The 110765-nt window shown below is 70.1% G+C and carries 112 protein-coding genes, 1 tRNA gene and 1 pseudogene (1 of these 114 running past the window's edge); 61 read left to right on the forward strand and 53 right to left on the reverse strand.

Translation table 11 applies throughout. From position 1 onward, the window contains the following. The 5 genes from AB0N16_RS22695 to AB0N16_RS22715 all read left to right on the forward strand — a co-directional run. Positions 1-200, forward strand: the 3' end of a protein-coding gene (locus AB0N16_RS22695) for a DUF2993 domain-containing protein (protein WP_365799407.1). Its footprint begins 538 nt before the window's first position; 200 of the gene's 738 nt are visible here — the last part of the coding sequence; the start codon falls outside the window, past its left edge; it ends in the stop codon at positions 198-200. Positions 201-579: 379 nt separating this feature from the next. Further along, entirely contained in the window at positions 580-660 is an 81-nt protein-coding gene (locus AB0N16_RS22700; RefSeq protein WP_350751515.1) for an Ms5788A family Cys-rich leader peptide, read from the forward strand. A 120-nt stretch (positions 661-780) separates the two neighbouring features. After that, on the forward strand, positions 781-1620 hold the full coding sequence (locus AB0N16_RS22705; protein ID WP_360515835.1) for a sulfurtransferase: 840 nt from the start codon (positions 781-783) through the stop codon (positions 1618-1620). A gap of 73 nt (positions 1621-1693) precedes the next feature. Continuing rightward, the gene (locus AB0N16_RS22710; protein WP_351708937.1) at positions 1694-1981 is read left to right on the forward strand and encodes a DUF1416 domain-containing protein; all 288 of its coding nucleotides are present in this window, start codon (positions 1694-1696) and stop codon (positions 1979-1981) included. A 254-nt stretch (positions 1982-2235) separates the two neighbouring features. Continuing rightward, on the forward strand, positions 2236-2499 hold the full coding sequence (locus tag AB0N16_RS22715; protein ID WP_365799409.1) for a DUF3099 domain-containing protein: 264 nt from the start codon (positions 2236-2238) through the stop codon (positions 2497-2499). A 17-nt stretch (positions 2500-2516) separates the two neighbouring features. Here the strand turns inward: AB0N16_RS22715 and AB0N16_RS22720 are convergent, their stop codons facing one another. Next, positions 2517-3362, reverse strand: coding sequence for an NAD(P)H-binding protein (locus AB0N16_RS22720; protein WP_365799411.1), 846 nt, complete (start codon positions 3360-3362; stop codon positions 2517-2519). Between the two features lie 107 nt (positions 3363-3469). Between AB0N16_RS22720 and AB0N16_RS22725 the strand changes: the two genes are divergently transcribed. Continuing rightward, positions 3470-3871: a helix-turn-helix domain-containing protein gene (locus AB0N16_RS22725; protein ID WP_365799413.1), complete on the forward strand. Its 402-nt coding sequence runs from the start codon at positions 3470-3472 to the stop codon at positions 3869-3871. A gap of 38 nt (positions 3872-3909) precedes the next feature. Here the strand turns inward: AB0N16_RS22725 and AB0N16_RS22730 are convergent, their stop codons facing one another. Together AB0N16_RS22730 and AB0N16_RS22735 are read right to left on the reverse strand one after the other, a co-directional pair. After that, positions 3910-4272 (reverse strand): DsrE family protein, encoded by a 363-nt coding sequence (locus AB0N16_RS22730; RefSeq protein ID WP_046732507.1) that lies wholly within the window; start codon positions 4270-4272, stop codon positions 3910-3912. 23 nt (positions 4273-4295) lie between these two features. Then, on the reverse strand, positions 4296-4670 hold the full coding sequence (locus AB0N16_RS22735) for a hypothetical protein (RefSeq protein ID WP_365799415.1): 375 nt from the start codon (positions 4668-4670) through the stop codon (positions 4296-4298). A 176-nt stretch (positions 4671-4846) separates the two neighbouring features. On the opposite strand from AB0N16_RS22735, the gene AB0N16_RS22740 reads away from it, so the two are divergent. Both AB0N16_RS22740 and AB0N16_RS22745 read left to right on the forward strand, forming a co-directional pair. Beyond that, positions 4847-5689, forward strand: coding sequence for a helix-turn-helix transcriptional regulator (locus AB0N16_RS22740; RefSeq protein WP_365799417.1), 843 nt, complete (start codon positions 4847-4849; stop codon positions 5687-5689). After that, positions 5671-5943 (forward strand): DUF397 domain-containing protein, encoded by a 273-nt coding sequence (locus AB0N16_RS22745; protein ID WP_365799419.1) that lies wholly within the window; start codon positions 5671-5673, stop codon positions 5941-5943. Before AB0N16_RS22740 ends, AB0N16_RS22745 begins: the two co-directional genes overlap by 19 nt. On the opposite strand, the gene AB0N16_RS22750 is transcribed toward AB0N16_RS22745, so the two are convergent. Beyond that, a complete protein-coding gene (locus AB0N16_RS22750) occupies positions 5933-7105 on the reverse strand; it encodes a serine hydrolase domain-containing protein (RefSeq protein ID WP_365799421.1) in 1173 nt (390 codons plus the stop codon). The two genes, AB0N16_RS22745 and AB0N16_RS22750, sit on opposite strands and share 11 nt — an antisense overlap. A gap of 9 nt (positions 7106-7114) precedes the next feature. Further along, on the reverse strand, positions 7115-8059 hold the full coding sequence (locus AB0N16_RS22755) for a LysR substrate-binding domain-containing protein (protein ID WP_365799975.1): 945 nt from the start codon (positions 8057-8059) through the stop codon (positions 7115-7117). Between the two features lie 124 nt (positions 8060-8183). Between AB0N16_RS22755 and AB0N16_RS22760 the strand changes: the two genes are divergently transcribed. The 8 genes from AB0N16_RS22760 (at position 8184) to AB0N16_RS22795 (ending at position 13857) form a co-directional block, all read left to right on the forward strand. After that, positions 8184-8657 carry a cupin domain-containing protein gene (locus tag AB0N16_RS22760; RefSeq protein ID WP_365799423.1) on the forward strand — a complete coding sequence of 158 codons (474 nt, stop codon included), beginning with the start codon at positions 8184-8186 and terminating at the stop codon, positions 8655-8657. Next, on the forward strand, positions 8654-9013 hold the full coding sequence (locus tag AB0N16_RS22765; protein ID WP_365799425.1) for a DoxX family protein: 360 nt from the start codon (positions 8654-8656) through the stop codon (positions 9011-9013). The genes AB0N16_RS22760 and AB0N16_RS22765 overlap by 4 nt, the downstream gene beginning before the upstream one ends. A gap of 207 nt (positions 9014-9220) precedes the next feature. Further along, positions 9221-9913, forward strand: a complete 693-nt coding sequence (locus tag AB0N16_RS22770) for a hypothetical protein (protein ID WP_365799427.1) — start codon at positions 9221-9223, stop codon at positions 9911-9913. A gap of 20 nt (positions 9914-9933) precedes the next feature. Then, complete coding sequence (locus tag AB0N16_RS22775; RefSeq protein WP_365799429.1) at positions 9934-10764, forward strand: hypothetical protein; 831 nt, start codon at positions 9934-9936, stop codon at positions 10762-10764. Beyond that, positions 10761-11591: a hypothetical protein gene (locus AB0N16_RS22780; RefSeq protein WP_365799431.1), complete on the forward strand. Its 831-nt coding sequence runs from the start codon at positions 10761-10763 to the stop codon at positions 11589-11591. Before AB0N16_RS22775 ends, AB0N16_RS22780 begins: the two co-directional genes overlap by 4 nt. Before the next feature lie 223 nt (positions 11592-11814). After that, complete coding sequence (locus AB0N16_RS22785) at positions 11815-12390, forward strand: FABP family protein (protein ID WP_351708981.1); 576 nt, start codon at positions 11815-11817, stop codon at positions 12388-12390. Between the two features lie 29 nt (positions 12391-12419). Continuing rightward, positions 12420-12881 carry a Fur family transcriptional regulator gene (locus AB0N16_RS22790; protein WP_365799433.1) on the forward strand — a complete coding sequence of 154 codons (462 nt, stop codon included), beginning with the start codon at positions 12420-12422 and terminating at the stop codon, positions 12879-12881. 10 nt (positions 12882-12891) lie between these two features. Further along, positions 12892-13857 carry a folate-binding protein gene (locus AB0N16_RS22795; RefSeq protein ID WP_365799435.1) on the forward strand — a complete coding sequence of 322 codons (966 nt, stop codon included), beginning with the start codon at positions 12892-12894 and terminating at the stop codon, positions 13855-13857. Positions 13858-14307: 450 nt separating this feature from the next. Here AB0N16_RS22795 and dtd read toward each other — a convergent pair whose 3' ends face one another. Continuing rightward, the gene (gene dtd, locus AB0N16_RS22800; protein WP_365799437.1) at positions 14308-14733 is read right to left on the reverse strand and encodes a D-aminoacyl-tRNA deacylase; all 426 of its coding nucleotides are present in this window, start codon (positions 14731-14733) and stop codon (positions 14308-14310) included. A gap of 157 nt (positions 14734-14890) precedes the next feature. Between dtd and AB0N16_RS22805 the strand changes: the two genes are divergently transcribed. The 3 genes from AB0N16_RS22805 to AB0N16_RS22815 all read left to right on the forward strand — a co-directional run bounded on the left by AB0N16_RS22805 (position 14891) and on the right by AB0N16_RS22815 (position 18127). Beyond that, entirely contained in the window at positions 14891-15484 is a 594-nt protein-coding gene (locus AB0N16_RS22805) for an aerial mycelium formation protein (RefSeq protein WP_365799439.1), read from the forward strand. Between the two features lie 137 nt (positions 15485-15621). After that, the gene (locus tag AB0N16_RS22810; protein ID WP_365799441.1) at positions 15622-16866 is read left to right on the forward strand and encodes a GNAT family N-acetyltransferase; all 1245 of its coding nucleotides are present in this window, start codon (positions 15622-15624) and stop codon (positions 16864-16866) included. Between the two features lie 346 nt (positions 16867-17212). Next, entirely contained in the window at positions 17213-18127 is a 915-nt protein-coding gene (locus AB0N16_RS22815; RefSeq protein ID WP_365799444.1) for a GntR family transcriptional regulator, read from the forward strand. Positions 18128-18160: 33 nt separating this feature from the next. On the opposite strand, the gene AB0N16_RS22820 is transcribed toward AB0N16_RS22815, so the two are convergent. Continuing rightward, the gene (locus AB0N16_RS22820; protein WP_365799446.1) at positions 18161-18352 is read right to left on the reverse strand and encodes a hypothetical protein; all 192 of its coding nucleotides are present in this window, start codon (positions 18350-18352) and stop codon (positions 18161-18163) included. A 143-nt stretch (positions 18353-18495) separates the two neighbouring features. On the opposite strand from AB0N16_RS22820, the gene AB0N16_RS22825 reads away from it, so the two are divergent. The 8 genes from AB0N16_RS22825 to AB0N16_RS22860 all read left to right on the forward strand — a co-directional run bounded on the left by AB0N16_RS22825 (position 18496) and on the right by AB0N16_RS22860 (position 27788). Next, entirely contained in the window at positions 18496-19371 is an 876-nt protein-coding gene (locus tag AB0N16_RS22825; protein WP_365799448.1) for a GntR family transcriptional regulator, read from the forward strand. Further along, a complete protein-coding gene (locus AB0N16_RS22830) occupies positions 19320-20114 on the forward strand; it encodes an HAD-IA family hydrolase (RefSeq protein WP_365799450.1) in 795 nt (264 codons plus the stop codon). The genes AB0N16_RS22825 and AB0N16_RS22830 overlap by 52 nt, the downstream gene beginning before the upstream one ends. A gap of 317 nt (positions 20115-20431) precedes the next feature. Beyond that, the gene (locus AB0N16_RS22835) at positions 20432-21298 is read left to right on the forward strand and encodes a winged helix-turn-helix domain-containing protein (RefSeq protein WP_365799452.1); all 867 of its coding nucleotides are present in this window, start codon (positions 20432-20434) and stop codon (positions 21296-21298) included. A gap of 409 nt (positions 21299-21707) precedes the next feature. Next, a complete protein-coding gene (locus tag AB0N16_RS22840) occupies positions 21708-23765 on the forward strand; it encodes an aminoglycoside phosphotransferase family protein (protein ID WP_365799977.1) in 2058 nt (685 codons plus the stop codon). Between the two features lie 24 nt (positions 23766-23789). Then, on the forward strand, positions 23790-24404 hold the full coding sequence (locus AB0N16_RS22845; protein WP_365799454.1) for a TetR/AcrR family transcriptional regulator: 615 nt from the start codon (positions 23790-23792) through the stop codon (positions 24402-24404). Between the two features lie 41 nt (positions 24405-24445). Further along, on the forward strand, positions 24446-26464 hold the full coding sequence (locus AB0N16_RS22850) for an AAA family ATPase (RefSeq protein ID WP_365799456.1): 2019 nt from the start codon (positions 24446-24448) through the stop codon (positions 26462-26464). A gap of 233 nt (positions 26465-26697) precedes the next feature. Further along, positions 26698-27255 (forward strand): DUF6817 domain-containing protein, encoded by a 558-nt coding sequence (locus tag AB0N16_RS22855; RefSeq protein WP_365799458.1) that lies wholly within the window; start codon positions 26698-26700, stop codon positions 27253-27255. Between the two features lie 161 nt (positions 27256-27416). After that, entirely contained in the window at positions 27417-27788 is a 372-nt protein-coding gene (locus AB0N16_RS22860; protein WP_365799460.1) for a VOC family protein, read from the forward strand. A gap of 66 nt (positions 27789-27854) precedes the next feature. On the opposite strand, the gene AB0N16_RS22865 is transcribed toward AB0N16_RS22860, so the two are convergent. Both AB0N16_RS22865 and AB0N16_RS22870 read right to left on the reverse strand, forming a co-directional pair. Further along, positions 27855-29705 carry a stealth family protein gene (locus AB0N16_RS22865; RefSeq protein ID WP_365799462.1) on the reverse strand — a complete coding sequence of 617 codons (1851 nt, stop codon included), beginning with the start codon at positions 29703-29705 and terminating at the stop codon, positions 27855-27857. A gap of 15 nt (positions 29706-29720) precedes the next feature. Then, positions 29721-31418 (reverse strand): stealth family protein, encoded by a 1698-nt coding sequence (locus AB0N16_RS22870; protein WP_365799464.1) that lies wholly within the window; start codon positions 31416-31418, stop codon positions 29721-29723. A gap of 308 nt (positions 31419-31726) precedes the next feature. On the opposite strand from AB0N16_RS22870, the gene AB0N16_RS22875 reads away from it, so the two are divergent. From AB0N16_RS22875 to AB0N16_RS22885, 3 genes are all read left to right on the forward strand, one after another. Beyond that, a complete protein-coding gene (locus tag AB0N16_RS22875) occupies positions 31727-32230 on the forward strand; it encodes a helix-turn-helix transcriptional regulator (RefSeq protein ID WP_365799466.1) in 504 nt (167 codons plus the stop codon). Positions 32231-32307: 77 nt separating this feature from the next. Further along, entirely contained in the window at positions 32308-32964 is a 657-nt protein-coding gene (locus tag AB0N16_RS22880) for a hypothetical protein (RefSeq protein ID WP_365799468.1), read from the forward strand. A 126-nt stretch (positions 32965-33090) separates the two neighbouring features. Then, positions 33091-33429: a DUF2516 family protein gene (locus AB0N16_RS22885; RefSeq protein ID WP_365799979.1), complete on the forward strand. Its 339-nt coding sequence runs from the start codon at positions 33091-33093 to the stop codon at positions 33427-33429. 287 nt (positions 33430-33716) lie between these two features. Here the strand turns inward: AB0N16_RS22885 and AB0N16_RS22890 are convergent, their stop codons facing one another. The 3 genes from AB0N16_RS22890 to AB0N16_RS22900 form a co-directional block, all read right to left on the reverse strand. Next, positions 33717-35030 carry a SpoIIE family protein phosphatase gene (locus tag AB0N16_RS22890; protein WP_365799470.1) on the reverse strand — a complete coding sequence of 438 codons (1314 nt, stop codon included), beginning with the start codon at positions 35028-35030 and terminating at the stop codon, positions 33717-33719. A gap of 289 nt (positions 35031-35319) precedes the next feature. Then, entirely contained in the window at positions 35320-36429 is a 1110-nt protein-coding gene (locus AB0N16_RS22895; protein ID WP_365799472.1) for a C40 family peptidase, read from the reverse strand. Positions 36430-36611: 182 nt separating this feature from the next. Next, positions 36612-37403: a class I SAM-dependent methyltransferase gene (locus tag AB0N16_RS22900; RefSeq protein WP_365799474.1), complete on the reverse strand. Its 792-nt coding sequence runs from the start codon at positions 37401-37403 to the stop codon at positions 36612-36614. 248 nt (positions 37404-37651) lie between these two features. On the opposite strand from AB0N16_RS22900, the gene mshA reads away from it, so the two are divergent. The 3 genes from mshA to AB0N16_RS22915 all read left to right on the forward strand — a co-directional run bounded on the left by mshA (position 37652) and on the right by AB0N16_RS22915 (position 41425). After that, the gene (gene mshA, locus AB0N16_RS22905) at positions 37652-38989 is read left to right on the forward strand and encodes a D-inositol-3-phosphate glycosyltransferase (RefSeq protein ID WP_365799476.1); all 1338 of its coding nucleotides are present in this window, start codon (positions 37652-37654) and stop codon (positions 38987-38989) included. After that, complete coding sequence (locus AB0N16_RS22910) at positions 38982-39482, forward strand: YbjN domain-containing protein (RefSeq protein WP_365799478.1); 501 nt, start codon at positions 38982-38984, stop codon at positions 39480-39482. Before mshA ends, AB0N16_RS22910 begins: the two co-directional genes overlap by 8 nt. A 206-nt stretch (positions 39483-39688) precedes the next feature. After that, on the forward strand, positions 39689-41425 hold the full coding sequence (locus tag AB0N16_RS22915; protein WP_365799981.1) for a glycosyl hydrolase family 28-related protein: 1737 nt from the start codon (positions 39689-39691) through the stop codon (positions 41423-41425). On the opposite strand, the gene AB0N16_RS22920 is transcribed toward AB0N16_RS22915, so the two are convergent. Beyond that, positions 41404-42213: an AraC family transcriptional regulator gene (locus tag AB0N16_RS22920; RefSeq protein ID WP_365799480.1), complete on the reverse strand. Its 810-nt coding sequence runs from the start codon at positions 42211-42213 to the stop codon at positions 41404-41406. The two genes, AB0N16_RS22915 and AB0N16_RS22920, sit on opposite strands and share 22 nt — an antisense overlap. A 49-nt stretch (positions 42214-42262) precedes the next feature. On the opposite strand from AB0N16_RS22920, the gene AB0N16_RS22925 reads away from it, so the two are divergent. Further along, positions 42263-42793 carry a DUF2000 domain-containing protein gene (locus AB0N16_RS22925; protein WP_365799482.1) on the forward strand — a complete coding sequence of 177 codons (531 nt, stop codon included), beginning with the start codon at positions 42263-42265 and terminating at the stop codon, positions 42791-42793. Positions 42794-43027: 234 nt separating this feature from the next. Then, on the forward strand, positions 43028-44170 hold the full coding sequence (locus tag AB0N16_RS22930) for a hypothetical protein (RefSeq protein WP_365799484.1): 1143 nt from the start codon (positions 43028-43030) through the stop codon (positions 44168-44170). A gap of 51 nt (positions 44171-44221) precedes the next feature. Here AB0N16_RS22930 and AB0N16_RS22935 read toward each other — a convergent pair whose 3' ends face one another. Then, positions 44222-45562, reverse strand: a complete 1341-nt coding sequence (locus tag AB0N16_RS22935; RefSeq protein ID WP_365799486.1) for an MFS transporter — start codon at positions 45560-45562, stop codon at positions 44222-44224. Between the two features lie 165 nt (positions 45563-45727). Here AB0N16_RS22935 and AB0N16_RS22940 point away from each other — a divergent pair, with 165 nt between their 5' ends. From AB0N16_RS22940 to AB0N16_RS22950, 3 genes are all read left to right on the forward strand, one after another. Continuing rightward, positions 45728-46489 carry a phosphoglyceromutase gene (locus AB0N16_RS22940; protein ID WP_351709070.1) on the forward strand — a complete coding sequence of 254 codons (762 nt, stop codon included), beginning with the start codon at positions 45728-45730 and terminating at the stop codon, positions 46487-46489. Positions 46490-47333: 844 nt separating this feature from the next. After that, positions 47334-47633, forward strand: coding sequence for a hypothetical protein (locus AB0N16_RS22945; RefSeq protein ID WP_365799488.1), 300 nt, complete (start codon positions 47334-47336; stop codon positions 47631-47633). Positions 47634-47636: 3 nt separating this feature from the next. Beyond that, positions 47637-48473, forward strand: a complete 837-nt coding sequence (locus tag AB0N16_RS22950; protein WP_365799490.1) for a helix-turn-helix domain-containing protein — start codon at positions 47637-47639, stop codon at positions 48471-48473. 111 nt (positions 48474-48584) lie between these two features. On the opposite strand, the gene AB0N16_RS22955 is transcribed toward AB0N16_RS22950, so the two are convergent. From AB0N16_RS22955 to AB0N16_RS23015, 13 genes are all read right to left on the reverse strand, one after another. After that, positions 48585-49820, reverse strand: a complete 1236-nt coding sequence (locus tag AB0N16_RS22955) for a tyrosine-type recombinase/integrase (RefSeq protein WP_365799492.1) — start codon at positions 49818-49820, stop codon at positions 48585-48587. 76 nt (positions 49821-49896) lie between these two features. Further along, complete coding sequence (locus AB0N16_RS22960) at positions 49897-50142, reverse strand: helix-turn-helix domain-containing protein (RefSeq protein ID WP_365799494.1); 246 nt, start codon at positions 50140-50142, stop codon at positions 49897-49899. A gap of 481 nt (positions 50143-50623) precedes the next feature. Then, positions 50624-52096 carry an ATP-binding protein gene (locus AB0N16_RS22965; protein WP_365799983.1) on the reverse strand — a complete coding sequence of 491 codons (1473 nt, stop codon included), beginning with the start codon at positions 52094-52096 and terminating at the stop codon, positions 50624-50626. 2 nt (positions 52097-52098) lie between these two features. Next, positions 52099-52977 carry a bifunctional DNA primase/polymerase gene (locus AB0N16_RS22970; RefSeq protein ID WP_365799496.1) on the reverse strand — a complete coding sequence of 293 codons (879 nt, stop codon included), beginning with the start codon at positions 52975-52977 and terminating at the stop codon, positions 52099-52101. 89 nt (positions 52978-53066) lie between these two features. Then, the gene (locus AB0N16_RS22975; protein ID WP_365799498.1) at positions 53067-53327 is read right to left on the reverse strand and encodes a hypothetical protein; all 261 of its coding nucleotides are present in this window, start codon (positions 53325-53327) and stop codon (positions 53067-53069) included. A gap of 17 nt (positions 53328-53344) precedes the next feature. Beyond that, positions 53345-53848, reverse strand: a complete 504-nt coding sequence (locus tag AB0N16_RS22980) for a hypothetical protein (RefSeq protein ID WP_365799500.1) — start codon at positions 53846-53848, stop codon at positions 53345-53347. 203 nt (positions 53849-54051) lie between these two features. Next, complete coding sequence (locus tag AB0N16_RS22985; protein WP_365799502.1) at positions 54052-56175, reverse strand: ATP-binding protein; 2124 nt, start codon at positions 56173-56175, stop codon at positions 54052-54054. Next, entirely contained in the window at positions 56172-56510 is a 339-nt protein-coding gene (locus AB0N16_RS22990; RefSeq protein WP_365799504.1) for a hypothetical protein, read from the reverse strand. Before AB0N16_RS22990 ends, AB0N16_RS22985 begins: the two co-directional genes overlap by 4 nt. A gap of 2 nt (positions 56511-56512) precedes the next feature. Next, positions 56513-56830: a hypothetical protein gene (locus AB0N16_RS22995; protein ID WP_365799506.1), complete on the reverse strand. Its 318-nt coding sequence runs from the start codon at positions 56828-56830 to the stop codon at positions 56513-56515. Position 56831: 1 nt separating this feature from the next. Beyond that, positions 56832-57179, reverse strand: a complete 348-nt coding sequence (locus AB0N16_RS23000) for an RRQRL motif-containing zinc-binding protein (RefSeq protein WP_365799508.1) — start codon at positions 57177-57179, stop codon at positions 56832-56834. Continuing rightward, positions 57179-58000, reverse strand: coding sequence for a protein spdB (locus AB0N16_RS23005; protein ID WP_365799985.1), 822 nt, complete (start codon positions 57998-58000; stop codon positions 57179-57181). Before AB0N16_RS23005 ends, AB0N16_RS23000 begins: the two co-directional genes overlap by 1 nt. Positions 58001-58044: 44 nt before the next feature. After that, on the reverse strand, positions 58045-58494 hold the full coding sequence (locus AB0N16_RS23010) for a Pycsar system effector family protein (protein ID WP_365799510.1): 450 nt from the start codon (positions 58492-58494) through the stop codon (positions 58045-58047). Further along, on the reverse strand, positions 58491-58760 hold the full coding sequence (locus AB0N16_RS23015) for a DUF6284 family protein (protein WP_365799512.1): 270 nt from the start codon (positions 58758-58760) through the stop codon (positions 58491-58493). The genes AB0N16_RS23010 and AB0N16_RS23015 overlap by 4 nt, the downstream gene beginning before the upstream one ends. 456 nt (positions 58761-59216) lie before the next feature. On the opposite strand from AB0N16_RS23015, the gene AB0N16_RS23020 reads away from it, so the two are divergent. From AB0N16_RS23020 to AB0N16_RS23030, 3 genes are all read left to right on the forward strand, one after another. Continuing rightward, the gene (locus AB0N16_RS23020) at positions 59217-59975 is read left to right on the forward strand and encodes a GntR family transcriptional regulator (RefSeq protein ID WP_365799514.1); all 759 of its coding nucleotides are present in this window, start codon (positions 59217-59219) and stop codon (positions 59973-59975) included. Then, positions 59956-60564 (forward strand): GNAT family N-acetyltransferase, encoded by a 609-nt coding sequence (locus AB0N16_RS23025; protein WP_365799516.1) that lies wholly within the window; start codon positions 59956-59958, stop codon positions 60562-60564. Before AB0N16_RS23020 ends, AB0N16_RS23025 begins: the two co-directional genes overlap by 20 nt. 483 nt (positions 60565-61047) lie before the next feature. Then, complete coding sequence (locus tag AB0N16_RS23030) at positions 61048-61821, forward strand: calcium-binding protein (protein WP_365799518.1); 774 nt, start codon at positions 61048-61050, stop codon at positions 61819-61821. Between the two features lie 454 nt (positions 61822-62275). Here AB0N16_RS23030 and AB0N16_RS23035 read toward each other — a convergent pair whose 3' ends face one another. Next, positions 62276-62686, reverse strand: coding sequence for a VOC family protein (locus AB0N16_RS23035; RefSeq protein ID WP_365799520.1), 411 nt, complete (start codon positions 62684-62686; stop codon positions 62276-62278). A 512-nt stretch (positions 62687-63198) separates the two neighbouring features. Continuing rightward, complete coding sequence (locus AB0N16_RS23040) at positions 63199-65640, reverse strand: SpoIIE family protein phosphatase (RefSeq protein WP_365799987.1); 2442 nt, start codon at positions 65638-65640, stop codon at positions 63199-63201. A 380-nt stretch (positions 65641-66020) separates the two neighbouring features. Between AB0N16_RS23040 and AB0N16_RS23045 the strand changes: the two genes are divergently transcribed. From AB0N16_RS23045 to AB0N16_RS23060, 4 genes are all read left to right on the forward strand, one after another. Next, on the forward strand, positions 66021-67328 hold the full coding sequence (locus AB0N16_RS23045) for a helix-turn-helix domain-containing protein (protein ID WP_365799522.1): 1308 nt from the start codon (positions 66021-66023) through the stop codon (positions 67326-67328). 368 nt (positions 67329-67696) lie between these two features. Then, the gene (locus AB0N16_RS23050; protein WP_365799524.1) at positions 67697-68650 is read left to right on the forward strand and encodes a hypothetical protein; all 954 of its coding nucleotides are present in this window, start codon (positions 67697-67699) and stop codon (positions 68648-68650) included. Between the two features lie 222 nt (positions 68651-68872). Then, a complete protein-coding gene (locus AB0N16_RS23055) occupies positions 68873-69490 on the forward strand; it encodes a GNAT family protein (protein ID WP_365799526.1) in 618 nt (205 codons plus the stop codon). A 475-nt stretch (positions 69491-69965) separates the two neighbouring features. Further along, positions 69966-70943: an alpha/beta hydrolase gene (locus tag AB0N16_RS23060; RefSeq protein WP_365799528.1), complete on the forward strand. Its 978-nt coding sequence runs from the start codon at positions 69966-69968 to the stop codon at positions 70941-70943. Positions 70944-71069: 126 nt separating this feature from the next. Here the strand turns inward: AB0N16_RS23060 and AB0N16_RS23065 are convergent, their stop codons facing one another. Both AB0N16_RS23065 and phoU read right to left on the reverse strand, forming a co-directional pair. Further along, on the reverse strand, positions 71070-71225 hold the full coding sequence (locus AB0N16_RS23065) for a hypothetical protein (RefSeq protein ID WP_177233040.1): 156 nt from the start codon (positions 71223-71225) through the stop codon (positions 71070-71072). 257 nt (positions 71226-71482) lie between these two features. Then, positions 71483-72172, reverse strand: coding sequence for a phosphate signaling complex protein PhoU (gene phoU / locus AB0N16_RS23070; protein WP_351709105.1), 690 nt, complete (start codon positions 72170-72172; stop codon positions 71483-71485). Positions 72173-72393: 221 nt separating this feature from the next. On the opposite strand from phoU, the gene AB0N16_RS23075 reads away from it, so the two are divergent. Beyond that, on the forward strand, positions 72394-73650 hold the full coding sequence (locus tag AB0N16_RS23075) for an ATP-binding protein (protein ID WP_351709108.1): 1257 nt from the start codon (positions 72394-72396) through the stop codon (positions 73648-73650). Continuing rightward, on the forward strand, positions 73647-74327 hold the full coding sequence (locus AB0N16_RS23080) for a response regulator transcription factor (RefSeq protein WP_365799531.1): 681 nt from the start codon (positions 73647-73649) through the stop codon (positions 74325-74327). The genes AB0N16_RS23075 and AB0N16_RS23080 overlap by 4 nt, the downstream gene beginning before the upstream one ends. Before the next feature lie 220 nt (positions 74328-74547). Here the strand turns inward: AB0N16_RS23080 and AB0N16_RS23085 are convergent, their stop codons facing one another. Further along, the gene (locus AB0N16_RS23085) at positions 74548-75213 is read right to left on the reverse strand and encodes a DUF461 domain-containing protein (protein ID WP_365799532.1); all 666 of its coding nucleotides are present in this window, start codon (positions 75211-75213) and stop codon (positions 74548-74550) included. A 601-nt stretch (positions 75214-75814) separates the two neighbouring features. Here AB0N16_RS23085 and AB0N16_RS23090 point away from each other — a divergent pair. From AB0N16_RS23090 to AB0N16_RS23115, 6 genes are all read left to right on the forward strand, one after another. After that, complete coding sequence (locus AB0N16_RS23090; protein ID WP_003953493.1) at positions 75815-76297, forward strand: CarD family transcriptional regulator; 483 nt, start codon at positions 75815-75817, stop codon at positions 76295-76297. 265 nt (positions 76298-76562) lie between these two features. Further along, positions 76563-77327 (forward strand): 2-C-methyl-D-erythritol 4-phosphate cytidylyltransferase, encoded by a 765-nt coding sequence (gene ispD / locus AB0N16_RS23095; RefSeq protein WP_365799533.1) that lies wholly within the window; start codon positions 76563-76565, stop codon positions 77325-77327. Continuing rightward, positions 77317-77811: a 2-C-methyl-D-erythritol 2,4-cyclodiphosphate synthase gene (gene ispF / locus AB0N16_RS23100; RefSeq protein WP_365799535.1), complete on the forward strand. Its 495-nt coding sequence runs from the start codon at positions 77317-77319 to the stop codon at positions 77809-77811. The genes ispD and ispF overlap by 11 nt, the downstream gene beginning before the upstream one ends. A 144-nt stretch (positions 77812-77955) precedes the next feature. Then, the gene (cysS, locus tag AB0N16_RS23105; protein ID WP_365799537.1) at positions 77956-79353 is read left to right on the forward strand and encodes a cysteine--tRNA ligase; all 1398 of its coding nucleotides are present in this window, start codon (positions 77956-77958) and stop codon (positions 79351-79353) included. 98 nt (positions 79354-79451) lie between these two features. Beyond that, positions 79452-80393 (forward strand): 23S rRNA (guanosine(2251)-2'-O)-methyltransferase RlmB, encoded by a 942-nt coding sequence (gene rlmB, locus AB0N16_RS23110; protein ID WP_365799539.1) that lies wholly within the window; start codon positions 79452-79454, stop codon positions 80391-80393. Between the two features lie 150 nt (positions 80394-80543). Beyond that, positions 80544-82199 carry a DoxX family protein gene (locus AB0N16_RS23115; RefSeq protein WP_365799541.1) on the forward strand — a complete coding sequence of 552 codons (1656 nt, stop codon included), beginning with the start codon at positions 80544-80546 and terminating at the stop codon, positions 82197-82199. Between the two features lie 126 nt (positions 82200-82325). On the opposite strand, the gene AB0N16_RS23120 is transcribed toward AB0N16_RS23115, so the two are convergent. From AB0N16_RS23120 to ugpC, 3 genes are all read right to left on the reverse strand, one after another. Next, positions 82326-83057: a nucleotidyltransferase family protein gene (locus AB0N16_RS23120; protein WP_362561466.1), complete on the reverse strand. Its 732-nt coding sequence runs from the start codon at positions 83055-83057 to the stop codon at positions 82326-82328. Between the two features lie 87 nt (positions 83058-83144). Further along, a complete protein-coding gene (locus tag AB0N16_RS23125; protein WP_365799543.1) occupies positions 83145-83606 on the reverse strand; it encodes a hypothetical protein in 462 nt (153 codons plus the stop codon). A gap of 289 nt (positions 83607-83895) precedes the next feature. Further along, complete coding sequence (gene ugpC / locus AB0N16_RS23130) at positions 83896-85032, reverse strand: sn-glycerol-3-phosphate ABC transporter ATP-binding protein UgpC (RefSeq protein WP_365799545.1); 1137 nt, start codon at positions 85030-85032, stop codon at positions 83896-83898. Between the two features lie 217 nt (positions 85033-85249). Here ugpC and AB0N16_RS23135 point away from each other — a divergent pair. Continuing rightward, a tRNA-Thr gene (locus AB0N16_RS23135) sits at positions 85250-85323 on the forward strand. A gap of 360 nt (positions 85324-85683) precedes the next feature. Then, on the forward strand, positions 85684-86112 hold the full coding sequence (locus AB0N16_RS23140; RefSeq protein ID WP_365799547.1) for a DUF6233 domain-containing protein: 429 nt from the start codon (positions 85684-85686) through the stop codon (positions 86110-86112). 186 nt (positions 86113-86298) lie between these two features. On the opposite strand, the gene AB0N16_RS23145 is transcribed toward AB0N16_RS23140, so the two are convergent. From AB0N16_RS23145 to AB0N16_RS23170, 6 genes are all read right to left on the reverse strand, one after another. Continuing rightward, positions 86299-88536, reverse strand: coding sequence for a hypothetical protein (locus AB0N16_RS23145; RefSeq protein WP_365799549.1), 2238 nt, complete (start codon positions 88534-88536; stop codon positions 86299-86301). Next, complete coding sequence (locus AB0N16_RS23150) at positions 88533-89255, reverse strand: ABC transporter ATP-binding protein (RefSeq protein WP_365799551.1); 723 nt, start codon at positions 89253-89255, stop codon at positions 88533-88535. The genes AB0N16_RS23145 and AB0N16_RS23150 overlap by 4 nt, the downstream gene beginning before the upstream one ends. A 110-nt stretch (positions 89256-89365) precedes the next feature. Then, positions 89366-89710, reverse strand: a complete 345-nt coding sequence (locus AB0N16_RS23155) for a hypothetical protein (protein ID WP_365799553.1) — start codon at positions 89708-89710, stop codon at positions 89366-89368. Between the two features lie 457 nt (positions 89711-90167). Beyond that, entirely contained in the window at positions 90168-93416 is a 3249-nt protein-coding gene (locus tag AB0N16_RS23160; RefSeq protein ID WP_365799555.1) for a Tat pathway signal protein, read from the reverse strand. Between the two features lie 96 nt (positions 93417-93512). Next, positions 93513-94919, reverse strand: coding sequence for an FAD-binding oxidoreductase (locus tag AB0N16_RS23165; protein ID WP_365799557.1), 1407 nt, complete (start codon positions 94917-94919; stop codon positions 93513-93515). 9 nt (positions 94920-94928) lie between these two features. Further along, on the reverse strand, positions 94929-95585 hold the full coding sequence (locus AB0N16_RS23170) for a rhomboid-like protein (protein ID WP_365799559.1): 657 nt from the start codon (positions 95583-95585) through the stop codon (positions 94929-94931). Positions 95586-95619: 34 nt separating this feature from the next. Here AB0N16_RS23170 and AB0N16_RS23175 point away from each other — a divergent pair. Together AB0N16_RS23175 and AB0N16_RS23180 are read left to right on the forward strand one after the other, a co-directional pair. Further along, positions 95620-95940, forward strand: a pseudogene (locus AB0N16_RS23175) (aminoglycoside phosphotransferase family protein); the annotation flags it as partial. Positions 95941-95999: 59 nt separating this feature from the next. Then, positions 96000-96686 carry a pentapeptide repeat-containing protein gene (locus AB0N16_RS23180; RefSeq protein WP_365799561.1) on the forward strand — a complete coding sequence of 229 codons (687 nt, stop codon included), beginning with the start codon at positions 96000-96002 and terminating at the stop codon, positions 96684-96686. 15 nt (positions 96687-96701) lie between these two features. Here the strand turns inward: AB0N16_RS23180 and AB0N16_RS23185 are convergent, their stop codons facing one another. The 3 genes from AB0N16_RS23185 to AB0N16_RS23195 all read right to left on the reverse strand — a co-directional run bounded on the left by AB0N16_RS23185 (position 96702) and on the right by AB0N16_RS23195 (position 100832). After that, a complete protein-coding gene (locus tag AB0N16_RS23185; protein ID WP_365799563.1) occupies positions 96702-97811 on the reverse strand; it encodes a hypothetical protein in 1110 nt (369 codons plus the stop codon). 5 nt (positions 97812-97816) lie between these two features. Further along, positions 97817-100117, reverse strand: coding sequence for a hypothetical protein (locus AB0N16_RS23190; RefSeq protein WP_365799565.1), 2301 nt, complete (start codon positions 100115-100117; stop codon positions 97817-97819). A 214-nt stretch (positions 100118-100331) separates the two neighbouring features. After that, positions 100332-100832 carry a hypothetical protein gene (locus AB0N16_RS23195; RefSeq protein WP_365799989.1) on the reverse strand — a complete coding sequence of 167 codons (501 nt, stop codon included), beginning with the start codon at positions 100830-100832 and terminating at the stop codon, positions 100332-100334. A gap of 37 nt (positions 100833-100869) precedes the next feature. On the opposite strand from AB0N16_RS23195, the gene AB0N16_RS23200 reads away from it, so the two are divergent. Then, positions 100870-102288, forward strand: coding sequence for a M1 family metallopeptidase (locus AB0N16_RS23200; RefSeq protein WP_365799567.1), 1419 nt, complete (start codon positions 100870-100872; stop codon positions 102286-102288). Here AB0N16_RS23200 and AB0N16_RS23205 read toward each other — a convergent pair. Both AB0N16_RS23205 and AB0N16_RS23210 read right to left on the reverse strand, forming a co-directional pair. Further along, positions 102285-102809, reverse strand: coding sequence for a GNAT family N-acetyltransferase (locus tag AB0N16_RS23205; RefSeq protein WP_365799569.1), 525 nt, complete (start codon positions 102807-102809; stop codon positions 102285-102287). The two genes, AB0N16_RS23200 and AB0N16_RS23205, sit on opposite strands and share 4 nt — an antisense overlap. 125 nt (positions 102810-102934) lie before the next feature. Next, on the reverse strand, positions 102935-103882 hold the full coding sequence (locus tag AB0N16_RS23210; RefSeq protein WP_365799571.1) for a DUF2218 domain-containing protein: 948 nt from the start codon (positions 103880-103882) through the stop codon (positions 102935-102937). Between the two features lie 116 nt (positions 103883-103998). Here AB0N16_RS23210 and AB0N16_RS23215 point away from each other — a divergent pair, with 116 nt between their 5' ends. Further along, positions 103999-104586, forward strand: coding sequence for a winged helix-turn-helix domain-containing protein (locus AB0N16_RS23215; protein WP_365799573.1), 588 nt, complete (start codon positions 103999-104001; stop codon positions 104584-104586). Positions 104587-104701: 115 nt separating this feature from the next. On the opposite strand, the gene AB0N16_RS23220 is transcribed toward AB0N16_RS23215, so the two are convergent. The 6 genes from AB0N16_RS23220 to AB0N16_RS23245 form a co-directional block, all read right to left on the reverse strand. After that, entirely contained in the window at positions 104702-105259 is a 558-nt protein-coding gene (locus AB0N16_RS23220) for a Uma2 family endonuclease (protein ID WP_365799991.1), read from the reverse strand. Positions 105260-105333: 74 nt separating this feature from the next. Then, a complete protein-coding gene (locus tag AB0N16_RS23225) occupies positions 105334-105468 on the reverse strand; it encodes a hypothetical protein (protein WP_365799575.1) in 135 nt (44 codons plus the stop codon). 21 nt (positions 105469-105489) lie between these two features. Further along, positions 105490-106422: a hypothetical protein gene (locus tag AB0N16_RS23230; protein ID WP_365799577.1), complete on the reverse strand. Its 933-nt coding sequence runs from the start codon at positions 106420-106422 to the stop codon at positions 105490-105492. Then, positions 106419-106928 carry a hypothetical protein gene (locus tag AB0N16_RS23235; RefSeq protein WP_365799579.1) on the reverse strand — a complete coding sequence of 170 codons (510 nt, stop codon included), beginning with the start codon at positions 106926-106928 and terminating at the stop codon, positions 106419-106421. Before AB0N16_RS23235 ends, AB0N16_RS23230 begins: the two co-directional genes overlap by 4 nt. A 153-nt stretch (positions 106929-107081) precedes the next feature. Next, positions 107082-107981 carry a helix-turn-helix domain-containing protein gene (locus AB0N16_RS23240; protein WP_365799581.1) on the reverse strand — a complete coding sequence of 300 codons (900 nt, stop codon included), beginning with the start codon at positions 107979-107981 and terminating at the stop codon, positions 107082-107084. A gap of 256 nt (positions 107982-108237) precedes the next feature. Continuing rightward, a complete protein-coding gene (locus AB0N16_RS23245) occupies positions 108238-108612 on the reverse strand; it encodes an ATP-binding protein (RefSeq protein ID WP_365799993.1) in 375 nt (124 codons plus the stop codon). Between the two features lie 191 nt (positions 108613-108803). On the opposite strand from AB0N16_RS23245, the gene AB0N16_RS23250 reads away from it, so the two are divergent. Both AB0N16_RS23250 and AB0N16_RS23255 read left to right on the forward strand, forming a co-directional pair. Then, positions 108804-109661, forward strand: coding sequence for a helix-turn-helix transcriptional regulator (locus AB0N16_RS23250; RefSeq protein ID WP_365799583.1), 858 nt, complete (start codon positions 108804-108806; stop codon positions 109659-109661). Then, positions 109658-109957 carry a DUF397 domain-containing protein gene (locus tag AB0N16_RS23255; protein WP_365799585.1) on the forward strand — a complete coding sequence of 100 codons (300 nt, stop codon included), beginning with the start codon at positions 109658-109660 and terminating at the stop codon, positions 109955-109957. The genes AB0N16_RS23250 and AB0N16_RS23255 overlap by 4 nt, the downstream gene beginning before the upstream one ends. Positions 109958-110021: 64 nt before the next feature. Here AB0N16_RS23255 and AB0N16_RS23260 read toward each other — a convergent pair whose 3' ends face one another. Continuing rightward, positions 110022-110597: a TerD family protein gene (locus tag AB0N16_RS23260; RefSeq protein WP_351484356.1), complete on the reverse strand. Its 576-nt coding sequence runs from the start codon at positions 110595-110597 to the stop codon at positions 110022-110024. Between the last annotated feature and the right edge of the window lie 168 nt (positions 110598-110765).

The following is a 110765-nucleotide window of genomic DNA, read 5'->3' on the forward strand; positions in this document are numbered from 1 at the left end:
ACAACGCCGTGCAGGTGCACGCCGACAACCTGCCCAAGCTCGCCGGGGTCAGCCTCGTCGAGGACCGGTTCCGGCAGGCCTCCGACTTCCAGCAGGCGATCAGCCAGCTCCCCGGCGGTATCCGGCTGGACAAGGTGGAGGCGGCGGCGGATGGTGTGGAGATCGGGGTGAAGGGTTCGAACGTCCGGCTGGCCGGGTAAAAGTCGCCACGGCTGCGGCCGACGGGCTCGGAGCACCGGCCGGGACGTCGGAGGGAACCCGTCCGTCACCCGGACGGGGGACTGGACCCGTGCCTCACCCGGACGGGGGACCGGACCCGCCCCTCACCCGGACGGGGGACCGGACCCGCCCCTCACCCGGACGGGGGACCGGACCCGTCCGTCGGCCTGTACGACCGGCGAGCCCGTCCATCTGTCGAGACGGCGGCGTCCGTACCGTAGATGTGACGACGGCTGCGGCAGGGCCGCCGCGGCCTGATCACGCCCCGGACCCGCATCACGTCCCATAATCCGGACGATCGCGTCTCATCATGCGACATGCCGGTGACATGCCCGGTCATCCGTCCCTACGATCGAGCCCATGAAGCGTCAGGCGGATCTCACGAAGCGGCGGGCAGTCGACCTGTGCCGCGTCGCCGCCATGCTCTGTCGCCCCTTCTGACGGTGGAGGCCCCTGCCTCCGCATCCCCCCTGCCCTCCCCTGCCGAGGGCATCCGTGCGCGCCTGCGCGCACCCACCCGCACTCGCACGCCCCGCCGCAACTGCCCGGAGGAGAAAGAGCATGAGCCGCAGCGACGTCCTGGTCGACGCCGACTGGGTCCAGGACAACCTGGACAACCCCGAGATCGCGATCGTGGAGGTGGACGAGGACACGTCCGCCTACGAGAAGAACCACATCCGCAACGCGATCCGCATCGACTGGACCAAGGACCTGCAGGACCCGGTCCGCCGCGACTTCATCGACCAGGAGGGCTTCGAGAAGCTCCTGTCGGCGAAGGGCATCGCCAACGACACGCTGGTGATCCTGTACGGCGGCAACAACAACTGGTTCGCGTCCTACGCCTACTGGTACTTCAAGCTCTACGGCCACGAGAACGTCAAGCTTCTCGACGGCGGCCGCAAGAAGTGGGAGCTGGACGCCCGCGAGCTGGTCGAGGAGGTCCCGGAGCGCACCGAGACCACCTACACGGCCAAGCCGCAGAACACCGCGATCCGCGCCTTCCGCGACGACGTCGTGGCGGCCATCGGCTCGCAGAACCTCGTCGACGTGCGTTCCCCCGACGAGTTCTCCGGCAAGCTGCTCGCCCCGGCCCACCTGCCGCAGGAGCAGTCGCAGCGCCCGGGCCACGTCCCGTCCGCCCGCAACATCCCGTGGTCGAAGAACGCCAACGACGACGGCACCTTCAAGTCGGACGACGAGCTCAAGGAGCTCTACGCCGAGGAGCAGGTCGACCTCGCCAAGGACACCATCGCGTACTGCCGTATCGGCGAGCGCTCGGCCCTGACCTGGTTCGTCCTGCACGAGCTGCTCGGTGTCGAGAACGTCAAGAACTACGACGGTTCCTGGACCGAGTACGGCAGCCTCGTCGGCGTCCCGATCGAGCTCGGCGCCAACAAGTAGGACCCCGCAGGACCCCCGCAAGACCCTGGCAAGTCCCCAGACCGACCTTTCAAGACCTCAACAGGAGTACGACATGTGTGGAGCGAAGGCCGGCGGCCCGGACAGCTCGACGATCAAGCCCGGTGAGACCACGATCCAGGGTCAGGTGACCCGGGACGGCGAGCCGGTGACGGGCTACGTCCGCCTCCTGGACTCGACCGGTGAGTTCACCGCGGAGGTCCCCACCTCCGCCACCGGACAGTTCCGCTTCTACGCGGCGGAGGGCACCTGGACCGTCCGAGCCCTCGTCCCCGGCGCCACCGCCGACCGCACGGTCGTCGCCCAGCAGGGCGGCCTGGCCGAGGTCGCGATCGCGGTCTGACCAGCTGGACGCAAGGGCCGCACCCCGGGCCGAAACCCCGAGGCGCGGCCCTTCGCCGTCCCCGCCCACCGGACCCACCCTGGACGCATGCGCGCCCGGCGTCGTCGCGTGACCCCTTCTTGACGCGTCTCCCGCACTGCTTCGCAGGCTTCGAGACGCTGCGCCGGCGTGAACATCAGTCGCTCCGCGACGGGCGTCCGTCGATCCCGCAGCGGGGTCGTGCTCAACCTTCCCGGCCGACCTACCCTTGACTCATGCTCGCCCGGCGTCGTCGCGCGTACTTCGTCATGATGGGGATCTGCATCGGTCTCTTCGTCCTGGCCTGGGGAGTCGTGCGTATCTGGTCCGTCCCCGCCGCCGTGGGGATGTGTGTGGTGGCCATGGTCATCCCGCCCGTCGCCGCGATGGTCGCGAACCGGCGAGGGCCCGACGACCGCTGGTGGGACGACCCCTCCGGTGACCCCAAGTCCGACGAGTGGTGGGACGAGCTGGACGGGAAGAAGCGCCCCCGGTCCTGAGGTCCGACGTGCCCGGCCTACCGGAACGCCTCGACGTTGCGCAGGGCCCACGCGGCGAAGGTCCGGGGCGGACGGCCGAGCACTCCCTCGATGTCCGGGCTGAGCCGCAGCTCGTCCGCGTTGGGCTCGCCGAGGACGGCCAGCGTCGTCGCCACCACCGGCTCCGGCATGAACGCGGCCATCCGGGCGTGCGCCGCGGCCCGGGTCAGCTCCACGAACCGCACCGGCTCACCGAGCGCCGCCCCGATGGCCGCCGCCTGCTCCCGCGGCGTGACGGCCGCCGGACCGTTCAACTCGTAGACCCGGCCCGCGTGTTCGTCCTTGCGCAGGGCCACCGCGGCGACCTCCGCGATGTCCGCCGGATCGACCACCGGGATCCCGACGTCACCGAACGGCGCGGCGACCGTCCGCTCGGCACGCACCGACTCCGCCCAGGCGTAGGCGTTGGACGCGAAGCCGCCGGCCCTGAGGATCGTCCAGGCCAGGCCCGACCCGCGGACCGCGTCCTCGACCGCCCGCATCGCTCCGCCGTGCGAGGGCGACTCCGGCCGGGTCGCCACGCCCTGCGAGGAGAGCAGCACCACCCGCGCCACCCCGGCGTCCCGGGCAACCGCAAGCACGGCCCGGGCGTCGAGCCCGTGGCCGCCCGTGCCGCCGTCGTGCAGGAACAGCGCCTCGGCACCGCCGAGCGCCGGCCGCAGACTCTCCGGCTCGGCCAGGTCGGCCCGCACCTGTACGACTCCGTCCGGCAGGTCCACGGGGGCGATCCCCCGCGACACGGCCGTCACCCGTTCCCCGGCCGCCGCCAGGGCCGCCACCAGCCACCGGCCCACGTTCCCGGTCGCACCCGTCACCACGATCATGCTCAACTCCCGTATTTTCCGGTGGTCTTCAGCGATGACAGGGACGCTAACAGCGCCGGTATAGTAGGTACCTAGAGGAAAGTGACTACCTCAGAGGGGTGTGGCTCATGACGACCGCGACTCGACGGCCCGCACCCGACGCCCTGTCCGACCCCGAGCTGGCCTGTCCGGTCTCCCCGGTCGTGGACATCGTCTTCAGCCGGTGGACGACACCGATCCTCTGGTCCCTGCACACCTTCGGCCGCCAGCGGTTCGTCCAGCTGGAGCGACGCATCAAGGGCATCACGCCGAAGGTGCTCACCCAGCGGCTGCGCCAGCTGGAGCGCGACGGCCTGGTGGTGCGCACCTATCACCCCGAGGTGCCACCCCGCGTCGAGTACGAGATCAGCGACCTCGGCACCACCCTCGCCCCGCTCTTCGCCCACCTCGCCGACTGGGCCGGTACCCACCTCGACGACGTCGAGACGGCCCGGCAGCGCTACGACGAGGCGGGATCCCCGCGCCCCTGAAGCGCGGTTCCCAGAGGCACGGTTCCAGAGGCGCGGTTCTAGTAGACGAGCGCCTGCGTCCCCTCCGCCATCGCCTCCTGCACGAAGACCTGCGCACCCGCGATCCGTACGCCCTCGATGACGTCCTTCTCCGTGATGTCCCGGCGGGCCGCGCACTGCGTACAGAGCGTGAGCGTGCCGCCCGCCAGGATCGAGTCGACCAGGTCCGGCAGCGGAGCGGCATGCGGCAACTCGAACTCGGCGGCCCGCCCCGGCAGCGCGAACCACGCGGACTCGCCGGTCAGCCACATCGACACCTCGACGCCGCTGGCGACGGCCACCGCCGCCACCGTGAACGCCTGCGAGCACCGCTCCGGGGCGTCCGCCCCGGCCGTCACCTTGATCACGAGCTTCTTCGCCATGCGTGCAGCGTAATCGGGCCGCGTCAGGGCTGGTGCTCCGCGCGCTGGTGCTGGCGCAGCAGCACGTTCGCGTCGGTGGCCGCGCTGTGGTCGTACGCGACCAGCGCGGTCTCTCTTCGATCGCAGAGGTCCGCGCACTCGGCGCAGCCGGGGACGGGCCGGGGTGGTCGGCTCAGGTCGTCGGGGGACGGCGGTACGGCCCAGGTACTTCGGCCGTTCGCCGCGCGTACCCCGGCACTGAGCCGCTCTCTGTCGGTAGCGGGGCGTAGCGTCGCCGGGTCGGCCTGCCACTCCCTGCCGCCACCGACGGGACGCAGCATCGCGTACGGCCCCGACTGGTCCCGGTACTCGCCGACCTGGTCGGTGGCGGTGTCGTAGAACAAGGTTCCGGGCTCCATGGCATTTGCTCCTTTCGTCCAACATCTATACGAAATGCGCGAGTTGGACTACTCTGGGTATCGAGGCTGCTACGAGCATGGCCTGGAGGTGGCGTCGGCACGCCGATGGCGAGCGGTTCTTCCCCGTCTGGCGGCGCTAATTCCACACATTCCATGGCGTACCAGGGAGGGGTGCGGTGCCGCAGAGGCGCGTGGTGACGGGGCGTAGTCAGGAGCCCAGGCAACGGTTCGCGGAGGAGCTACGGCACCTGAGGGCCGAACGGGGGGTGAGCCTGCGGGAGCTGGCCGAGGAACTGGGCTGGGACGCCTCCAACTTCGGCAAGATGGAGAGCGGGCGGAGCCTGGGGAGCCCGGAGGTCGTGGAGGCGCTGGACCAGTACTACGGGACGCCGGGGTTGTTGCTGGCCATGTGGGAGTTGGCGGTTGGGGATCCGTCGCAGTTCAAGGAGCAGTACCGGCGGTACATGGTGCTGGAGGCCGAGGCGGTGAGCCTGTGGCACTACGCGGTGAGCCGTCCGCCGGGAATGCTTCAGACCCCGGCGTATGTGCGTGAGGCGCTCGCAGCAGGCGGCTTGAAGGACGAGGAGCTGGAGCGGCAGGTCGTTGCGCGCATCGGACGACAGGCGGTGCTGGAAGGCGACGACGCCCCGCCGTTTCGCGTCATTCTCTCAGAGGCGGTGCTGCGTAACTCGTTACGCGACCCTGGGGAGTGGCGAGAGCAACTGGAGTATCTGGTGGCAGCGGGAGACCGCTCGCACATCACGTTGCACGTGCTGCCGTTCGGGACAGGTCTGCACGGCCTGGCAAGCACCGATGTGATGTTCCTGCGGCTGCTCGACGGGCGCGCGGTTGCCTATGCCGAAAACGACGTACGGGGCGAACTGGTCGAGGAAACAAGCCGGGTTGAGCACCTCCACCGCACTTATGATGCCGTACGTGACCTGGCGCTGAGCCCTGCCGAGTCGCGGACGTTCATCTTGCGTATGTTGGAGGAAGTGCCGTGCGAGCCATCGACTTGAGCAATCTCACGTGGCGCAAGAGCAGCTACAGCAACTCCGACGGCGGCCAGTGCATCGAAGTTTCCGACGACCTCCTTCGTGTTGCCCACTGGCACAAGAGCAGCTACAGCAACTCCGACGGCGGCAACTGCCTCGAAGTCGCCGCCGGTCTCCCCTCCCTCGTCCCCGTCCGTGACAGCAAGGACCCCGATCGCGGCGCCCTCCTCTTCGGCGCCTCCGCCTGGGTGGCCTTCGTCGACGGAGTCAAGCACTGACGTTCGTCGTCCGGCCGTCGCACAACGCCTGGTCGATCAGCGTGCTCGCCGCGTTCTCCTGGGCCAGGATGTGGTCCGGGGTGTCGCCGCGGGCCTCGGACATGGAGACCACCGCGCTGCGCCTGCCGTCGTCGGTGACGCCGTTGAGGGTGATGTAGCCGCCGTCCCCGCCCTCGTGGCCCCAGTAGCTTCCGCCGCAGCTCAGGGGGCGTTCGACCAGGCCGAGCCCGTATCGGCCGCCGGGCCACAGCTGTTGGACCTCGGCGTTCACGGGGACCGTCCGCTTCATCTCGGCCAGTTGGCGTGCCGGGAGGAGGCGGCCGGCGAGCAGCGCGCGGAGGAGGCGGTTCTCGTCGCGTGTGGTCGTGGCCCAGGAGAGGTTCTCGGGGTCCACCGGGATCTGGTCGGTGACGTCCACCCGGGAACCGGGGCCGAAGTACTGGTAGGCCTGGGCATGCGGCCGGGGCAGGGCGGGCGAGGCGCCCAGCCAGCGGGTCCGGTCGAGGCCGAGCGGGCGCAGGACGCGGTCCTCGATCTCCTGGTGGGCGGGATGGCCGGTGGCCTTCTGGATGATCAGGGCGAGCAGGACGTAGCCGGTGTTGGAGTACGCCCAGCCCTTGCCGGGCGGGAAGTCCGGTGCGTGGGCCATGGCGCGGGCGACGAGTTGCCCGGGGCCGTAGACGTCGTGGCGCTGCCGGTAGTACTCCTCCGGCGTGGTGTATCCGGGCAGGTCGTCGTGGATGCCGCTGGTGTGCTGGAGCAGCTGGCGGACGGTGATCCGGCGGCCGTCGTTGCCGTTCCCCCGTACGACTCCCGGCAGCCAGTGGTCGACCGTGTCGTGCAGGGACAGCCTGCCCTCGGCCTCCAGCTGGAGGACCACGGTGGCGACCAGCGTCTTGGCCGTGCTGGCCATGCGGAAGTAGCCGTCGGCGGCCACGGGGCGGCCGGTGTCCAGGCGGGCGGTGCCGCTGGTGGCGACCGACTGCCGGCCGTCGGGCGCGATCACGCGGGCCTGTACACCGCTGATGCCGAGGGCGTGGATCGCGTCGGTGTCCCGCTGTAACCGCGCAACCGGGGAGGCGGTGGCGGTGGTCGTCCCGGTGGACAGCAGAGTGGCGACACCGAGCGCGATGGCGAGGTACTTGAGCGGAGTCGACATCATGACTGAACGCTAGGTCTGCCCCTCCTGGGGCGCGATCCGGTCCACCCCAGGATCCGAGTGGGGGATATCCCCCCGGTCACGGTCACGGTCCCGGTCCCGGTCGCGGTCGCGATAGGCATCGATCGCCACCCGCACGAACGGCCGGAGCAATGGATTCGTGTCTCCCTCGACCCACGCCACCACCACCCTGCTCGGCCGCATGTCCACGACCGGCACCGTCACGAGCCCGGCGCCCGGCTCGTGGTCGGTCGTCGTCATGCCCACCGTGCCGTTCCACAGCACCGCCTGCCGGCATTCCTGGATCGCCCGCACCACCGGCCCCTCCCGCACCACGCCGCCGTTCCAGTACGACTGCCAGCGGCTGTCCGTGCCCGCCGGGAACCGGAACCACTGCCGGTCGGCGAGGTCGGCCAGCGTCAGGCTCTCCCGGCGGGCCAGCGGATCGTCGGCGCGCAGCAGTGCGCCCACCGGGTCGGCCCGCAACTCCCTTACCGCCAGCCCGGTTTCGTCGAAGGGCGCGCGGGTCAGGGCGATGTCGACGAGCCCGGCGTGCAGCCCGCAGGTGGGGTCGGTGAGGTCGGTCTCGCGGACGCGGATATCGACGCCGGGGTGGCGTTCACGGTAGGCGCGGGCCAGCCGGCGCACGCCGGGATCCGTGCTGTCGCCGAGGAGGCCGACGGTGAGGGTGGTGGCGCCAGCCGCCGTGGCGACCCGCACGCGCAGCCTGTCGGCCTGGTCGAGCAGCGCCCGGGCCTCGTCGAGGAGCACGGCTCCGACGGGGGTGAGGGCGACACCGGCCGGGGATCGCTCGAAGAGCGCCGCGCCGATCTCGCCCTCCAGCCCCTTGATCGCACGGCTCAGCGGGGGCTGGCTCATGTGGAGCCGTGCGGCGGCCCGGCCGAAGTGGAGTTCCTCGGCGACGGCCACGAAATAGCGCAGCGTCCGCAGCTCCATCCGCTCCATCCGCTCCATCCGCTCCCTCCGCTTCACCCCTCCATACAGCCACGATACCGATCGGGTATCGAGTCTGCGGAACAGGTCTTGGACAGCCGTACCGCCCCGGCCGTGGAATCGAGGCATGACGAACCACGACCAGCACGATGAGCCCGCCGTATCCGTCGTCGGCCCGGACGACGGCGAGGTGCTCGTCCTCGGCACCACCCGGATGCGTGTCCTGGAGGACGGCCGTACCACCGGCCACCGGCTCGGCGTCGCCGAGTCCGTGCTCGCACCGCACACCCCCGGCCCGCCGCAGCATCGGCACGCCGAGCACGACGAGGGCTTCTACGTCGTCTCCGGATCCGTGCGGTTCACGGTCGGGGAGGACGACCACGACGCCACCGCGGGCACCCTGGTGATGGTGCCGCCCGGCGCCCCGCACACCTTCGCCAACGTCACCGACGAACCGGCGGTCATGCTCAGCACGTTCACGCCCGACCTGTACGTGCGGTACTTCCGGGAGCTGCGGGACCTGTTCGCGACCGGAGCGGCACCGACCGCACGGGCGAACGTCGAGGTGATGAGCCGTTACGCCACCGAACCCGCCTCATGAGCGTCGCCTACTGGATCGTCGCCGGACTCCTCGCCCTCTTCTACCTCTACGCGGGCGGCCTGAAGGTCGTCCGGAGCCGGGAGCGGCTGCGGCCGATGATGGCGTGGGTGGACGGCATGCCGATGGCGGCCGTACGGGCGATCGGGGCGGTGGAACTGCTCGGCGCGCTCGGCCTGGTGCTCCCGCGCCTGACCGGTGTCGCGACCTGGCCGGCGGTCGCGGCCGCGTCCGGGTTCGTCGTCCTCCAGGTCGGCGCGATCCGGGTCCACCTGAAGATGGGGGACCGTCAGGTCGCCCTCAACGTCACGGCGTTGCTCGCGGCGGCGGTGACCGGCTGGCTGGCGGCGGTGTCCTGATCGTAATTAATGGTTGTACAACTCAGTGAGTCGACCACGAGTCTCCTGTGGCGCGCGGATCAAGGAACCGCGCTCCCGTTTCCACAGGGGGATCCATTGGACGCCTCAGAAACACCTCCAGAAACACCTCCAGAAACTCCTCCGGGAAGACCTCCGGGAAGACCTCCGGGAAGACCTCCGGGAAGACCAGGAAGACGCCGTACCGGCGTGCTGATCGCCACCGCCGCCGTGCTCGGCGTCGTGGCCGGTACCTGCGTCGGCTACCTGGTCCAGGCCGACCGCGAGCCCACCGCCCTGCCGCCCCTCTCCCAGCCGTCCCTCGCACAGGCGAGGGGCGCGGGCCCCGAGCCGCTGTCGGCCGCCCAGGACCGCCAGGTCAAGGTGGACGGCGACCTGCGCAAGCTGCTGCTGAGCAAGCCGAGCGGGGCGCGCAAGGGGCTGTACGAGGTGGGCAGCGACGGCTGGCTGGACCTGGCCGGGTACGCGGAGACGTACAAGTCACCGGCCGGTGCCTTCAACAACCTGGTCGGCCAGAACGAGTTCCGCCGGGCTGCTGTCACCAACTGGCGTGAGGGCGGCGACTTCGGCGTCGAGATCCGGTTGGTCCAGTACCGCCAGCTGGAGAGGGGCGCGGAGGCCGCCGACGCGGCGGGCGACGCCTACTACTACGCCGAGCCGGCCGGCGACCACGACACCGAGAGCTGGCCGATACCCGGCACGGGCGACGGCATGGCGTACGTCCACGAGAAGGCCGACACGTCCTACGGCGTGGGCGTCTACTCCGCCGAGGCGCACGCGTGGCGAGGGGACATCGCCATGGAGATCTGGATCTACGACACGAAGCCGATCCCGAAAACGAAGGTGCTGGATCTGGCCAAGCGGCAAATGGAGCGGCTGTGACCGAGAACCCGGAAACGTCCGTGACTCCGGCAACGTCCGCGTCCGCGGAGCCGACCGCTGCCGAGCCGCCTTCCGCGGAGCCGACCGCCGTCGAGCCGCCGCCTGTCGAGAAGCGGCCGCGTGACCGTCGTCATATCGCTGTCGTCGGTGCCGCCGGTGTCCTGGCCGCCGTGGTGCTGGCCGGGGTCGCCTGCACCGTCGTCACCGTCCAGGGCGCGGACCGCGACCCCGGTGCTCCCGTCTGGAGCCTGCCGAAGGCGGCCAAGGAGACGAAGGCGGCCGGCGGCAGCGGTCTCCGGGGGATGCTGCTGCCGTACGACGGCGACACGTACGACCGCGGCCCGGACATGGCCGAGTTCGGATCGGACGCGGCGTTGTCCGGCGAGCAGGCGAGCCTGCTGCGCAAGGAGTCGATCAAGGACCTGCCGCGTTCGCAGCGGCAGCAGCTGGAACGGCAGCTCGACCGGAACCCGGTCAAGGGCATGGCGATGCGCAGCTACGTGAACACGGCCGTGACCACGTACGACGAGTACACGATGGAGATCGTGCTGGCGCAGATGGGGAACCAGCGGACGGTCCGTTCCATGGCGGCCGGCCAGCAGGAGCTTTTCAACGCTCTGAAGGTGTTTCGCAAGGGCCCGGAGATCCAGGGTTACAAGGACTCGGCCTCGTGCTTCCTGCCGCCGGCCGACTCGGGCGAGAAGCTCGACACGATGTTCTGCACCGGCTACGTGGGTGACGTCCTGGTCACCGCCACGGCGACCGCGGCCAAGCCGTTGGACAAGAAGAGCGCGGCCGACATGTTCCGCGCACAGCTCGACCGCATCAAGGAGCCGGGGGCGTCGGTATGACCACGGACACGAACCAGCCGGAGGTCTTCGACGACCTCGCCGAGATCCCGCCACAGCCCCCGAAGAAGGACCGCCGCGTGCTGCGGGCCGCGCTCCGCTGGGCCTCCGCCGTGGCCGTCTTCGCGGTCGTCGGAGCCGGGACGGCCTACGGCGTGACCCGGCTCGACCGGACCGATGTACCCGGGCTCGGCACGCACTCCGACGGGCGCTGGACGTACCCCACCCTCGTGCGGCCGCCGCTGCCGTCCGGGAGCCCCGGACCGAACGACAACTCCCGTAACCCGGCCGGTAACCACTTCGCCGACCTGCGGAAACTCGTACTTCCCGCGCCGGAGGGTGCCACCGCCGACGCGGCCCTCAAGGGCAACGACGGCTGGCTGCCGGCGAAGACCTTCCTCGCCGAGTTCACCGCGCACGACCGCGACGGACTGCGCCGGAAGCTCCTCGACGACGGGCCGCGGCACCTCACCGCCCGCGGCTGGACCACCCCCGACGGCACGCACACCCGGATCTACCTCCTCCAGTTCGGCACGGCCGCGGTCGCGGACGAACTCAGCCACCAGCTCATGACCTACTCGTCGCCGTCCTTCGCACTGCGCGACGGCGGCCAGTACGAACTCGACCAGAAGTTCCCGGACCCGGCCCGGATCGACGACGTCACGCTGGCGTCCTACACGGAGCTCAGGCCGTACGGCGCCGAGCAGGTCCGGCAGGCCTACGTGACCAGCGGCGACACCGTCGGCGTGATCATCCAGGCCCGGAAGGGCAGCGCGCTCGCCGTCCCCTTCCAGCAGACGGTCACCCTGCAGAGCGAGCTGCTGGCCTGAACCCCGCAGGGGCACACCTCGCCAAGAGCCCCGGGCCCCGGCCGCGTAAGCTGGGGCCCGGCTCTTGTACGTACGCCCACCCCCGCTCAAGGAGCACCCGTGGAGATCTTCTTCGAAACCCTGCTGGTCCTGGTCTGCGTCGGCGTCATCGCCTTCGCCGGACTGACCGTGAAGAAGCTGTACCAGGGCCAGCGCTGATCCCCACCGCCTAGGAACCGCCGTCATGATCGAGATTCCGTCCGACCTGCACAAGGACCTGGTCCCGCTCGCCTTCTTGCTGGGCAAGTGGGCCGGCGCGGGCGTCCACGACTTCCCGGGCTCGGAGAAGTGCAACTTCGGCCAGGAGGCCACTTTCAGCCACGACGGGCGTGATTTCCTGGAGTACCACTCCCAGACCTGGGTGCTGGACAACGACGGGAACAAGGTCCGCCCGCTGGAGACCGAGCACGGCTTCTGGCGCATCGACGCCAACCGCAGGGTCGAGGTCACGATGACCCGCGACGACGGCGTGATCGAGATCTGGTACGGCGAGATGGCCGACAAGAAGCCCCAGATCGACCTGGTCACGGACGCCGTGGCCCGCACCGCCGCCTCCGCCCCGTACAGCGGTGGCAAGCGCCTGTACGGCTACGTCAAGAGCGACCTGATGTGGGTGGGGGAGAAGCAGACCCCCGAGGTCGAGCTGCGCCCGTACATGTCCGCGCACCTGAAGAAGGTCGTCACTCCGGAGGAGGTCGAGCGCTGGGCCAAGGCCCTGCCCGCCGATATGCCGGACGACGGCATCGCCTTCTTCAAGTAGTTCCCGCCGAGTGGTTCTAGACTTTCGGTGTGGTGAGCACCGACTGGAAGAGCGACCTAAGGCAGCGCGGCTACCGGCTGACGCCGCAGCGGCAACTCGTGCTCGAAGCTGTGGACACCCTTGAGCACGCGACCCCCGACGCCATCCTCGGTGAGGTGAGGAAGACCGCGTCGGGGGTCAACATCTCCACCGTCTACCGGACCCTGGAGCTCCTGGAGGAGCTGGGGCTGGTCAGCCACGCCCACCTCGGGCACGGGGCGCCGACGTACCACCTCGCCGACCGGCACCACCACATCCACCTGGTCTGCCGCGACTGCGAGAACGTGATCGAGGCGGACGTGACGGTCGCCGCGGAGTTCACCGCCAAGCTGCGGCGGGAGTTCGGCTTCGAGACCGACATGAAGCACTTCGCGATCTTCGGCCGCTGCCAGGACTGCGCGCGCAAGGGAACCAAGGCCGCAGCCGTCCAGACTTCAATTACCGAGTCGTAGGCTTACTCATATGAAGAGCCCCCTGCTGACCCTGCCCGGCGCCGTGCCCGCCGAGGGCGTGGACGAAGGAGTCGCCGCCCACTACGGCGACCTGTTCCGCGAGCAGCGCGCCCTCGCCGACGGCGCCGGTTTCGTGGACCTCTCGCACCGCGGTGTCGTCACCGTCACCGGCGACGACCGGCTCGCCTGGTTGCACCTCCTGCTCACCCAGCACGTCAGCGAGCTGCCCGTCGGCGAGGCCACCGAGGCGCTGGTCCTCTCCGCGCACGGCCATATCGAGCACGCGCTGTATCTGGTCGACGACGGCACGACGGTCTGGGCCCATGTGGAGCCCGGCACCGCACAGGCGCTGATCGCCTACCTGGAGTCGATGAAGTTCTTCTACCGGGTGGAGGTCGCCGACCGGACGGGCGATTTCGCGGTCGTGCACCTGCCGGCCGGCTCGATCGCCGAACCCCCGGACGGTGCCGTCGTACGCGAGACGGCGTACGGCCGTGATCTCTTCCTGCCCCGCGCGGACCTGGAGTCGTTCGCGGAGAAGGCGGGCCCGGCGGCCGGCCTGCTGGCGTACGAGGCCCTCCGGGTGGAGAACCACCGGCCCCGCCTCGGCTTCGAGACCGACCACCGCACCATCCCGCACGAGCTGGGCTGGATCGGCACCGCGGTGCATCTGCAGAAGGGCTGCTACCGGGGCCAGGAGACCGTGGCCCGGGTGCAGAACCTCGGCAAGCCGCCCCGCCGCCTGGTCTTCCTGCACCTGGACGGCAGCGACGTGCACCTGCCGCCGCACGGCACGGAGATCCGGCTGGCCGACGACGGCGAGGACGGCCGCAGGATCGGCGTCGTGACGACGTCGGCACGCCACCACGAACTGGGTCCGGTGGCCCTGGCACTGGTCAAGCGCAACGTCCCGGTGGACGCCCGGCTGATCGCGGGGGATACGGCCGCGGCGCAGGAAGTGATCGTCGAACCGTAGGGAGCCGGGATTCCGGGTCTTCCCGGGATCCCCCGGATTCCGGGAAGCACCCTGCGAGATATGCCGTTGACACTCATCATTGGCAACGGGCAGCGACTTCCTGAACACGGTGCGCACGTGTTCGACTTGCCGGTCGGTGTGCCCCCCGGGGGGAGGCGCTTTGACACCGCAGGAGGAGTTCGCCGCGGCTGGGCCCTGCCCACCCCGGCGGTCCTCGCCCAGGTCTGCGCCTAACTGGCGGAGCGCACCGACCGCCACGGCGAACCGTCCGCGTACGTACCGCCGTTGCGCGCCCTCCTCGACGCGCACGGCGACGAACTGGTCCTGGCCGGCCGGCCCACCGTGCTGCTGGGCCCAGCCGCCCGCTTCAGCGCGCTGCTCGCCCTGGTGGCCGGTGAACCGGAGACGGCCTCGGCATGGCGGGCCTGGCCCGCGACTGCCGGGAGCTGCTCACATCTCCAGCAGCACGGTGAACGGCCCGTCGTTCGTCAGCGACACCCGCATCTGCGCCCCGAACCGCCCGGTGGCCACCGTCGCCCCAAGGGCCCGCAACTGAGCCACCACCTCGTCCACCAGCGGCTCGGCCACGTCGCCCGGCGCCGCCGCGTTCCAGGTCGGCCGCCGCCCCTTGCGCGCGTCGCCGTACAGCGTGAACTGGCTGATCACCAGCAACGGCGCGGCGATGTCACTGCACGACCTCTCCTCGGACAGCATCCGGATCGACCAGAGTTTCCGGGCCAGTTGGGCCGCCTTCTCCTTGGTGTCGTCGTGGGTCACGCCCACGAGCACACACAGCCCCTCACCCTCGATCGCGCCGACCGTCTCGCCGTCCACGACGACACTGGCGCCGTCCACCCGCTGAACCACAGCTCGCATGCGGACCATCATGCCCGGTGCCCCGGCGGCCCTCGCGGGGGCCCATCATTGATCCTCAACCTCACATCTAGGGCCGTTCGGGGGCACTCGGTCACATTGCGGCCACTTGGGGTGGCACCATGCTTCCACACGCCGGTCGAGGGGACGGTAGAGGCGTATGAGCACACCGAGTACCGGGCGACTGAAGACGCAGGGCGCGCAGAGCGCGCAGAGCCTGCCCCGGCCGCCCGCACCACGCGGCGAGGGCATCGCACTGCCCGCGGAGCCGCCGGAGCACGACCTGGGCCGCCTGAGCCTGCCCGAACTGCGCGTCCTGCGCCGGGACGCGCAGCGCGACGAGGCCGATCTCAGCTATGTGAGACGGCTGCTCCAGGGCCGTATCGACATCCTGCGGGCGGAACTGGCCCGCCGCTCCCCGGCGGGCGCGGCCGCCGTCGTGGACCGCCTCCCGGAGATCCTGACCGACGCCCCGGCCCGCCACCGCTCCTCGGCCCGCCACGTCACCCTGGGCACCCCGCACAAGGAGGAGTACGGGCGCCTGGCCGCCGACATGCTGGCAGAGGTCGAGCTGTCCGACCTGGCGGCCCGCACGGACCCGGAACTGACGGCGGCGATGGGGAGGCTGGTCCGGTACGAGCAGGAGGTGTCGAGACGGCGACAGCGACTGCAACGCACGGCCGACGACTCCAGCGGGGAGATCGCAAGGCGCTACCGGGAGGGCGAGGCCCAGGTCGACGATCTGCTGACGTAGGGCTGAGCGCCCCTGTCCGGCAGGGGCGCGGGGCTGTATCGGCGTGCGGTCACCGCCGCGTGGGCGCGACCGGCCCCCACCGGGTCCGCAGCCGAAATCCACTCGGCACCCCGGAAGCGAACACCTACGGTGAACGTATGAACGACGCCGTCGAAGTCCGCCCCGTCATCGAACCCGAGCTGGAGGACTGGCACCGGGCCCTGAGAACCGGTTTCCTGCGCCCGCCGGCCCTCACAGCCGACCAACTCGACGCCCGCCGAAGGCAGTTCGTGCCAGGCAGACTCCTCGGCGGCTTCGACGGCACCCGCTGCGTGGCGACGTTCCGCTCCTTCGCCCAGGAACTGACCGCCGTCGGCGGAGCGACCGTCCCCGCCGACGCCATCTCCAACGTCACGGTCACCGCCACCCACCGCCGCCGCGGCCTGCTCACCCGCATGATGAGCCAGGACCTCGCCGCGGCGAAGGAGCGCGGAGACGTGGTCGCGACCCTGATAGCCGCCGAGTACCCGATCTACGGCCGCTACGGCTTCGGGCCGGCCACCACGATGACGGAATGGACGGTCGAGGTCACGCGGGCCGGCCTGGACCCCCGCTGGTCGCGCCCCGAGGACGGCGGCCGGATCGACCTCGTCGACGCCGACGACATCCGCAAGCTCGGCCCCGAACTGCACGAACGCGTCCGCCGCGGACAGCCCGGCGCGGTCAGCCGTGACTGGCTGTGGTGGTGGGCGAACACCGGCAAGATCCGCTTCGACACCGACTGGACCGAGCCGTTCTACGCGGTGTACCGGTCGGCGGACGGCGAGGTGGAGGGCATCGCGTCGTACGAGGCGGACAACAAGTGGCGCGACAAGCAGCCCTACAACACCGCCGACGTGAACTGGCTGCTCGGCGCGACCACCGCGGCCGAGCGCGCCCTGTGGCACTACCTCTGCTCGATCGACTGGATCACCGAGGTGAAGAGCGGCTTTCGGTCGCCGGACGACCTGCTGCCGCACTACTTCCCCGACCCGCGCGCCGCGCGGATCACCACCCAGGCGGACTGGCTGTGGGTGCGGATCCTGGACGTCGTACGCGCCCTGGAGGCGCGGACGTACGACGTGCAGGGGTCGCTGGTCCTCGAGGTGGTGGACCGGCAGGGGCTGGCCGGCGGCCGGTTCCGGCTGGACGCCTCCCCCGAAGGGGCGTCCTGCACCCCGACCGCCGACGCCCCGGACCTCACCCTCGACATCGCCGAGTTGGCCAGTGTCTGGCTCGGTGACCGGTCCGTGGTGCGGCTGCACGCCCTCGGCCGGGTCCAGGAAGCGCGAGTGGGCGCCGCCCGGAAGGCCGACGCCCTGCTGCGCACATCCGGGCGTCCCTGGTGCCCGGACATCTTCTGAGACGGTCTCCTTCCTTCCGGCGACGGCGCCTGAACCACCTTGTTCAGATGTGCTCATCCGTAGCGAGCTGTGAAGTTGTGGCTGTGCGGATCTGCGGGTGTTCAGTTGTCGGTGTTCAGTTGTGACTGTGCCCAGGTGCTGTGCGCTGGTCGTGCGCCTCGGCGGCCGCCCTGGTTGACCGGGCTCCCGGCTCCCCTCCGGAAGGGAACCCTGTCGGCCAACCACCGAGGAAGTCTGACCATGTTGTAGAAGTTGGTAGCCAACTCCACTGTACTTATCTCCACTTGGAAGCGACTCATAACCACCTTCCCGGGAACTGCCGAAAGATGGCGGGAAGTTGTACTGTTTGTCCGTGGACCCGGAACGCGCTACCGCCAGTGAGCGGGAGAGGCCACAGCGGCCTCTGGCGTCACACCGTACGGTGGCCGACGCGCTGCGCACCCAGATCAGGTCAGGGGTGCTGCGGCCGGGCCAGCGCATGCCCACACAGGCCAAGCTGGCCGACGAGTTCGGGGTCGAGCGGGGGGCCGTACGGCAGGCGCTGCGCATCCTCCAGTCGGAGCATCTGCTCACCAACGCGTCGAAGGGTGCGCCGGCGACGGTCGCCCCTGATCCGGGCATGATCCGGTCGGCCGGGGGCCCGGAGGCGCAGCCGCAGCCCACCATGGTGGCCCTCGCCTCCCGGATAGAGGCGGCCTTCGCGGCCCCGCAGGTGCGGGTCGACGCGCTCTGTCTGACCTCGGTCTCCCTCAACCTCGCGCTCGGGGAGCCGCTGCGGCTCATCCACGCGGGGCGCCTGGAACCGGCCAAGATCGACGTCCGGGTGCTGCTGCCGAGCCGGAACATCGACCTCGCGTTCCCGACGGCGCTGGACGCCTCGGCCGAGGAGGCGGTGCACAACCGCTGGCTGGCCCAGCGCAACGCCCAGGGCCAGGTGCTCCGGCACAACCTGCTGGCGCTGCGCGCGACACACGGCGTCGACGTCCAGGTCACCTTCCGGGCCCTGCCGTTCACCCCGCCGGTCAAGTTGTACCTGCTCAACGGGGTGGAGGCGCTGTTCGCGTACTACACGCTGGGGCGCCACGAGCGGGAGATCGGCCACGAGCACCTGCAGACGTACGACGCCGAGGGCACGCGGTCGATGCTCTTCGCGTTCGAGCAGGGCGCGGGGCTGCGGGACACCGCGTTCGTGGACCAGTCCAGGCGGTGGTTCGACGCCCTGTGGGAGACGATCAGTTCGGAGTTGCAGCTGACGGCCTAGTCCTCAGTGAGCCGTTCCTCGCCGAGCCGGTCCTCACAGCGCGGGACCGGTGAGCAGCAGGGCGAGCAGGACCGCGCCGACGGAGCTGACCGCCGGACTCTTGGCCTTGATGCCCACGGTGAGCAACAGCAGACCGATAATGCCAGTGGCACCGTACTTCGACTGGATCATCTGTTCGAAGCCGACGACGAAGACGGCGGAGACAAGTGCGAGGGCGGCAGGCATGGTGGTTCCCCCATCGTCGGGAAGCAAAGCTTCCACCAACTTGACCAAGTTGGTAACCAACTATGCTTAAGTTGTCCCCAGTTGGTTGGGACTTATAAACAACTTCCAAACAACTCCCGCCAAATAAATCAAAGTTGTAGCGTTTGGTCGTGACTCAGGAGAACGTGGCAGTGGACGGCGCAAGCAGACTCACTCCCCAGGAGATCGCCGACACCCTGCGCAAGCGCATCCGCAGCGGTGACCTCAAGGCGGGCGACCGGCTGCCCACCCAGGCCGAGCTGGCCGACGAGTTCGGCGTGGAGCGGGGCACCGTACGCCTGGCCCTGCGGGCACTGCAGGACGACGGCCTCCTCACCAACGTCACCAAGGGCAGCCCACCGCGGATCGCCGTACCCGGCCCGCGGCCCCACGACGAGCCCCAGCCGACGATGGTCGGCCTCGGCCCCCGCATGACGGAGGCGTTCGCCGCCCCGCACGTCCGCATCGACGCCGCCTGCCTCACCGCCCAGAGCCTGCTGCCGGCGCTCGCCGAACCCCTGCGCCTGATCCACGAGGGCCGGATCCTCCCCGAGAGCATCGACGTCCGCGTCCTGCTCCCCGGCCGCGACATCAACCTCGCCTTCCCGGTCCCGGTCGAGGGCGACGACGAGGCCGTCCACAACCGCTGGCTCGCCATGCGCAACGCCCAGGGCCAGGTCCTCCAGTACAACCTCCAGTCCCTGCGTTCCACCCACAAGATCCAGGTCAACGTGACCTTCCGGGCCCTGCCGTTCACCCCGCCCGCCAAGCTGTATCTGCTCAACGACGCGGAGGCGTTGTTCGGGTACTACATGGTCATGCGCCGCGAGGAGCTCACCGACAGCGGAACGCTGGACATGTACGACGCCGTCGGCTCCGAGTCGCTCCTCTTCTCCTTCGAGAAGCGGGCAGGTCACCGGGATGCCGCGTTCGTGGAGCAATCGCAGAAGTGGTTCGACGCCCTCTGGGAAACCATCACCACGGACCTGACACTCTCCTAGTGACTTCTGATACGACGCAGACTGAACCTGTGACGGAAGAGACGGCGCGCGCGACCGAGCAGCTGCGGGATCTGATCACGCGTGCCCACGTGGTCCTCTGGGACTTCGACGGGCCGATCTGCCGGCTGTTCGCCGGCCACTCGGCGGACCGGGTGGCCGCGGACCTGGTGCGCTGGCTGGAGGGCCGCGGCCTGCGGGGCCTGGTCACCGGCACCGAGCGCGACTCCCTCGACCCGCACCTCGTGCTGCGCGCGGTGGACCGCAGGCGCCGTGGCAGCGACCTGGTCGCCGAGTTGGAGGAACGTCTCACCAACGAGGAGCTGCTGGCCACGTCGACCGCGATGCCCACGGCGTACGCGGACATCCTCATCCAGACCTGGCGGGCGCGCGGCGCCCGGATGGCGATCACCACCAACAACTCACCGCGGGTGGTCCGGGCCTACCTGGAGGAGCGCGAGCTCATCGCCTGCTTCCACCCGCACCTCTACGGCCGCACCGAGGACCTCCAGCACCTCAAGCCCGACCCGCACTGCCTCAACCGCGCCCTCAGCGCGATGGGCGCCGCCCCCGCCGCGGCCCTGATGATCGGCGACTCCCCCTCGGATCTCGAGGCGGCCCGGAGGGCCGGGGTGCCGTTCCTGGGCTACGCGCGTAACGAACGGAAAGCCAAGCTTTTGACCGAGGCCGGGGCGGGGTGCGTCGTGGGCTCGCTGGAGCCTCTGCTGGCGATTCTGCGGGACTAGCCGCCAGTTCGCGTGCCCGCTGCCGGCGCCTGCGGATCCACGCCGTCAGGGACACCAGTAAACCCGTCGCCCAGAACGCCAGTTGAATCAGGTCGTCGACCTGCACGCCGATCCCGAACACCTGGATGGTCATGGCTTTCCACCCCCCTTTGTCCCCGCAGCTGTCCGTCAACCTCTCAAGTTCCCGAGTTGACTGAGAAGTTGACTGCCTACCGCAGGAATGCCCAGGCAACTAGATCCAGTAACCGGTAAGTTGACTGACAGGTTGCATGACTGGAAGTTGTTTGCCGGAGACCCGCACGAGGTACGTACGGCATGTGACCAAGCGGACGAAAGACGGCGGCGCGTTCCAGCGGGTCTCGGAGGAACTCCGGGTCCGGCTCTCCGACGGCGGCTATCCGCTGGACTCCTTCCTGCCGTCCCAGGAGACGCTCGCGCAGGAGTTCGGCGTCTCCCGCGACACCGTGCAGCGGGCCCTGCGCGAGCTGGGCAGCGAGGGGTGGATCGAGGGCGGCCGGGGCAAGCGGTCCAGGGTCGTCATGCGGCAGCACATACAGTCCTCGGCACCCCGGGCCAGCCGGTCCCGGCACCACCCGATGACGCTGGGGCCGCTGATCGGCGAGGCCTTCGAACGGGACGAGGTCACCCTGGACATCTCCACCCTGACCTCGGAGAGCCTGGACGCCCACATCCGTATCCAGGCCGAGCGGATCCGGGCGGGCGACATCTCGCCCCGGCGGATCCACCTGCGGATGCTGCTTCCGGCCGAGACCCAGAACATGCCGTACCCCCGGGCGAGGGACAACAAGGACGACCCGCGCCTGCCGGCGCGGCTGCGCGCCATCACCGAGGCCCACACCGCGTCCCTGCGTACGGTCCTCGACCAGCTGCACACCGAGAACCTGGTGCCGGACGTGCGACTGGAGGTCCGCCGCACCGAGCTCACCCCGACCTTCAAGCTGTACGTCATCAACCACGACGAGGTGCTGCACGGCTTCTACGAGCCGATCCTGCGGACGGTGATCCTGGCGGACGGGACGGAAGTGGAGGCCGTGGACGTCCTGGGCTTCGGCGCCACCCTCACCCACCATGTCGGCGACTCGGACCCCAAGTCGCCCGGTTCGGTCTTCGTCGCCAACACGACCAGGTGGTTCAACTCGGTGTGGGACCTGCTCACGGTCTGAGCCGGTCCGCCGTGCGCTAGCATGCGGCCCATCGTCTGAGCAACAGCTCGGGTTCACGCGTATGAGTGCGTGTGTCAGGCACGGCGAAAGAACCGGCCTGGGCCGGCACAGGGACCGGCAGACGAGTGCCCACCACCACCCGACGGGGTCACTCGGCCAGGCCTCCAGTCGTGTCGCGCGTTGTCTGGCATTACCGTTTCCCTGCCCAATTCCTCGCGATCTCGCGCGCACGACCCCGGAGCGGCCAGTGGGTGTACCGCCTGTCCCCCCTGACGTCGTGAACGGGGGAGACACCGGCAGACCGCTGCCCGTCGACGAGTACGACGCGTTCCTGCGGGACGCGGCGACCCGGGGGCGCGCGAGCAGCGGCTTCCACAACCAGAACTACGTCCTGCCGCTGACCGAGCCGATGGCCCGGCACCTGGGCCGCGCGCCCGGCACCGCCGTGACCGTCCGGGTCCGCAGGTCCGACGCGCTGCCCGTGGTGATCAGGACCTGGCAGAACGAGGCCGCGATCCTGCGGGCGATCCAGGGCGTGCTGCCCAACGTGCCGGCGTGCCTTTTCGAGGGGAATCGCTTCACCATCCACAGCTATGTGGAAGGCGTTCCGCTCTCCGCCGTCTGCCCGAACGACAAGCCGGTCGATCACCTGCTGCTGAAGGACCTGGTGGAGCTGTTCGCCCAGATGACCCAGGTCCGCGGGACCGCGCTGCCGCCCCTGCCGTCGATCTGGCCCCGCAACCACGTGGACAGCCAGGGATTCCTGCGGACCCTGGCCCGGATGGCCGACCTGCAGATCCGCGAGGCCAACTGGCCCGCGTTCGGGGGGCTGTTCGCGGCCCTGGGCATCCCCGAGGACGCCCTGCTCCGGTTCGCCGACCGGGTGCCCTGGATGGCGCGGCGTCCCTACAGCCTGCTCCACGCCGACCTGCACCGCGACAACCTGATCATGTCGTACGACGGCCCCGCGCCCCTCATCTGCGTCGACTGGGAGCTGGCGAGCTACGGCGACCCGCTGCACGACCTCGCCACCCACCTGGTCCGGATGCGGTACCCGGACCACCAGTGGGACGAGGCCGTCGACGCGTGGGCGGCGGCCATGCAGGCGGTGCGGCCCGCCGCCGTGCACGGGACGGCCAAGGACCTGCGGCACTACGTGGACTTCGAGCGGGCGCAGTCCGTCTACCCCGACGTGATGCGGGCCGCCCAGTCCCTGGAGGAGTCCCTCGACCAGAAGAGCCTGGACCGGGCGACGGCGGCCGTCCGCCGCGCGCTGACGGCGGGCGCCGAACCGCTGCGGCTGCGCACGGTGCCCGGTGACCGGGAGATCGAGCGGATCCTCGCCCGCTGGGCGACGTCCCCGGCCGTCGACGGCACCCGGCGCGGCCGGATCACCGGCGTCATCGAGTGGAAGCCGGACCGGCGGGTCCCGGAGCATCCCCTCTTTCCCTACCGCGCGGTGTCCGACGCCCTGCTGCTCGAAGGCGCGGCACCGGCCCGCCAGGTGTTCAAGGGCACCGCCCACCTCAACTCGGTGATCCGGGTGCCGGGCGTAGAACGTCCCGTGGTGGTCCGCCGCAAGGTGCCGCACGTGCTGCGCCGTGAGCGCAGCTACCTCAGCGAGCACGCGGTGCTGCGGGCGATCGAGCGTTCCGGTGCGGCGGTGGCCGCACCCCGGGTCCTGGCCCTCGGGGAGAGCCACTCCCACTACCTCTTCGCGCACTCCCGGGACCGCTTCGCCATCCACACCTACGAGGGCCCGGCCGACATCGACCGCAGACCCGACCACCCCGTGCACGGCCTCCTGCCGCACGAGGCCGACCGGCTCGTCGACCAGCTGGCCGCGCTCACCCAGGTCGACTACACTGAGGTCGACCCGGTCGCGAGCCAGCCGTACTTCTACGAGTGGCTCAGCGACCAGCTCTTCGTCCTCGTCGCCGGCCTCCCCAAGGAGTCCCAGCAGCTGGCCCGCTTCCTCGGGCTGCCCGACGCCGCCCGGCTGCGCGAGATCCTCGCCCGGCACCGGGTCAGCTGCCGTGCCCCCGCTCTCCTGCACGGCGACCTCAACCCCTGGAACCTGGTGCGCCGCGACGACCCGCTCGCGCTGACCATCATCGACTGGGAGATGGCCCTGGTCGGCGACCCGCTCTACGACCTGGTCCGGCACATGCATCTGACCCCGACCCGGCCGGAGATCCGCGACCGGATGTTCCGCCGCTGGGAGCGCCTGCTGCCCGACAGGTTCACGGTGGACTGGCAGCGGGACTGGCGGGTGTACCGGTGGACCGAGATCGTCCGCTCGGCCTACGTCGACCTGGACCGCCTGGTCACCGGGGCGGGCCTGGACGCGCCGAACGTGCGCCGCGCGGTGGACACGTACACCATGACCCTGGCCGCGGCCACCGCCTCCCTGGGGCTCACGGTCCCCTACCGGGCCAACCCCTACCTCACCCGCGCCCTCGCCTGACGCCCGCTGCGTAGGCTCGGTCCCATGGGTGAGACGGGCCTGCGCGCGCGCAAGAAGCGGCGGATGTACGAGGACGTGTCGGACATCGCCGTACGGCTGTTCCTGGCGAAGGGGTTCGACGCGGTGCCGGTCGCCGAGGTGGCCGCCGCGGCCGGCATCTCCAAGCCGACGCTGTTCCGGTACTTCCCGGTCAAGGAGGACCTGGTGCTGCACCGGATCGCCGACCACGAGACGGAGGCCGCGCGACTGGTCGCCGGGGCGGACTCGCCCGTCGGCGTACTGCGGCAGCGCTTCCTCGACGGCCTCCGGCGCAACGACCCGATCACCGGGCTCAACGACCACCCGCAGGTCCTCGCCTTCCACACCCTCCTCAACAGCACGGCCACCCTGGTCGCCCGCCAGCACACCTATCTGGAGCGGTCCGAGGCCGCGCTCGCCGAGGCCCTCGGCGGCACCCTGGACGCCCGGCTGGCCGCCGGCCAGATCATCGCCGTACAGCGGATCCTCGCGCAGGACAACTGGCGGCGGATCGTGGCGGGGGAGCCGTTGGAGGAGGTGCGGGAGGACGCGGTGCGGGCGGCGGAGCGGGCCTTCGAGCGGCTGGAGCGGGCTCTGCCGGAACTTGGGAAGCCCGGTTAAAAATTTAACCCAGTAACGTTTTCTCGCTTACGCTGGTCCCCATGCAGCAGGAACCCGCCCAGCGCGAACTCGACCGCGAACGTGCCCACCACGACGCCTGCCGGGCCGCCCTCGCCCGCATGGTCGAAGGCGCCGCCGAGCACGTCGTCACCGGCGAGGACGTCTCCGCCTCCGGCGCCGACGCCGAGGTCCTCGGCCACCGGCTGCGCAGCCGGGCCAAGGAGATGCGCGAGCTGCCCCAGGGCCCGCTGTTCTTCGGCAAGCTGGACTTCGACTCCGGCGAGCACGCCGGGCAGAGCTACCGCATCGGCCGGCTGCGGATCAGCGAGGAGCCGACCGCCCCTCCTCTGGTCGTCGACTGGCGGGCGCCCGTCTCCCGCGCCTTCTACCAGGCCGGACCCGACGAACCGCAGGGCGTCGCGGTACGGCGCCGGTTCGGCTGGGCGCCGGGCAGCCGCGGCGACTCCGCCGACCTCACGGGATGGGAGGACGAGCGGCTGACCACGGGCGAGTCCGGCCCCGGCACACTCCTCGCCCAGGAGATCGAACGGCCCCGCGTCGGCCCCATGCGGGACATCGCCGCCACCATCCAGCCCGACCAGGACGACCTGGTCCGCGCCGACCTCACCGCCTCCGTCTGCGTCCAGGGCGCCCCGGGCACCGGCAAGACCGCCGTCGGTCTGCACCGCGCCGCCTACCTCCTCTACACCCACCCCCAGCGCATCCGCCGCTCGGGTCTGCTGATCATCGGCCCCAACCGCACCTTCCTCTCCTACATCTCCGAGGTCCTGCCGGCCCTCGGCGAGACCGGCGTACGCCAGACCACCCTCCCCGACGAGATCGCCCGCCACCCGGCCACCGGCACCGACTCCGCCCGGGCCGCCGCGCTCAAGCACGACCCCCGGATGGCCGAGGTCCTGCGCCGCGCCCTGTACGCCCATGTGTCCGTCGAGGCCGTCCACCCTCTCTCCCTCTCCGACGGCACCTACACCTGGCGGCTGTCCGCCGCCGCGCTGACGGAGATCGTCGCGGCGGTACGGCGCGAGGAGCCGCCCTACGCCGTCGGGCGCGAGCGGGTCCGGGGGCGGGCGATGCGGGCCGTCCAGCTCCAGGCCGAACGGCGGGCGGGGCCACAGCCGGCCGCCTGGACCCGCCGTCTCGAACGGTCGCGGGCGATGAGCGCCTGCCTCGACACCGTGTGGCCGAAGGTGCGCCCGGAGGAGGTGCTGGCCGCACTCCTCACGGACGCCGAGGTGCTGGCGCGGGCGGCCGAGGGGCTCCTCGACCCCTCCGAACAGCAGGCCCTGCGCTGGCCCCGGCCCCCGCGCTCCCACAAGTCCGCGCGCTGGTCACCCGCCGACCTGGTCCTCCTCGACGAGATCGCCGGACTGGTCGAACACCCCGAGGGCTACGGCCATATCGTCGTCGACGAGGCCCAGGACCTCTCTCCCATGGAGTGCCGGGCGATCGCCCGCCGGGCCGTCTTCGGCTCGCTCACCGTCCTCGGCGACCTGGCCCAGGCCACCACGCCCTGGTCCGCGCGGAGCTGGGACACCGTACTGCGCCACCTGGGCAAGCCGGACGCGACGGTCGTCCCGCTCACCACCGGGTTCCGCGTCCCCGCCGCGGTCGTGGACCTGACGAACCGGCTGCTCGGGCGCCTGGGCACGGACGTGCCCCCGGCCCGGTCCTACCGCGCGGACGGAGAGCTGACCCTCCGGCCGACGCGGGACGTGCCGGCCGCCACGGTCGCCGCGGTACGCGAGGCCCTGACCCGCGAGGGTTCGGTGGGCGTCGTGGCGGCGGACGCCCAGGTGGCGGACGTACGCGCCGCGCTCACCGCCGCGGGCATCGACCCGGCGGAGGCGGACCGGCTCGGCGCCAGGGTGGCCGTGGTCCCGGCGAGCCTGGTCAAGGGCCTGGAATACGACCACGTGGTCGCGGTGGAACCCGCGGCGGTGGCGGAGAGCGAGGAACGCGGGCTGCACCGGCTGTACGTGGTGCTGACCCGGGCGGTGTCGAGACTGGACGTGGTGCACGCGAGGCCGCTCCCGTTCTGAGGGATCCTGTCCGGGTGCCGGTCGCAGGGCGACGGTTGAAGGGTGGCGGTTGCCGGTTGTCGACCTGCGGCTGGGGTCCGCGGCTGGCGACCGTATCCAGCCCGCCGGACTTCGGCGGACTTCGCCGGACTGCCAGCCGGCAGGGACCGCGTCGTCGCAGCGGGCGCCGAGGCCGCCGGGGACCGGGGCACCGACATGGGTGCCGGCCTCCGCGCGGGGGAAGGATTCTGGCCGTGCCCGATCATCCTGCCACCGCCGCCTCCGCCCAGGCCGTCGCCCTCCTGCGTGATCTCGGTGCCGCCGAGATCACCCACCCCGGGGGGACTCTCCTCGCGCACCTCCAACGCGTCGAGGAGCAACTCGCCGTATGGGGTGCCCGGCCCGCCCTCCGGCTCGCGGGCCTCTGCCACGCGTTCTACGGCACCGACGGCTTCCCCACCGCACTGTTGCCCCTGAGCCGCCGTGCCGAACTCGTCGCGGTGATCGGCGCGGAGGCCGAAGCCCTGGTGTACCTCTACGGCTCGTGCGACCGGAAGGCCACGTATCCGGCCCTCGCGCAGGCCGACGCCGCCGTCCACGACCGGTTCACCGGCCGCGCCCGCGTCCCCGGGCCCCGGCCGTGCCGGGACTTCGCCGAACTGACGGCCGCCAACGAACTCGACCTCGCCGGCCTGGACCCGGCCTTCCGCGAGCGGTGGGGCGCCGGCCTGCTCGCCCTGTTCACCCGCTTCCGGCCCCTGCTGAGCCAACCGGCTTGGGAGTCGTGCCGGAGCGTGCTCGGGGGGACATGAGCGACGAGGTGATCGCCTTCATCCTGCGGGGCTGCGCACCGGACACGCGGCCCTGACCGGACGGTCGGTCCCCGCGCCCCTGCTGTCCTGTTCTGCACAACCGTGGGCAGCCGCCCCTAGGCTGTTGCTCGCGGAAGTCCACTGGTCGGCCCGGAGGCGCCATGTCCCTGCAGATGAAGCTGGTCGCGATAACGCTCGACTGCCCCGACCCGCTGGCTCTGGCGGCGTTCTACCAGCAGGCCACCGGTCTTGAACCGCATCCGAAGTCGGACACCGAGTTCGCGGGCCTCAACGGTGAGCACGGCCTCTTCATCGGTTTTCAGCGGGTCGACGACTACCGGGCGCCGCGCTGGCCCGAGCAGACCGTTCCCCAGCAACTGCACCTCTGCTTCGACGTCGTGGATCTGGACGAAACCGAGACCCTGCTGCTGGCGCTGGGCGCGGGCAAGCCGGAGCACCAGCCGCACGAGGCCGCCAAGGCGCGGGTTCTCACCGATCCGGCCGGCCATCCCTTCTGCATCTGCCGAGGCTGACCGTCCCGTCCCACCCGGTCCGAGGCAGTGCGGCTCGGTGAGGTCCGGGCCCGATGCCGGGCCTGTTCACTCGCGGCGCTGTGCTTCCTCCCGCGTCGGCTGGGAGGGCACTCTCGTGGTGAGCGGTGCGGCAGGGCGGGCGGTGGTGCTGCCGGCCGCTCCTTCGAAGCGGCTCGGAAACGGGTACTTCCGGTCCAGGAAGGTGTGGATCGCGGCCTGGGCGGCCGGTCTGGTCTCCGGGGGTGTGTCCACGTCGTTGAGGCAGAAGAAGTCGATGTCCTCGCCGGCCGTGAGGCGGGCCAGGCGGCGGCGCATGTCCGGTGTGCCCAGCTGGACGTAGCGGAAGCGGTAGTCGGCGGGGACGGCCCGGCCGGTTGCCATCGCCCAGTGGTGGTGGAGCGTGGACGCGGGGGCCACGTCGGAGGTGGAACGGAAGCGCGAGTAGGCGGTCCGTTCGAGTTCCTCGATTCCGAGGCTCTCCATCTCCCGCATGACCGAGAGCAGTTGGGGATGCGGGGTGTGGAGCGACTTGTGCGTGATGTGTCTGCCGTGGAAGCGCCTGATCACCTCGCGGGCGTTCTTGCCGGCGGAGTTCGGGGCCGGTTCGAGCGGGTGCGGGGCGCCGACCCCGAGTTTCAGAGGGGACAGCGGGATACGGGCGATGCCGTTGCCGTGGAAGAAGTGCTCGGGGCCTACCGGGCGGTTGATGAAGACGTCGTCGTTGAAGTAGAGGTAGTGCTCCGACAGGCCGGGGATGCGGTGCAGGCCGCTTTCTATGGCGTGGGAGTTGAAGACGGGGAGCGCGTCGGCCGGGAGGATGTCCCGGTGGTCGATCACCGTCAAACCCTCCGCGTCCGGGTCCAGCCAGGCGGGGATCTGGGAGTCGGTCACGAGGTAGACGCGCCGGACGAACCCCGCGTACATCTCCAGTGAGCGCAGTGCGTACTTCAGTTCGTCGTGACTGGTGTAACGGGAGGCGCCGGTCTCGCGCGGAGCGATGACGTCGTCGGAGAGTTCCTGATGGGCGCGGCGCTTCGCGGCCATCGCCGGGTCGTTCCCGTCGACCCAGGTGTACACGGCGTCGACGGGGAACAGCACCTCGTCGATGCCCGGCTCGGCGAACGGGGCGAACGTCGGGACGGAGCGACGGCGACCCGTGGCCGGTTGCCGCGCGGCCACCGGCAGCACTTCCGCCACGGGGTTGCGGCGTGGGGCGACGAGCGCCGGGCCGAAGACGTCCGGCAGCCGGCTGCCGGGCACGGTGAGCCAGGCGGGATCGGTGCCCGCGGCCGTACCCGGGGCGTCGCCCGCGGCGGCGTCCGAGCCGGCGCCGAAGTCCCGGCCGTGACGCCAGAACTCGATGTCGCACCCCGTTTCCAGGCCGCTGAGCACCTGCCCTGCCGGGCCGAGGCGCACCACACCGGTGCGGAGCACCGTGGCCCGCCGCAGGGCCCGCGGCAGCCTGCCGTCGGCCCACAGCACCGCGGCCGTCACGGTGCCGTCCGGTCCGACGGCACCGACGTACCCGGCGGTGCCCGCGAAGCGCCGGGCGGCCCGGGCGAGGACCGCGCCGCGGTACGCCTCCTCGACGCCCACGACCTGCCGTCGCGCGCCGTGCCCGTGGTCGGAGGGAACCAGGAAGTACGGGACCTGCAGCCCTTCCAGAAGGGTGCAGACGCGTTCGAGATCGGCTTCGACGGCGTCCGAGGCGGTGTACGCGGCGACCGTACGGCCGTACAGCCTCGTCGGTCCCAGCGTGATCCCCCGCGTTCCGGGGACGGCGGCCCGCAGACGGCGTCGGGCCCGGGTCGCGCGCAGTGCCCAGAGCCGGGCCCACACCCGGGTCCACAGGCGCATCAGAAGGCTCCCGGCGGCGCGCAGGCCCGCGGGCGCCGTGAAACGGTGACGGATGTCCATGCCCCCCGGCCCCCGTCAGTCTTGCTTCTCGAAGGGGCTCGCGAAGGGGAAGTAGTCCTCCAGGAACTCGTTCATCCGGGCGCCGACCCGCTCCCGCTCCTCGGGCGGCACGTCGACGTCGTTGAGGCAGAAGAAGTCGAAGCGGCGGTTGCGGCGCAGATCGGCCAGGCGGGCCTCCGCGTCCGGACGGCTGATGTTGACGTACCGGAAGCCGAACCGGCCCGGCACGCCGTGGCCGGTCATCAGCGCGTACTGGTAGAGCAGCGGGGCCGTCATGGCGATGTCCTGCGGCGAACGGAAGCGGGACGCCGTGGTGCGGCGGATGTCCTCCGGGAAGAGCTCCTCCAGGGCCCGCAGCGTCTCCCGCTGCTGCGGCAGCGGGGTGTGCATGAAGTTGTTCGTGGTCATCCGCCCGAACCTCTCCAGCAGTAGCCGGCGGACGTTCTTGCTCGCGGAGTTGGTGGCCGTCTCCTCGGCGTGCGGCTTCCCGACACCTATCTTGAGCGGGGACACCGGGATCTTCATGAGACCGCTGCCGTGGAAGAAGTGCTCCGCGGTGACCCGGCGGCCGACGAACACGTCGTCGTTGAAGTAGAGGTAGTGCTCCGACAGGCCGGGGATGTGGTGCAGCCGGGTCTCGATGGCGTGCGAGTTGAACACCGGCAGGACGTCCGCCGGGAAGATGTCGCGGTGGTCGACGACCGTGATCCCCGGAGCGGTGTCGTCGAGCCAGTGCGGCTTCTGACCGTCGGTCACGATGTAGATGTGGCGGACGAAGTCGGCGTACATGGCGAGCGAGCGCAGTGAGTACTTCAGCTCGTCGTGGCTGGTGTAGCGGGAGGCGTTGGTCTCCTTGTCCAGGATCTCGGCGGTGCCGCGCTCCTGGTACCGGGCACGCTTGGCGCGCATCTCCGGCTCCTCGCCGTCCACCCAGGTGTAGACGACGTCGACGGGGAAGGTCACGTCGTTCACGGTCGGCCGGGTGAGCGCGGCGAAGCTCGGCAGTTCCCGGTCGCCGATCCGCACCAGGGCCGGCTTCTGCTCGGATGCCGGAAGCACGTCCGTGACGCCGTTGTTCCGCGGTGCGACGAGGGACTCCGCGAAGACGTCCTCGGACGCCTGCGGCTGGACCGCGGCCAGGCGCCGGGGGCCCTTGTCGGAGGCGAGGAGTTCTGCCCCGTCCTCCCAGAACTCGACGTCGCAGGCGAGCTCCGGGCCGGCGAGCAGCTGGCCGGCGGGGCCCAGGTGGTTCTCCCCGACGCGCAGGACCGGGGCCGTACGCAGCGGGGCCGGCAGGACACCGTCCATGAACAGGGCGGGGTGCTTGAGCTTTCCGCCGGGCAGCGGTCTGCCGATGAACACCGCCTTCCCCGCGTTCCGCGCCTCGAGGGCGGTGAGGAAACGCTCCCGGTCGAGGGCGTTCACGCCGATGGTGTGGCGGATGCGCGAGGCCGGCACCAGGAAGTAGGGGATGCCCTCCTGCTCCAGCGCGGCGAGGACCAGGCCGAGGTTGGCGGCGGCCGCCTCGGCGGCGGTGAACCGGGTCACGACCCGTCCGTAGAGCTGCTGGCCGCGCACCGCCACCGGGCGGAGCACCGGGTCCGTGACCGCTGCCCTGCGGCGCCGCCGCAGGGTACGCAGCTGCCACACCTTCTCGGCGGCCTTCCGCTCGACTCGCGGTCGCACCCGCCGGGCAAAGGAACGGACGGTCACGTTCTGGGCTCCTCTACATCAACCTCTACACACCCTTGTGTTAACCAGACGGACATCCAAGGCGGATGGTTGTAGAAATTTTTCTCGGAGAATTAACGAAAAACCGATCTTGGACACACCCGGCTCATATGTGTCTGTGCTACTGATCGCCGACTCCACCGTCACCGGCGGCAGGAAGTGGCGAAGCCGGGAGGGGGGTGCCGGGAGCGGGGGAGCGGGCGGCTGTACTCGGCCGTCCGGATATGGCGCGACACACTTTTGCAAGCGGGTGCTTGCAATTGTTAGCGAGAGTGAGGCAGGGTGGAGGTATGGCATCGCTCAACGTCGGCAATCTCGGTGAGTATCTGCGCGAACAGCGGCGCAACGCGCAACTGTCGCTCAGGCAGCTCGCCGACGCCGCCGGGGTGTCCAATCCGTACCTGAGCCAGATCGAGCGCGGGCTGCGCAAGCCGAGCGCGGAGGTGCTCCAGCAGGTCGCGAAGGCCCTGCGGATCTCCGCCGAGACGCTGTACGTCCGCGCCGGCATCCTCGACGCCGAGCGGGATCTGAACGAGGTGGAGACCCGTGCGGTCATCCTCGCCGACCCCACCCTCGACGAGCGGCAGAAGCAGGTGCTGCTTCAGATCTACGAGTCGTTCCGGAAAGAGAACGGCTTCGGGTCGGGCGAGGAGAGCGCGCGTGCCGCCGGCGACGAGGCCGGCGGTGTGCGGGGCGACGGCAGCGAAGCCGGCAGTGACATCGGCGGTGACGCCGACAGCGACACCGGCAGTGATGCCGGCAGCGACACCGGTCCGCGGCGGACGGCCGGATGAGCCGGCCAAGCGCGTCGGCCGCCGCGCCGCGGACCACAAAACCCTCAGCCGAACCTGAATCCGGGAGGACCATCACCATGGCCATCACCGACGACCTGCGCAAGACCCTCAGCGACCCCACTCCGTTCTACTTCGCCGCCGGCACCGCCGACCTCGCTCTCCAGCAGGCCAAGAAGGTCCCCGGCCTGGTGGAGCAGCTGCGCGCCGAGGCCCCGGCCCGCATCGAGGCCGTCCGCAAGGCCGACCCGAAGGCCGTGCAGGAGAAGGCCGCCAGCCGCGCCAAGGAGGCCGGTGCCAAGGCCAAGGAGGCGCAGGCCAGCCTCCAGGCCAGGGTCAACGACTTCATCGTCTCCCTCGACGGCGACCTCAAGAAGCTCGGCGAGTCCGCCCAGGACTTCGCGCTGCGCCAGGTCGGCGTGGCCGCCGAGTACGCCGTCAAGGCTCGCGAGACCTACGAGAAGGTCGCCGAGCACGGCGAGCAGGCTGTGAAGACCTGGCGCGGCGAGGCCGCCGAGGAGATCGAGGACCTGGCCATCGCCGTCGAGGGCAAGCCCGAGCCGGTCGAGGTCAAGGCCGACGAGAAGAAGGCGGAGCAGCCGAAGGCCGCCGAGGCCAAGCCGGCCGCGGTGAAGAAGGCTCCGGTCGCCAACGCCAACGCCAACGCCAACGCCAAGAAGGCCCCGGCGCCCCGCAAGGCCACCCCGGCCAAGAAGACCACCCCGCCGGCCAAGTAACCGGCAGGGCGACGGGGCGCACGGGCCGGGCACTCCTCGGGTGTCCGGCCCGTTATCGGGGCAGCGGGAACGGCCCAACGGGTACGGTGGCCGCATAGGAACAAGCCGAAACGGGTGGTGGACGTTGTGCTGATGCAGGGCTTCTCAAGTTTTCTGGGGCTGCTCTACCTCGCCATGCTGGTCCTCGCCGTGGTGGCGCTGGTCATGGCCGCGTTCTTCCGGGTCGACGCGTACCGGGCCGCGGACAAGCAGAACAAGGGCTTCTGGCTGATCATCCTCGGCATCGCGGTCGCGGTGAACCTCCTGGTGCCCATGCTCTTCCTCCAGCTGGCGGGCCTGGTCGCCACGATCGTCTTCTTCGTCGACGTCCGCCCGGCCCTCAGGCAGGTCTCCGGCGGCGGCTTCGGCCGTCGAGGCGGCAGCAGCAGCGACGGCCCGTACGGCCCGTACAACGGCGGCCGGTAGTTACGCGGGGGCGTGCCTCAGCGGGCACGCCCCGACCGGGCGCCCGGCGCTATCGACATGCGGCTCAGCCGCGTGGCCGCGACCGGTCCGTAGCGGCCGTCCGAGGGCCTACGACCGCCCCCACGGCGAGCCTGCGCGCCCTCCACGGCGAGCCTGCGCCTTCCGCGGTGAGCCTGCGCCTTCCGCGGTGAGCCTGCGCCTTCCGCGGCGCGCCTGCGCCTTCCACGGTGAGCCTGCGCCTTCCGCGGTGAGCCCGCGAGCCTGCGCCCCCCACGGCGAGCAGCCGATCAAGCCAGCCGGTCCAGCAGCACCAGGGCGACGTCGTCGGTCAGCTCGCCCCCGTTCATCTCCCGCACCTCGTTCACCGCGGCGCGCAGCAACGCCTCGCCGCTGAGCCCCTCGCCCAGCTGCCGGCGCACCATCTCGACCATCCCCTCCTGACCGAGCCGCTCCCCGCCCGAGCCCACGCGGCCCTCGATCAGCCCGTCGGTGTAGAGCATCAGGCTCCACTCGGCGCCCAGCTCCACCTGCATCCGCGGCCACCGAGCCCCCCGCAGCAGCCCCAGCGCCGGCCCGTTGTTGTCGTACGGCAGCAGCTCCGCCGGCCGTCCGGGCCGGGCGACCAGCGGGGCCGGGTGACCGGCCAGGCACAGCCCGGCCCGGCGCCCGTCCGGCGCTATGTCGACCGTGCAGAGCGTCGCGAAGATCTCCTCGTCGGAGCGCTCGTGTTCCAGCACCTCCTGGAGCGTGCCCAGCAGCTCGTCGCCGCAGAGCCCCGCCAGGGTCAGCGCACGCCAGGCGATCCGCAGCTCCACACCGAGTGCGGCCTCGTCCGGGCCGTGCCCGCAGACGTCACCGATCATCGCGTGCACGGTGCCGTCGGGCGTGCGCACGGTGTCGTAGAAGTCACCGCCGAGCAGCGCGCGCGAGCGGCCGGGGCGGTAGCGGGCGGCGAAACGCAGCGAGGAGCCGTCCAGGAGCGGCGTGGGCAGCAGGCCCCGCTCGAGGCGGCGGTTCTCCTGCGCCCGTACCCGCCCCTCCGCGAGCTTGCGCTCCACCGTGAGGGAACGCTTGCGCTCGACGGCGTACCGGATGGCACGGCTCAGCAGCCGCCCGTCCAGCTCGTCCCGGAAGAGGTAGTCCTGCGCGCCGACGCGCACGGCCTCGGCGCCGCGCTCGGCGTCACCGGAGGCGGTGAGCGCGAGCACGGCGTGCCGGGGCGCGAGCCTGAGTACGTGCTTGAGCACGGCGAGCTCGTCGGGGTCGTCGTCGACGCGGCCCGGCGCCGGCAGCGCCAGGTCCAGCAGGATGCAGTGGACGTCGTCGGTCAGCAGCCGCTCGGCCTCGGTGAGGTTGCGGGCGGTACGGACGCGGATCGAGTTGCCGGACGCGTCCCGCAACTCGGGCAGCACCGGCGAACCGGCCGGATCGTCCTCGATCAGCAGCAGGGTGAGAGTGGTGCCGCCGCTGTTCGGGGCGACGGCTTCCGTGCGGTTGGCCTCTTCCTTGAGGGGGCCGCCGTCCTGTGCGGGTATGGCGACCGGCGCCTGACCACTCTCCGCGGCCGGGATCGCTCTCTGCCGCGGTACGGGTACGGGCATCGTGTTGGGTTCCTTCCCTCCCCCCGAGGGCATGGCGGGGCGAGGGACCTCGACCCACCAGACGGGGACCATAGCGGTACTGGCCGCCGCAACGGAATGGTGTGAGCCGCGTCGCTCTGTCTCAAGCCTTTGGCATATGCCGCGTGCCGTAACGCAGTTGGACAAGAAGGCCACCCGAGGGGGATGACGAAGGTCACGTGGTGCCCGGGTTTCAAAGGGTGTTGGCGTGCACTGGGTCATATGGCGCAGCTCACGAAAGGTACATCACACCCAAAGCGCCTGGCGGTGCTCAGGCGTCCGGCCGCACCACGCCGAGGATCGGCATCGTCCCGGCGCCGCCGATCGACACCGTCCGCCCCGGGCGCGGGGCCTGGATGATCGCGCCGTCGCCGACGTACATCGCGACATGGCTGGCGTCGTCGAAGTAGATGATCAGGTCGCCGGGGCGCATGTCCTTGACGTCGACGTGCTTGAGCTGCTTCCACTGCTCCTGCGAGGTGCGCGGGATCGGCTGCCCGGCGCTCGCCCAGGCCTGCGAGGTCAGGCCGGAGCAGTCGTACGAGTCCGGGCCCTCCGCGCCCCATACGTACGGCTTGCCGATCTGGGCGGTGGCGAACGCGACCGCCTTCTGGCCCGCCGCGGACGCCTTGCTGTGGATCTCGTCGAGTATCCCGGTGTCCAGCCAGGCGGTCTGCGCCTTGTAGGCGGCCTCCCGCTCCAACTCGGCGAGCCGTGCTTTCTGCTTCTTCTCCAGCGTCGACTGGAGTTTCTCGGCGGCGGCGATCCGCTGCGTGATCTTCTTCTTCGCGGCGGCCTTCGCCTTGCGCCCCGCCTCCAGCCTGTTCCACTGGTCGGCCGCGTCCGCCGCGTACTGCTTCAAGTCCTGCTGGGTCTGGGTCAGTTCCCGGATCAGGCTCTTGGTGGCCCGCTCGCCCTGGAGCACCCGCCCGGCCCCGTCCAGGAACTGCGAGGGGTTGTCGCTCAGCAGCAGCTTGGCGCTGTCGGGCAGCCCGCCGGTGCGGTACTGGGCGGCCGCCGCCCGGCCCGCCCGCGCCTTCAGCCCGTCGAGCTTCCGCTGCCCCTTGACGATCTTCCGGGCCAGGTCGACGATCTCGGCGGACTGCTTCTCGGCGGCCTCTTCGGCGGCGTTGTACGCGTCGGTGGCGACGGCCGCGTCATGGTAGAGATCGTCCAGTTTCTCCCGTACCGCCTCAAGGTCCTTGTCGGGAGGGAGCGTCAGGGAGGCGCTGGGGGAGCCGCTGGGGGAGGGGGTGGGGCTCGGTGCCGCGAACGCCGCGCCGGGTGCCGCCAGTACGGTCACCGCGCAGACCACGGTCACGGCCGCTGTCAGGATCCCGCGACGCCCGCCCGCCCGGACGTCGTGCTTGTCCGGTCCCATGACCGCCCCCCAAACTGATTAACCATCAGTAACATCCAGCACGTGGTGGATCGTGCCATGTCACGCCGCAAACCGACAGAGGTAGTGACAGGTGGGTTCCTCCCCGGTCTCCCCCGGGCATGCCGCTCTCCCCGCCTTTGTGACGAACACCTCACCGAGATCGTTCCCGGCGCCCGCCGGCGTCAGGACGACGGCGCCAACGCCCCCCACGCCACGGTCACTTCCCCCTGCCGCCAGCGCACCACCGAGTCCGTCACCGGCCAGTCCCCGGTCAGATCCCGCACCGCCCGGATCCATCGCTGCCGGGCGCCGTACGACGCATAGGGCGCGGCGGCCGCCCAGGCGCGGTCGAAGTCCCGCAGGAACGCGTGCACCGGCTCGCCCGGCACATTGCGGTGGATCAGCGCCTTCGGGAGCCGCTCGGCGAGGTCCGACGGCCGTTCCAGGGAGCCGAGCCGGGTCGCGAAGGTCACCGTCCGGGGCCCCTCGGGCCCGAGCGCGACCCATACATGGCGCCGCCCGATCTCGTCACAGGTCCCCTCGACCAGCAGCCCGCCGGGCGCGAGCCGTGCGCACAGCCGCGCCCAGACGGCGGCGACCTCGCTCTCGCCGTACTGCCGCAGCACGTTGGCGGCGCGAACGAGCGACGGCCGCCCGGCGACCGGGATCTCGAACCCGCCGTGCCGGAAGACCAGCCCGTCCCGCTCGTACGGTTTCGCGGCGGCGACCCGGTCGGGCTCGATCTCGATCCCGACGACCCGCGCGCGCGGCGCGACGGTACGCAGCCGCCCGAGCAACTCGACAGCGGTCCAGGGGGCGGCGCCGTACCCGAGGTCCACGGCCACCGGGTCGCCGGCGCGACGCAACGCGGCCCCGTGCGTGGCGGCGATCCACCGGTCCATACGGCGCAGCCGATTGGGGTTCGTGGTCCCGCGCGTCACGTTTCCCACGGGGCGGGAAGCGCGGGTAGCCATGGATACGAGGGTAAGTGTGAGGCGCCCCTGTAAGGGGCGCGGGGAACTGCGCGACCAGCCCCCACCGGCCCGCACCGCATCCACAACCACCCCCACGCATCCCACTCTCGAACGGTTGAGCGACAGCGGGTAATACCCCGGTAAAAACCCCACCCCTCGGAATGGGAGCCCACCTCCTCCGCGTTGCAGCTTGTCGGAGGGGCCCCACACCCTCCGACAGGCATGCCCGCAACTAGGAGGATCGCCACGTGAGCCAGTACGTCAGCAGGCTCGGGCGTCGCTCTCCGGCGGCCCCCTCACGGCTTCGGCTGCACCGCAGGCCCCGCCGCGTCGCCATGCTCTCCGTGCACACCTCTCCCCTCCACCAGCCCGGCACCGGCGACGCCGGCGGCATGAACGTCTACATCGTCGAGCTCGCGCAGCGCCTCGCCGCGATCAACATCGACGTCGAGATCTTCACCCGGGCCACCTCCGGCGGCCTCCCGCCGACCGTCGAACTAGCCCCCGGCGTCCTCGTCCGGCACGTCGACGCCGGCCCCTACGAGGGCCTCGCCAAGGAGGACCTCCCGGCCCAGCTGTGCGCCTTCACGCACGGCGTGATGCAGGCCTGGGCCGGTCACCGCCCCGGCTACTACGACCTCGTCCACTCGCACTACTGGCTCTCCGGCCACGTCGGCTGGCTCGCCGCCCAGCGCTGGGGCGTCCCCCTCGTGCACGCGATGCACACCATGGCCAAGGTCAAGAACGCCAGCCTGGCCGACGGGGACACCCCCGAGCCCGCCGCCCGCGTGATCGGCGAGACCCAGATCGTCTCCGCCGCCGACCGCCTCATCGCCAACACCTCCGAAGAGGCCGACGAACTCCTGCGCCACTACTGCGCCGACCCCGCCAAGGTCGCCGTCGTCCACCCCGGCGTGAACCTGGAACGCTTCCGCCCCGCCGACGGCCGCGCCGCCGCCCGCGCCCGCCTGGACCTTCCGCAGGACGCGCTGATCCCGCTCTTCGCGGGCCGCATCCAGCCCCTGAAGGCGCCCGACGTGCTGCTCAGGGCCGTGGCCGTGCTCCTCGACGAGCGGCCCGAGCTGCGCTCCCGGATCGTCGTACCGATCGTCGGCGGCCCCAGCGGCAGCGGCCTCGCCAAGCCGGAGGGGTTGCAGAAGCTGGCCGCGCGGCTCGGCGTCGCGGACGTCGTCCGCTTTCGGCCGCCGGTAGGCCAGGAGCAGCTGGCGGACTGGTTCCGGGCGGCCTCCGTGCTGGTCATGCCGTCCTACAGCGAGTCCTTCGGCCTGGTGGCGATAGAGGCGCAGGCGGCCGGCACCCCCGTCCTCGCCGCCTCGGTCGGCGGCCTGCCCGTGGCCGTACGGGACGGCGAGACCGGTTTCCTGGTGCGCGGTCACGATCCCGCCGACTACGCGCGCGTGCTGCGCCGTTTCGCCGACGACCCGTCCCTGGCAGACCGTTTCGGCGATGCCGCCGCCCGGCACGCCCAGTCGTTCGGCTGGGACACCGCGGCCGCCGCCACCGCCGACGTCTACATGGCCGCGACCCAGTCCCACCGCCGTCGCGTACGCTCGGCCCATGGGTGATGTGGACAAGGCCGCACAGGTCATCGAGGGGGTCCTGAAGGACGCCGAACTGGAGTGGGAGAGCCCCGGGCCCGGCAACTACGTCGTACAGCTCCCCGGTACCCGCAAGCTGAAGACGACCGTCTCCCTCCTGGTCGGCCGGCACTCCCTCTCCCTGAACGCCTTCGTCATCCGGCACCCCGACGAGAACGAACCGGCCGTCCATCGCTGGCTCCTGGAGCGCAACCTCAAGCTGTACAGCGTAAGTTACGCCGTCGACCGCCTCGGCGACATCTACGTCACCGCCCGGCTCCCGCTCGCCTCCGTCAGCCCCGCCGAGATCGACCGCCTGCTCGGCCAGGTACTGGAGGCCGCGGACGGCGCCTTCAACACCCTTCTGGAGTTGGGCTTCGCCGCCGCGATCCGCAAGGAGTACGCGTGGCGGGTGTCCCGGGGTGAGTCGACGCGAAATCTGGACGCGTTCACGCACCTGATCGAACGCCCGGCTGACTGACTTCAGGTCCAGACCTGATTGACCCCTGCATGACTCTTTCGAGGTGACAGGGCACCGTGGCATGCTCGCGGCCGACGCACATATGAACGTCGTTCACAACCATGAAAAGCCGCCATAAAAGAGCCGCCATGGGAAGGACGTACGGAATGAGCACCACCGGAATGAGCACCACCGGCATGAGCACCGCCGGTATGAGCACCGCCGGTATGAGCACCGCGCACCAGGGCATGACGAGACGGAGCCTCCTCGCCGGTGCCACGGCGGTCGCGGCGACCGCCATCGCGGGCACCCCCGCCCGGGCGGCGGGCACCACCACCGGGGCATCGGCCGCCCCCGCCGGCGCATCGGGTGGCGTATCGGCCGCATCGGGCGGCGTATCGGCCGCATCGGGTAGCGAAGTCCCGTCCCTATGGCGGGAGTTCACCCGCACCCCGTCCACCCACCCGCAGATCCCGTACGTCGGCCGGGCCGGAGCGGCGCGGATCCGCCGCCTTCCCGTGGTGGCCGACGTCCGCGCGTACGGCGCGGTGGCCGACGGCGTCACCGACTGCGCCCCCGCGATCAACCGTGCCATCGCCGCTGCCGCCAGGGCCGGCGGTGGCACGGTCACCATCCCGCCCGGCACCTTCCGCATCGACGGCCTGGTCCACCTCGCCTACGACCACGTGGTGTTGCGCGGCGCCGGCAGCGGCCGTACGACGCTGTACGCGACGAAGAACCTCACCGAGCTGATCGGCCCGTACGGCTCCCGCTACGGCGGCACGAAGTCGGCCTGGTCCTGGGCGGGCGGCCTGATCTGGCTGGCCCCCAAGGCCCGTTGGGACTCCCTGACCGCCGCGATCAGGGCGCAGGACTGGCCGTTCGAGGGCTGGACCGGCAACAAGCGGGACGAGTGGGAGCAGTTGACCCCGGCCGCCCCCGCCCGCCGGGGCGAGTGGACGGTCACCGTCACCGACCCCTCCCGGCTGCGCCCCGGCCGCCTGGTCCTGCTGCGCGTCTCCGACGACTCAGCTCACACCCTCCTCCAGCACATGTCGGGCGACGGCCCGGGCCCGGCCGCGTACTACTGGGAGGACAAGACCAAGCTGCTGTCCTACGTCCCCTACGAATGGCCCGTCCGCGTCACCGCCGTACGAGGACACCGGGTGACACTGGAGCGCCCGCTCCCGGTCGACCTGCGCCCCGAATGGAACCCGCAGCTCACCACCCACGTCCCCGAACTGACCGGATCCGGGGTCGAGGGACTCACCCTGGACGTCGTCGAGACCCCGCAGTCCCCGCACCTCCTCGACAAGGGCTACAACGGGGTCGTCCTGCAGTGCGCGTACGACTGCTGGGTGGACGACGTCACGGTCCGCAACGTCGACAACGGCTTCGGCCTGGTCGCCGCCTCCGCCTGCACCCTGCGCCGTACCCGGGTCGGCGGCCGGGGCGAGCACCACCCCTACTTCTGCCGCGAGGGCTCGCACGACAACCTGATCGAGGACTTCACGGTCGAACAGCGCACGGTCCCGGCCGCCTCCGACACCCAGCTCCACGGCATCAACGTCGAGGGTCTGTCGTCGCACAACGTGTGGTCGCGCGGCGAGATGCAGATGGGCACCTTCGACTCGCACCGCGGCCTGCCCTTCGCCAACGTCCGCACCGACATCACGGTGAACAACAACGGCCGGCACGGTGGCGACGCCAACGCGGGGCCGCTGTTCGGGGCGCGGTTCACGCACTGGAACGTCCGCGTGACCAACGGCCGCGCGGGCCTGATGCGGCTGGACGGCCTCGCCCCCTGGTCCGCGACGGTCGGCCTGAACGACGTGACGGAGTTCGACCAGATCGACGTACCGGACTTCACCGGCGACCTGCGCTCCCGCCTCGAGCTGTACGGGACGTGGGACGCGGTGCGGCCGCGGAACCTGTACGAGGCTCAGCGCGCGCTGTCCCGGTAGCGCCCCGGGGTCACCCCCACCAGCTTCCTGAAGTGCCGGGTGAGATGGGCCTGGTCGTAGAAGCCGGTGGCGGTGGCCGTCTCGCCGGGCGGGACGCCGTCGAGCAGCAGCCGGCGGGCGCGGCCGACCCGGCGGGACATCAGGTACTGGTGCGGGGCGATGCCGTACGCGCCGCTGAACGCCCGGACCAGGTGGGCCGGATGGGTGTGCAGCAGTTGTGCGGCCTCCGCCAGGGCGAGCCCCTCGCCGACCCGCTCGTCAAGGAGTTCGCGGAGGGCACCGGCTAGGGCCGGGTCGGAGGGTTTCGGCGCCGCCGTGAGCCGGGGGCGGAGCAGGTCGTGCAGCCGCTCGCCGATGAGGGTGAGCCGGCTCTCGGCCTCCAGTTCGTCGCCGGGGCGGGCGAGCGAGGCGTGCAGCTGGCCGACGCGGCGCCGCAGCAGCGGGTCGCGCAGGTCGGGTCCGTCGACGGCCGCGCCGATGAGCTCGTCCCCGAGGAGGGTGCCGTCCAGGTAGACCACCCGCTTGCGGAAGCCGTCCGCGGTGGCCGGGGAGCCGTTGTGCGGCACGTGCGGGGGGAGCAGCGAGACCGTGTCACCCGGGGTGCCGTGCTCATGCCGTTCGAGGTCGTACCGTACGGCGCCGTCGTCCACGATGAGCAGCGTCCAGGCGTCATGGACGTGCATCGGGTACGCGTACTCGGTGAAGTGCGCGTGGAAGACCTCGGTGACGCCCGGGACACGGGGGCGCCAGGCGGTGACTTCCTCCGTGAGGTGCTGCCGGGCGGCCATGCAAAGAACGTACAAGACGAGGCCGTACGACGATCGGCAGTCTCATTGCATGAGCACTGAACCCACCGAGCCCACCCCTTCCGACGTCCGCGCGGAGGTCCGCGCCGGCGTTCGCGCCGACGGCCGCGCCGAGACCCGTGCCGAGGCCCGCGCCGACGTCCGCGCCGACATTCGCTTCGACACCAAGATCGCCGTGCTGCTGCGGGACGACCTGGAGCCCTGGCAGCGCCTCAATGTCACCGCGTTCCTGGTCAGCGGCCTGGGCGCGACGGTCCCCGAGGTGGTCGGGGAGCCGTACGAGGACGCCGACGGGGTGGCGTACCTGCCGATGTTCCGGCAGCCGGTGTTGGTCTTCGAGGGCACGAAGGAGACGATGAAAGCGGCGCACGAGCGGGCGCTGAGCCGGGCGCTGCCCCGGGCCGTGTTCACCGCGGACCTGTTCGCCACCGGCAACGACCGCGACAACCGCGCGGCCGTCCGGGCGGTGCCGACGGCGGAGCTGGACCTGGTGGGGCTCGCGGTGTACGGGCCGCGGAACGGGGTGGACAAGGTACTGAAGGGGGCGCGGATGCATCCGTGAGGCCGGATGTATCGATGGGGGCCGGATGTATCCGTGAACGGCGGACCGGGCCGGGGGGAGGACCGGCTGACTGGGGCGGTGGGAGGACCGGCCGACTGGGCCGGTGGGAGGACCGGCGGACTGGGCCGGTCGGAGGAATCACATGGCGTGACCGGGTGATCTGATCATCACACTCGCCCCAATCCCTGGCGAACGACGCATCTGACTGTCATGCGACTCATCAGATTCAGCAGCATGGCAGCGGTGGCGACGGTGGCGGCGGCGGTCGTCACGAGCGTGACGGGCGGACCGGCGACCGCCGTGGGCCAGGACGACGGGACCCAGGTTCCCTGTAGCACGACCGCACTGACCACTGCCATCGTCGCGGCGCCACCGGGCGGGACTCTCTCCCTCTCCCGGGACTGCACCTACCATCTGACCTCTGCCTTTGACGGCAGCGGTGCGGGTCTGCCACCCATCGTCCAGAGCCTCACGATCCGGGGCAACGGTGCGACGATCGTCCGCGACGGAATCGGGACCGCCTCGTTCCGGATCTTCCGTGTCGCCTCCGGCGGCAACCTCCGTCTGGAGGACCTCGTTGTCCGCGGCGGGCGCACCAGCGGCAACGGCGGGGGCATTCTGGTCGACTCCGGCGGCAGGCTCACGCTGGTCGGCGTCGACGTGATCGACAACATTTCCTTGTTCAACAGCGGTGGTGGTGTGGCGGTGTCGCCGGGCGCCACGGCGGTCGTACGGCGTGGCTGGCTCGCGTTCAACAACGCCATCAGCGGTGCCGGGCTGTACAACAGGGGCACGCTGAGCGTGGATGACTCCGAGTTCAGCCGCAATCACGCCCGGACCGTCGGCGGTGGTCTCTACCTGGACTCCGGCACCGCCTTCGTGCACGCGAGCGTCATCAGGCGCAACACGTCGGCCACCAGCGGCGGCGGCCTCACCAACAGCGGCACCGCATCGCTGGAGGTCAGCGATAGCAAGATCACGAACAACACGACCACCGGTGACGAGGGTGGCGGAATCCAGAACCTGTCGAAGCTGAGGCTGGAGAAGACCGAGCTCAGCGGCAACGTCGTCGGAGGCACGGCGGGCGTCGGCGGTGGCATCTACAACGCCACCGGCAGCGCCGTGCTCGTCCTGAAGGGCAGCGAGGTCCTTCGCAACAGCGCGAACGGCCCCGGCAACTCCCAGGCCGGCGGCATCTACAACGACGCCGGATCGGTGACCCTCGACCACACCCACGTCCGCGACAACGCCTCCACGCTGGCCCCCGGAGGCGTCTTCACGACCAACCAGTTCAAGGTCATCGACTCGAGCATCACCCGCAACATCCCGACCAACTGCGCGGGAAGCCCCACCGTGGTGACGGGCTGCACGAACTGAGGCGGCCGGGTCGGGGCTCGTCGGTCGGGGCGAGGACAGGGCGCGTGCCGCTCAGGCGCGCGCCTCGGCCTCGACCGCGTCCTTGGCCTCTGGGACCTCTGCCTCGGCCTCGACCGCGTCCTTCGCGACCGGGGTGCCCTCTTCCGGCAGGCGCTCTTCCGGCAGGCGCTCTTCCGGCCCGCGCTCTTCCGGCAGCCGCCGCATGAGAAGGCCGTACCCGAACGCCGCCGCCGTCCCCACGATCGCGCACACCCCCCACAGCCACCGCGCCCCGAACCGGTCGATGACGACACCGGACATCAGCGGCGCGATGAGCGCGGCGGCGGACCAGGACAGCGAGTACATGCCCTGATAGCGCCCCCGCCCGTGCACCGGCGAGAGCCGCACCACCAGCCCCGTCTGGGTCGGCGCGTTGACGATCTCGGCGAGCGTCCACACGCACACGGTGAGCGCGAAGACCCCGACGGACCCGGCGAAGGCGGTGAGCCCGAACCCGTACCCCGCGAGAAGGGAGGAGACGACGAGCAGCGACCGCGGGTCACGGTGCTCGATGACCCGCGTGACGGGAATCTGGAGTACGACGATCAGCACGCCGTTCACCGCGATGGCCAGGCCGTAGTCGGCGGGCGAGAACCCGGCCTCGCCCATCGCCACCGGCAGTCCGACGGACCCCTGCTGGAAGACCAGGGCGACCAGGAAGGACAGCCCGACGACGGCCATGTACCGCCCGTCTCGCACCACGGTCCAGAGGCTGACCGCGCCGCCGCCCTTGGTGCTGTCCCCCTTGGCGGCGCGCTCCGGCCGCGACTCGGGCAGCTTGGCGAAGACGAGGACGGCGCAGACGGCGGTCATCCCGGCCTCGATCAGGAACCCGGCGCGGTAGCTGACCTGGGCGATGAACCCGGCCCCCATGGACGACACGGCGAACCCGAGGTTGATCGCCCAGTAGTTCAGCGAGAACGCCCGCACCCGGTCCTCCGGCCGCACGATGTCGGCCATCATCGCCTGCACGGCCGGCCGGGAGGCGTTGGAAGCCATGCCGACGAGGAAGGCGACGCCGGCGATGGCGACGGGATCATGCACGAACCCGAGCAGCGCGACCGCCCCCGCGGTGGAGCCCTGGGCGAGCAGCAGGGTCGGCCGCCGCCCCAGCCGGTCGGCCATCACCCCGCCGCCGAGGGCGGAGACCACCCCGCCCAGTCCGTGCAGGGAGGCGACAAGCCCGGCGTAGGAGGCGCTGTACCCCCGGTCCAGCGTGAGATAGAGGGCCATGAACGTGGCGACGAAGGCGCCCAGCCGGTTGACGAGGGTGCTGGTCCACAGCCACCAGAACTCACGGGGCAGACCGGAGACGGTCTCCCGGACAGCGCGTCGCAAGGCGACGGACGGCATGACTCCCCCAGGACAAGGTGTAAGCGACGCAAGGAATGAGTGGACATTACTTTTGCCTCGCTCACCTGAGCCACTCAATTAACAAAAGCAGTCAACTGTCCGACGTCTGGGACGCCCTCCGGGCGCGGGCGCTCCGCCCCGAACCCGTGGATTACGCTCTGACCCATGGCCGACGCACCGTACAAGCTGATCCTCCTCCGCCACGGCGAGAGCGAGTGGAACGCGAAGAACCTGTTCACCGGCTGGGTGGACGTCAACCTCAACGAGAAGGGCGAGAAGGAGGCGGTCCGCGGTGGCGAACTCCTGAAGGACGCCGACCTCCTCCCCGACGTGGTCCACACGTCGCTCCAGAAGCGTGCCATCCGCACCGCACAGCTCGCCCTCGAAGCGGCCGACCGCCACTGGATCCCGGTCCACCGCAGCTGGCGCCTGAACGAGCGCCACTACGGCGCGCTCCAGGGCAAGGACAAGGCGCAGACCCTCGCGGAGTTCGGCGAGGAGCAGTTCATGCTCTGGCGCCGCTCGTACGACACCCCGCCCCCGCCGCTGGACCGCGACGCCGAGTACTCCCAGTTCGACGACCCGCGCTACGCCACGCTGCCGCCGGAGCTGCGCCCGCAGACGGAGTGCCTCAAGGACGTCGTCGTCCGCATGCTCCCGTACTGGTTCGACGGCATCGTCCCCGACCTCCTGACCGGCCGCACGGTCCTGGTCGCCGCCCACGGCAACAGCCTGCGCGCACTGGTCAAGCACCTCGACGGCATCTCGGACGCCGACATCGCGTCCCTGAACATCCCGACGGGCATCCCCCTCTACTACGACCTCGACACCGACTTCAAGCCACTGACCCCCGGCGGCCGCTACCTCGACCCGGACGCGGCGGCAGCGGCAATCGAGGCGGTAAAGAACCAGGGCAAGAAGAAGTAGGGTTTGTGATCATGCCCCCGACCTGCGCGTACGGCGCAGGGTGGGGGCATTTTCGCGACTTGGGCCCACCGTGGGCCCTCGGCGCGCCTGACCGCGCCCGCTGAGCGGCGTGAGCAGCCGAGGAGCCGACCGGATCCCCGCCGGAGTTACCCGCTCACCGGGAACCTGAGGTGCGGCGAGCGGCAAGGCGTTGTGTGTCGCCGGGGGAAACCTCTACGCCGAGGGCGGTTCGAGAAACCCCTGCCGAGAGGGGGAATCTGTGAAGTGGACTCCGGAAAAGCCGCTTTAACGGATTTCGATTCCCTCCAGGGAGGGGTTCTGGATGCCTTAGGAGCCGGACTCCCTCCCTGGAGGGATTCCGGGAACGGCTTTGAGGGTTATATCTACATCACGCGCTGGTTCGACTTATGGAAACGGGTCAAGATCAGCAACGCGGGATGTTCTAGGGGGTGGCTCCCCTGGGGCCCCGCAGAGTGAGGGCCCCGTCCGTACGGACGGGGCCTCTTGCGTGCCATGCCTGTTCGGGACGACAGGACTCTATCCTCGAACCCGCCCTCCGCGCACCGAATGTGTGGTGCTGTTAGGAGTTCTGATTCTGGCGCCAGTTACGACTATCTGGTGCGGAGAGTGATCGCTTCGGATCGAGATTGACAGCCGGAATCCCTTGCTCCGTCCGGAGTTTGAGTGGATGACGACCTTCCCGGTAGCATTTGACGCTAAGCCGGTAAAGGAGCCCCTGCCAGGTCCCTGCATGTTGTCGGCGAAGTGCGTATGACCCGTTTCCAGTTCGCGGCGGGCTCCGGTCGGTGACCGGAGCCCTACCGCCTACCCGCTAGGGAAGTCGATGTCCGAAGGGACCATCGCGGTAGTTCTGATCTTCGTGATCGTGCTGGCCGCCGCTTGCTATGCCATCTACCACCTCAAGAGCAAACCCGTTCGAGTCGCGGCCGTGATCGGTGCTCTGGCTGCTCTGGTGGGAGCCCTGACTCCTGTCGTTCGTGTCATCATGGATCAGCCCGTCTCCCCCCACACCTCCACCGTTGCTCCAGGATCGGTAACGGGTTCTGAAGCCACGCCGTCAGAATCGGCGAGTGTGCCGTCGGCGCGAGCGGGCGAGTCGCACGAGCGCGCCGGGGGGAAGTAGGGCATGGCTGCCGTGGAACTCCCCACCGTGCCGGAGTCCGACCCTCGCGCGTTGTCGGCGGATCCCGACGCCTACGCCAGGGTGAGGCGGAACCGGATCAGGCGCGTTCTCAGCCGTTTCTTCGACCCCTACCGGGTCCAGCCGGAAGCCATAGACATCCTCACTGACCTTTGCCGACTCCACGACAGGGGCTCTGGGAATGACGACGTACTTTCTGGTGCACTGTCCCGTCGGAGCACGAGGTGCGTGTTCCTCTACAGCGGCTATGTGGTGACGGATCCGCTCAGGCGTACTTCTCGGCTGTGGAAGGGTAGATCATTCTTTGGAACCAGCCACGTATGGGATGAGGGCGTCACGGAGCTCGAAAACCCGCAGGTAGTATCGCGTGGACCCGTTACGGCCCTCTCCCTCCCTGGCAGGGCGCTGCGTGAGGCGGTTCTTCACGAGCCGACTCTGGGGGTGGCCCTGCTGCGAATGACCTTCGAGCAGCAGCAGATCACGGAGGTTGTTTACGGCGCGAGCAATGAGATCCCCCTGGTTAGGGTTGCCAGGATGCTCGACTACCTCGCCGTCAGCAGATCGGTTGTCGTCAAGGCTGGCGGTGGCAAGACTGTGGTGACCTCGCAGCGCAAGAAGTTGATCGTAGGGCCGACTCAGACCGATATTGCTGACGCTCTCGGCATGGGCCGGGCGACGGTCGAGAAGGCGCTCGCCACCTTGCGCAAGGAAGGCGTGCTGATGGTGACGCCTCCCGGGCAGCACCGGAAGAACCGGCACTACGAGATCGCGGACGAGGAGAAGTTGAAGCTCATCGCGATGGGCGTCACCACCCCCAACTAGGTGGATGGTCCGTCCCGTCCGCGCCGATCGCGGGTCTCGTGATCATGCCCCTGAGCTGCGCACACGGCGTGACTCAGGGGCGTTTTCACGGCATGGGCCCACTGCGGGCCCTCAGTGCCCCGGATACTGCGGTCGGAGCGCGTGCCCGATGGCCTTCCGGGCGCGGTCCCGGCTACTGGGCATGAGGTGCGCGTACACCTTCAGCGTCAGTCCCGGGTCGGAGTGCCCCAGGTACTCACTGACGGCCTTGATGCTCTCTCCCGCGTCCAGCAGAACCGACGCGTAGAAGTGCCTCAGGGCGTGCATGCCGTGCTCCCGCGCGGCGGCATGCTCACGGCTCTTGGCTTTGGGGATGACGCCTGCCTTGGCGAGCGAGGGCTTCCAGTGGTCCTCATTCAGCGACGTACGCCAGACGTGGCCGCCGTTGGGTCCGCTGAAGATGAGCCGCTTGGTCACCGGCTGGCCGGTCGCCCGCATCCACGGCAACGTGACTTCGACGGGCGGGAAGCGCTTGATGTGCTCCTTGAGCGCTTCCACCACGGGATCGGGCAGAGGCACGTCACGGAGCTTCCCGCCCTTCGGGGGCGCGAACACGGCCTTGCTCAGACTCAGCTTGAGCTGCTGTACCACGTGCAGGGTGTTGCTCTCGAAGTCCAGCTCATCAACGGAGAGTCCGAGGATCTCGCCCTGCCGTAGCCCGCAGCCGGCGCCCACGTCGACCATGGTCCGGAAGCGGTCCACCATGGCGGCCCGTACGGCGAAGACACGTTCCGGCTGCCAGGGCACGACGCGACGCGTGCCCATCTCGGGGAGCGTCACCGTGCGGGAGTTGCAGGGGTTCCGGCGAAGGTAGCCGTCCTCTACGGCTGCCGACAGGACGGCACGGACGTTGGAGAAGATCACACGGGCGTACGCGCCGGACATGCCGGACGCTTCGAGCTGGGTCACGAACTCGCGGATGTGGCTCGGCTGGAACGACCCGAGCTGACGCGACCCTATGCGCGGGAACGCGTGCAGCTTGAGCTGAGACTGCATCGACGCGCGGGTGTTCGGGTCCCCGCTCTGGCTCGCCAGCCATTCCTCTGCGAACTCCTGGAAAGACGTCCGGGAGGCGTTCGGGTCGATGTAGTCGCCACGGGCCACGTCCGCCGTGATTTTGCTCAGCCACTGCTCAGCGAGTCGCTTCTGTCCGTCGGGGAAGGACTTCCCCTTGCGCTTGCCGTCGGGCGCGAACCAGCGGACCCGGTAGCGCATGCCCGTGCCGTAGCGCTCGGTCTTGACTCGGACGGTCTTGCCGTTGGCGTTGGTCTCGGTCCTATACCAGCGGTCTTGGATGCTGCCAGCCATGAGAGGCGGGGTCCTTTCCCAGCATGGAGCAGGGGCGGCCGTTCAACGGCCACCCCTGACGGTGTGTGAGGCTGCGTCAGGCCGCGACGCGGTCGACGTTCTTGAGCTGAGTGACGTAGGCCCCCACTTCGGCGGGGTCGTAGCGAACGTGCTTGCCGACGCGGAAGCCGGGGGGACCGGTGCGCTTCCTGCGCCACTGGTAGACGGTTTCGAGGGGGACGCCGAAGATCTCGGCGATGTCGTCGGGAGTGAGGTACCGGTCGGGGCGACCGCTGCGGAGGGTGGCGCGGGGGTCGGGTTGAGCGGAACGAGTTCGGCTCATGGGGTCCTCAGAGGTTGAGTCGAGTTGGCTTCGGGAGCCCTCGGGGACCCTCGGGAGCCCTCGGGAGCCCTCGGGAGCCCGGGTGTGTCCGAGGTGGGGATTTCTGCGTCACAGCGTCACCCGCGTCACGCGAGCCTCTGACCTGCGGGTTTTGGGTGACGCAGAGCATGAGGTCTGCGTCACCGGTGACGCAGACGTTCGTCACGCGTGACGCAGGTGACGCGGCGTGACGCAGAGACGGGCCGTCTGCGTCACGCCCTTCTGTACAGGTCACCGGCCGTTTTCCAAGATCGTGTGACGCTGTGACGCAGCGTCCCCCTACTTAGGAAAAAAGATGGGGTGTCTGTGGTGGTGCGGCGCGGCTCAGGACGTGAAGAAGGAGCCGCTTCGCGGCGCGTCCATCGGGCGGCGCGAGCGCCGAACAGCAAGAGAAGCACGCCTGGCCGGTGGTGCTCCTCTTGCTGTTCGGCCGTAACGCCGGTCACAACGCCTGCTGCTCGTGCGTGGGCTCGGCGAGCGTGCGGGTCAGCACGAGGAAACGGCCCTGCCGGGTGCGGCCGGAGTCGATGAGAACGCCACGGGCCGCGAGGGTGGGCTGTAGCCGCTTGAGCCGGTCGGAGAGCACCTTTCCGGTGGTCGGCCACCCCTTGGGCAGGGGACGGAAGTCCTCGCCGGTGTAGACGCGGCTGAGGCAGTGCAGCCATTCCGTGGACGTCATCTGCTGCTCTGTCCCCGGCTCCAGGCTGGCAGCGTGCTGCAAAACGGTCTGTGCCAGCAGGTCGCCTTCGATGACGTCGTCGTTGAGGTCGTCCAGGCTGGCCCGGTAGGCGGCGAGTGCTCCCAGACCGGTCGCCGCGTCGAGCTGCGCGCACAGGTGGGCGAAGTCCGCCATCCGCAGGTCGGTCGGGGTCTCCGCCTCCACCGCTCGGACCTTGACCGTCAGGTCCAGGAGCGAGCCAAGAACGACGGGCAGCACCTGCGCGTACTCGGTCCACAGCTCGTCCTCGGTGCGCCGCACCCGGGGCCGCTCCAACCGCAACGGCAGCAGCCGTTCCGCCAGGTCCGGCCGGATGACCCCGACGTCGATGCCGGTCAGGAGCAGGGGGCGGCGGTAGCCGACGCGGAACACGTCCCCGTCGGTGAACAGCGCGCGCTTGACGTTCTCGGCACCGGTGACGATGCAGCACATGGCGTCGGACAGGTCCGGGCTCATGTGGGAGAGGTTGTCCAGCGCGGTCACCCACCCAGCCGCCACGGCGGCGAGCAGGTTCTCTTCGTCCTTCGGGGCGCGGCGCAGGTCACCGGTCATGCCCTCGATGATCCGTACGAGCATCCGGCCGCCGGTCGACTTGCCGGCGCCCTGCGGGCCGGTGAGGAACGGGGCCGGGACGGGCACGGACGGACCGAGGCACCCGACCAGCCACGCGATGGCCAGACACTCCGTCTCGGCCGTGGCGAAGTTGCAGAGCCTGAGCAGCAGGTCAATGCCTTTGCCGTCGGTGTCCTTGACCGGCAGCGGGAGTTCGCCGGTGAGCTGCGTTCGGCGCCAGCACACCTCACGCGGGTCGGGAACGGCGATGTCCCATCCGGTCGGGTGGATGCGCACGGACTGCCCGTCGGCGCGCCCCAAGTCCAACCAGGTGGCCCCGTCGAACCCCGGGGCGACGCGGATGTACACGGGCTGCACGTCCTCGGTGAGCGCGAGTGCTTCGATCAAGTCCAGCGCCTCCTTGAGGGCGGTCCCGTTGAACACGCCAAGGCCGTCCCGAAACAGGCCAACCATGAGTTCCTGGCGGTGGCTGCCGGTGGTGCCCTGGGAGCGGATCGGGCGGGCGACGGGGTGGCCGTTGCGCTGCGCGTACACGGTCCCGTCGGCGGTGCGGAAGTACCGGAAGTGCGCCTGTGCGTAGTCGGTGATGATCTCGCGGGCCGGGTTCTTGTCGTCGTCGGCCATGGTCACAGTCCCAACGTGGTCAGGGCGTTGGTCCATGCGTCGGTGCAGTGCCTCGGGGACTCGCCCTTGGCCTGCGCGGCGCTGAACAGCCGCGCAACATGGGCGTCGGTCAGGCAGCCGCACCGGCCGTGCGTCGACAGCACCGCCAGGAACGTCCGGTACACCGTCGCGTGGACCGCGCTACAGGCCTCGGTGATCCGTTGCACCGCCATGCTGATCCCACGCTCCAGATACGCGGGCGTACGGTGCGGGCATTCGCCCCCATGGGCCCTCAGAGGCACTGAGAGGCTCTGTGGCGCCTTGCGAGCGGGCGACGGGTCCTTTACTCCCAACGCGCGTACAGCGTCCGGGAGAGCGGCCGTGGCGCCAACGCCCGGCCCGAGCCAACGGGCGTACTGCATAAGGGACTTGATGTCGACGCCGGGCCGGACCGCGTTCGATGACGGCATGGTGCCCCGGTAGATCCAGTGCTCACCCCGAGTCGTGGGCACGGTCCGGGTCGCGGGCAGGGTCTCACGGGCCCACTGGATGGCGGCGGGGTCGTCCAGGTCGACCACGGTCACGCCGGCGCCGCCGGGGTGGTAGGCGACCGCCGCCGCCTGCCGCCACGCCGGCGCCCACGCGGGGGAGTTGAGGACGTTCGGGTCGGTGGTGGCGGCGGCCCAGCCGTGGCACGGCTGCAGGCAGACGCAGGGGCCGGGGACTTTCATGTTCGGCCGGCCCCCGCACGCGTTCTGAGCGCAGGCGGGGCAGTTCCCGAACGGCAGCTTCCCCGCCCGCAGGGGCAGCACCGGCAGGCCGTCGGCCGCCAGACGCAGAGCAGTGGGCAGATGCTCGCCGGTCGTGGCGAGCACTCGCCGGACGACTGTCGGTTGCGTCATGCTGGGAGACCTCCAACAGGTCTGTTGAGGATTGGAGACAAGGGCGGCCCCGGATCATTGGCGTGAGACGGGGGCCGCCCTTGGCGCTGCTAGAACGGGGGTTCGCTGCTGTAGCCGGCGGGCGGGGTGTGGCGCGTCCAGCGGGGCAGGCGCAGCAAGGTCATCCGCCACGTCGACCAGCACGGGCACGGCTCGATATCGGTGCCCCAGTACTCCCCGGTGTCGGGGTAGCTGTAGTGCTGCTCGATGCCCCCAAGCCCCTGGCAGTCCGGGCAGTTGGGGCGGGGGGTGTCGGTCAGGATCAGGGCGCGTCGCGGGTAGTCGATGACCTTGAGTCGCAGGCGGAACATGGGCGTTGGGTCTCCTGTCAGCCGTGGTGCTCGTTGCGGGTACGGGCGATGAGCCCGTAGGTCTTGGTGGTGGTGTTCTCCTGCCGGACCGGGCCCCGGTAGTGGTGGTGGTTCTCGGTGTGGATGCCCTTGAGCGAGCGCAAGGCGGTCCCGATCGCGGTGAAGACGCCGGCCACGGCGGCGATGGGGAGGGTGACGAACAGGACGCTGGTGAGGGAGACGGCGGCGAAGCCCTGGCAGGCGAGCCAGACGCCGCACCCGATGCCGACGAACGCGGCTCCGACTCCGATGCCGGCGACGGCGGTTCCGGCCGCCCACGCGGGGACGATCCGGCGGTCTGGCTGCATGACCGGGGGCGTGTCGCCGTAGGTGGGAAGCGGGCTGTCGTCGCGGTAGGCGGTCGGGGTCTCAGGGGCGGGTGTGTAGGCCTCTTTGATGATCCGGGCGGCTTCGGCGGCGGCGACGTCGTCGCTCATCCGGACGCCCGACAGGGGCGCCTCGGGGGTGGTCTCGGGGAACATGCGGAATCCCTTCCGGTCACGGTTCAGGGAGGCGGAGACACCCCCTGCCGGGGGCGTTGTGAGGGGGGTTTCGGGGGTCTGACCTGGGGTGCCTCCCTGCCTCCCTGACGATCAATTACGCAGGTCAAGACCAGGGAGACGGGTCAGGGAGGGGTTCAGGGAGTTCTCCCTGCCTCCCTGACCCGGAGCGGGTCGGCTCCCTGTCATTCGGAAGCGGAAGCGGAACCCGTCTCGTCGCGGTCGGCGAGCGCGCGGGCGACACGGTCGGCGGCGACGACCATGCGGCCGTCCGACTTGTAGGACTCGCCCGCCGTGCCGTCCAGCACGCGCTTGAGGTCGATGAACGACCACTTCCCGTAGGCGTCCGGCGCGAGCACAGCGAGCCGCTTGAGAACCTCCTGCGTGCTCACCCGGGTGTCGGTGCCGAGCACACCGGCGATGTCCGCGAGCGCGTCGCGCTTCTCGCCCTGCCCGACGGCGCGCAGCGTCGTGATGCCACTGCGCAGCGCCTTGGCGCGATCGGCGATGGCCGTTGCGTCGTCGTGGCCGATGAAGTGCGTGCGGACCGTGATGGACGACTGGCCCTTGGGGATGTCGATCCCGCTGGACGCGACGACCAGCGTTCCCTGATCCAGGCCCGGACGCAGCAGGTTCGGCGCGGCGCCGCCGTCGACGGCCTTGTCCCCGAGCGCCATCCGGGCCTGCGACTCGGTGCCCAGGGCGAGCGAGGCGCGGGTGTGGGCGCCCTCGCGGACCAGCTTGGGAAGGTTCTGGTCGGTGGGGTCCTGGGTGCCCTGCCACATCAGCACGTTCACGGCACGGCCCTGGTTGTGGATCTTACGTACGGCCATGAAGTACCGGGAGGTGGCCTTGGACCCGCCGTACTGCTGCCCGAGGTCGTCCTTGACCGGGCACATGAACGCGACCTGCGCTTCGTCCACGATGCAGATCAGCGGCGGGAACTCCATGTTCGGGTCGAACTGGCGGGCCTCGATCCGCTCGTTCATCTCGTTGACCACGCCTTCGACCATCTCCGTGGCCTTGATGACGTGGTCGTCGGTCGGGCCCTGGATGAGCACGGTGGCCAGGCCGTCGAACATGACCCAGTCGCCGCCCTTGAGGTCGGCGATCCGGAACTCGATGGTCTTGTCGAGCACGGCCCACAGGGCGAGCGATCGCAGCGAGGCGGTCTTGCCCTGGTTCGACAGACCCGTGATCAGAAGGTGGCGCTGGTACAGGCTCAGGGCCGCCGCGTCGCCGCGCAGGTCCTGACCCCACGGGGCGCGGCCCTTCTTGTAGTCGGCGGTCATCGTCTCGTCGGTGACCAGCGGAGACGGCCCGATCGGCTCATCCAGCGCACCCGAGTCGGCGACCCACAGGCGGACCGTGCGGGCCGCCTCGGGGATCGTGATGAACACCTCGTGCTCATGCCGGGTCAGGTTCTCCGCCAGCTTCCGGCGGCGCTGCTGCACCTCGATCGTGGACACCCCCGACGGCAGCGTGACGTCCACCTCGACACCGCACCCGGCGATCCGGATCGGCCCCAGCATCGACGCGCCCACATCGCCCATGTCCTTGATGGCGTTGCGCAGCGCGGGCACCCCGAGGTCGCGCAGGGCCTTGACCACGATCGAGGGAGTGATCGGCTCGCCGTCGCTCGATCGCTGGTGCTCAGGCATCGACCACGAGGGAGCGGCCTTCTGGTGCGCGCCGACCGACCACAGGGCGAGCAGCGCGAGGAACGGGGCGATCATGAGCGCGGGCCCCCACACGATTTGAACGATGCGGATCAGGGTGGCGATGAAGTCGATGGTGGCGGCAAGCGGGGTGATGACGTCGGCGGGGTGCTTGGTGTTGATGGCCATGATGACCCCGAGCGCGAGCAGTCCGGCGATGCCCATGCCGGTGCCGACGGCGGCGCCCTTGGCCACCTCCACCGGGGAGTGCAAGAGGTCCATGCGGCGGTGGTGGCGTGCCTGGCGGAAGCGCTGGAGTCGCTCTTCCCACTCCTCGGCCAACTCCAGGTTCCCGGTGGCTTCGGCGGCTCGGATCATTCGCTCGTAGCGGGCCCCGGTGCGGCCGTCCCAGGTGCGGCGGGCCACGATCCGGCCCCCGTTGAACGTGTACAGGCCGTGCCGGGCCACCGCCCGGACCACGGTCTTGGTGTTCTCGTCCGTGGCGGCGGTCTTGATGGCGCGACCGGAGCGCACCCACAACGGCACGGTCGGGGCGGGCACCGGGTCGGGGACGACCGTGAGCACGGTCGGGGCGTTCTCCCCGATGGGCGGGTCGGTGGGCTTGTGCAGGTCGATGACGTTCTCGGTCATGACGGCAGGTCTCCTGAGCGGGAGGCGAGAGGGGGAAGGTCACGGGAGCGCGCGCGGTTCTCTGCACGGCTGAGCTGGGAGGCCCCGGTGCGGGGGCCATCGACCCAGCAGAACGGGCGCAGGGTGTCGGCGGCGGTGAAGATGCGGATGGCACTGCCGGCCGGAGCGTCGGGCAGGGCGTAGACGCGAGCCCGCTCCAGGCTGGCCAGGAGCCGGGCGCCGTGGTGCTCGCACCCGTCCGCGCCGGCGTTGAAGGCGTCCAGCACGGTCACCACGACCGGACCGACGCAGGGCGTCGGGTCGTCGGGGTGAGCGGCGGGGCAACGGCGGTCCATGCTCACCACCACCGGGACGACTTCTTGGCGGCCTTGGCGCGCGCCTGCTCGGTGATCAGTCGCTGCCGCTCGCCGTACAGGGCGGTCAGTTCGGCGTTCAGCCGGGTCTCGACGGCCGTGCCGATGGAGTCCATCCGGTCCTCGGCATGGCCGGCGCTGCGCCCCTGGTGGACGCTGCGGGCGCCACCGGCCATGGCACGCGTCATGGCGAGCCGTTCCCGGCTGGTCAGAGGCCACCACTCGCCCCGCTGGACGGCTTCCAGCTTCTTCTGAATCTTGCCGATCTCGCGGTCGATACGGCGGATCTCGGAGTTGCCCATGTCAGGCAGTCCTTTCGTAGCCGTGCGGGTCGGGGTAGGCGCAGGGCACGCACATGCCCAGCGCGGTCGGGATGACGTAGCCGGCGTCACGCCGGCAGGCGGGGCACGTGCGGCGGGCGGCATTGGCCTTGGCGAGCGCCGCCCACCGCGCCGGCGTCATGGGCCGGACGGGCTTGGCCAGGTCGACGCGGTAGAGGTAGGCGACCAGCGGGGGCCGCCGGCGGCGGGGGCGTTCGAGCTGAGCGGCCACCCCCTGCCCGCCGGGGCGCAGGTTCCGCGCCCGGAGCTGTCGGCGGGTGGCGTAGCCGTCCGGTGCCAGGCGCCACCGGTAGACCGGCAGCGCGGCCATCAGACGACGCGCTTCCAGGCGGACCGCAGGCGCACCTCAGATGCGGAGTGGCCGGCCGTGCGGAAGCGGGTGGCCATCTCCCGGTACGACAGGGGCGGTTGCTCGCTGTGCCGGATCTCATCAACCAGCGTGTCGAGCGCCGCGTCACTGAGCGCGGGTGCCTGCTCCAGCGCCGCAACCGGCTCACTGGGGCCCCATACCGGCAGCTCCCACGAGGGTGTGACGTCGGGTGTGACGCGGGTCGTCACGCTGGTCAGGGCCCGTCCGGTGCTCTCGCCCTTGCGGGCCGCTTCCAGCGTCGACCATGCCCCGGCGAGCGTTTCAGCGGTCTTGGCCTGGACGCGTGCGACGCGTGCCCCTGCCTCCGTCACGGCCGTCAGCCGCGTCTCCTCCGTGCTGGCTTCGGCACGGAGCCGGGCACGGGCCACGGCCGCGTCGTCGCGGGCTTCCTGCTGAATGCCCCGGATCGTGTCCAGCGCCGCCGGAGTGAGCGCCGTGCGCTCCCACAGTCCGTGGACCAGCCACAGAGCCTTGGCGGCGATCGGCAGCCACGCCACGGCCAGCCACGCGCCCATGGACGTCTCGGCCGTCACCGCGTGGGTGACCAGGACACCCGAGGCGACGGCGCCGAAGGACCAGCCGACGGCGGTCACGGCGTTGCTGTGGTCGCCCTGCGCGGCCAGGCGCCGCTCATAGGCGAGGGTGGCCAGCCATCCGCCGTCGATACCCAAGCCGACGACCAGGGCGACGTACCAGGGCACGGCCGTGCCCAACCACATCATGACCACGGCCAGGGTGAGCACCATGGACACGGCCGTCATGGCGACGGCCGGCAGCACGGTCAGGAGGGTCTTGGCGTTGATCCTCACGCAGCACCCCCGAGCGCGAGCACCACGGCGAGGATCAGGAGGGCCCCGCCGGCGCGGGTGAGGTCGACCGCGCGGCGCAGGCACGTGAACTTGGCGACCGCGAGCCGGGAGAGTCCGGCGATGTCGGCGGCGAGATCCGTCGACAGACTCTCGGTGATCTGCTCCGGGGTGAGCGTCGCCCACAGCGTGAAGCCGTGACGACCGCTCAGGTTCGGGCGGACCGACGTCAGCAGCTTGCTCGCCGCGCCGACCAGCAACGCCATGCCCAGTACACCGACGACCACGGCCGCCGGGTTGAGCGGGAGGGCGCTGCCGATCGTCCAGGCGCCGGCCAGTACCGCGCCGACGAACGCGAGCAGGAGCGCGGTCTTGTTGTCGGTGCGGGAGATCTCCGCCTTCACCTCGGCAAGCGCGTCGGTGTGGCTGCGTACGATCGTGGCGCTCATGCGGCACCGCCGGGCAGGATCGCGCCGACGGTGCGGTTGGCCAGCTCCAGCCGGGCGGCGAGCACCCGGCGGCGGGCACGCCGGATGCGCCGGGCGTCCAGCTCGGTCGGGGTGCGGTCCAGGGTGATGATCTGCGCGTCCAACAGGTCGACCTCCGCCGTGATCAGCGGAAGCTCCTGCTCGATCGCGTCCAGTTCCGCGTCCGTCGGCTCGCCCCAGTCGGGGAAGTCGGTAACAGCAGTCTGAACAGTCACGATGGGGTTCATAGGGTCGTGGGTCCTCTCACAGGAAACGGCCCGTTGCGGTCCTCGGGGTGCCACCCGGGGACCGCTTGCCGTTGAAGTCGGAAGATCCGGCTCCCCTCAGCGCCGCACGTACGAGACGTGCAGCGGAGGCAACCGGTCCGCAGCCACTGAGCTGCGGAAAGGTCGGATTGCGCTGTACATCACGCGAGAGATCCCGCGTGGCCGCCTACTTGGCCGAGGAGAGGCGGCGCGATCCCCATTCAGTTGTCAAAGAACAAGCGCTGCCTTCGTACTCACCCCCTCGGGCTTTCCTCCGGACGCACCTGTACGGCAGTGCCGTACGTGACACCCCGTCTGACTTGTCTGGAGGAGTGCCCTGGCAAAAGATTGCATGAGTCGAGCTTGGATAGTCAAGCCCCCTGGTCTAACTTGTACGGAGGAGTCGGAGGAGGAGAACCGTTGCCGGTGCGACGCGGTATGACGAAGGCACAGGAAATCGCCTATGACCTGCGCGAAAAGATCCAGTCGGGGGAGTTGGCGGGAGGTGACGCGCTCCCGAGCGAAACGCAGATGATGAGCCAGTACGGCTACAGCCGAGAGACTGTCCGCGCCGGCGTGCGCCAGCTTGTTGAAGAGGGGCTGGTTGTCACCGGCCAGGGTCAGGGCAAGTACGTCCGCGAGGACTACCCCCCTGTCGTGTGGAACTGGACGACGCTGGAGAGTCGGAGTCGTCACGCCAACGCGGTTGAAGGACGTACCGCAGGGGACCAGTGGGCGAGCGCGATTTCCGAGAACGGGAACGCCCCCCGGCAAGACATCAGCGTGTCGATTGTGGAGCCCCCGGCACACGTTCGTGAGCGACTTGAACTCCCGGCGGACGGGCTGGCCGTGGCGCGTAAGCGCGTCCGGTTCATAGACAACCGGCCCTACGCCCTTGCTGACTCGTACTTCCCTCAGGAACTCGTCAGCGGTACACCCCTGATGGAGCCCCGAGACGTCTCCGCACCCGGCGGCATTCTGGCTTCCATTGGGCTCATCCAAGACAAGTACGTGGACGAAATCTCAGTGCGCATGCCGACTCGCCAGGAGGCCGAACTACTTGCTCTACCTGCGGCGACACCCATCGCAGAGCACACCCGAACGGGCTATGCAGCGGACGGCCGGCCCCTCCGCTGCATGGTCACGATCCTTCCCGGAGACAGGCACAAGATCCTTTATGAAGTCGGCACAGACTGAGTACCTTCGTCCCGCAGCGGCGAAGGATGTACCCGCCCTCTTGGCTCTGCGAACAGAGGCTGAGGGGTGGCTGCGCACCAAAGGCACGGATCAGTGGAGTGACCCGGAAACGGGCGAACGGGCCATCGGTAAATGGCGCGCCAGCATAGATGAAGGGCGCGCGTGGGTCGTGGTCGACGAGGGTGAACGGGTGCTTGCGACAGTCAGTCGCGGCCCCGTTGACCGGGACTTCTGGACGGACGCGGACCACCCCGAATCAGCGCTCTATCTGTACAAGCTGATCGTCGCCCGTGAAGCGTCTGGCCGACGCCTGGGCACGCGCGTCATCGACTGGATGTCCCGGCTGGCAGCGCTTGAAGGGCGTTCCTGGGTGCGCATCGACACGTGGCGCACGAATACGGGACTGCACGCCTACTACGAGCGGTTGGGCTTCCAGCACGTACGCACTGAGGCACCGGCGCACAGACTCTCGGGATGGCTCGCTCAGCGCCCGGTGGGCGAGTTGGCCTTGCCGGAAGACCTCTTGCCTGTGGGCGTCGACGGCGCAAGCATCGGAGTACCGACTCAGGTGACCCGAACCGCCACGTGACCAGGCGGCTGCTCTTCTTCGTGACTGAGAGCCCAGGGCGACACCACTGGGCCCTCTCTGGGCCCTCCGAGGTCGACAACGGTCGACCAACAACGACCAACAACGACCGCCCAACCGCAGGTCAGTTGAGGTGAGCGGCCCGCTGACCAGGGCCGGAAAACAGGCCCGCCAGACCCAGGGCAAGAAGAAGTAGTCTTCGCGATCATGCCTCTCACCTGCGCGTACGGCGCAGGCGGGAGGCATGATCGTGTCTCGGGACCTACCTCCCTGGAGGCTTGGCCCTTGTGAGCTCGCGGTCCGCGGTGTGCCCCAGGGCGTCGTGCAGGTGGTCCGGTCCTCCGTGATGGTGGTCGCGCTGGGTGTGATGACTGACGTGCAGGTGGACAATCAGCCAAGTTGGCGTGAACGCAGTACGCTTCCCCCGTCTAACGTGGCGCCTGCGGCGGGGGCTCGACCAGCAGGCCTGATTTTCCTGGGGACTACATGCGCTCAATCGCCATAGGTGCCGCTCTGTCCGGCGCCCTGGCACTCGTCGCCGCAAGCTCTCCAACGGCTCAGGCCGACGAGTCGTGGGGCGGAGACACAACGATCACCAGCGTCACGGTCAACGGCGGCAAGCCCATCGTGGTCGGCATCTCCAACAAGGTCACCTTCTCTGGTTCGGTGACCGCCACCGATCCGGACGGCATCGAAACGGCCGGCGTGTTCGTGTGGCACGGCGGTCCCAAGGAAGAAGACACGGACATGACGGTGCCGTTCGGCCGTCGTACGTGCACAGCCGTCGATGCCGAAACGAAGACCTGCGTCGTCCCCTTCACCCTCAACCCCCGCGACCTGGAGAAGAACTCTTGGGCCGGGCAGTGGAAGGTCGGCGTCGACGCCTTCGACAAGGGCAACGGCGGCATCTCCCTGGATGCGTACAAGTACGCGTATATCCAGCGCTACTCGAAGCTCGGCGTCAACGCTTCGCCGGAGCCGGTCGCCAAGGGCAAGAGCATCACTGTCACCGGCAAACTGACCCGCGCCAACTGGGAGACCCACGACTACCGTGGCTACACCAATCAGCCGGTCAAGCTGCAGTTCCGCAAAGCGGGAACAGACACCTACGCGACGGTCAAGACCGTGTACACCAACAGCGCCGGCAACCTGAAGACCACCGCGACAGCTGCCAGCGACGGCTACTGGCGCTACTACTTCTCCGGCACCAGTACGACTGCGACGGTCAAAACAGCGGGCGACTACGTAGACGTGCGGTAGAAACCCTCCTGAACAGCTGGCCGCCAGGACATGCTTGTGCCCCCTCGTGGAGGGGGGCTAAGGGAGCCCTGAGCCGGGACCTGAGCCGGGACCTCTCTGGGACCTCCGGCGACGACCGGCAACGACCAACGACGACCATCAACGACCCCTCAGCCGCAGGTCGGTTGAGGTGTCCACCCCTCTGACCAGGGCCGAAAAACAGGCCCGCCAGACCCTGGGCAAGAAGAAGTAACCTGCCTGACCAAGGCCCCTACCTGCGGTCTATCCGCCGGCAGGGCCTCGTCGCCGGAGGGTACGAGCCCTCAATCGCCGAGGTACTCGGCGAAGGCGATGACGGACCATCGGAGTTTTCCGTTTCCACCTGGCAGTGGGTGGTACGCCGCCGGGCACCGGAGAGGACCCGACAGCGGGCCGAGCGGCCGCCCGAGACGGGGCGTCGGAAGTGGGCGGCTAATTATCCGCGCTTGGGCCAGATCGGGCCCTGGTCGGTCCAGATGACGCCTTTGTTGCGGCACAGGCAGAAGGGGTGGCCGATCGGGTCGGTGTAGACCTGCCAGCCGTAGCCGTTGGGGCCGATGAAGTCCTGCCGTAGCGTCGCGCCGAGGTCGAGGACGCGGCGCTGCTCGGACTCGATCTCGTCCACTTCGAAGTCGAGGTGGAACTGCTTGGGGTGCTCGCTGTCGGGCCACTGCGGAGCGCGGTAGTCGTCCACCCGGATGAATGCCAGCTCGATCTCGCCGAACTGGATGCCAGCCCAGTCCTCGGAGCTGCCTTCCTTGATCGGACGGCCCGTCACCTCGGAGTAGAAAGCCGCCAGCTTCATCGTGTCCGGGCAGTCGATAATGAAATCGGTCAGTCGCAGCATCCCGAGATCTTGGCACAAGCTCACACCCGACTTCGAGACAGGCCCTATAAGCCCCCGGCTTGCGGTCTCATGGCGGGGCGGGGCTTGTCGGTGCTCGACTCGGCAGCCGAACAAGGTAGGGCCGGGTGCGAGGACGGTCAGCGGCAGAGCTCCATGACGGTGTCGTCGAAGTCCGGGAACTCACGGGTCGCCTGCTCGATGACGGCAACCGCGGACTGCCTGTGGTCGGCCGCGAATCGTTCGGCGACGGCCGTCAGTTCCTCGTATCCATCTGCGACTCCCTGGCAAACACCAAAAAGCCCTTTCGGTGATTTTCGCGCATTTTGCTGGATGTCCTGATGAAGGACGTGTTTGGCCGCCGTATTGAGTGACGAGGACAGGGAACCCCCTGGAAACGGTGGATGGCCGGCCGTGGAGAGGCCGCGGCGATGGGGTGATCCTGCTTCTGGTCCTCGCCGTCCCACTCGCCGCCGGGCCCCGATGATCCGGTCTTCTTCGTCGCGCTTGCCGCCTCAGATGCCGGGGCCGAGTTCCTGTTCGGCCCACACGGTTTTGCCGCCGCTCGTCAGGCATCGGGCTCCGTGGCGCCGGCAGAGCTGCGCGACGATGTAGAGGCCGCGGCCGCCTTCGTCGCTGGGGCACGCGTGACGCAGCCGGGGGAGGGTGTCGCTGGTGTCGGAGACTTCGCAGGTCAGGACCTGGTGCCGGATCAGGCGGAGGCGGATCGGGCCGGTGGCGTGGCGGACAGCGTTGGTGACCAGTTCGCTGATGATCAGCTGGGTGGATGCCTCCAGACGTTCCAATCCCCACTCGCTCAGTCGTCGGGTGACCACAGTGCGCGCGTGGTGGACGACGGACGGGTCGCGAGGCAGTTCCCAGCACGTGGTCTGGCTCGGGCGCAGCGAATGAGTCCGGGCGACGAGCAAGGTCACATCGTCGCACGGTGACTGAGTGGGCAAGGTCGCGATCGCCGAGGAGCAGAGGTCTTCCAGGGACCGGCTGGGGCGTGCCAGGGCGTCGCCCAGGCGTTTCATCCCGGCGTCGATGTCGTGGTCGCGGGTCTCGATCAGGCCGTCGGTGTAGAGGGCGAGCCGGCTTCCCTCGGGCAGTTCCAGCTCGACGGCTTCGAAAGAGACTCCCGACCCGACGCCGAGCGGTGTTCCGGAGGGCAGGTCGGGGAAGGTGACCTTGCCGTGGGGGTCGATGATCGCAGGCGGCGGGTGCCCGGCTCGTGCCATGGTGCACTTCCGGGTGACGGGGTCGTAGACGACATACAGGCAGGTGGCACCGGTGACGCGGGTCGGGTCTTGCGAGTCGGTGTCTTCTTCGGCCATTCGCCGGACTGTGTCGTCGAGGTGGGCCAGTAGCTCGTCGGGGGGCAGGTCGAGGTCCGCGAGCGTGTGTACTGCGGTGCGGAGCCGGCCCATGGCCGCCGCGGCGTTGATGCCGTGTCCCACCACATCGCCCACGACGAGCGCTGTCCGGGCGCCGGACAGCGGGATGACGTCGAACCAGTCGCCGCCGACGCCGTTGTCCGCATCGGCCGGCAGATAGCGCGAGGCCGTCTCGATGGCCGTGCCCTCCACCAAGCGCTGTGGGAGCAGGTTGCGTTGCAGGGTGAGGGCCGCGCTGCGTTCCCGTGCGAACCGGCGAGCGTTGTCCAGGGAAAGCGCCGTCCGGCTGACGAGTTCCTCGGCGAGGAGCAGGTCGTCCTCCTGGAACGGCATGAGTTCCTCGGTGCGGATGAACACCGCCATACCCAGGAAGGCGTGCCGCGTACGGATGGGGACGACCATCAGGGAGTGCATGCCGGTCTCACGCATGGTCCGCGCCCGGTCGGGGTCTCGGTCGAACCAGGTGCCGGCAGAGCCGTCCAGGACCGGTTCCAGATGGGGGCGGCCGGAGGACAGAACCCTGGTGAAGGGCGAGTTCGGTGGTAGGGCGACCAGCTCACCGCGGGCCCACGGGGACTCGGGGACCCCACGGTGGATCGAGGCCAAGCCCGCGCGCCTGAGGGCGCGGCAGCGGTCGTCCAACGAGCCGATGCGGGCGAAAGGTGCTTCGCCGAACTGGATCGACTCGGCCAGGTCGACGTTGACGTAGTCGGCCAGCAGGGGTACAGCAAGGTCCGCCAGCTCCTGACCCACCTGCATCACGTCCAGACTGTTGCCTATGCACATGCTGGCCTCGCTGAGGATGGCCAGGCGCTCGCGCGCCCGCCGGCTGACGGTGACGTCCACACTCATGCAGCACACCCCCATGGCCCGCCCGTCGGCGCCCTGCAGGCAGAAGTACGAGGCCGCGATCGCGTGCTCACGGCGCGGATCCGCCGCCGGCCACGCCCGAAACTCATGGACCGTGCTGATGCCGCTGTCCAGGACCTGCCGCATCACCCCTTCGAGCCTTGCAGTTTCGACGCCGGGCAGCGCCTCGGGGAGACGGCGTCCCAGCCGCTGATCGCGAGGAATGCCGTCTTGCCGCTCCATCGCGTCGTTGGTCCAGGCACAGTGCAGGTCCCGATCGTGAACCACAACGCCGATCGGTGTACGGGTGAGAAGTGAGTCCCGTACCCATCCGGTGGTCGCTACCGGGGAGAGCGAGGCGATGTCGGTGCCGGAGATGAGCCAATGGATCTCTTGGTCCTGCCCCCACAGCAGCGAGAACCGCAGGCTCGCCTTGAGGGTATGGCCGTCGCGGTGGCGGACGGTCGCGGTGCCGGACCAGCCACCCCGGGCGAGGCACTCCTCGGTTGACGCCCAGTCCAGGAGCGTTTGACGGGTAAGGGGCAGGAGCGTGGAGACGGCCCGGCCGACCATTTCCGTGGCCGGGTAACCGACAAGCCGCTGCGCCGTACTCGTCCACCCCACCACCCTCCCCTCGGCGTCGATCATCGCGATGGCGGCGTCGGGCGTCTCGCGGGGGTCCAGTCGCTCACAGAGGCTGCCCTGAAGCATCTCGGTCACCGGATTTCTCCCATCACGTGGATTTCCAGGAATCGGGCCGGAGACAGCGGGGCGATTGGTGTCGCACCAGCCAACGGTTGGGCCGTCCTCTTGACGGTTACCTCCTGCCGATCCGGCGGCTCTCAGCTGATGCGGGGGGCCGCCGCTCCACGCCGTCCACGGCGATCGAGGCCGTGCCGTCCGGATCGCGACAGCAAGAACGAGGGTAGGAGTGGAAAGCGGGACAGGCGCTGGGCACCACTCACCATCTTGTGGTCGTGGTTTGTGACATGGAAATAAATCGCTCACCGCTTGGCGGTGCCGATCCCCGTCTCCCTCGCCACCGATTCCCAAGCAGGTGTCATGCTCTTTTACCTTGTAGCCTTCAGAGCATGGGCAGGGAGAGCCCGGAACCTGCACGGGAACTGTCCGTGAGTGCGGCGAACGTAGAGTCACGCCTCACGGAGATCTCCCATGATGTATGGGAACACTTGCTCATTGAAATCCCGCAGGTCAGGGGAGATGACGCCATCGAGAGAATTCTGCTGGCGAGCGTCAAGGAAAACGTCGCCACTTTGCTGCACATCTTTGAGAACGACATACCTCTGGAAAACCTTGAGGGGCTTGCCTCGGCCAATGAGCATGCCAGGAGGCTGGCTCAGAGGGATATCGCTGTCAGTGCATTGATCCGGGCCTACAGGATCGGGCACTGGCGTTTCCTGCAATGGTGCCTGGACGAGCTTGCTCGCCGGGGCGCCGACGATGTTGTCTCCGCCGACGTCAACCGGCGCATGCTGGAAGTGAGCTTCGGTTACATCGACAGCATCACCGAGCATGTCATCGAGGTGTATCACCTGGAGCAAGAACGCTGGCTGCTGGCCCAGACCGCCAAACGTAACGCGCGTGTGCGAGACATTCTCGCCGGGAAGGAGGTGGACCTCGACTCGGCGGAGGCCGCTCTCGGCTACCGCCTGCGACAGAATCACCTCGGGTTGGCGGCCTGGCTGCCGGCGCTGACGCGTGACGGCGCCGGGCTGGCCCGGCTCGACCGGCTCATCCACGAGATCGCAAAAGAACTCGACTGTCCCGCCAGGCCGCTGTTCGTACCCCGAGACGAAGGACTGGCCTGGGCTTGGCTGCCCTTCGGTTCACACAGCGAGGTCTCCTGGGAACGGTTGGCCGGTGTGGTCGAAAGCGGCGCATCCTCCGTGCAGGTGTGTGCCGGAAGCGTGCAGCGCGGGATCGAGGGGTTCCGCAGTACGAACCGGGAGGCGCTACGCGCACAAGAGCTTGCTACGGCGGCGAGTCCCGGCCACCGGTTCACCGTGTACTCCCAGGTCGCTCCGGTCGCGTTGATGTGCAAGAACCTCCCGGATCTGCGCACCTGGGTGGGCGGAATCCTCGGGCCGCTGGCCGTTGACGACGAGCAGTGCGCACGGTTGCGGGAGACCCTGCATGACTTCCTGACGACCGGAGGCAATTACACCGCTACTGCGAGCCGCGAAATCCTGCACAAGAACACTGTGCATTACCGCATCCGCAAGGCCGAGAAGATCATGGGCCACTCGGTCCAGGCAGGACGTACTGATCTTGAGGTCGCCCTGCTCGCCGTCAAGTACCTAGGCTCCACAGTCATGCAGCCGCCCGGCGGCGGCACGGAGGTACGCCAGCGCAGCGGGAGTACTCGGCGTCGCCACTGAGGGCGTCGAGTTCGCGGACGAGGATCAGCGCCTCCACCGATCCCGGAGCGCTTCAGGGTGCATGGTGATCCGATCACTTCTCGGCTGAGCGCCCGGAGCACATGGCTGCTCGTACCTGCTCTCGCCCCGCCGGGAATCTCGTAGACGGCGTTGCCCTTGACCGCAGTGCCACTGGTCAGGGTCGTGATGCCGTCCGGACTCCCAGGTATGTCGGCCAACGGTTCGCCGTCCCGAGCACAACCTTCCCGCTGATTGGCGTGTCTCAGTCACATACCCACGCCGACCGGGTCCGGTCGGCCCATGGATTGCCTGCGTCGGGGACGACGGCTTGCCGCTGTCGTGCCCGGCGCGTCTGACACGGAGAACGCATGCGTATTCGCACCACCGCGGCCCTCGCCGTCGCCTGCGGCGCAGCCGCGCTGACCCTGGTTGCCGTTCCGGTCGCCACCGCCGCCGATGCCCCGGCTTCCGTACGGCCCTGGCAGCTCGCCGCCGCGTCCGCCGACGGCAGCGCGCGCACCGCCTTCACGGCCACCACCGCGACCGCCAAGCAGCCCTACCCCCTGGCCGTCACCTTCTCCAAGGTGAAGGTCGCCGGCGGCAAGTCCGCGGTGTCCGTCGGCACGGATGCCATCGTGCACGTGTCCTACAGCTTCCACCTCACCGCCACCAACGTGGACGTCTCGGCACCGGACTTCTTCGTCGGTCTCGACCTCTACCGTGGCTCCGCCGCCAAGCCGACGAGCGACCTCTACGGCGATCAGCCGGCGACATGCGACGTGACCTCCTCCGAGTCCTCGTACGAGAAGGTCGTCACCGGCATGTCGTGCAAGGGGAAGGTCGACATCTACCCCCGCTCGGACCTGCACAACGCCGACGCCGGAGCCAAGTGGCACGCCGTGGCCTGGGCGATCGCCTACAACGGGCAGAAGCCCGGGGACCCGTCCGACGTGAGCAAGATCGGCACCGCCGAGCTGACCGGGCAGGCCTCTCCCACGGTCCGCCGCCTGTCCAAGCTCACCACCAACGCCGCGCCCGAGCCGGTCAGGAAGGGCAAGACCCTCACCGTCACCGGCGCCCTCACCCGGGCGAACTGGGACACCCACAAGTACGCCGGCTACACCGGGCAGAAGGTCAAGCTGCAGTTCCGCAAGAAGGGAACCAGCACCTACACGACCCTCAAGACCGTCTCCACGGACAGCCACGGCAACCTCAAGACGACCTACAAGGCGACCACCGACGGCTACTGGCGCTACTCGTTCGCCGGTACGACCACCACCCCGGCCGTGTCGGCCACGGGCGACTTCGTCGACGTCAAGTGACCAGTAACCAGTAATCAGTAATCAGTAAGCGGTAAGCGGTAACCAGTAAGCGGTAACCAGTAAGCGGTAAGCAGTAACCAGTAAGCGGTAACCAGTAGTCCGTCACGCGTTCCGTGCCGGAGCCGGCACCCGTACCGGCTCCGGCACGCGCCTCGTCAGGCCTCCTGGATCCAACGCTCAAACCGCAGGACGGCAGGTCTGTCGACCCGGCACACTGCGGCAATGGCCGATCGTGATCGAGATGTTCCGCTTCCTCGCTTCCGTCGCAAGCCCACACTGGACGGAGAGCGGGTCCTGCTGCGGCCGGTCACAGTGAACGACGTGGCCGCGCTCGTGCCCGTCTTCCTGGACGCGCAGGTGACACGGCTGACCGGCAGCCATCGCGAGAACGGACTCGATGAGGCGCGGCTACGAGCGTGGTACGGCACCCGTGCCGACCAGGACGACCGTCTGGACCTGGCCGTGGTGGAAAGGGCGACGGGCAACGTCGTCGGGGAAGCAGTGCTCAACGAGTGGGACGCGGGCAACGAGAGCTGCAGTTTCCGTATCGCTTTCGTGCCCGACGCGCAGGGACGTGGTCTGGGGACCGAGGCGACCAGGCTGATCGTCGGATACGGCTTCGAAGAGCTGGGGCTGCACCGCATCTCGCTGGAGGTGTACGCCTTCAATCCGCGGGCCCGTCGGGTCTACGAGAAGGTGGGCTTCGTCCCCGAGGGCGTCCTGCGTGACGCGTTGCTGTGGGAGGGCGAGCGAGTGGACGCCGTCGTGATGTCGATCCTCGCACCGGAGTGGTTCAAGCACCGCGGGCGGCCGGCAGGGAGCGGCCGGACTCTGTCCTAGCCGTGCCCCGGCGCTGGAGCGGCGGCTGCCAGGAGAAGCCCACCTCGCTGACGCCGGAAATGTGGTGCGCGGCCGGCGCTGGCAGGTCTCTCCCTGGCCATCGGCTAGGCCCGGTCGTCGGTTAGGTCCCGGACGTGTCTCCGGGCCGCCCCCGACAGACCGAGGATGCAACCATTCTCTACAGAGCTGGAACCCCCGGAAGCCGGCCGCGCGGTGGTGACCCTAGTCCGGGGGACTGACAACGGGCCTTCGGCGGGCGGGTGTTCGGGGTGCGGGAAGTAGTGCTCGCGGAAGGCCATCGGTGCGGCGTCGGTGCCGAGGATTCGCCGGTTTGCCGGATCGGCAAACGAGTTCGTGGTCCTGGTTGCGGTGCTCGCATGATCCTTGCTGAGGCGCTGAGGCGCTGAGGCGCTGAGGCGCTGAGGCGCTGAGGCGTTGGGCGTTGAGGCGTTGAGGCCGAGACCGAGGAGGGCTCATGGACGGTGCGCATCGGGTTGTTTCCGGTGGTGGACGGCGGATTCATCTTGTCGAGCAGGGGACCGGGCCCCTCGTGCTGCTCGTGCACGGGTTTCCCGAGGGCTGGTACTCCTGGCGGCATCAGTTGCCGGTGCTCGCCGCGGCCGGATACCGGGCCGTCGCCATCGATGTGCGGGGGTACGGGCGCTCGGGCAAGCCGGTCGCGCCGGACGCCTATCGGATGGGCGAACTCGTCGAGGACAACGTCGCCGTGGTGCGTGCGCTCGGCGAGGAGTCGGCCGTGGTCGTCGGTCATGACTGGGGCTCCGTCATCGCCGCGAACTCCGCGCTGCTCAGGCCCGAGGTCTTCCGGGCCGTGGGGCTGCTGAGCGTGCCGTACGCCCCGCGCGGCGGACCCCGGCCCAGCGACGTCTTCGCGCAGATGAGCAGCGGTGGTGGGGGCGGGGAGTTCTACGTCTCGTACTTCCAGGAGACGGGGCGGGCCGAGGGCGAGATCGAGCCCGATGTACGGGGGTGGCTCGCGGGGTTCTACGCCGCCTTCTCCGGCGACACCATGCCCGGGCCCGCCGATCCCGACCCGCACTTCGTCGGTGCGGGGGGCACCCTGCGGGACCGGTTCCCCGTCGGCCCGCTGCCCGGCTGGCTCGGGGAGCGGGACCTCGACGTCTACGCCGGGGAGTTCGAACGCACCGGGCTCACCGGTGCGCTCAACCGGTACCGGAACATGGACCGGGACTGGGAGGACCTCGCCGCCTACGACGGTGCCCCGATCACCCAGCCCTCCCTGTTCGTCGGCGGCGGCCTCGACGCCTCCACGACCTGGCTGTCCGATGCCATCGAGGCGTACCCGGTCACGCTCCCCGGCCTGGTCTCCTCGCACCTCCTCGAGGGCTGCGGGCACTGGATCCAGCAGGAACGGCCCGACGACATCAACCGGCTGCTCGTCGACTGGCTCGCCGGTCTGCCGGCCTCCTGACCGCCCCTTCGGCCTCCCGACCCCCCGGTCGGCCTCCACCCGGGGCCCCTGCAAGACCCTCGTCCCTCCACCGACGCAAAGGGCCCCCGACCGGAGTCGAGGGCCCTTGCGGGTACGTCGGGTGGCTCAGCCGCACTGGCAGGGGCTGCCCGACTGGCAGCCGCAGCCGCAGCCCGAGCCGCACCCGCATGCGCCGATGACCAGAAGGTTCTTGATCTCGGCGGGCTGGTCGGTCTCGTGCTGCTGTGTGGGGTCGGGCGTGGTGCTGGGGGATTCGGCCATGGATCCCTCCTAGGGGTCCCTAGAGGTAGGGCGAGGTAGGGCGTGGTGCATTTGCCCATTCCTCGCCCATTCCATACCTGTTCCGCTGGGCGCATCAACGGCGCACAGTGGCGCCCACGCGCCCGCTCCGCACGACCTCGCGAGCCCAAACCCACCGGGAGGAAACAGGCCCACCGGGAGGAAACAAGCCCACCGGGAGGAAACAAGCCCACCCGGCGGGATCAGCCCCACCCGGCGGGATCAGGCCCGCCCGGCGGTCAGACTCCCTCGGTGCCCGTCACCGGCTGGATGTCCGGCTGCAGGTCGTCCGCGTGCTCACCGGTGACCAGGAAGACCACGCGCTTGGCGACGGCGACCGCGTGGTCGGCGTACCGCTCGTAGTAGCGGCCGAGCAGCGTCACGTCGACCGCCGTCTCGATGCCGTGCTTCCAGCGGTCGTCCAGCAGGTGCTGGAAGATCGTGCGGTGCAGCAGGTCCATCTCGTCGTCGTCCTGCTCCAGCTGCAAGGCCAGGTCGACGTCCTTGGTGATGATGACCTCGGCGGCCTTGGCCATCAGGCGCTGCGCGAGCTGCCCCATCTCCAGGACGGTCGCGTGCAGGTCCTGGGGGATGGCGTTCCCCGGATAGCGGAGCCGGGCCAGCTTCGCCACGTGCTGCGCCAGGTCGCCGGAGCGCTCCAGGTCGGCGGACATCCGCAGCGAGGTGACGACGATCCGCAGGTCGGTCGCCACCGGCTGCTGGCGGGCGAGCAGGGCTATCGCCCGGGCCTCCAGGTCGTGGTGGAGCTCGTCCACCTTCTGGTCGGCCTCGATGACGCTCTCGGCCAGCTTCAGGTCGCCGTCGAGGATCGCCGTCGTGGCGCGCCCGATGGCCGATCCGACCAGCCTGGCCATGTCGACCAGGCTGTCGCCGATCGAGTCGAGTTCCTCGTGGTACGCGTCCCGCATCAGGGTTCCCTCTCGTACGTTTGTTCCAGGGGGCCGGAGGCTGGGGGCCGTGGCCGAAACCAGCTGCGAACCCCACGCTCCCATGTTCTGGTCCCCGCGCGTCCGTTTCTGCCATCGCAAATGAACCAATACTGGCTCCAAGGTGAACTCTGGGCGACGAGTGTTCGAGCTGACACCTCGCGGACTGTGGGGATGTCGTACCCCCTGCTTAACCTGTTTGCATGGACGTGAACGCGGCGGTCGCCGCAGCGGCAGCGATCGCCGGAGTACTCACCGGTGTCATCGCCATGCTGGCGTTCCGCTGGAGCGAACGCGACCAGAAGCGACCGACCAGGACTTCTCTGCACACCGACCCCGTACTGCCCCCGGGCGTGGACACCGTACTGAGCGTGCTGCGCTCCTCCGCGGTCGTCCTCGACGAGGGCGACATCGTGGTCAAGGCGAGCTCGGCGGCGTACGCCCTCGGACTGGTGCGCGGCGGCAAGCTCGCCGTCGAACCGATGCTCCAGATGGCCCGGGACACCCGGCGCGACGGCGAGATACGCCAGGTCGAGCTGGACCTGCCCCGGCGCGGCACCGGACGCGGAGAGGCGCTCGCCGTCTCCGCCCGGGTGGCGCCCCTCGGCTCCCGGCTCGTGCTGCTCCTCGTCGAGGACCTCACCGAGGCCCGTAGGATCGAGGCGGTACGACGCGACTTCGTGGCGAATGTCAGCCACGAGCTCAAGACCCCGGTCGGCGCACTCTCCCTCCTCTCCGAGGCCGTCATGGACGCCTCGGACGATCCGGAGGCGGTGCAGCGCTTCGCCGGTCGTATGCAGATCGAGGCCACGCGCCTGACCAACCTGGTCCAGGAGCTCATCGATCTGTCGAGAGTGCAGAACGACGACCCGCTGGAGGACGCGGAGCCCGTCCGAGTGGACGAACTCGTCGCCGAGGCGATCGACCGGTGCCGCCACCAGGCCGGCACGAAGCAGATCACCATGGCCGCCGGTGGCACGGCCGACCTGCACGTCTGGGGCAACCGCGGCCAGCTGGCCGCCGCCCTCGGCAACCTGGTCGAGAACGCCGTGAACTACTCGCCGGCCCGCACCCGGGTCGGGATAGCCGCCCGCCGGCTCAGCGCACCCGGCGGCGACATGATCGAACTTGCCGTGACCGACCAGGGCATCGGCATCACCGACAAGGACAAGGAGCGCATCTTCGAGCGCTTCTACCGCGTCGACCCGGCTCGCTCGCGGGCCACCGGCGGTACCGGTCTCGGTCTCGCCATCGTCAAACACGTGGTCGCCTCGCACGGCGGGGAGGTCACGGTGTGGAGCGCCGAAGGTCAGGGCTCCACGTTCACCCTCAGGTTGCCGGAGGCGGGCGCGGCTCGCGACCGCGCCTCGCAGCACCCCGACCCCGACCTCGATGACGAGGCCGGCACCACCGAGTCATCCCCGTACGAACCGCTTCCCGCCCCGGAGGTCCTTCCGTGACCCGAGTGCTCGTCGTCGAGGACGAGGAGTCCTTCTCCGACGCCCTGTCGTACATGCTCCGCAAGGAGGGCTTCGAGGTCGCCGTGGCGGCCACCGGCCCCGACGGACTCGACGAGTTCGAGCGCAACGGCGCCGACCTCGTTCTCCTCGACCTGATGCTGCCCGGCCTGCCGGGTACCGAAGTCTGCCGCCAGCTGCGCGGCCGGTCCAACGTCCCCGTCATCATGGTGACGGCCAAGGACAGCGAGATCGACAAGGTTGTCGGGCTCGAAATAGGAGCCGACGACTATGTCACCAAGCCCTTCTCCTCCCGCGAGCTGGTCGCCCGTATCCGGGCCGTCCTGCGCCGTCGCGGCGAGCCGGAGGAGGTCACCCCGGCCGCCCTCGAGGCCGGTCCGGTCCGCATGGACGTCGACCGCCACGTGGTGACGGTCTCCGGCTCCAAGATCGACCTCCCGCTCAAGGAGTTCGACCTGCTGGAGATGCTGCTGCGCAACGCCGGCCGCGTCCTCACCCGTATGCAGCTCATCGACCGGGTCTGGGGCGCCGACTACGTCGGTGACACCAAGACCCTCGACGTCCACGTCAAGCGTCTGCGCGCCAAGATCGAGCCGGACCCGGGCGCCCCGCGCTACCTGGTGACGGTCCGCGGTCTCGGCTACAAGTTCGAGCCCTAAGTCGCCGATCGACTACGATGAGCAACCCTCGCCGGCCGTCGGGTGGACGGAGAGGCTAAACGCCTGTGGAGCGTTGGTAAGACCCGGAGCAGTCCGGGCGCGATGCTGTGAAGCAGGAATCCCCGTGAGGGTGCACCAAAAGTTCGAGCCGTGACGCTCGGCATGCCAAGGGCGGGAACCGATAACCAAGGTTCCCGCCCTCGCTGTTTCAGGCCGTCGCTCAGCCCGCGTTCGACGACTCCGACGCCGAGTCGCTCGGGGTGGCGCTCTCGGACGCCTTGTTCTTGCCCTTGGCGCTCTCGCTCGCCGTGGCGCCCGCCGCCGGGGAGCCGGAGGCCGAGGAGGAGGCGGACGAGGACGCGGAGGCCGACGGGACCGCGCTCGGGCCCCAGCCCGTGAAGAAGCTCTCGGCGGGCACGACGAACGCGCGCAGGCTCACGTCACCCGTCCTGCTGAAGGTGAACGTGACCTTCTGCGCGTTGCCGTCCTTGACCGCCTCGCGGCTGCTGCCCAGCACCGCGGAGGCGTTGCCCTTGCCGCCCAGGATCAGCTGGCCGCCGCCCGGAATGGTCAGCGGCTGGGACTTGGTGGCGTGCAGCTCGGCGGTCTTGTTGGTGCCGGCGACGACGATCGACTGAAGCGTCTCCGGCTCGGTGCCGGTGTTGAAGATGGTCGCGGAGACCACGGCCGGGCCGGTCGAGGTGAGGTCGGGCTGGGTGATCACGGTCGCGTTCTGGACCTTGATGTCACCCACACTCGTCGCGGCGTTGTCCGGCCTGATCTCCAGCGTCTGGGAGTTGTTGCCGGCACCGCATGCGGCGAGCGAGGCGACGGAGACGGCGATGGCGGAGGCGGCGAGGGCGCCGCGTCGAAGGCTGCTGCTCACGGCGGCGGCTACTCCTTGAACGCACGGGCGGCTCCTATAAAGCCGCCCTAAGTGTCTGTCAGCGGCCTTAGGTTACCGAGCCGTTCCCGCGTGGCCGCACCCGACCCTCCCCAAGCCCCTCGCTTCTCTCGAGCGGCGGTACCCCCACGGCTCCACAAGTGACTCTCGGGTCACTTTGGGGGGCGCTCGTCAGGCATTCACATAACTCGTTCGCAACACCGCGCGCAAAATTTCCGTGAAGGAATGCGCGACGGCCGGGAAAATTGATCACGTACCGTTCGGTCGGAGGCCTGTGATCAATTCCGGAAACGTCTCCGATCCGACACCGGCAGCCGAACGGAGTAGCGGAAGTCGTACGCTTGGAAGCGGACATATGGGGACGTTCGGCCACTTGGGCGGGTGTCCGGAGGCGTGTAACGTACGCGTTTCACCTCGCCCGAAGAGCCGCTCCGACCTGCGAATACCTGCTTCCGGACGGCTCGCGAAGCACGTTCCTGTTGCTGTTGTCAAGCCCCGAGATATGCCCTGACCTGCGAAAACGCCATTCAGAACCGCCGGTTTCCGTGTTACCCTGGATAGCCACGGAAGGGGTACCTGTCACATGACGTTCAAGGTTGGCGACACCGTGGTCTATCCCCATCACGGGGCCGCGCTGATCGAGGCTATCGAAACTCGCCAGATCAAAGGCGTGGACAAGACCTACTTGGTGCTGAAGGTCGCCCAGGGTGACCTGACGGTACGTGTGCCAGCGGACAATGCGGAGTTCGTCGGCGTGCGTGATGTGGTCGGTCAGGACGGACTGGACCGGGTCTTCGAGGTGCTGCGCGCGCCGTACGCCGAAGAGCCCACGAACTGGTCCCGTCGTTACAAGGCAAACCTGGAGAAGCTCGCCTCCGGCGACGTCATCAAGGTCGCGGAAGTCGTACGTGACCTGTGGCGTCGTGAGCGCGAGCGCGGACTCTCCGCCGGTGAGAAGCGCATGCTCGCCAAGGCCCGCCAGATCCTGGTGAGCGAGCTCGCCCTCGCGGAGAACACGAACGAGGACAAGGCCGAGGCCCTGCTCGACGAGGTCCTCGCGTCCTGACGCCGTCCAACTCGGCACACCGAAACTCCGCACACTGAAATGCCGCGGTGCCCGATGACACACTCTGTCGCCGGGCGCTGCGGCATGTCCGTGCCCGAAACTCGCGCACTCGGAACCCGCGCCGGCGGAGACCCCCGATACTAGGCGTGCCGGGCCCGGGCTGCTGGCTCGACCAGTGTCACGGAAGGGTCCGGTCAAGGCGTCGCGCCCGGCACTTCCCAGGCCATACCCACGCCAGCCCCGCACACAAACCTGACAGGAACCGATGTCTGACGATCCGCGTCCTTCGCGTACGGAACGGCGTACGGAACTGCGTACCGCCGCCGTGATTCCCGCCGCCGGCCGGGGCGTACGGCTCGGTCCGGGCGCCCCCAAGGCGCTGCGCGCGCTGAACGGCACGCCCATGCTCATCCACGCGGTGCGCGCGCTGGCCGCCTCCCGCGCGGTCTCCCTGGTCGTCGTCGTGGCCCCGTCCGACGGCGCGCCCGAGGTCAAGTCCCTCCTCGACGCGCACGCGCTGCCCGACCGCACCGACTTCCTCGTCGTCCCGGGCGGCGAGTCCCGCCAGGAGTCGGTCAAGCTCGGCCTGGACGCACTGCCCCCCGACTACGACATCGTCCTCGTCCACGACGCGGCCCGCCCGCTGGTCCCCGTCGACACCGTCGACGCCGTGATCCAGGCGGTCCGCGACGGCGCCCCCGCGGTCGTCCCCGCCCTTCCCCTCGCTGACACGGTCAAGGAGGTCGAGCCGGCGGCGGTCCAGGGCGACCCCGAGCCGGTCCTCGCCACCCCGGACCGCGCCCGCCTGCGCGCGGTCCAGACCCCGCAGGGTTTCGACCGCACGACGCTGGTCCGCGCCCACGACACGGTCACCGACAACGTCACCGACGACGCCAGCATGGTCGAACAGCTCGGCGAACGGGTCGTGGTCGTCCCCGGCCACGAGGAGGCCTTCAAGGTCACCCGCCCCCTCGACCTGGTCCTCGCGGAGGCGGTCCTGGCCCGCAGGAGGCTGAACGATGGCTTCTGACCAGCCGCTCCTGCCCCGGGTGGGCATCGGCACCGACATCCACGCCTTCGAGGAGGGCCGCGAGCTGTGGTGCGCCGGCCTGAAGTGGGAGGGCGAGGGCCCCGGCCTGGCCGGTCACTCCGACGCGGACGTCGTCGCGCACGCCGCGTGCAACGCGCTGTTCTCGGCGGCGGGCCTGGGCGACCTCGGCCAGCACTTCGGCACCGGGCGCCCGGAGTGGTCGGGCGCGTCGGGGGTGACCCTCCTGACGGAGGCGGCCCGGATCGTCCGCGACGCCGGATTCCTGATCGGGAACATCGCCGTGCAGGTCGTAGGACCGCGCCCGAAGATCGGCAAGCGCCGGGACGAGGCCGAGAAGATCCTTTCGGAGGCGGCGGGGGCTCCGGTTTCGGTTTCGGGGGCTACGACGGACGGCCTCGGATTCCCGGGCAGGGGAGAGGGACTCATGGCGGTGGCAACGGCGTTGGTCGTCAAAGCGACGTGAGTTGAGTGACTCGTTTGGGGGCGCGGGGCTGTATCGATATGCGGCTCCGCCGCGGGGCGCGATCAACCCCCACGAACCCGCACCCGGCAACGGTGCTTTCCATCCGGCGCCACGCACTCCCGTCGGCCCACTACCCTAGGTCTCGTGACCATTCGCCTGTACGACACCAACGCCCGGCAGATCCGTGACTTCGCCCCGCTCGCGCCGGGCTGTGTCTCGATCTACCTCTGTGGTGCCACCGTGCAGGCGGCACCGCACATCGGCCATATCCGCTCCGGCCTGAACTTCGACATCATGCGCCGCTGGTTCGAATACCGCGGCTATGCCGTGACGTTCATCCGGAACGTCACGGACATCGACGACAAGATCATCGCCAAGTCCGCCGACCAGGGCCGTCCCTGGTGGGCGATCGGCTACGAGAACGAGCGCGCGTTCAACGACGGCTACACCGCGCTCGGCTGCCTCCCGCCGACGTACGAGCCCCGCGCGACCGGGCACGTGCCGGAGATGATCGAGATGATGCGCGGGCTGATCGAGCGCGGACACGCCTACGAGGCCGACGGCAACGTCTACTTCGACGTGCGCTCCTACCCGGACTACCTCCAGCTCTCCAACCAGGAGCTGGACAACCTCCGCCAGCCGGAGGGCGAGGGCGAGACCGGCAAGCGGGACCAGCGGGACTTCGCGCTGTGGAAGGCCGTGAAGCCGGGCGAGCCCAGCTGGGAGACGCCGTGGGGCCGCGGCCGGCCCGGCTGGCACCTGGAGTGCTCGGCGATGGCCCACAAGTACCTCGGTGAGGCCTTCGACATCCACGGCGGCGGCCTCGACCTGATCTTCCCGCACCACGAGAACGAGATCGCCCAGGCCAAGGCCTACGGCGACGACTTCGCCCAGTACTGGGTGCACAACGCCTGGGTCACCATGAGCGGCGAGAAGATGTCGAAGTCCCTCGGGAACTCGGTCCTCGTCTCCGAGATGGTCAAGGCGTGGCGCCCGATCGTGCTCCGCTACTACCTCGGCACCCCGCACTACCGCTCGATGATCGAGTACAGCGAGGAGTCGCTGCGCGAGGCCGAGCAGGCGTTCGCCCGGATCGAGGGGTTCGTGCAGCGCGTGGTGGAGCTGGCCGGGGGAGCGGTGGAGCCTTCGACCGAGGTCCCGCCGGCCTTCGCCGAGGCGATGGACGACGATCTGGGCGTCCCGCAGGCGCTGGCCGTCGTGCACACCACCGTCCGGCAGGGCAACAGCGCGCTGGCCGCCGACGACAAGGAAGCGGCCGTCGCCCGCCTCGCCGAGGTCCGTGCCATGCTCGGCGTCCTCGGCCTCGACCCGCTCGCCGCACAGTGGTCCGGTGAGGCCGAGAAGGGCGAAGACCTGCACGGGGTCGTCGACAGTCTCGTACGACTCGTCCTCGACCAGCGCGAGTCCGCCCGCGGCCGCAAGGACTGGGCGACCGCCGACGCCATCCGCGACCAGCTGAACCAGTCCGGTCTCGCGATCGAGGACAGCGCCCAGGGCCCGCGCTGGACCCTGAAGTCCTGACCGCCGGTCAATCAAGATCGACTGTGCCGCCCGGCCCCCCGGGCGGCACACTGCATAAGACGTACGTACGAAACGAAGCTCACGGAGACGGATAACCCATGGCAGCCAACAACCGTCGCATGTCCGGCAAGAAGGGCGCGCAGGTCGGCAGTGGCGGCCAGCGGCGCCGAGGCCTGGAGGGCAAGGGGCCGACCCCGCCCGCCGAGATGCGCAAGGGACACAAGAAGAACCGCATCGCCAACGCCAGGACGAAGCAGACGGTACGCCGTCCCGCGCCGCGCGGCCGGGGCGGCAAGGGCACCTCCGAGCTGGTCGTCGGCCGTAACCCGGTCGTCGAGGCGCTGCGCGAGGGCGTTCCGGCGTCGACCCTCTACGTCCAGCAGTTCATCGACAACGACGAGCGGGTCCGCGAGGCCCTTCAGCTCGCCGCCGAGCGCGGTGGCATCAACCTCATGGAGGCGCCGCGCCCCGAGCTGGACCGGATGACGAACGGCCTCAACCACCAGGGCCTGGTCCTCCAGGTCCCGCCGTACGAGTACGCGCACCCCGAGGACCTGGCGGAGGCCGCGTACGACGAGGGCGTGGACCCGCTGATCGTCGCCCTGGACGGGGTCACCGACCCGCGCAACCTCGGCGCGGTCGTCCGCTCCGTCTCCGCCTTCGGCGGCCATGGCGTGGTCGTGCCCGAGCGGCGCGCGGCCGGGATGACGGCGGGTGCCTGGAAGACGTCGGCCGGTACGGCGGCCCGCACGCCGGTGGCCCGTGCCACGAACCTCACCCGGGCCCTGGAGGCGTACAAGAAGGCCGGCATCGTGGTCGTCGGCCTGGCCGCCGACGGCGAGCACGAGGTCGGTGACCTGGAGGCGCTCTCCGGCCCCGTCGTCATCGTCGTGGGCAGCGAGGGCAAGGGCCTGTCCCGGCTGGTCGGCGAGACCTGCGACTTCCGGGTGCGGATCGCGATGCCGGGTGGTGCCGAGTCGCTCAACGCCGGTGTGGCGGCCGGGATCGTGCTGTACGAGGCGGCCCGGCAGCGGGCCTGACGGCGATACCCGGCGGCGCGCCGCCGGGGCTGAACAAACGTCCGTAACCTCACCCGCACGGGGTAATTCCGGCGTCCTGCGCATCCTTGACGGGGTCCGGACACTTCGGGGCGGTCAAAGCAGTGTCCTAACTCCACGTCACTCGGTTAGATGAGTGTGGACACCAGAACACCCCGCACACCCACGGGGGACCGCTCGCCGGGATTCCGCTCCGGATTCACTTCCGGGCCCGACGACGCTCCCGCGCTGAGCATGGTGAAGGTGCCGAGCGATCCGGCGCAGGTCATCGTCAACCACGCGAGTTTCCGCGTGCAGTTGGGCGTATCGACACGGCGTGCCCAATCTCCCCGGGTCGCACGGCACCTGAGCGCCACCGAGGACACCGCGCGTATTCCGGTCGCCGGCACGGCGGGCAGAGCGGGGGCGGCGCCCGGCCGGCGCCGCCCGGTCGTGTGGAGCGGCAAGTCCGCGCCCGACGACACCGGAGCCCACCGGCTGCTCCAGGCCGTCCGCGGCGGCAGCGTCCGGTACGCCGAGGAATCCGTCGAACCGGCCGGCGCGACCCAGGTCATCCCGCGCGTCGACGACGGCTACGGCGACCTCGTGCAGACCGTCGAGACCCCGCTGGTCGGCCATCCGCGCTCCCCGGCCTCGGGCGAGTCCCGGCTGCTGCCGCCCATGCGGACGACGGGCAGCGCCTACGACGAACCGGCCTACGGCGAACCGGGCTACGACGAACCGGGCTACGCCGACGACGAGTTCGAGGACTTCGAGGAGCCGTCGTCGAGCAGGCGGCACGGCGACGACCCGGCCCGGCACGCCTACTATCCCGGCCGCCGGATGAACCTGGGCGTGGTCCTGCTCCCGCTCCGGATCTTCCTCGGCTTCATCTCTATCTACGCCGGCATGGGCAAGCTGTGCGACCCCGTCTACTTCGACGGCGGCAAGCGCGGCTCCATGGTCACCTGGCTCAACACGCTGCACCCCTGGGACGTCGCCGAGCCGCTGCGTCAGTTCGCCCTCCAGCACCCGGTCGGCTCCGGCCTGGTGATCGCCTTCTTCCAGGTGATCGTCGGCGTGCTGACCGTCCTCGGCTGCTGGCAGCGGGTGGCCGCGGTGGTCGGCGCCCTGCTCTCCGCCGCGCTCATCGTCACCGTCAGCTGGAAGACCGTCCCCGCCTACGACGCCCCCGACATCATCTATCTCGCCGCCTGGTCCCCGCTGATCATCGCCGGCGCCCCCGTCTACTCCGTCGACGGCCGCCTCGCGGGCAGTGCCTGGCGACGCCTGGGCCCGCACTCCGACATCTGGGACCTGCGCGCCTACGTGCTCCGCCGCGGCGCCCTGATCACCGCCATCACCATCGGCCTCACCCTCCTCGTCGGTTCCCTCCTGGGCGGCGCGGTCCGCGACTCCAGCCGCGTGGTCGTCCCCGGCCCCGGCGAGGCCCCCCGCAACAACCTCCCGGGCTCCCCGCTGCCCGGCGAGACGGCCAAGCACCGGAAGCAGACCCCGTCACCCTCCAGGGCCCCCTCGGGCGGTGCCACGGCGAGCCCTTCGCAGGCGGCGACCACGCCGGGCGCCGACCGCACCACGAGCGGTGCCACCACCACGACTCCCAGCCAGACCCAGGGCACCACGGGCCACGCCCCGCCCCAGCACACGGCTCCCGCACCGACCACGGCCGGCCCGACCTCGGGCGGCACCGCGACCGGCGGCGCGTCCTCGACGGGCGGCACGGGCAGCACCGGCGGCGGCTCGACGTCCTCGGGCCAGCCGGGCCTGGTGGGCGGCCTGCTGGGCTAGCACGGCCACCTCATGGTGATGGGCCCCACGCCGCAAGGCGTGGGGCCCATCACCATGAGGAAAAAAGAAGGGCGAGCATGAGGAAAAAGAAGGGTGAGGGGGAGAACGGCTGTATCCCTCCCCGGTCTACCGACCCAGCGCCGCCAGTTCCTTCGCCGCCTCCGTCAGGTCCTTCGCCGTGTCGATCGCCCGCCAGTACGCCCCCTGCGGAATCGGGAACCCGGCCAGCCGCCGGCTCCGCGCGAGGTGCGGGAAGGTCGTCCGCTCGTGGTCCCCCCGTTCGGGAAGCATCTCGGCGAACTCCGGCGAGAAGACGTACACACCCGCGTTGATCTCGAACGTCGACGGCGGCGCCTCGATGAAGTCCGTGATGTGCCCGAAGCCGTCCGTCTGCACGGCGCCCCACGGGATCCGCGGCCGGGCGAGCGCGAGCGTCGCCACCGCGTCCCGCTCCGTGTGGAAGTCGGCCATGTCGCGCAGCGAGAACCGCGTCCAGATGTCGCCGTTCGTCGCGTACCAGGGCCGGTCGGTGTGGGGCAGATGCGCGGCCGCGTACCTCAGGCCGCCGCCCCGGCCCAGCGGCTCGCTCTCCACCACCGTGGTGACGGAGAGGGGCAGGTCGGCCGAGTCCAGCCACTTCTGCAGGACGTCGGCGAGGTGGCCGCAGGAGACCACCACGTCCGTGACGCCCTCCTCGGCGAGCCAGGTCAACTGATGGCCGATGATCGGCGTGCCCGTACCCGGGATCTCGACCATCGGCTTGGGCCGGTCGTCGGTGTACGGACGAAGCCGTGAGCCCTGGCCACCGGCCAGGACCACGGCTTGAGTGGGGCGCAACGCGGCGTTCGGATGGGTCATGCCCCGAACTGTACGACGCGCCCCGGGGTCGGCTTCCCGGCCCTAGGAAGGCCCTTAAGGAGCCGTTACCCGCTTACCGACCGGTGTTCAGCTGTGCGCGGCCAGCACGCCGGACGCGAAGGACGTGTCGCAGACCGGGCGGGCGTACGACTGGGCGCGCGAGGCGCCGTAGATGCGCACCGCGGCCCGGCCCAGCGCGCGGGCGATGGACGAGCAGTGCTCGGCCAGCGACGGGTGGCCGTTGACCGCCTGCTGGAGGTGGGTGAGGACCTGGCCCGGGTTCTTGTCCTGGAGCTCGGTCATCAACTGCTCGCGCAGGACGTCCTGGGGGGCCCGCGAGACGGCCTTGGAGGAGACGTCGGCGTCGGTCACGTCGGTCGCGGTGAGCACCGAGTTCCGCGGGCTTCCCGTCCAGTTGACGCGGGTGACGGCGAGGGTCCCGGAGAGCACCAGGACGACGGGCAGGACGAGGGCGAGAGTGCGGCCGATCCGGCGGGCAGGGCCGCCCCGATGGCCGCGTCGCGTCTGAGGGGTGGTGGAGTGCTTCACGCGTGTGAGGGTAGCGTGCGGTAATGATTTGGCGACATTTAGTCACCGATTCGGGGGATGGGGAAGTGCCCTGTTTCGGGTACGGGGTTGACGTACACGGCTCGAAAACCACCCGCTTGCGGGGGTAGATCGGGGCAATGGAAAGGGCCCCGCAGCAGGCTGCGGGGCCCTTTCCGTCAACCTGGGCAAGTTCACCCTGGTCAGAGGTTTCTCAGCTTGATCGGCCCGTGGGCTCGGTCAGTCGGATCGGCCCGTCGGATCCGTCAGTCGGATCCGTCAGTCGGCTCGGTCAGTCGGAGAGACGCTCGCCCGTGGAGGTCGAGAACACGTGGGTCTCGCCCGGCCGCGGCACGACGTGCAGCGTGGCGCCCTTCTCCGGGACCGCGCGGCCGCTGACGCGGACGACCAGGTCCTTGAGGTCGTCGCCGACCTTGGCGCTGCCGTAGACGTAGCCGTCGGCGCCCAGCTCCTCGACGACGTTCACGGAGACCGCGAGACCCGCGGGGGCGTCCTCGGTGTCCTTGGAGAGGGCGGACGCGACCTCGCCGTTGTGCTCGACGATGTCGAAGTGCTCGGGACGGACGCCGACGGTCACCGTGCGGTCACCCTTGTCGGTGGCGGCCTGGAGCGCCTCACGGTTGACGGGGACCACGCTGTTGCCGAACTTCACACCGCCGTCGGTGATCGGGACCTCGACCAGGTTCATGGCGGGGGAGCCGATGAAGCCGGCGACGAAGAGGTTGGCCGGGCGGTCGTACATGTTGCGCGGCGAGTCGACCTGCTGGAGCAGACCGTCCTTGAGCACGGCCACCCGGTCGCCCATCGTCATGGCCTCGACCTGGTCGTGGGTGACGTACACGGTGGTGATGCCGAGGCGGCGCTGCAGCGACGCGATCTGCGTACGGGTCGAGACACGGAGCTTGGCGTCCAGGTTGGACAGCGGCTCGTCCATGAGGAAGACCTGGGGCTCACGCACGATGGCGCGGCCCATCGCGACACGCTGGCGCTGACCGCCGGAGAGCGCCTTCGGCTTGCGGTCCAGGTACTCGGTGAGGTCGAGGATCTTCGCGGCCTCCTCGACCTTCTGCCGGATCTCCGCCTTGTTCACGCCGGCGATCTTGAGCGCGAAGCCCATGTTGTCGGCGACCGTCATGTGCGGGTAGAGGGCGTAGTTCTGGAACACCATGGCGATGTCCCGGTCCTTCGGCGGCAGGTGCGTGACGTCGCGGTCACCGATGCGGATGGCGCCGCCGTTGACGTCCTCCAGCCCGGCGAGCATCCGCAGCGAGGTGGACTTGCCGCAACCCGACGGGCCGACCAGGACGAGGAACTCGCCGTCCTCGATCGCGATGTCGAGGCCGTCGACGGCGGGCTTGGTGGAACCCGGGTAGATCCGGGTCGCCTTGTCGAACGTGACAGTGGCCATGGCTCAGAGGCCCCCTTCTACCGGCAGGAACGTGCCGGACGATCCGTTGTAGGAAGGTGGTTGGTGTAGTCCACGTGAGTGAACTGGCTCTGGACGGTACCCGGCGTTCACCCCGTATGTCAGTACCTGGACCCCTGTGAACTTCGCGGAAATTTTCGACAGGGCCGGCTCGGGAGCTGGGTACACTGCACTGGCACGCATCTCAGGATGCCTGCACGCCTCCTTAGCTCAGCTGGTCAGAGCGCCGCTCTTGTAAAGCGAAGGTCGTCGGTTCGAATCCGACAGGGGGCTCCTTCACTGCCTCGGACAACGCCCCCGCGATCCATGATCACGGGGGCGTTGACGGCAGTTCTTGACGGCAGTCGGCTCTGGTGGAAGCAGCCCTGCTGCTCGGCAGGCGAACAGGCGAGGCCGGGTCAGGGGTCCCCGTGCCATGACGGCGATGTGCACCGACCCGTCGCCGCCACGCCGAAGGCCCTCAGGCGCGCGCACGCACGGTAACGGCGGAAAGCCTGGATGGCGACGACGCCGAAGCCCGATCTCGACGACACGCGACGGGGTTGCCGACGCGGGCCGGCTATCGGCGCACATGGCCGACCACCGCCGAACGTCACAGTGCTGGTGCGGGGCTCAAACCCTAGAATCGAACACATGAGCGAGATGCTGCCACCGGACCCCGCGCGCCTGCGCGTGATCCTCGCGCACCTCGACAAGCAGATGGCCGACCACGAGACCGTCGGCATCTACCTGCGGCTCCAGCGCGACGCCGTCCAGGCGGCGATCTCCCGCGCCGAACTCCGGGCCGTTTCGAAGCCCGTCGTATCGGCGCCCAAGCGGCCCCCGGGGGCTCGTCGCGACCTCGGCGGCCAACCGTCGAGCGGATACGTCGTCGAACGGAACAACCCGCGCGACGCCACAGAGGGGGCCGTCATCCACACCGCCGGCTGCGCCAGGGTGCCGCATGACGCACGTCCCGCCGGGATCGAGACCGTCCGCGAGGCCCTTGCGAACGACCCGCGCTTCTTCACGGCGTGCGAGCGCTGCCGGCCGGACACCGCGCTGGGCATCGACGTCGCCTAGGTTCCTGGCGGCAGCTTCAGCGAAGGTGCTCACAACCGAGCCCTCGGCCCCCTCCCGGGGTGCCAGATGGCGTACGGCCGGTTCCCTGCGGTTGGGGGCGCGCGGCCCTGCTGACCTGCAGAGGCCCGCCGGCCGCACCCGCCCCCGCTCCGAATCCAGACGTCCGTGCGGTTCCCCAGCAGTCCGCTATTCGCCTGCGGGCCGCCATCGTGCCGTCTCGCGAAGCGTGATCCATATGGACCAACCTGTTATCACGCAGGCGATAGCCATGACGATGGAAACAGCCGCGCCCGCCAGGGGCAGAGGAACGCCCTGCGCGTTGATCGGCGGCTTCAGCATCGGCAACGTAAGGAGAAGCGCGAAACCCGCGCCGGCCGCCACGGCGATCGTGAAGCCGCCGAGGAAAACCAGGAGGGCCGTTCGGACGAATACTCGTCGGCTGCCCGCAATCACCACCACCGGTGCCATGGACCGGCCGAATCGAAGGAACTCGGCCATGCTCGCGAGACAGGTCGTGAACGCCAGCAACATGACGGTACCCAGGGCGAAAAGGGGCAGCCACCAGCCCTGCTCCTGGTAGAGAGCGAGACCTGATGTCCATTCGGTCCCCGGGGGATCCGCGGTCCATCCGGGCAGTAGGTGAGCATTGGCCAGTCGCTTGATCTCGGGTCCGGACACTTTCTGTCCGGGCTGGGCGACGATGTACAACCAGGCGAGTCCGTTCGGGGACGTCACCGGGCCCACGGTCGTCGCCGCGTCGGCCGGGCGGCCCGAGGTGGTGACGGAGGCCAGGGCACGTCCTCGCGCCGACGTCGTGTTGGCCGTGGTGACGCTCACCTGTCGTCGAGCTCCGGGCAGCGGGAGGCCCGCCTGCCGCAGTGCCGCCCGCGAGCCACTGATCTGCAGGGTCAGCTGTCCGGCCATCGGGGAGCTGGGCTCGTACACCGCCAGTTCGGCGAGTCCGTCGGGCAAGGAGTCGACGAAAGAACGGAGTCGCTGGGCTGAGTTCCTGTCGACCCCTTGGACCTTGATGACCGAGTCCGAGAGCACCTGCTGCACCTGACGTGCGCCGGCTTCGCTGGGACTGACTCTGTTGTTCCAGGTGTACAACTGGGCGGAGACGCCCATGACCATGACGACGCTGACGATGACTCGGGCGAGCGCGGCGGGCTTGGTCGCCAGCCAGCGTCCGGCCAGCAACGAGGAAGCGCTGGAGGACCGGCGACCCCACGCGGCCAGCGCCTTTCCGCAGCGGGCGGTGAACAGTGCCAGTGCTGAGGGCAGTGAGCACAGGGCGAGCAACGCGCCCACGGTGTAGGGCACCAGGAAGAGGAACTCTTTGTCGTCGAACCCGAGCAGCCCGGGACCGTAGAAGGCGACGCCCAGGGCGAGTGGACACAGCCACGCCGCGGTGCGCAGGAGCGACCGGCGGTCCCGTGCGACCGGCCGCACATGAGGTGACACCGACATTCGAGGCTGCACGGTCAGGGCCACGGCTGTGACGACGACTGCCGCGGCGATGGCACAGATGTAGAGCGACGTCGCATGCTTCTGCACATAGCCTGCGGTCATGACGTAGTCGACGCCGGGGAGAGGCCAGTTCGTCCCTTGGTAGATCCACAAGGTCAGGCAGGCGAGGGCGCTGCCGACAAGGACGGGGGGGCCGGCTTCTCCGAGGTCGATCAGCAGCCGGTGGCGGCGTCCCATACCCAGGGCGTGCAGCACGGCCTGCCGTCGGTCCCGGGCTGCCGACCCGGTGCGAGCGGCGATGACGGTGAGGCACAGGGCGGGAGTGAGCCACGTCGCGGCGATCAGGACGTAGAAGCCTGTGGCCGGCTGGACGGACGCCGGCTCGCCGAAGAGCATTCCGGCGGCGTCGCCCCACCCCTTGACGTACAACCCTTCTTTCACGTGACCGGTTGGCCGCACGTAAATCAGGTGTTCGGCGGTACTTGCCAGGCCGTTGGCCTCGAACGGCACGTCCATCGAACCGAAGCGGGTGGCGATCTCCTCGTCGGCACCGGCCGCAAGAGCACCGTAGGAGACGGCCGAGTGCCCGGGTGCGGGCCAGGAACGCAGACCTGGCGGCGGTGTGGCGTTCTCGGTGAGGGGCTCCACGTAGATGACGGAGTACTGTTCGCCGCCGATGGTGTCGAACGACTCCTGCCAGCGCGCGATCGCCTCGGCTTTGTGTGACTCGGACACCACCTGGGGACTGCGAGCCGCTTGAACGGTGTCACGTCCCTCGTAGGTGGCGACGACTACGACGTATGCGGCCAAGGAGACGGCGACCGCGAACGTGGCGGCGCAGAGGGCGACCAGGCGGAGCCGCCCGCTCTCCGTACCCAGCGCGGCGCTGCGGCCGATGCGCAGCAGGGCATTCGTCAGTCCGGTGGAGGTGCGGGCTGCTTTGTGTCGCCTCATACCGCTACCGCCCCGCCCTGAGGCAGCAGTTGCCCGTGTCGCAGTTCCAGCTGCCTGTCCGCTCGCGCCGCCACCGAGGCGTCGTGAGTGACCACGAGGAGCCCGCAGTTCCACCGCGGCGGGAGGGAGAAGAGGAGGTCGGCCACGCTCTCCCGGTTGTCCTCGTCCAGCGCTCCGGTTGGTTCATCGGCGAGGAGCAGGGCCGGCTCGTTGATCAGGGCACGAGCGAGCGCCGTTCGTTGCCGTTCACCTCCGGACAGGTCCGCGGTGTCGCAGTGGTACACGGGGACGCCCAGCTCTGTCAGCAGCTCTTCCGCGCGCTGGTATGCGGCCCTTCTGTCACCGCCCTTGAGAAGGGCAGCCAGGGCGACGTTCTCCACCGGGGAGAGTTCGTTGAGCAGTTCGGCGAACTGGAAGACCATGCCGATGGTGTCGCGGCGATGACGCGCCAGCTTTCCGGTGCTCAGGCGTGTGATGTCCTTGCCGGCGATGTCGATCTGACCAGCCCTTGGCCTGACCAGCCCGAGCAGGCACGCGAGGAGAGTGGATTTGCCGCTCCCGGACGGGCCGGTGATGGCGACGGACTCGCCCGCCCGGATCGTGAGTTCGGCCGAGTCGAGCAGAGTGCGACCGGGGATCTCGTACTGCAGACCAACCGCTTTCAGGACGCGTTGGGTCGTCGGTGCCGAAGGGCCCGGGAAGGAGGTTGCGGGAATCATTGGCGCTTTCTGGGGAAGGGGGAACAGCACCGCATCCCCCGGAGAGCTGCAGGCTCCGGGGGATGCGGGCATGAGACCGTTAAGTCCGTGTTGTCGCTACTGGCTCGTACTTAGCTGACCCAGCCGCTGTACTTGTCGGCGCCCGTCAGCTCCTGCTCCTCGATGCGGGCCTTCAGGATCGAGCTGCCGGTGTCGCTCGAGTTGCACGTGTAAGAGCCGGTCTTCACCCAGATCGTGCGCAGGGTGCTGGAGCTGGCGCTCCGGTAGTACTGCACCGCGACGGAGTGGTTGTCCGTCGAGGAGTCGCAGACCTGGGCAACCGCCCGGTTGTAGTAGGTGTCGGCGTAGCCGGCGCCATCCATCGAGACGTGGATCTCGGCCGCCGCGGCCGGGGTCGCGATGGCCACCCCGCCACCGACGATCAGGGCGGCTGCGAAAAGCTGCTTGACGTGCATCAGGTACTCCTTTGAAATGCCGTACAAATACACACCGAAGTTCTGGTGAACAGTTGTTCGCGCTCCGGTGCAGCCGTCAAGATCGCATACAAGCGGTTGACGTGTCCACACAGATCCCCACGTGGGGCGACATGGGAGGGGGGATGTGTGAGTGTTCTGTGACGTTTCGTCGCCGAGTTCCGGGCCGGGGTGGCCGGTGTGCGCCGGGTCAGCGAGGAGCGTGCGGTAGCCGGGCGGATGCTTCTCGGGGCGGCGGGCGCCGTCGATGGAGGTGGCCGCGCGGGCGGCGACGCCCTGGGCGGTGAGGACGTCGTCCTCGCTGAAGGGGTCGGAGTCGCCGCCGCGCAGCAGCATCACGGTGCCGACACCGCGGCCGGCCTGGGCGGTCCCCCTTCTCCCCTCGTCTGCGGCGGGGTGGCGCGACGCATCCTCAGGCCCGGCAGGTGTGATCTATCAGTCAGGCGGCGACCGTCCTCGTCGGCTTGCTGGCCGCCGTGCCGTCCTTGTGGCCCGTGCGGTGGGCCGTGACCTTCACGGTCACCTTCTTGCCCTTCTGGGCCGCCTTCAGGGTCAGCGTGGACTTGGTGGCCCCGCTGATCGCCTTGCCGTTCGCGTACCACTGGTACGTGTACGAGGTCGCCGCCGGGCTCCAGGTACCGTGCGCCGCCGTCAGCTTCCTCCCCACCTTGGCGGGGCCGCTGACCGTCGGCTGCTTGGTCGCCTTCGGCGCGTCCCCCTTCGCGACCGTCACCGCTGCCGAGGTCGCCGACCCGCTCAGCCAGCCGCTCTTGACGGCCGTCACGGTCACCGTGAGCTTCTTGCCGAGCAGGGCCGCCGGGACGGTGTACGACGCGGCGGTCGCGCCGGAGATCGCCTTGCCGTCGGCGTTCCACTGGTACGTGTAGGAGCCCGGGGTCGCCGACCAGCTCCCGGTCGTGGCCGTGACCTTGGCGGCGACCTTGGCCGTGCCGGTGATCTTCGGTGCGGCCGTGCTGGCCAGCTGGGCCTGGGTCACCGTGAAGGAGCCGCGCGGGTACTCGCAGCACGTGGTGAACACGCTGACGTTCCAGGTGCCGGCCGCCGCGCCCGTCAGGTCCAGGGTGGCCGTCACCGAGCGGTTGTCGGCGGCGACCGAGTCGGCCTTCGCGGAGACGGTCCTGCCGGAAAGGCTCAGCCGTACCTCGGTGTTCGCGCCGAGGGCGGTACCGGTGACGGTCACCTTGACCTTCGTACCGCTCACGCCGGTGGCCGGGCTGATCCCGGTGACGCTCACCTTGTCGGTGCCGCACAGGGTGGACTGGCAGGCCAGCCGGGCGCTGTAGGCGGTGCCGGACGTGGTCTCGGGGAGGCCGAGCAGGAACACGGTCGGGGTGAGCGCCGTGGACGAGCCGAGCGTGGCGCAGTCGTAGCCCTCGCCGTCCTCGCCGAGGTAGCGGGTGCAGCCGTTGCGCCAGGACGTCGTGTTGTACAGCGCCGGTACGGCCTTGGCGGTCGTGCCGGTGGTGTCCTTGATGTCGGCGGAGAAACGGTCCAGGCCGGCGGTCGGCAGGACCGCGCAGACGGCGCTGTGCGCCTCGTCGAGGGTGCCGGTGACCGGGCCGTACCCGTAGGACACGGACGGGACCCTGGTGCACTCGGGTGCGGGGCCGTCGGCCGTCGCGATGCGCAGGGCGTCCAGGTGGTACTCGGGGGCGGCCTTCAGGTCGGCCGGGGTCTGGACGAGCACCTGGTGGGTGGTGGAGCCGGTGACCGCGCAGGAGCTGTTGCGGAAGGAGCACTCGACCTTGCCGTCACCGCCGATCACCGCCATGTTCGCCGTGCCCAGCGCGTCCCGCACGTTGACGTGGACGACGTCGGTGGCGGCCGGGGTGGTGACCTGGACGCAGTCGACGGTGCCGGCGGCGCCGGCCGTGCCCTTCACCGAGGGGCCGCCGACCTTGGCCGCCGCGGTCGTCGTGCAGCCCGCCGAGGCGGCGGTGGCGGTGACGTCCCGGCGGGTCAGGGTGTAGGCGGCGGCCTGGTCGCGGCCGGTGACCAGCACGGTGTGGGCCTTGCCCGGGGTCAGCGAGCACACCGTCCAGCCGCTGGTGGTGGGGATGTGGTCGCAGACCTTCTTGCCGGTGGCGTCCAGCACCGAGAACCTCGCCGGTACGGCGCCGGAGGTGGCGGTCAGCTGGAACAACTCGGTGCCGGTGTGGGCGTCCGCCGGGATGCTCAGGCACCGGGAGAAGACGCCGTCGCCGGTGGCGAAGGCGGCCTTGGCGCCGTCGGCGGTGAAGCTGCCGGCGGGCAGGACGGGGCAGTCACCCGCGGCGTCGGTGCGGTACAGGGCGAGGGCGTAGGGGCCGGTCGCGCCCTCGGCCTGGTTCTCGGTGTGCACCAGTGTCCGGTAGGGCGCGGTGCCGGTGAGTGCGCAGTTGCCGTCCGAGATCTCCTGCACGGTGCACTGGGCGGTGCCGTCCCGGTCGAGGACCTCCAGGTCGGCCTCGACACCCGAGGAGGCGAGCGGTCTGAGGACGGCGATCCGGGCGTTCTGCGGGGCGGGCAGGGTCAGGCAGTCGTACTGGCCGGGCGTGCTCAGCTCGCCCTGGTGCAGGCCGTACCCGGTGGTCACGCACCCGGCGTCGGAGGCGCGGTCGAGGACGACCAGGGCCTGGCGGGCGGAGCCCTCGGGGATCGCGGTGTAGGTGCCGGCCGCGGGCACCCGGCACGGGTCGGTGCCGTGGCACACGGTCCTGCCGTCCGTGTCGTAGACCTGGACGGGGCCGGTGGCGCGGTCCTCGTTCACGTAGTGGACGGTGTACAGGCCGGCCTTGTCGGTGGTGAAGGTGTAGCAGCCGCCGACGGTGAGGTCCTGCGGGTCCAGGGCGCCGTAGGGGCGGACGGGGGTGGTGGTGCAGCCCTGGGGGTCGTTCAGGCGGCGGGCGGTGACCGTGTAGTCGGCCGGGAAGCCGCCGTCCGTGGAGGCCACCTGGGAGATCACCCGGTAGGGGCCGCTGCCGGGCAGCACACAGCTGACCTCGCCGTCCTCCGGGAAGTGCGGGCAGATCCGGGCGCCGGTCGCGTCGGTGAGCCACGCGGTCGCGTCGCCGTAGACCCTGGTGACGGCGGTGAGCCGGATGCGCTCGCCGGGCCGGGCGTCGATGCCCTGGCAGTCGACCTCGATCGGGCTCACGCTGGTGCGCGTGGTGAGCGGCTGGTCCCAGTTGGTGCCGGCGGCCTCGAAGCAGCCCGGCGTGGCCGAGCCGAGCGGGACGACGGTGACCTGGGCGTCCTCCGGGTCCACCCAGCCGCTGTTGACGACCGTGAGGGTGTAGGTCCCGGCCGCGGGCACCTGGCAGCGGCCCTGCTCGGAGAACTCCTCGTCGTAGCAGTCCACCTGGGTGCCGTCCGCGGCGGCCAGCTGGGTGTACGCCTCGTGGTGGCTGTCGTCCAGCGACACCATGTACAGGCCCGCCTCCGGGGCCGTCACGGTGAAGCAGGCCGTCTCCTGGGCCGGGACGGTCGCCTTGCCGACGGCGTCCCCGGGGTCGCCGAAGGCCGCGAGGGCCAGTGGCGCGCACACCGGGTCGTCGGCGCGGGCGGACCCGGCGCCGGTGAGCGTGAGAAGCGAGGCGAGCAGGGCGACGACGAGGACGGGCACGGCGGTGAGCCGCCCGGGTCTCGCCGACGGACCGAAACCGGTGTCGGGCACGGGGTGCGCCATCAATTCCCCCCTGGAATACGAATGTTGGGGCGATGGTCGCACACAGGTGTGACACAGCCTCAACGGGTTTCCAGGGGCGCCCGCGCCCGCGGTGTGTCAGTGCCGTCCCGCCACCCGGTCCGCGACCCGCGCCAGCCGGGACGACTCGGCGCTCGGGTGGAGCCGTTCGCGCTGGTCGGCGGCGCGGTAGGTGGCGTACATGCCCTGGACGCCCAGCCAGCGGAACGGCTCCGGCTCCCACTTGCGGACCTTGTGGTTCACCCACGGCAGCTCGGTCAGCCCGGTGCGCCCGCCCTGCCCGGAGTCGAGCTGCACCAGGTCCCGCAGGGTCCGGGCGGCGAGGTTGGTGGTGGCGACACCGGAGCCGACGTACCCGCCCGCCCAGCCGAGCCCCGTCGCACGGTCCAGGGTGACGGTCGCGCACCAGTCCCGCGGCACCCCGAGCACCCCGGACCAGGCGTGCTCGATCCCCACCCCCGCCAGGCTCGGGAAGAACCGCACGAGAATCTCGCGCAATGCCTCGATCGTCGCCTGCTGTGTCCGCCCGTCGTTGTCCGTCCGGGACCCGAACCGGTACGGCACCCCGCGCCCGCCGAGCGCGATCCGCCCGTCGGCCGTGCGCTGGGCGTACATGTAGGCGTGCGCCATGTCCCCGAGGGTCTCCAGGCCCGCCCAGCCCACCGACTCCCACTGTTCCCCGGTCAGCGGCTCGGTGGCGATCATCGAGGAGTTCATCGGCAGCCAGGTGCGCTTCTGGCCCTTGAGGTTCGCGGTGAAGCCCTCGGTGCAGCGCAGGACGTAGGAGGCACGGACCGTGCCGTACGGGGTGACGGCGTGCCTGGGCCGGATCTCGGTCACCGGGGTCGACTCGTGGATCCGCACCCCCAGGTCCGCCACGGCCGCGACCAGGCCCTTCACCAGCTTCACGGGGTGCAGCCGGGCGCCGTGCGGGGTCCAGGTCGAGCCGACCGCGTCGGCGATCCGGATCCGCTCCCGGGTCGCCCCGGCGCCGTACAGCTCGCGGTCCTTCTCGCCGTACGACAGCTCGTGCTCGTGGAAGGCCTTCAGGCGGGCCAGCTGGGCCGGGGTGGTGGCCACCTCGAGCACCCCGCCCTTGTGCAGATCGGCGTCGATGCCCTCCGCCTCCGCGACCGAGACGACCTCGTCGACCGTCTCGTTCATGGCCTTCTGCAGGCGTACGGCGGCCTCGTGGCCGTGCAGCGCGGCGTACCGGTCGCGGCCGGCGATGCCGTTGTAGAGCCAGCCGCCGTTGCGGCCGGAGGCGCCGTAGCCGCAGAACTTCTGCTCCAGGACCGTGATCCGGAGGAAGGGGGCGGCCTTCTTCAGGTAGTACGCGGTCCACAGGCCGGTGTACCCGCCGCCGACGATCACGACGTCCGCGGTGGCGTCCCCGTCGAGCGGCTCCCGCACCGCCGGGAGGCCGTCGTCCGCGTACCAGAAGGAGATGCCGCCGTTGACGACACTGCTTGCCGAGCTGCTCATGGCCGGACGTTAACCCTTGAGGGCGGCCAGTGTCTCCTTCGGATTCCATGCTTTTCCGCGGCCTCTGACCAGCGGATAGCAGGCGAGACCGATCAGCGTGGCGACGAAATGTCCGAGGTCGGTGAAGGTGGGCGACTCGGTCAGCGGCAGCCCGTAGACGAGCAGGACGACCGCGACGTACGCGTACCGCCAGGGCGTCGCGATCCGGTACGCGAGCACCGCCATTACCCCGGCCAGTGCGTAACTGACCCCGATGTCCAGGGTGTTGACCGCGGTGTACGGGGCGATGCCGTCATGGATCCCCTTCAGCAGCGCACCCTCGCTGATCAGGGTGGCCAGCACGTGCGCGGCCGCACACACCGCCAGCCAGCGCCCGGTACCGAGCCAGCGTTCCGCCGGCGCGTGGAAGACGGTGTACAGGAAGGCGTACGGCACCCAGTGGCCGCCCTCGATCCACATCGCACTGGCGACCAGCACCCGCACCGGGTTGTCCGACAGCTCACGGATGTTGGTGGACCGCTGCCGCAGGAACTGCTGCTCGAACTCGGGTGACATGTGGTGCAGCGCGACGGTCGTCACGAAGAGAATCGCCAGCCAGACGTACGTGCCGGGGGCACTGCGGACATACGCCCACACCCTGCCGCCGAGGCCCCGGAAAATTCGCATGAGGTGATTTATGCACGGCCGTAACGTCGGGTGGGTGATTGACATTCCGGATGAGCTGATCGCCCGGCACGAAGGCACGGCGGACCGCACCTTCGTCGCCGCACTGCCCGGACGGGCCGAGCGGTTCCTGGACGAGTGGGGGCTGCGGCTCGACGGGCCCTCGATGTGCGGCCGCTGTGCGCTGGTCCTGCCGGTGCTGCGGGTCGGTGACGGCTCGCGGGCGGTGCTCAAGCTCCAGGACGTCGACGAGGAGACCGTCGGAGAACCGGTCGCGCTGCGGGCCTGGGGCGGGGACGGGGCCGTCCGGCTCCTCGACGCCGACGACGAGACCGGCACCCTGCTGCTCGAACGGCTCCGGTCAAGGCCGGGTCGGCCCCGCCTTCCGTTGTCAGTGGCGGGCTGCAAGATGGGGGCATGGCGAGGACAGCGGCCGGCGGGACCGGCGCAGGCAGGGTGAAGGGCGCGCGGCGGCCGGAGGTGCGGCTGCCCGAGCTGGAACCCTGGAGCGGCGGCGGGCTGGAGCCGGACGGGGACTACGACGGGCTGGAGTTCCGGGAGGCGGACTTCGTCGGGCAGGACGGCGCGGGCGCCCGGTTCATGGACTGCGCGCTGACGGGCTGCGCCTTCGACGAGACGGGACTGCGCCACGCCCGGCTGCTGGACACCGTCGTCACCGGGGCGAGAGGCGTCGGCACCGACCTCTCCGACGCGACCCTGCGCGACGTCGAGCTGGTCGACGCCCGCCTGGGCGGCACCCAGTTGCACGGTTCCGTGCTGGAGCGCGTGGTGATCCGCGGCGGCAAGATCGACTACCTCAACCTGCGCACGGCCAAGCTCAGAGACGTGGTCTTCGAGGGCTGCGTCCTGGTGGAACCGGACTTCGGCGACGCCGTCCTGGAGCGGGTGGAGTTCATCGACTGCACCCTGAAGGAGGCCGACTTCACCGGGGTGACGATGAAGGACGTCGATCTGCGGGGCGCCGCGTCCCTGGAGATCGGCAGAGGGGTGGAGCGACTGGCCGGGGCGGTGATCAGCATGTCCCAACTGCTGGACCTGGCACCGGTGCTGGCCGTGCAGCTGGGGATCCGCGTGGAGGGGTGAGCCCGGCCGCGGTGCTCAGTCCGGGGGCGTGGCCGCGGCCGTCTTCCGCAGGCCCAGGTGGTCGTCCGGGTCCTGGAGGCGGTCCTGCTGGGCGGCCAGCATGCGTCGGACCACCGGTTCCGGCATCCGGATCACCACCGGCCGGGGCAGGGTCAGCTCCCGTACGGCGGTGCCGGTACGGCCGGGGCGCAGCCGGTTGCCCACCCTCGCCACCACCCGTACGTCCAGCGTGAACTGCACCAGGACCAATGCGGACTTGGGCTTGTGCAGCGGCATCGAACCTGACGCGTTCACCGCCGCGTCGGCCGCGCCGCCGCTGCCACCGGCGTTGCCGATCAGCTGGTTGAGGCGGAACTCGTCGGCGTTGAGCAGCCCCGCGCCCGCCAGGCCGCGCGCCGACCCGCCGTGCCCGGCGGCGCTCTGACCGTCCGTCTGGGTGGGCCGGGGCGCGTCCAGGTGGCTCTGACCCACCGTCTCGAAGGTCATCTTGTCGCCGACGCCCAGCACCCGCCCGTCCCGCAGCCGCGCGTGCAGGGACGCCCGCAGGTCCTGGCCCGCAGCTCCCGTGGCGTGCACCGGCGGCAGCTCCGCCCCGGCGGAGGTCAGCAGCGGCAGCGCCGCGATCAGCCACTCGGTGGAGACGGCCTCGGTCAGGGTGTACGCGGCGGCCTGGCCCCTGGTCCGGAAGCGGTCGCCGCCGCCCGCCTCCCGGACCGCGTTGCTGACCAGCTCCCGTACCTGCGGGGCTCCCTGGAAACCGTTCACCTGTGCCTCCATCGGCAGCCGCACACCCGCGGAGCGCCAGCCGCCCAGCGCGGCCGGGCGGTCGTCCTGCGGACCGGGAGCGGGCGCCACCGGCTGCCGGCGCGGCGCCGGCAGCCGGCCGAGGGCGGCCAGGTCCTTCTCCGGCACGCGGTGGGTCAGCGCCTGGCGGCCCAGGGAGACCAGCGCCAGCCGGCGGTCGCCGCGGTGCAGTTCGAGGGTCGCCTCGATCGGCACCCGCATCTTCGTCGACTTCGCGGTCTTCGCCTCCGCGACCGTCTTCATGCCGAGCTGGCCGCGGCCGACCGCGCCGGAGCGCCGCGAGCCGCCGGAGCCGATGCCGAGTCCCGCCGCCCCGCCCATGCTCTTCAGCTGCCCGGCGCCGCCGTCCGGTTTGCCGGAGCCGGCGAAGATCCCCTCCGCCCGCTCTGGGCGTTGCCGGTGACACCGGAGTGGCTGCGCACCAGCCAGTCGTCGGTGTCGCCGAGGTAACCGGTCTCGCGGAGCTGCCCTCGGACGCGGAGCTGCACGTCGTGCGCGTGCAGGGTGGTCTTGCGGCGCAGCCGCACCCGGATGCCGGTCGTGGTCAGCTGGTCCTTGTTGACCCGCAGGTTGGTCTCGGACAGGGCGGCCATCAGCTCGCGGTGGTTGCGCCGCTGGAGCGCGGCCTCCTCCTTGCTCGGCGCCGAAGCCACCGCATCCGTACCGAAGGAGGGCAGATAGCCGGTCAGCCGGGGGTCGGTCGCGAACAGCTCCTGTACGGCCCGGACCATGGGGCCGGTGTCGAGCTGGCTGAGGGTGACGCTGGAGCCCATGGCGCCGAAGGGGAGGTGCCGCTCGACGTCGACCTCGTGGCCGTTCTCGTCGGTCCGCCTGGGCTTCTCGACGAACTCCCCGGCCTCGGTGCCGGGCGGCAGCGGCAGCCCGAGGGACCGCGCCTCGTCGGCCCGCAGGCTCATCCACACCCGCATCGCGTGCCGGGCGACCCGGGTCCCGGGGCGAAGGATCATCTCGGCCGAGCGCGGTCCCGTGCCCTCCGCGGTGAACTGGACGCTCGCCAGGTAGAGCACCTTGTCGCCGCGCACCTCCGCGCCCTGACGGCTCGACACGGTCTGCTCGGCCACCGTGAACCGCGCCTTGCGGGCCGCCGCGACCGGCATGGCCGTGGCCCGCACGACGGCGGCGTTGCCGGCCGCTCCGACACCGATGGCCGGGCCCAGGCCGCCGGTGACGGCACGCCCCTTGCCCGCGCTCTCGGTGACCGTGTGCTGGGTCTGCTGATGGGTGCGCAGCTGGGTCCCGCCGGTGCCCCAGGCGGGCGCCAGGCCGGTGATCTCGGCACGCAGGCGGTAGCTGCCCACGCTGCTGCCGTCCTTGGACGCCAGGTCCTCGCCGGTGACGCCGTCGCGCAGCAGCCGGGGCATGTCCTCCAGGACGGTCGCCGTGGAGGTCGCCTCGTAGAGCCGGGCGCGGCCGGGTGCGCCGGGTGCGGTGAGAGAGGGGTGCAGGACGGCGGCGACCGCGTCGAAGAGCCCGCCGCCGCCCTGGTGCGGGGCCGCGCTGACGGTCACCGCGACCGGGGCCATGGAGTCGGCGAGCGAGACGCCCCGGGCGGTGTCCGCCTGGAGGGGCTGCGGAGCGGCGGGCGCCGCGGTGCCCGCCGGGACGAGGTGTTCGGTGGGCACGCGCTGGGTGAGGGTCCCCGAGCCGTGGAAGGTCTGCGCGGGCCGCGCCGCGTGCTGGGCGCCCTGCTTCTTGATCCGTACGCCGTACCGCACCTTGCGCGGTGCCTCGACCGAGCCCTTCTCGCTGCGCAGCACCCGCGGTTCGGCCACGTTGCGCTGGCTGCGGGACTCCCGGGAGGACTGCCAGGGCTGCGCGTTCGCCAGGCCGGCGCCGCCCAGCCACAGCCCCGGTACGACGGGCGCGAGCCCGAAGGCCATGCCGCCCAGGCCCTTGCTCGTCCCGCCGCTCGCGGTGGTCGCGACGGTGGCGGCGGTGTTGTGCTGGACGTCGACCTTGGTGTCCTTGCCCTCGGCCTCGTCCACCGCGGCGAGCGGCGCTCCGTCCGGGTCCGGCACGGTGTTCGCGAGCAGGTCGCTGGGATGGAAGACCGGCGGCCGGTCGTCGGGGGCGCGGGAGACGGTGACGGTGACGTCGAACCACTCCTTGCCGGTCTTGCCCTGGACGGCGAAGGCGCGGCCCTGCCCGTAGAACGACTCGGGGCGTCCGGCCAGCTCGGCGCCGATGTCGGCGACCGCGCCGTCGCCGTGCCCGACGACGGCGGCCACCGCGTTCCGTACGAACTCGTGCCCGGTCAGCCCGTACGCCGTGGACAGCCCGGCGGCCTGGAAGTCCATCAGGTACGGCGGCAGCACGAGTCCCGGCGCGGTGCGTTCCTCCTCGATGGGGGCCACGGGCGCCACCGGCCGGCTGCGTACCGCCGACGGCCGTAAGACGCCCTTCCCCTTGGCGTCCTGAAGCGCCTGCGTGGTGGCCGCGTTCCCGGCGGTCCCCATGAGGGCGAGCAGAGCGTGTTCCGTGGGCCCGACGGGCACGGTGGAGCCTATGGGCACGGTGGAGCCGATGGGCTTGGCGGTGCCCGGTGCCCGGGCGGCCTCGGAAGAGGCGTCCTTTCCGCTGTCGCCTGCCTGTCGCTGCGTCCGCACGGAGTCAACGTAAAGGCGGCCGGGTCAGGCGGAACGCCTTCCGGGGACACCCGCCTCACTTGTCACTCCCGCCTGGGCGGGCGGTCAACTCCCGTACATCCGGGGGTCGTTCAACCGCCCGGAAGGCGCCCGGAAGGCGCCCGGAAAGGCGGGGCGGGAGGGCGTCCGGGAGGGCGGGGCGCGCGAGGGCGCCCGGGAGGGCGGGGCGGGAGGGCTACGACACCCTCGGGAAACGGGCCTGGAGCGTCCAGATCGCCGGGTTGTCGGCCAGGCCCTCGTGCATGTCGGTCAGGTCGGCGATCAGATCGTGCAGGAAGTCCCGTGCCTCCCGGCGCAGTTCTGCGTGGGAGAAGGTGAGCGGAGGCTCCTCGGCCGGCATCCAGTCCGCCTCGACGTCCACCCAGCCGAAGCGGCGCTCGAAGAGCATGCGGTCGGTGGACTCGGTGAAGTCGAGCTCCGCGTGCTGGGGGCGGGCGGCCCGGGACCCCGCCGGGTCGCGGTCGATCCGTTCCACGATGTCGCACAGCGCCCACGCGAAGTCGAGCACCGGCACCCATCCCCAGGCTGTGGACAGCTCCCGGTCCGCCTTGGTGTCCGCGAGGTAGACGTCCCCGCAGAACAGGTCGTGGCGCAGCGCGTGGACGTCCACCCGCCGGTAGTCGGTCTGGGGCGGGTCCGGGAACCGGTTGGAGAGGGCGTAGCCGATGTCGAGCACGTCGTCGATGGTGTCATGGCGTCCTACGATCACGTGCGTGCCCCGATCCGTGCTCGTGCCGTCCGTCCTCCCGTCCGTCCTCCCGTCCGTCCTCCCGTCCGTTCTGCTCTGCCTCGTGCTGGCCGCGTGCGACGGCGGGGTGCACGGCACCCCGGGCGGCGCGGGCGTCCACGACCCGTACTTCCCGAAGGCGGGCAACGGCGGCTACGACGTGAGCCACTACGCCCTGGACCTCGGCTACGACCCCGGCACCCGCCGCCTCACCGGCACCGCCGTGATCACCGCCCGGGCCGGCCAGGACCTGTCCGCCTTCGACCTCGACCTCCGGGGCCTGCACGTCGACAAGGTCACCGTCGAGGGCAAGGAGGCCCGCTGGAACCGGGCCGGCCAGGAGCTGACCGTCCGCCCGCACGACGACCTGGACAAGGGCGAGACCTTCGCCACGACCGTGCGCTACTCGGGCCGCCCGGAGACGATCACCGACCCCGACGGCTCCAAGGAGGGCTGGCTGCGCACCGCGGACGGCGCGCTCGGCCTCGGTGAGCCGGTCGGCGCCATGGCCTGGTTCCCCGGCAACCACCACCCCTCCGACAAGGCGTCGTACGACATCACGGTCACCGTCCCGAAGGGCCTCCAGGCCGTCTCCAACGGAGAGCTGAAGAGCGAGACGACGAGGAACGGCCGTACGACCTTCGTCTGGCACAGCGCCGAGCCGATGGCGAGCTACGTCGCCACGGTCGCCGTGGGCCACTACACGGTGACCCGCTCCACCCTCTCCGACGGCCTGCCGGTGTACATCGCCGTCGACCCGACGCAGGTGAAGGCGAGCCGGGCGGTACTGGCGAAGCTCCCCGAGATCATGGAATGGGAGTCCTACAACTTCGGCCCCTACCCCTTCTCCTCCACCGGCGCGATCGTCGACCGCCCGGCCGACGCCGGGTACGCCCTGGAGACCCAGACCCGGCCCGTCTTCCCCGGCGCCCCGGACACCGAGACCCTCGTCCACGAACTCGCCCACCAGTGGTACGGCGACTCCGTCACCCCGAGGACCTGGCGGGACATGTGGCTCAACGAGGGCTTCGCGACCTACGCCGAGTGGCTCTGGGCCGAGGACCACGGCGGGCCGAGCGCCCAGCAGACCTTCGACAAGACCTACGCCACCCCCACGGACGACGCCACCCTCTGGGGGTTCCCGCCCGCGAAGCCGCCGAGCGCCGCGTACATCTCGGAGCGACCGGTGTACGACCGGGGCGCGATGGTCCTCCAGAAGATCCGCCAGACCGTCGGCGACGACACGTTCTACGACATCATCCAGGGCTGGGCCGCCACCCACCGCCACGGCAACGCGGACACGGCCGAGTTCACCGCGTACGTCGAGAAGAAGGCCCCCGGCAAGGACTTCGGCGCGATCTGGAAGAACTGGCTGTACGGCGACGGCAAGCCGTCCCGGCCCTAGGAACCCGGGCCCAGCTCCTTGCGCAGCACCGCACACGGACGCCCGAGCTGCCGGTCCGGACGGTGACCGATCACCTCGTATCCGAGGGCCGTCCAGAAGGCGAGCCCCTTCGGGTTGTTCTCCAGCACGGCGAGCCGTAGGGCGTCCCGCCCCGCCGCCCGGAACCTCTCCTCGACGCCCTCGGCGATCCGCCGCCCGTACCCCCGCGCCCGTGCCGCCGCGTCCACCATCAGCAGCCCGATCCACGGATCCGGGTCGGCGGGGTCGGGGTGCCGGGCCAGCGTGACGGCCATCCCGACCAGCCGCCCCTCGGCTCGTGCCAGCAGCACCTCCACATCCGGGTTCGCCAGTTCCTCGGCCAGCGCGCCGGCCACCTGCTCCGGCCGGATGTCGTCCGGATCCGGAAAGTCACCGCTGAGCGCCTGGAACTCCCGATCGGAGGCGTACAGCGCGGTCAGCTCGGTGAGGAGCGGGCCCGGGATGTCGTGGTCGGGGGTGAGGGGGAGCGGGGCGAGGATCATGTCGGCAACCTATCCGGCCGGTCCGGGCCTCAGCCGGACATCGGAGACACATGCCCCGGCTCAGGTGCGGCCGTTCGTCCGGGAGTTCACCCCGTGAGGCCGGGCAGTCGTGTGCGGGTCGCGTGTCAGCGGCGTCGGGCGATGGTCACCCCGTCGCGTACCGGCAGCATCACCGAGTCCACCCGCTCGTCGATCGCGATCAGGTCGTTCAGCCGCCGCACCGCCAGGTGGTCCTCGCGCTGGTACGCGGGGTCGAGGACGCGGCCGCCGAGGAAGACGTTGTCCAGCACCACCAGCCCGCCGGGGCGCAGCCGGCGCACGATCTCCTCGTAGTACGCCGGGTAGTGGTCCTTGTCGGCGTCGATGAACGCGATGTCGATGACCGGCTCGGCGTCCAGCGCGCGCAGCGTCTCCAGTGCGGGGGCGATACGCAGGTCGATCCGGTCGGCGACGCCCGCGCGCTCCCAGTACGGCCGGCCGATCGAGGTCCACTCCTCGCTGACGTCGCAAGCGAGCAGCCGGCCGCCGTCGGCCAGGCCGCGGGCGATACAGAGGGTCGAGTAGCCGGTGAAGACGCCGACCTCGACCGCGAAACGGGCGGTGGTCAGCCGGGTCAGCATGGTGAGCAGCGCGCCCTCGTCGGAGGAGACCTGCATGTGCGCGGCATCGGCGGTGGCCTCGCGGGTGGCGACGGCCAGCTCCCCGAGGACGTCGTCGGCCGGTGTGTGGTGGCTGAGCAGGTACGCGTCGACGGCGGGGGCGATGGGCTCCAGCTCGCCGCCGTCGATGGGGGCGGTCCACTCGACGGCGAGCTCCTCCTGGGCGGCGAACCGCACCAGGTGACGGGAGATCACGTCCTGTACCCGGGCCAGCGACTCGGCGTCGGCCGCGGCGGCGGTCAGCTCCAGCCGGTCCGGGGTGGTCGTGAGGGTGCAGGTCCCGGAGGCGACCGTGATCGTGCCGCGTCCGTCGGGGGTGAGAGCGGTGGTGGCCTTGTGGCCCATGTGCGAGACGAGCTGCTTGAGGTAGCGGGCGGGGCGGGTGGTGGCGATACGGGCCGTGGCGAGGGGCATCGGACTCCTTGGGTTCCCGGCTAAGCGACGAGATTCCTCGCCACTTTCTCGAGAGGGGATTCTGTGCGGACACGGCGAGGTTGTCAAAAGCGTTTAGATTCGTGGACACTTTCGCCATGGCAGAACACCAGCCACCACCGCGCGGGACCGCCGCCGACCGGGAACAGGGCCTCCACGGCGAGGAGGGCCACCTCGTGCTGAGCTCGGCCGAGCAGTTCAAGGCCCTCGGGCATCCCGTGCGCCACCGCATGGTCAACGCGTTCCGCCAGCGCCCCGCGACGCTGCGCCAGCTCGCCGACGCGCTGGGGATGAGCAAGGGGACCATCGGCTACCACGTGCGGGTGCTTCGCGAGGCCGGACTGGTCAGGCTCGCCGAGACCCGCCAGGTGCGCGGCGGCACCGAGCAGTACTTCGCGCTGGTCAGCAAGAGCTTCAAGTTGCACCAGGACGCGGCGGCCGGCCCGGAGTTCCTCATCAACGCCGCGCTCGGCGAGATGCTGCCGGACGGGCCCGGTCAGGCCTCGCACACCACGCTGCGCCACCTCTGGCTCACCGAAGCCGAAGCGCGCGCCCTCGAGCTCCGGCTACACGCGATGGCCGCCGAGCCGCATCCCACGGACCCGGCACATGGCGAGCCGTACGGGTTGCTGGTCAGCCTCTTCCGCGCCGACGTGCCCAGCCTGCCGCCGGACGACGAGCACTGACCGCACGCGGCTGCCTGCACGAACGAGACATCGGGCAGGTCATTCCGCCCTCAGCGCCTCCAAGGAGCGCGCGCCTGAGCTCACGTCGACTGTCGCCGGTCACAGGCGCAACCGCTCAGTGCTGCTCGCCAGTCCCGTCCTTATAGCGCGGCAGGTTATCGGTCGAGACGGTCCAGTCGCCGATGGTGACGTCCTCGCCGTAGACGAAGTCCTTGCGGGTGGCGTAACGGGGGCCTTCAGGGGTGGGGTGGATGTCGGTGAGGACTGCGCCGGTGCCGGTGCGGGGATCGAAGACCGCGTAGACGGGGATGCCGATCAGGGGGTAGTCGCGGACCTTGCCGATCCAGTCGTTGTCGGGGTTGGAGCGGGAGACGACCTCGACAGCTGCGCGGATCGTAAGGGGATCGAAGGCCTCACCGACCTCCATGTCCGCCTCGGCGATCACCATTACGTCAGGGCGACGCATGATGCCTTGGGCCTCGTCCGCGACATCCGGTTTGCCCGTGTGCGCCACCATCGCTTGCGGCAGGACATCCTCCAGCCGCTTCCGGAGACGAGCCCTCGTCAGCTCGTGAGGGCCGTTGGGTGAGAGCAGGTCGTGAACGATCCCTTCCCGGGTGATCTCGAACTTCCCGGGGAGGGCGTCCTCCGTGGCCTCGACGACGTCTCGCATGGCTCGGTAGACGCGGAGGCGACGTTCACGGTCAGAAGCCGAGACGGCCCCGGAGGCGTATTCCCATTTCCAGCTCACGCGCGCACTGCCCTGAGCGCCTCTTCGATGATCGCGGCCCGGCGCCACGACGGCGAGAGCCGAGCGCAGGGCTCAGGGGTCTGTTCGGGGCGGAGGATCACCTTGCCCACGGGGCCGACCTCGGCGTTCATCGTGCCTTCCGGACGCTCTGATCAGGGCTCAAGCGGAAGTGAGGGCTGTTCCGCGGCTGGTCCCAAATAGGTGTACTCGGTGGACCGCGCGATACCCATGGAGTCCAGCTGCTGCCGGAACCGGACCCGGAAGTGGACGTTGTCGCCGAGACCGGGACGCATGCGCAGCAGTTCGTCAGGTTCCTCGAAGCGGACGTCGTATGCGGGTGCGTTCTTGGCTGTACCCGTCTTGACCTTCACCAGGCCGCTTTCCCGTAGCTCGGTGATGCGACCGGAGATGGTGATCTCCTGGTCGCGATCCCTGGTCTCCCGCAACCGTTTCACGTAGCTCCTGCCCTGCTCGGTCAGGCGGGCACGGCGCAGGCTCCCGTCAGCCCCGTACCAGGTCACGCCCAGGTCCAGTGCGTACCTGCTCAGGGCTCGGGATACCGTTTCAACCGCGTCGAAGAGCTTCGCCCACTCGCGGATATCGCGTTCCGACTCAAGAGCGTCGAGCAGCATGGTGAGGGTGCCGAGGCCGGTGGAGGCAGCGGATGTGGGGGGCGCGTCGAGGGCGTCGGTTCGGGCGGACTCGACGGGTGTGGTGATGGGCCGGGCGTGTACGACGGTGCTGCCTGCCGAGATGCCCGTGAGTTCCAGCTGTACCGGCGTACCTGCGGCAACGGAGACCAGGTGCTCCACGGGTTCGAGAAGTGCATCGCCCCACTGGAAGCGGAGAGCACCGCCGTCTGCGTCCGGCCCGGTCAGCCGCAGTTGGAGTTCCTCTTCGAGCAGAGCGTCCGGTGCGTACTCACGTGCTGCCGCCAGTCGGCTCGCCCGGTGTTCCGCCTCGATCTCCTCGTCGTCCCGTTCCTCGGTGCCCAATGCGTCCAGGAGACGGGCAGCGCGTTGGGACGCGGCCTGGTCGCCTCCAAGGAGCGCGCGCCTGCGCTCACGCCAGCTGTCGCCGGTCACAGTCGCACCTCCAGATAGCCGCGTGCCGGGGTGGCACTTTCCTCGGATGGCGAGCGGTCGTTCGTGCCCGGCAGCCTGCGGCGCTGCCACCAGTCATCCCACGCACCTCGTTGTGTGAAGTATGTCCGTTCGTCCGGTGTGAAGCGTTCCGGCTCGAAAATGCGGGCAACGGGCTGGTACCCGATGCGAAGCGGCGAGACGCCGAACTTCTCCCGCATCCTGGCCCTGCTCTGGAAAGCGGTGGTCAGCCACTTGGAGCCCGGCTTCCCTCGTATGGCGCACTTAGCACGTGTATCGACCAGGAGGGTCACATCGATGTTCGCGGGATCGACTTTGGTGCTGACGTAGCTGCCACCCAGCCACAGGCTGTGGATAAGAGGGGTGCCGCCGAGGGCATCGGTGTAGGTGTCCTCCAGTGTGAGGAACGGGTCGAGGTAGTCGTGCAGACCGCCCCACAGTTCTGTGCGTGTCGTGGAGTCCTCGAACTCGGGGGCGCTGACCAGCATGGACTCCGCCTCGTCGAAGGAGATGGAGTACCGACCCAGAGGGAGAAATCCGTTCGCGGTGAATGAGGGCAGCACAAGAGGTCCATTCTGGCGAAATAGTGGTTCATCCTGCCTGGTCCGCTATGGAAATGCGGCGGATTCCGGGAAATCGCCCTACCGGCGTACATGTTGCCGAGGCATGTGGCGGGGTGCTTGCTGGGCGGCCTCCGGGAGATCGGATCGGCAGTCGCGGCAGCGGCCGGGTGCGGGGGCACGGAAGGGGCGCTCGCAGCCGTCGCAGGTCTGGAACGGGTGTCTGGGCTGCGCGGCCGGTGCGGTCGGAGGCCGGAACGGGGGCGGGGGCGGAAGCTGTGCGGCCAGGCGGTGGGCCAGGAAGGCGGCCGGGCGGATCAGGGGTTCCGCCGGCAGGTTGTCGGTGAGGGCGTGGCGTACGGCTGTGGGGGCGATGTCGCGCTCCAGCCAGGCGGCGACGCCCGGGGCGAGGTGTTCGGCGTCGGTGGCGGAGAGGAGGAGGCGGGGGTCGCGGCGGCGGAGGCCGGTGAGGATGTCGAGGGCGGTGTGGAGCAGCGCGGGGGAGGGGCAGGCCGGGCGCGGCACGGGTGGGAGGGCTTTGCGGGCGGGCTTCTGCGGTGTCTTCGGTCGTACCGACGCTTCGGTCTGGCGGGCGCGACTGCTGTGGCCGGGCTGGTTGCAGGAGACCGTGCGGGTGATGATCCGGCCGTCGGCGATCCGCTCGCGTTCGCGCCGCAGATAGCCCTCGGCCTCCAGCTCGTTCAGCGCGGCGGCGATACGGTCCCTGCCCTCCGGGAAGCGGGCCGCCAGGCTCTTGATGTCCACCCGGGCGCCCTTGGGAAGCGACTGGATGTGCACGCCGAAGCCGATCGCGAGCGCCGAGAGGGTGGGGTGCTGGGCCAGGTGGTTGCCGATCACCACGAAGTGGGAGGTGTGGCGGGAGTTGTCGTGCATGAGGCCGCCGGACCCCCGGTTCGGGTGCTTCTTGGCGCCAACACGGGACTCGGCGCACGAGGGCGCGCTAGGGTTTTTCGTATCCATCGGGAAGGGTCGTCTTCCTAGGTGGTCAGGCCCTCGCACTGGGATTGCCCGTCCCGGCGAGGGCCGAAGTTTTTCTGCGGTTGTTGCGCTGAGCGTAGGACACGCAACCCTCCTCAAATCCAGCCGAGTTGGGCATATTCACTCGCGGGAGTGACTCTGCGCGACGGGCGGGAGGGGTGGGGCTTGGCGGGAGTTCTTTCTCCCCGTCGTTCCTTAGGTGGTGACGTCCCTCGGGACCGAAGCCCGCGTTTCCGGGCTACGGCGACACACCGATCTCGGCCCACACCGTCTTGCGCGGCGACAGCCCGGGTGCCACGCCCCACTTGTCGGCGAGCGCCTCCACGAGGACGAGACCTCGGCCCGACTCGGCGTCCGATGAGGGGGGTCGGGTGTGCGGTGTGCGGTCACCCCGGGTGTCCGTGACCTCGATCCGCAGGGTGTCCCCCACGACGTAGAGCGTGAGGCCGAAGTCGCGTCCCGGCACCCGCCCGTGCGTCGCCGCGTTCGCCGCCAGCTCGGCCACGATCTGCCTCGCCGGATCCAACGGCAGCCCCCAGGCACGCAGTTGCTCGGCGGCCAGCAGACGGGCCAGGCGGGCGCCCCGCGGCGTGGACGAGAGCCGCAGGCTCATGTTGCGGACGGGGGTGAAGATTTCATCGTTCACGTCACTCAGCGTGGCCGGGCATGCATACCGTGAACAGTGACGAAGCCCTTGCGTACGGTGACTGTCCGGTGCTTGTCCAGTGCTGTCCTGGCTGTCGGGTGCGGTCGTACGGGTAGGGGCGGTCGCGGGTACGGGCGTACGGCACAAAGGGGTGTGGGATGAGCGTGGACGGCGGCGAGGTGACCGAGCCGGGCTGGGAGGTCGACCCGGACGACGACTGGGGCGTGGCGGTCGTCGCCACCGTTGGGCGTCAGCTGAAGCTGCGGCGGGAGGCGGCGGGGATGCGCGCCGCCGAGTTCGGGGAGGCGGTCGGCTACGGGGAGGACATGGTCTACAAGGTGGAGGGCGGGAAGCGGATTCCCCGTCAGGAGTACCTGAACCGGGCCGACGAGGTCCTGGGCGCGGGTGGTTTGATCTCGGCGACCTGGGAGGACGTGAAGAGGGTCCGGTATCCGAAGAAGGTGCGGGAGCTGGCCAAGTTGGAGGGGCAGGCGGTGGAGATCGGGGTGTATGAGGGCAACAGCGTCAACGGGCTCTTGCAGACACCCGAACACGCGCGAGCCGTCATCTCGGCGGCCCAGCCGCCCTACTCGCCGGATGACGTAGAGCGCATGGTGACGGCCCGTCTGGCCCGGCAGTCGGTTTTCGAGCGCGACCCCGCTCCGTCCATCCACTTCGTGCTGGAAGAGGCGGCACTGCGCCGTCCCATCGGAGGCACAATGGTGTGGCGACGGCAGCTAGAACATCTGTTGGAGGTGGCTCGGCTGCACAACGTCATGCTTCAGGTGATGCCGTTGAACTCCGAGGTCCACTCCGGTCTCGACGGCACAATCGAGCTGCTGAAGTTCCCGGATGGTACGGCGGTTGGACGCTCCGGCGGTGCCTTCAACGGCCGTCCGACATCGGACCCGAAACAGCTCCGCGTCCTTGAGCTGCGGTATGGCACCATCCGGGCGCAGGCTCTCTCACCAGGGGAGTCGCTGGCCCTCATCAAGCAACTGCTGGGAGAAACATGACTCGCAAGGCCCCCTCCGGGGACGCCTCCGAACTGGCGTGGTTCAAGAGCAGCTACAGCAGCGGCAATGACGGTGAGTCCTGCCTCGAAGTCGCCCTCGCCTGGTTCAAGAGCAGCTACAGCGACGGTCCCGATGGCGACAGCTGCCTCGAAATAGCCCCCACCCCCACCGCCATCCACATCCGCGACTCCAAGTACGCGTACACGCACACGCCCACCACCCCCGGCCCCCGGCTCGCCCTCGCCCCCTCCGCCTGGGCGGCCTTCGTGTCGTACGCGTCCGCGCCCGTGAAGTGAGCGGAAGCCGGGAGCCCCCGGCCGCAACCGCCCGGCCAGGGGCTCCCGCACAGCGCAGCGACCCTCAGACGTTGACGCCGAAGTCCTGGGCGATGCCGACCAGGCCGGACGCGTAGCCCTGGCCCACCGCGCGGAACTTCCACTCCGCGCCGTTGCGGTACAGCTCGCCGAAGACCATCGCGGTCTCGGTGGCCGCGTCCTCGGAGAGGTCGTAGCGGGCGATCTCGGCGCCGCCGGCCTGGTTGACGATGCGGATGTAGGCGTTGCGGACCTGGCCGAAGTTCTGCGAGCGGGTCTCCGCGTCGTAGATCGAGACCGGGAAGACGATCTTGTCGATGTCGGCCGGGAGGGCCGCCAGGTTGACGTTGATCGCCTCGTCGTCGCCGGCGCCCTCACCCGTGCGGTTGTCGCCCGTGTGGACGATCGTGTTGTCCGGGGTCTGCTTGTTGTTGAAGAAGACGAAGTGGGCGTCGGAGTAGACCTTGCCCTGCGTGTTGACCGCGATCGCCGAGGCGTCGAGGTCGAAGTCCGTGCCGGTGGTGGTGCGGACGTCCCAGCCGAGGCCCACGGTGACGGCGGTCAGGCCTGGAGCCTCCTTGGTGAGCGAGACGTTGCCACCCTTGGACAGGCTTACAGCCATGGTCGGGAGTCCTTTCCCTCGTTTGCGTACGGCCGTGCGGCGTACGGGCTTGAAGCTACAGCTACCCGTATGAACGCCACGAGGGGTACCGAAGGTTCCAGGTCGCTTTACTTTCTTTGCCAAACGGGTGAAGGCGATATTCGCGTGACGTGTGCCGGTCAGACGCGC

The sequence above is a fragment of the Streptomyces sp. NPDC051105 genome, from assembly GCF_040682795.1.
Taxonomy (GTDB): Bacteria; Actinomycetota; Actinomycetes; order Streptomycetales; family Streptomycetaceae; genus Streptomyces.

What these genes read in the sequence shown, in the direction of transcription:
- AB0N16_RS22900 (WP_365799474.1), bottom strand. Translation starts at nt 37,403, where the DNA reads ATGGCTACCCGCGCTTCCCGCCCCGTGGGAAACGTGACGCGCGGGACC.
- AB0N16_RS23090 (WP_003953493.1), top strand. Translation starts at nt 75,815, where the DNA reads ATGACGTTCAAGGTTGGCGACACCGTGGTCTATCCCCATCACGGGGCC.
- AB0N16_RS22955 (WP_365799492.1), bottom strand. Translation starts at nt 49,820, where the DNA reads ATGGCTGGCAGCATCCAAGACCGCTGGTATAGGACCGAGACCAACGCC.
- AB0N16_RS22705 (WP_360515835.1), top strand. Translation starts at nt 781, where the DNA reads ATGAGCCGCAGCGACGTCCTGGTCGACGCCGACTGGGTCCAGGACAAC.
- AB0N16_RS23025 (WP_365799516.1), top strand. Translation starts at nt 59,956, where the DNA reads ATGAAGTCGGCACAGACTGAGTACCTTCGTCCCGCAGCGGCGAAGGAT.
- AB0N16_RS23185 (WP_365799563.1), bottom strand. Translation starts at nt 97,811, where the DNA reads ATGGGCGGGGCGGCGGGACTCGGCATCGGCTCCGGCGGCTCGCGGCGC.
- AB0N16_RS22980 (WP_365799500.1), bottom strand. Translation starts at nt 53,848, where the DNA reads ATGTTCCCCGAGACCACCCCCGAGGCGCCCCTGTCGGGCGTCCGGATG.
- AB0N16_RS22875 (WP_365799466.1), top strand. Translation starts at nt 31,727, where the DNA reads ATGGCATCGCTCAACGTCGGCAATCTCGGTGAGTATCTGCGCGAACAG.
- ispD (WP_365799533.1), top strand. Translation starts at nt 76,563, where the DNA reads ATGTCTGACGATCCGCGTCCTTCGCGTACGGAACGGCGTACGGAACTG.
- AB0N16_RS22700 (WP_350751515.1), top strand. Translation starts at nt 580, where the DNA reads ATGAAGCGTCAGGCGGATCTCACGAAGCGGCGGGCAGTCGACCTGTGC.
- AB0N16_RS23145 (WP_365799549.1), bottom strand. Translation starts at nt 88,536, where the DNA reads ATGAGGCGACACAAAGCAGCCCGCACCTCCACCGGACTGACGAATGCC.
- AB0N16_RS22915 (WP_365799981.1), top strand. Translation starts at nt 39,689, where the DNA reads ATGAGCACCGCGCACCAGGGCATGACGAGACGGAGCCTCCTCGCCGGT.
- AB0N16_RS22785 (WP_351708981.1), top strand. Translation starts at nt 11,815, where the DNA reads ATGATCGAGATTCCGTCCGACCTGCACAAGGACCTGGTCCCGCTCGCC.
- AB0N16_RS22960 (WP_365799494.1), bottom strand. Translation starts at nt 50,142, where the DNA reads ATGAGCCGAACTCGTTCCGCTCAACCCGACCCCCGCGCCACCCTCCGC.
- AB0N16_RS23255 (WP_365799585.1), top strand. Translation starts at nt 109,658, where the DNA reads ATGACTCGCAAGGCCCCCTCCGGGGACGCCTCCGAACTGGCGTGGTTC.
- AB0N16_RS22995 (WP_365799506.1), bottom strand. Translation starts at nt 56,830, where the DNA reads ATGGGCAACTCCGAGATCCGCCGTATCGACCGCGAGATCGGCAAGATT.
- AB0N16_RS23035 (WP_365799520.1), bottom strand. Translation starts at nt 62,686, where the DNA reads ATGCTGCGACTGACCGATTTCATTATCGACTGCCCGGACACGATGAAG.
- AB0N16_RS22805 (WP_365799439.1), top strand. Translation starts at nt 14,891, where the DNA reads ATGAGCACACCGAGTACCGGGCGACTGAAGACGCAGGGCGCGCAGAGC.
- AB0N16_RS22840 (WP_365799977.1), top strand. Translation starts at nt 21,708, where the DNA reads ATGGCCCGGCACCTGGGCCGCGCGCCCGGCACCGCCGTGACCGTCCGG.
- AB0N16_RS23180 (WP_365799561.1), top strand. Translation starts at nt 96,000, where the DNA reads ATGGCGAGGACAGCGGCCGGCGGGACCGGCGCAGGCAGGGTGAAGGGC.
- AB0N16_RS22975 (WP_365799498.1), bottom strand. Translation starts at nt 53,327, where the DNA reads ATGTTCCGCCTGCGACTCAAGGTCATCGACTACCCGCGACGCGCCCTG.
- AB0N16_RS23225 (WP_365799575.1), bottom strand. Translation starts at nt 105,468, where the DNA reads ATGAACGCCGAGGTCGGCCCCGTGGGCAAGGTGATCCTCCGCCCCGAA.
- AB0N16_RS23020 (WP_365799514.1), top strand. Translation starts at nt 59,217, where the DNA reads ATGACGAAGGCACAGGAAATCGCCTATGACCTGCGCGAAAAGATCCAG.
- AB0N16_RS22730 (WP_046732507.1), bottom strand. Translation starts at nt 4,272, where the DNA reads ATGGCGAAGAAGCTCGTGATCAAGGTGACGGCCGGGGCGGACGCCCCG.
- AB0N16_RS23210 (WP_365799571.1), bottom strand. Translation starts at nt 103,882, where the DNA reads ATGCCCCTCGCCACGGCCCGTATCGCCACCACCCGCCCCGCCCGCTAC.
- AB0N16_RS22755 (WP_365799975.1), bottom strand. Translation starts at nt 8,059, where the DNA reads ATGGAGCTGCGGACGCTGCGCTATTTCGTGGCCGTCGCCGAGGAACTC.
- AB0N16_RS22750 (WP_365799421.1), bottom strand. Translation starts at nt 7,105, where the DNA reads ATGATGTCGACTCCGCTCAAGTACCTCGCCATCGCGCTCGGTGTCGCC.
- AB0N16_RS23165 (WP_365799557.1), bottom strand. Translation starts at nt 94,919, where the DNA reads ATGAGCAGCTCGGCAAGCAGTGTCGTCAACGGCGGCATCTCCTTCTGG.
- AB0N16_RS23140 (WP_365799547.1), top strand. Translation starts at nt 85,684, where the DNA reads ATGAGCGAGATGCTGCCACCGGACCCCGCGCGCCTGCGCGTGATCCTC.
- AB0N16_RS22985 (WP_365799502.1), bottom strand. Translation starts at nt 56,175, where the DNA reads ATGACCGAGAACGTCATCGACCTGCACAAGCCCACCGACCCGCCCATC.
- AB0N16_RS23240 (WP_365799581.1), bottom strand. Translation starts at nt 107,981, where the DNA reads ATGGATACGAAAAACCCTAGCGCGCCCTCGTGCGCCGAGTCCCGTGTT.
- AB0N16_RS22735 (WP_365799415.1), bottom strand. Translation starts at nt 4,670, where the DNA reads ATGGAGCCCGGAACCTTGTTCTACGACACCGCCACCGACCAGGTCGGC.
- AB0N16_RS23065 (WP_177233040.1), bottom strand. Translation starts at nt 71,225, where the DNA reads ATGGCCGAATCCCCCAGCACCACGCCCGACCCCACACAGCAGCACGAG.
- AB0N16_RS23005 (WP_365799985.1), bottom strand. Translation starts at nt 58,000, where the DNA reads ATGACGGCCGTGTCCATGGTGCTCACCCTGGCCGTGGTCATGATGTGG.
- AB0N16_RS23220 (WP_365799991.1), bottom strand. Translation starts at nt 105,259, where the DNA reads ATGCGAGACGTCGTCGAGGCCACGGAGGACGCCCTCCCCGGGAAGTTC.
- AB0N16_RS22845 (WP_365799454.1), top strand. Translation starts at nt 23,790, where the DNA reads ATGGGTGAGACGGGCCTGCGCGCGCGCAAGAAGCGGCGGATGTACGAG.
- AB0N16_RS22950 (WP_365799490.1), top strand. Translation starts at nt 47,637, where the DNA reads ATGGCTGCCGTGGAACTCCCCACCGTGCCGGAGTCCGACCCTCGCGCG.
- AB0N16_RS22795 (WP_365799435.1), top strand. Translation starts at nt 12,892, where the DNA reads ATGAAGAGCCCCCTGCTGACCCTGCCCGGCGCCGTGCCCGCCGAGGGC.
- AB0N16_RS22910 (WP_365799478.1), top strand. Translation starts at nt 38,982, where the DNA reads ATGGGTGATGTGGACAAGGCCGCACAGGTCATCGAGGGGGTCCTGAAG.
- AB0N16_RS23235 (WP_365799579.1), bottom strand. Translation starts at nt 106,928, where the DNA reads ATGCTGGTCAGCGCCCCCGAGTTCGAGGACTCCACGACACGCACAGAA.
- AB0N16_RS23000 (WP_365799508.1), bottom strand. Translation starts at nt 57,179, where the DNA reads ATGGCCGCGCTGCCGGTCTACCGGTGGCGCCTGGCACCGGACGGCTAC.
- AB0N16_RS22990 (WP_365799504.1), bottom strand. Translation starts at nt 56,510, where the DNA reads ATGGACCGCCGTTGCCCCGCCGCTCACCCCGACGACCCGACGCCCTGC.
- AB0N16_RS23030 (WP_365799518.1), top strand. Translation starts at nt 61,048, where the DNA reads ATGCGCTCAATCGCCATAGGTGCCGCTCTGTCCGGCGCCCTGGCACTC.
- AB0N16_RS23120 (WP_362561466.1), bottom strand. Translation starts at nt 83,057, where the DNA reads ATGACCCATCCGAACGCCGCGTTGCGCCCCACTCAAGCCGTGGTCCTG.
- AB0N16_RS23150 (WP_365799551.1), bottom strand. Translation starts at nt 89,255, where the DNA reads ATGATTCCCGCAACCTCCTTCCCGGGCCCTTCGGCACCGACGACCCAA.
- AB0N16_RS22895 (WP_365799472.1), bottom strand. Translation starts at nt 36,429, where the DNA reads ATGGGACCGGACAAGCACGACGTCCGGGCGGGCGGGCGTCGCGGGATC.
- AB0N16_RS23260 (WP_351484356.1), bottom strand. Translation starts at nt 110,597, where the DNA reads ATGGCTGTAAGCCTGTCCAAGGGTGGCAACGTCTCGCTCACCAAGGAG.
- phoU (WP_351709105.1), bottom strand. Translation starts at nt 72,172, where the DNA reads ATGCGGGACGCGTACCACGAGGAACTCGACTCGATCGGCGACAGCCTG.
- ispF (WP_365799535.1), top strand. Translation starts at nt 77,317, where the DNA reads ATGGCTTCTGACCAGCCGCTCCTGCCCCGGGTGGGCATCGGCACCGAC.
- dtd (WP_365799437.1), bottom strand. Translation starts at nt 14,733, where the DNA reads ATGCGAGCTGTGGTTCAGCGGGTGGACGGCGCCAGTGTCGTCGTGGAC.
- AB0N16_RS23250 (WP_365799583.1), top strand. Translation starts at nt 108,804, where the DNA reads ATGAGCGTGGACGGCGGCGAGGTGACCGAGCCGGGCTGGGAGGTCGAC.
- AB0N16_RS22890 (WP_365799470.1), bottom strand. Translation starts at nt 35,030, where the DNA reads ATGCCCGTACCCGTACCGCGGCAGAGAGCGATCCCGGCCGCGGAGAGT.
- AB0N16_RS22810 (WP_365799441.1), top strand. Translation starts at nt 15,622, where the DNA reads ATGAACGACGCCGTCGAAGTCCGCCCCGTCATCGAACCCGAGCTGGAG.
- AB0N16_RS22725 (WP_365799413.1), top strand. Translation starts at nt 3,470, where the DNA reads ATGACGACCGCGACTCGACGGCCCGCACCCGACGCCCTGTCCGACCCC.
- AB0N16_RS22865 (WP_365799462.1), bottom strand. Translation starts at nt 29,705, where the DNA reads ATGGACATCCGTCACCGTTTCACGGCGCCCGCGGGCCTGCGCGCCGCC.
- AB0N16_RS22710 (WP_351708937.1), top strand. Translation starts at nt 1,694, where the DNA reads ATGTGTGGAGCGAAGGCCGGCGGCCCGGACAGCTCGACGATCAAGCCC.
- AB0N16_RS23040 (WP_365799987.1), bottom strand. Translation starts at nt 65,640, where the DNA reads ATGCTTCAGGGCAGCCTCTGTGAGCGACTGGACCCCCGCGAGACGCCC.
- AB0N16_RS23015 (WP_365799512.1), bottom strand. Translation starts at nt 58,760, where the DNA reads ATGAACCCCATCGTGACTGTTCAGACTGCTGTTACCGACTTCCCCGAC.
- AB0N16_RS23170 (WP_365799559.1), bottom strand. Translation starts at nt 95,585, where the DNA reads ATGCGAATTTTCCGGGGCCTCGGCGGCAGGGTGTGGGCGTATGTCCGC.
- AB0N16_RS22765 (WP_365799425.1), top strand. Translation starts at nt 8,654, where the DNA reads ATGAGCGTCGCCTACTGGATCGTCGCCGGACTCCTCGCCCTCTTCTAC.
- AB0N16_RS23215 (WP_365799573.1), top strand. Translation starts at nt 103,999, where the DNA reads ATGGCAGAACACCAGCCACCACCGCGCGGGACCGCCGCCGACCGGGAA.
- AB0N16_RS23160 (WP_365799555.1), bottom strand. Translation starts at nt 93,416, where the DNA reads ATGGCGCACCCCGTGCCCGACACCGGTTTCGGTCCGTCGGCGAGACCC.
- AB0N16_RS23205 (WP_365799569.1), bottom strand. Translation starts at nt 102,809, where the DNA reads ATGATCCTCGCCCCGCTCCCCCTCACCCCCGACCACGACATCCCGGGC.
- AB0N16_RS23075 (WP_351709108.1), top strand. Translation starts at nt 72,394, where the DNA reads ATGGACGTGAACGCGGCGGTCGCCGCAGCGGCAGCGATCGCCGGAGTA.
- AB0N16_RS22965 (WP_365799983.1), bottom strand. Translation starts at nt 52,096, where the DNA reads ATGGCCGACGACGACAAGAACCCGGCCCGCGAGATCATCACCGACTAC.
- AB0N16_RS22930 (WP_365799484.1), top strand. Translation starts at nt 43,028, where the DNA reads ATGGCAGCGGTGGCGACGGTGGCGGCGGCGGTCGTCACGAGCGTGACG.
- AB0N16_RS23050 (WP_365799524.1), top strand. Translation starts at nt 67,697, where the DNA reads ATGCGTATTCGCACCACCGCGGCCCTCGCCGTCGCCTGCGGCGCAGCC.
- AB0N16_RS22715 (WP_365799409.1), top strand. Translation starts at nt 2,236, where the DNA reads ATGCTCGCCCGGCGTCGTCGCGCGTACTTCGTCATGATGGGGATCTGC.
- AB0N16_RS22925 (WP_365799482.1), top strand. Translation starts at nt 42,263, where the DNA reads ATGAGCACTGAACCCACCGAGCCCACCCCTTCCGACGTCCGCGCGGAG.
- AB0N16_RS22880 (WP_365799468.1), top strand. Translation starts at nt 32,308, where the DNA reads ATGGCCATCACCGACGACCTGCGCAAGACCCTCAGCGACCCCACTCCG.
- rlmB (WP_365799539.1), top strand. Translation starts at nt 79,452, where the DNA reads ATGGCAGCCAACAACCGTCGCATGTCCGGCAAGAAGGGCGCGCAGGTC.
- AB0N16_RS22850 (WP_365799456.1), top strand. Translation starts at nt 24,446, where the DNA reads ATGCAGCAGGAACCCGCCCAGCGCGAACTCGACCGCGAACGTGCCCAC.
- AB0N16_RS22945 (WP_365799488.1), top strand. Translation starts at nt 47,334, where the DNA reads ATGTCCGAAGGGACCATCGCGGTAGTTCTGATCTTCGTGATCGTGCTG.
- AB0N16_RS23045 (WP_365799522.1), top strand. Translation starts at nt 66,021, where the DNA reads ATGGGCAGGGAGAGCCCGGAACCTGCACGGGAACTGTCCGTGAGTGCG.
- AB0N16_RS23115 (WP_365799541.1), top strand. Translation starts at nt 80,544, where the DNA reads ATGAGTGTGGACACCAGAACACCCCGCACACCCACGGGGGACCGCTCG.
- AB0N16_RS22760 (WP_365799423.1), top strand. Translation starts at nt 8,184, where the DNA reads ATGACGAACCACGACCAGCACGATGAGCCCGCCGTATCCGTCGTCGGC.
- AB0N16_RS22720 (WP_365799411.1), bottom strand. Translation starts at nt 3,362, where the DNA reads ATGATCGTGGTGACGGGTGCGACCGGGAACGTGGGCCGGTGGCTGGTG.
- AB0N16_RS23155 (WP_365799553.1), bottom strand. Translation starts at nt 89,710, where the DNA reads ATGCACGTCAAGCAGCTTTTCGCAGCCGCCCTGATCGTCGGTGGCGGG.
- ugpC (WP_365799545.1), bottom strand. Translation starts at nt 85,032, where the DNA reads ATGGCCACTGTCACGTTCGACAAGGCGACCCGGATCTACCCGGGTTCC.
- AB0N16_RS22970 (WP_365799496.1), bottom strand. Translation starts at nt 52,977, where the DNA reads ATGACGCAACCGACAGTCGTCCGGCGAGTGCTCGCCACGACCGGCGAG.
- AB0N16_RS22820 (WP_365799446.1), bottom strand. Translation starts at nt 18,352, where the DNA reads ATGCCTGCCGCCCTCGCACTTGTCTCCGCCGTCTTCGTCGTCGGCTTC.
- AB0N16_RS23055 (WP_365799526.1), top strand. Translation starts at nt 68,873, where the DNA reads ATGGCCGATCGTGATCGAGATGTTCCGCTTCCTCGCTTCCGTCGCAAG.
- AB0N16_RS23060 (WP_365799528.1), top strand. Translation starts at nt 69,966, where the DNA reads ATGGACGGTGCGCATCGGGTTGTTTCCGGTGGTGGACGGCGGATTCAT.
- AB0N16_RS23010 (WP_365799510.1), bottom strand. Translation starts at nt 58,494, where the DNA reads ATGAGCGCCACGATCGTACGCAGCCACACCGACGCGCTTGCCGAGGTG.
- AB0N16_RS23245 (WP_365799993.1), bottom strand. Translation starts at nt 108,612, where the DNA reads ATGAGCCTGCGGCTCTCGTCCACGCCGCGGGGCGCCCGCCTGGCCCGT.
- AB0N16_RS22780 (WP_365799431.1), top strand. Translation starts at nt 10,761, where the DNA reads ATGACCACGGACACGAACCAGCCGGAGGTCTTCGACGACCTCGCCGAG.
- AB0N16_RS22940 (WP_351709070.1), top strand. Translation starts at nt 45,728, where the DNA reads ATGGCCGACGCACCGTACAAGCTGATCCTCCTCCGCCACGGCGAGAGC.
- AB0N16_RS22860 (WP_365799460.1), top strand. Translation starts at nt 27,417, where the DNA reads ATGTCCCTGCAGATGAAGCTGGTCGCGATAACGCTCGACTGCCCCGAC.
- AB0N16_RS22935 (WP_365799486.1), bottom strand. Translation starts at nt 45,562, where the DNA reads ATGCCGTCCGTCGCCTTGCGACGCGCTGTCCGGGAGACCGTCTCCGGT.
- AB0N16_RS22920 (WP_365799480.1), bottom strand. Translation starts at nt 42,213, where the DNA reads ATGGCCGCCCGGCAGCACCTCACGGAGGAAGTCACCGCCTGGCGCCCC.